General features: G+C 65.9%; 99 protein-coding genes (1 of these 99 only partly in view). 40 read left to right on the plus strand and 59 right to left on the minus strand.

Translation table 11 applies throughout. The features are described 5' to 3' along the window. The 10 genes from FBY20_RS00005 to flhD form a co-directional block, all read right to left on the minus strand. Window positions 1-169, minus strand: a 169-nt coding sequence (locus FBY20_RS00005; RefSeq protein WP_142049166.1) for a response regulator, incomplete at its 3' end; no start/stop codon positions are given. A 22-nt stretch (window positions 170-191) separates the two neighbouring features. Further along, on the minus strand, window positions 192-1,046 hold the full coding sequence (locus FBY20_RS00010) for a CheR family methyltransferase (RefSeq protein WP_056316578.1): 855 nt from the start codon (window positions 1,044-1,046) through the stop codon (window positions 192-194). An 8-nt stretch (window positions 1,047-1,054) separates the two neighbouring features. Next, window positions 1,055-2,758 carry a methyl-accepting chemotaxis protein gene (locus FBY20_RS00015; RefSeq protein ID WP_142049169.1) on the minus strand — a complete coding sequence of 568 codons (1,704 nt, stop codon included), beginning with the start codon at window positions 2,756-2,758 and terminating at the stop codon, window positions 1,055-1,057. Window positions 2,759-2,851: 93 nt separating this feature from the next. Beyond that, window positions 2,852-3,352, minus strand: a complete 501-nt coding sequence (gene cheW / locus FBY20_RS00020; protein ID WP_056316575.1) for a chemotaxis protein CheW — start codon at window positions 3,350-3,352, stop codon at window positions 2,852-2,854. Window positions 3,353-3,368: 16 nt separating this feature from the next. Beyond that, window positions 3,369-5,528 (minus strand): chemotaxis protein CheA, encoded by a 2,160-nt coding sequence (gene cheA, locus FBY20_RS00025; protein ID WP_056316571.1) that lies wholly within the window; start codon window positions 5,526-5,528, stop codon window positions 3,369-3,371. Window positions 5,529-5,556: 28 nt separating this feature from the next. Then, a complete protein-coding gene (locus FBY20_RS00030) occupies window positions 5,557-5,937 on the minus strand; it encodes a response regulator (RefSeq protein ID WP_056316568.1) in 381 nt (126 codons plus the stop codon). Continuing rightward, complete coding sequence (gene motB, locus FBY20_RS00035; RefSeq protein WP_056316565.1) at window positions 5,934-6,929, minus strand: flagellar motor protein MotB; 996 nt, start codon at window positions 6,927-6,929, stop codon at window positions 5,934-5,936. The genes FBY20_RS00030 and motB overlap by 4 nt, the downstream gene beginning before the upstream one ends. A gap of 11 nt (window positions 6,930-6,940) precedes the next feature. Beyond that, window positions 6,941-7,810, minus strand: coding sequence for a flagellar motor stator protein MotA (gene motA, locus FBY20_RS00040; RefSeq protein ID WP_056316562.1), 870 nt, complete (start codon window positions 7,808-7,810; stop codon window positions 6,941-6,943). A gap of 116 nt (window positions 7,811-7,926) precedes the next feature. Continuing rightward, window positions 7,927-8,505 carry a flagellar transcriptional regulator FlhC gene (flhC, locus tag FBY20_RS00045; RefSeq protein WP_056316560.1) on the minus strand — a complete coding sequence of 193 codons (579 nt, stop codon included), beginning with the start codon at window positions 8,503-8,505 and terminating at the stop codon, window positions 7,927-7,929. Window positions 8,506-8,538: 33 nt separating this feature from the next. Beyond that, entirely contained in the window at window positions 8,539-8,862 is a 324-nt protein-coding gene (gene flhD / locus FBY20_RS00050; RefSeq protein ID WP_006219025.1) for a flagellar transcriptional regulator FlhD, read from the minus strand. 426 nt (window positions 8,863-9,288) lie between these two features. Here flhD and FBY20_RS00055 point away from each other — a divergent pair, with 426 nt between their 5' ends. The 16 genes from FBY20_RS00055 (at window position 9,289) to FBY20_RS00130 (ending at window position 27,604) form a co-directional block, all read left to right on the plus strand. Then, window positions 9,289-10,044 (plus strand): RNA polymerase sigma factor FliA, encoded by a 756-nt coding sequence (locus FBY20_RS00055; protein WP_056316558.1) that lies wholly within the window; start codon window positions 9,289-9,291, stop codon window positions 10,042-10,044. A 181-nt stretch (window positions 10,045-10,225) separates the two neighbouring features. Beyond that, complete coding sequence (locus FBY20_RS00060) at window positions 10,226-11,827, plus strand: methyltransferase regulatory domain-containing protein (RefSeq protein ID WP_142049173.1); 1,602 nt, start codon at window positions 10,226-10,228, stop codon at window positions 11,825-11,827. 227 nt (window positions 11,828-12,054) lie between these two features. Continuing rightward, window positions 12,055-13,737: a flagellin gene (locus tag FBY20_RS00065; RefSeq protein ID WP_056316553.1), complete on the plus strand. Its 1,683-nt coding sequence runs from the start codon at window positions 12,055-12,057 to the stop codon at window positions 13,735-13,737. 350 nt (window positions 13,738-14,087) lie between these two features. Then, window positions 14,088-17,396, plus strand: coding sequence for a bifunctional class I SAM-dependent methyltransferase/glycosyltransferase (locus FBY20_RS00070; protein WP_235512623.1), 3,309 nt, complete (start codon window positions 14,088-14,090; stop codon window positions 17,394-17,396). Next, window positions 17,393-18,166, plus strand: coding sequence for a glucose-1-phosphate cytidylyltransferase (rfbF, locus tag FBY20_RS00075; RefSeq protein ID WP_056316548.1), 774 nt, complete (start codon window positions 17,393-17,395; stop codon window positions 18,164-18,166). The genes FBY20_RS00070 and rfbF overlap by 4 nt, the downstream gene beginning before the upstream one ends. Continuing rightward, the gene (gene rfbG / locus FBY20_RS00080) at window positions 18,157-19,242 is read left to right on the plus strand and encodes a CDP-glucose 4,6-dehydratase (RefSeq protein WP_174245457.1); all 1,086 of its coding nucleotides are present in this window, start codon (window positions 18,157-18,159) and stop codon (window positions 19,240-19,242) included. Before rfbF ends, rfbG begins: the two co-directional genes overlap by 10 nt. Then, complete coding sequence (locus FBY20_RS00085; RefSeq protein ID WP_056316543.1) at window positions 19,239-19,790, plus strand: dTDP-4-dehydrorhamnose 3,5-epimerase family protein; 552 nt, start codon at window positions 19,239-19,241, stop codon at window positions 19,788-19,790. Before rfbG ends, FBY20_RS00085 begins: the two co-directional genes overlap by 4 nt. Next, window positions 19,787-21,010, plus strand: coding sequence for a class I SAM-dependent methyltransferase (locus FBY20_RS00090; protein ID WP_056316541.1), 1,224 nt, complete (start codon window positions 19,787-19,789; stop codon window positions 21,008-21,010). Before FBY20_RS00085 ends, FBY20_RS00090 begins: the two co-directional genes overlap by 4 nt. Beyond that, window positions 21,007-22,140, plus strand: coding sequence for a DegT/DnrJ/EryC1/StrS aminotransferase family protein (locus FBY20_RS00095; protein WP_056316538.1), 1,134 nt, complete (start codon window positions 21,007-21,009; stop codon window positions 22,138-22,140). Before FBY20_RS00090 ends, FBY20_RS00095 begins: the two co-directional genes overlap by 4 nt. Before the next feature lie 31 nt (window positions 22,141-22,171). Then, window positions 22,172-22,891, plus strand: coding sequence for a WbqC family protein (locus FBY20_RS00100; RefSeq protein ID WP_200952152.1), 720 nt, complete (start codon window positions 22,172-22,174; stop codon window positions 22,889-22,891). Further along, window positions 22,888-23,610 carry a bifunctional 2-polyprenyl-6-hydroxyphenol methylase/3-demethylubiquinol 3-O-methyltransferase UbiG gene (locus tag FBY20_RS00105; RefSeq protein WP_056316533.1) on the plus strand — a complete coding sequence of 241 codons (723 nt, stop codon included), beginning with the start codon at window positions 22,888-22,890 and terminating at the stop codon, window positions 23,608-23,610. Before FBY20_RS00100 ends, FBY20_RS00105 begins: the two co-directional genes overlap by 4 nt. Beyond that, a complete protein-coding gene (locus FBY20_RS00110; RefSeq protein WP_056316531.1) occupies window positions 23,607-24,641 on the plus strand; it encodes an ATP-grasp domain-containing protein in 1,035 nt (344 codons plus the stop codon). Before FBY20_RS00105 ends, FBY20_RS00110 begins: the two co-directional genes overlap by 4 nt. Further along, window positions 24,622-25,308: a metallophosphoesterase gene (locus FBY20_RS00115; protein ID WP_056316528.1), complete on the plus strand. Its 687-nt coding sequence runs from the start codon at window positions 24,622-24,624 to the stop codon at window positions 25,306-25,308. The genes FBY20_RS00110 and FBY20_RS00115 overlap by 20 nt, the downstream gene beginning before the upstream one ends. Window positions 25,309-25,327: 19 nt before the next feature. Then, a complete protein-coding gene (locus FBY20_RS00120; RefSeq protein WP_056316526.1) occupies window positions 25,328-26,110 on the plus strand; it encodes a cephalosporin hydroxylase family protein in 783 nt (260 codons plus the stop codon). Between the two features lie 411 nt (window positions 26,111-26,521). Beyond that, complete coding sequence (locus tag FBY20_RS00125) at window positions 26,522-27,247, plus strand: hypothetical protein (RefSeq protein ID WP_369818490.1); 726 nt, start codon at window positions 26,522-26,524, stop codon at window positions 27,245-27,247. A gap of 162 nt (window positions 27,248-27,409) precedes the next feature. Beyond that, window positions 27,410-27,604: a putative motility protein gene (locus FBY20_RS00130; protein WP_056316520.1), complete on the plus strand. Its 195-nt coding sequence runs from the start codon at window positions 27,410-27,412 to the stop codon at window positions 27,602-27,604. Between the two features lie 163 nt (window positions 27,605-27,767). On the opposite strand, the gene FBY20_RS00135 is transcribed toward FBY20_RS00130, so the two are convergent. Next, a complete protein-coding gene (locus tag FBY20_RS00135) occupies window positions 27,768-28,271 on the minus strand; it encodes a MarR family winged helix-turn-helix transcriptional regulator (RefSeq protein WP_056316517.1) in 504 nt (167 codons plus the stop codon). A 109-nt stretch (window positions 28,272-28,380) separates the two neighbouring features. On the opposite strand from FBY20_RS00135, the gene FBY20_RS00140 reads away from it, so the two are divergent. Beyond that, the gene (locus tag FBY20_RS00140) at window positions 28,381-29,571 is read left to right on the plus strand and encodes an MFS transporter (protein WP_174245373.1); all 1,191 of its coding nucleotides are present in this window, start codon (window positions 28,381-28,383) and stop codon (window positions 29,569-29,571) included. A gap of 96 nt (window positions 29,572-29,667) precedes the next feature. On the opposite strand, the gene lpdA (FBY20_RS00145) is transcribed toward FBY20_RS00140, so the two are convergent. From lpdA (FBY20_RS00145) to aceE, 3 genes are read right to left on the minus strand one after another with little or no spacing between them, the layout of a single operon-like run. Beyond that, on the minus strand, window positions 29,668-31,473 hold the full coding sequence (lpdA, locus tag FBY20_RS00145) for a dihydrolipoyl dehydrogenase (RefSeq protein ID WP_142049177.1): 1,806 nt from the start codon (window positions 31,471-31,473) through the stop codon (window positions 29,668-29,670). A gap of 12 nt (window positions 31,474-31,485) precedes the next feature. Continuing rightward, window positions 31,486-33,156: a dihydrolipoyllysine-residue acetyltransferase gene (gene aceF / locus FBY20_RS00150; protein WP_142049180.1), complete on the minus strand. Its 1,671-nt coding sequence runs from the start codon at window positions 33,154-33,156 to the stop codon at window positions 31,486-31,488. Between the two features lie 12 nt (window positions 33,157-33,168). Next, window positions 33,169-35,877 carry a pyruvate dehydrogenase (acetyl-transferring), homodimeric type gene (gene aceE, locus FBY20_RS00155; RefSeq protein ID WP_056316508.1) on the minus strand — a complete coding sequence of 903 codons (2,709 nt, stop codon included), beginning with the start codon at window positions 35,875-35,877 and terminating at the stop codon, window positions 33,169-33,171. Window positions 35,878-36,229: 352 nt separating this feature from the next. On the opposite strand from aceE, the gene FBY20_RS00160 reads away from it, so the two are divergent. From FBY20_RS00160 to FBY20_RS00185, 6 genes are all read left to right on the plus strand, one after another. After that, window positions 36,230-37,984, plus strand: coding sequence for a PAS domain S-box protein (locus FBY20_RS00160; protein ID WP_056316505.1), 1,755 nt, complete (start codon window positions 36,230-36,232; stop codon window positions 37,982-37,984). Then, window positions 37,981-38,607 carry a response regulator transcription factor gene (locus FBY20_RS00165; protein ID WP_006219003.1) on the plus strand — a complete coding sequence of 209 codons (627 nt, stop codon included), beginning with the start codon at window positions 37,981-37,983 and terminating at the stop codon, window positions 38,605-38,607. The genes FBY20_RS00160 and FBY20_RS00165 overlap by 4 nt, the downstream gene beginning before the upstream one ends. After that, a complete protein-coding gene (gene folD, locus FBY20_RS00170; RefSeq protein WP_056316504.1) occupies window positions 38,604-39,455 on the plus strand; it encodes a bifunctional methylenetetrahydrofolate dehydrogenase/methenyltetrahydrofolate cyclohydrolase FolD in 852 nt (283 codons plus the stop codon). Before FBY20_RS00165 ends, folD begins: the two co-directional genes overlap by 4 nt. 207 nt (window positions 39,456-39,662) lie before the next feature. Continuing rightward, window positions 39,663-41,729: a M3 family metallopeptidase gene (locus FBY20_RS00175; protein ID WP_142049183.1), complete on the plus strand. Its 2,067-nt coding sequence runs from the start codon at window positions 39,663-39,665 to the stop codon at window positions 41,727-41,729. Between the two features lie 157 nt (window positions 41,730-41,886). Continuing rightward, window positions 41,887-42,501, plus strand: a complete 615-nt coding sequence (locus tag FBY20_RS00180) for an SCO family protein (RefSeq protein WP_142049186.1) — start codon at window positions 41,887-41,889, stop codon at window positions 42,499-42,501. A gap of 113 nt (window positions 42,502-42,614) precedes the next feature. Continuing rightward, entirely contained in the window at window positions 42,615-42,866 is a 252-nt protein-coding gene (locus FBY20_RS00185) for a GlsB/YeaQ/YmgE family stress response membrane protein (protein WP_056316497.1), read from the plus strand. Window positions 42,867-42,953: 87 nt separating this feature from the next. Here the strand turns inward: FBY20_RS00185 and adeC are convergent, their stop codons facing one another. The 3 genes from adeC to FBY20_RS00200 are packed head-to-tail and all read right to left on the minus strand — an operon-like array spanning window position 42,954 to window position 48,829. Then, window positions 42,954-44,432, minus strand: coding sequence for an AdeC/AdeK/OprM family multidrug efflux complex outer membrane factor (adeC, locus tag FBY20_RS00190; protein WP_142049189.1), 1,479 nt, complete (start codon window positions 44,430-44,432; stop codon window positions 42,954-42,956). Then, window positions 44,432-47,611, minus strand: a complete 3,180-nt coding sequence (locus tag FBY20_RS00195; protein WP_062840887.1) for an efflux RND transporter permease subunit — start codon at window positions 47,609-47,611, stop codon at window positions 44,432-44,434. Before FBY20_RS00195 ends, adeC begins: the two co-directional genes overlap by 1 nt. Window positions 47,612-47,626: 15 nt before the next feature. Beyond that, a complete protein-coding gene (locus FBY20_RS00200) occupies window positions 47,627-48,829 on the minus strand; it encodes an efflux RND transporter periplasmic adaptor subunit (protein ID WP_370458324.1) in 1,203 nt (400 codons plus the stop codon). A 332-nt stretch (window positions 48,830-49,161) separates the two neighbouring features. Here FBY20_RS00200 and FBY20_RS00205 point away from each other — a divergent pair, with 332 nt between their 5' ends. Further along, a complete protein-coding gene (locus tag FBY20_RS00205) occupies window positions 49,162-50,073 on the plus strand; it encodes a LysR family transcriptional regulator (RefSeq protein WP_056316487.1) in 912 nt (303 codons plus the stop codon). Between the two features lie 75 nt (window positions 50,074-50,148). Here the strand turns inward: FBY20_RS00205 and FBY20_RS00210 are convergent, their stop codons facing one another. Then, the gene (locus FBY20_RS00210) at window positions 50,149-50,880 is read right to left on the minus strand and encodes a pseudouridine synthase (protein WP_142049192.1); all 732 of its coding nucleotides are present in this window, start codon (window positions 50,878-50,880) and stop codon (window positions 50,149-50,151) included. 115 nt (window positions 50,881-50,995) lie between these two features. On the opposite strand from FBY20_RS00210, the gene FBY20_RS00215 reads away from it, so the two are divergent. Further along, a complete protein-coding gene (locus tag FBY20_RS00215; RefSeq protein WP_142049193.1) occupies window positions 50,996-51,616 on the plus strand; it encodes a chorismate lyase in 621 nt (206 codons plus the stop codon). A 113-nt stretch (window positions 51,617-51,729) separates the two neighbouring features. Here the strand turns inward: FBY20_RS00215 and FBY20_RS00220 are convergent, their stop codons facing one another. The 18 genes from FBY20_RS00220 to FBY20_RS00305 form a co-directional block, all read right to left on the minus strand. Continuing rightward, the gene (locus FBY20_RS00220) at window positions 51,730-52,593 is read right to left on the minus strand and encodes an oxaloacetate decarboxylase (protein ID WP_142049196.1); all 864 of its coding nucleotides are present in this window, start codon (window positions 52,591-52,593) and stop codon (window positions 51,730-51,732) included. 9 nt (window positions 52,594-52,602) lie between these two features. Then, window positions 52,603-54,006 carry an FAD-dependent oxidoreductase gene (locus FBY20_RS00225; protein ID WP_142049199.1) on the minus strand — a complete coding sequence of 468 codons (1,404 nt, stop codon included), beginning with the start codon at window positions 54,004-54,006 and terminating at the stop codon, window positions 52,603-52,605. Then, window positions 54,003-54,611, minus strand: coding sequence for a cysteine hydrolase family protein (locus tag FBY20_RS00230; protein WP_142049202.1), 609 nt, complete (start codon window positions 54,609-54,611; stop codon window positions 54,003-54,005). Before FBY20_RS00230 ends, FBY20_RS00225 begins: the two co-directional genes overlap by 4 nt. Before the next feature lie 9 nt (window positions 54,612-54,620). Continuing rightward, window positions 54,621-56,669: a hydantoinase/oxoprolinase family protein gene (locus FBY20_RS00235; RefSeq protein ID WP_142049205.1), complete on the minus strand. Its 2,049-nt coding sequence runs from the start codon at window positions 56,667-56,669 to the stop codon at window positions 54,621-54,623. Continuing rightward, window positions 56,666-58,336, minus strand: a complete 1,671-nt coding sequence (locus FBY20_RS00240) for a hydantoinase B/oxoprolinase family protein (RefSeq protein WP_142049207.1) — start codon at window positions 58,334-58,336, stop codon at window positions 56,666-56,668. Before FBY20_RS00240 ends, FBY20_RS00235 begins: the two co-directional genes overlap by 4 nt. A gap of 10 nt (window positions 58,337-58,346) precedes the next feature. Next, on the minus strand, window positions 58,347-58,847 hold the full coding sequence (locus tag FBY20_RS00245) for a 3-isopropylmalate dehydratase (RefSeq protein ID WP_056316470.1): 501 nt from the start codon (window positions 58,845-58,847) through the stop codon (window positions 58,347-58,349). After that, window positions 58,844-60,112 (minus strand): 3-isopropylmalate dehydratase large subunit, encoded by a 1,269-nt coding sequence (locus FBY20_RS00250; protein WP_142049210.1) that lies wholly within the window; start codon window positions 60,110-60,112, stop codon window positions 58,844-58,846. Before FBY20_RS00250 ends, FBY20_RS00245 begins: the two co-directional genes overlap by 4 nt. A 2-nt stretch (window positions 60,113-60,114) precedes the next feature. Then, window positions 60,115-60,825, minus strand: coding sequence for an ABC transporter ATP-binding protein (locus tag FBY20_RS00255; RefSeq protein WP_142049213.1), 711 nt, complete (start codon window positions 60,823-60,825; stop codon window positions 60,115-60,117). After that, window positions 60,822-61,577, minus strand: coding sequence for an ABC transporter ATP-binding protein (locus FBY20_RS00260; RefSeq protein ID WP_062840874.1), 756 nt, complete (start codon window positions 61,575-61,577; stop codon window positions 60,822-60,824). Before FBY20_RS00260 ends, FBY20_RS00255 begins: the two co-directional genes overlap by 4 nt. Next, window positions 61,570-62,541 carry a branched-chain amino acid ABC transporter permease gene (locus FBY20_RS00265; RefSeq protein WP_056316460.1) on the minus strand — a complete coding sequence of 324 codons (972 nt, stop codon included), beginning with the start codon at window positions 62,539-62,541 and terminating at the stop codon, window positions 61,570-61,572. Before FBY20_RS00265 ends, FBY20_RS00260 begins: the two co-directional genes overlap by 8 nt. A gap of 2 nt (window positions 62,542-62,543) precedes the next feature. After that, entirely contained in the window at window positions 62,544-63,416 is an 873-nt protein-coding gene (locus FBY20_RS00270) for a branched-chain amino acid ABC transporter permease (RefSeq protein WP_056316458.1), read from the minus strand. Between the two features lie 8 nt (window positions 63,417-63,424). Then, entirely contained in the window at window positions 63,425-64,630 is a 1,206-nt protein-coding gene (locus FBY20_RS00275) for an ABC transporter substrate-binding protein (RefSeq protein WP_062840872.1), read from the minus strand. A gap of 19 nt (window positions 64,631-64,649) precedes the next feature. Continuing rightward, window positions 64,650-65,447 carry a GntR family transcriptional regulator gene (locus FBY20_RS00280; RefSeq protein ID WP_056316452.1) on the minus strand — a complete coding sequence of 266 codons (798 nt, stop codon included), beginning with the start codon at window positions 65,445-65,447 and terminating at the stop codon, window positions 64,650-64,652. 62 nt (window positions 65,448-65,509) lie between these two features. Continuing rightward, window positions 65,510-67,198: a sensor domain-containing diguanylate cyclase gene (locus FBY20_RS00285; RefSeq protein WP_142049216.1), complete on the minus strand. Its 1,689-nt coding sequence runs from the start codon at window positions 67,196-67,198 to the stop codon at window positions 65,510-65,512. 171 nt (window positions 67,199-67,369) lie between these two features. Beyond that, window positions 67,370-68,875, minus strand: a complete 1,506-nt coding sequence (locus tag FBY20_RS00290) for an MFS transporter (RefSeq protein ID WP_255452189.1) — start codon at window positions 68,873-68,875, stop codon at window positions 67,370-67,372. 17 nt (window positions 68,876-68,892) lie between these two features. Beyond that, window positions 68,893-69,585, minus strand: coding sequence for an SDR family oxidoreductase (locus FBY20_RS00295; RefSeq protein WP_056318659.1), 693 nt, complete (start codon window positions 69,583-69,585; stop codon window positions 68,893-68,895). Window positions 69,586-69,704: 119 nt separating this feature from the next. Then, entirely contained in the window at window positions 69,705-70,298 is a 594-nt protein-coding gene (locus FBY20_RS00300) for a TetR/AcrR family transcriptional regulator (protein ID WP_142049219.1), read from the minus strand. A 75-nt stretch (window positions 70,299-70,373) separates the two neighbouring features. Further along, on the minus strand, window positions 70,374-70,910 hold the full coding sequence (locus FBY20_RS00305) for a YaeQ family protein (RefSeq protein ID WP_056318656.1): 537 nt from the start codon (window positions 70,908-70,910) through the stop codon (window positions 70,374-70,376). 273 nt (window positions 70,911-71,183) lie between these two features. Here FBY20_RS00305 and FBY20_RS00310 point away from each other — a divergent pair, with 273 nt between their 5' ends. Continuing rightward, entirely contained in the window at window positions 71,184-71,990 is an 807-nt protein-coding gene (locus FBY20_RS00310) for a LysE family translocator (RefSeq protein WP_142049222.1), read from the plus strand. A 605-nt stretch (window positions 71,991-72,595) separates the two neighbouring features. Here the strand turns inward: FBY20_RS00310 and FBY20_RS00315 are convergent. From FBY20_RS00315 to ggt, 5 genes are all read right to left on the minus strand, one after another. Continuing rightward, the gene (locus FBY20_RS00315; protein ID WP_142055735.1) at window positions 72,596-74,464 is read right to left on the minus strand and encodes a dipeptide ABC transporter ATP-binding protein; all 1,869 of its coding nucleotides are present in this window, start codon (window positions 74,462-74,464) and stop codon (window positions 72,596-72,598) included. Between the two features lie 14 nt (window positions 74,465-74,478). Beyond that, entirely contained in the window at window positions 74,479-75,357 is an 879-nt protein-coding gene (locus tag FBY20_RS00320) for an ABC transporter permease (protein WP_056316437.1), read from the minus strand. Continuing rightward, window positions 75,354-76,298 (minus strand): ABC transporter permease, encoded by a 945-nt coding sequence (locus FBY20_RS00325; RefSeq protein WP_056316436.1) that lies wholly within the window; start codon window positions 76,296-76,298, stop codon window positions 75,354-75,356. Before FBY20_RS00325 ends, FBY20_RS00320 begins: the two co-directional genes overlap by 4 nt. 129 nt (window positions 76,299-76,427) lie before the next feature. Then, window positions 76,428-77,939 carry an ABC transporter substrate-binding protein gene (locus FBY20_RS00330; protein ID WP_142049225.1) on the minus strand — a complete coding sequence of 504 codons (1,512 nt, stop codon included), beginning with the start codon at window positions 77,937-77,939 and terminating at the stop codon, window positions 76,428-76,430. Window positions 77,940-77,985: 46 nt separating this feature from the next. Further along, window positions 77,986-79,614, minus strand: a complete 1,629-nt coding sequence (gene ggt / locus FBY20_RS00335) for a gamma-glutamyltransferase (RefSeq protein WP_056316430.1) — start codon at window positions 79,612-79,614, stop codon at window positions 77,986-77,988. Window positions 79,615-79,706: 92 nt separating this feature from the next. On the opposite strand from ggt, the gene FBY20_RS00340 reads away from it, so the two are divergent. Next, on the plus strand, window positions 79,707-80,609 hold the full coding sequence (locus tag FBY20_RS00340) for a LysR family transcriptional regulator (protein ID WP_062840868.1): 903 nt from the start codon (window positions 79,707-79,709) through the stop codon (window positions 80,607-80,609). Between the two features lie 3 nt (window positions 80,610-80,612). Here FBY20_RS00340 and FBY20_RS00345 read toward each other — a convergent pair whose 3' ends face one another. From FBY20_RS00345 to FBY20_RS00355, 3 genes are read right to left on the minus strand one after another with little or no spacing between them, the layout of a single operon-like run. Continuing rightward, window positions 80,613-82,784, minus strand: coding sequence for a phosphocholine-specific phospholipase C (locus tag FBY20_RS00345; protein ID WP_142049228.1), 2,172 nt, complete (start codon window positions 82,782-82,784; stop codon window positions 80,613-80,615). A 35-nt stretch (window positions 82,785-82,819) separates the two neighbouring features. Continuing rightward, entirely contained in the window at window positions 82,820-83,017 is a 198-nt protein-coding gene (locus FBY20_RS00350; protein ID WP_174245375.1) for a hypothetical protein, read from the minus strand. Between the two features lie 21 nt (window positions 83,018-83,038). Then, the gene (locus tag FBY20_RS00355) at window positions 83,039-85,057 is read right to left on the minus strand and encodes an alkaline phosphatase family protein (RefSeq protein ID WP_255452190.1); all 2,019 of its coding nucleotides are present in this window, start codon (window positions 85,055-85,057) and stop codon (window positions 83,039-83,041) included. 694 nt (window positions 85,058-85,751) lie between these two features. On the opposite strand from FBY20_RS00355, the gene FBY20_RS00360 reads away from it, so the two are divergent. From FBY20_RS00360 to gspN, 9 genes are all read left to right on the plus strand, one after another. Next, window positions 85,752-86,195 (plus strand): general secretion pathway protein GspC, encoded by a 444-nt coding sequence (locus FBY20_RS00360; protein ID WP_142049230.1) that lies wholly within the window; start codon window positions 85,752-85,754, stop codon window positions 86,193-86,195. A gap of 89 nt (window positions 86,196-86,284) precedes the next feature. Next, a complete protein-coding gene (gene gspG / locus FBY20_RS00365) occupies window positions 86,285-86,713 on the plus strand; it encodes a type II secretion system major pseudopilin GspG (protein ID WP_056316420.1) in 429 nt (142 codons plus the stop codon). Then, window positions 86,685-87,173, plus strand: coding sequence for a type II secretion system minor pseudopilin GspH (gene gspH / locus FBY20_RS00370; protein ID WP_142049233.1), 489 nt, complete (start codon window positions 86,685-86,687; stop codon window positions 87,171-87,173). Before gspG ends, gspH begins: the two co-directional genes overlap by 29 nt. Next, on the plus strand, window positions 87,160-87,594 hold the full coding sequence (gene gspI / locus FBY20_RS00375; RefSeq protein ID WP_174245376.1) for a type II secretion system minor pseudopilin GspI: 435 nt from the start codon (window positions 87,160-87,162) through the stop codon (window positions 87,592-87,594). Before gspH ends, gspI begins: the two co-directional genes overlap by 14 nt. After that, a complete protein-coding gene (locus tag FBY20_RS00380; protein WP_142049236.1) occupies window positions 87,591-88,202 on the plus strand; it encodes a prepilin-type N-terminal cleavage/methylation domain-containing protein in 612 nt (203 codons plus the stop codon). The genes gspI and FBY20_RS00380 overlap by 4 nt, the downstream gene beginning before the upstream one ends. Then, entirely contained in the window at window positions 88,199-89,185 is a 987-nt protein-coding gene (gene gspK, locus FBY20_RS00385; protein WP_254595387.1) for a type II secretion system minor pseudopilin GspK, read from the plus strand. Before FBY20_RS00380 ends, gspK begins: the two co-directional genes overlap by 4 nt. Beyond that, window positions 89,182-90,174, plus strand: a complete 993-nt coding sequence (gene gspL, locus FBY20_RS00390) for a type II secretion system protein GspL (RefSeq protein ID WP_142049238.1) — start codon at window positions 89,182-89,184, stop codon at window positions 90,172-90,174. The genes gspK and gspL overlap by 4 nt, the downstream gene beginning before the upstream one ends. After that, window positions 90,171-90,755: a type II secretion system protein GspM gene (gene gspM, locus FBY20_RS00395; protein WP_056316406.1), complete on the plus strand. Its 585-nt coding sequence runs from the start codon at window positions 90,171-90,173 to the stop codon at window positions 90,753-90,755. The genes gspL and gspM overlap by 4 nt, the downstream gene beginning before the upstream one ends. After that, window positions 90,755-91,519: a type II secretion system protein N gene (gspN, locus tag FBY20_RS00400; protein WP_142049241.1), complete on the plus strand. Its 765-nt coding sequence runs from the start codon at window positions 90,755-90,757 to the stop codon at window positions 91,517-91,519. Before gspM ends, gspN begins: the two co-directional genes overlap by 1 nt. Window positions 91,520-91,573: 54 nt before the next feature. Here gspN and gspE read toward each other — a convergent pair whose 3' ends face one another. After that, window positions 91,574-93,001 (minus strand): type II secretion system ATPase GspE, encoded by a 1,428-nt coding sequence (gene gspE / locus FBY20_RS00405; RefSeq protein WP_142049243.1) that lies wholly within the window; start codon window positions 92,999-93,001, stop codon window positions 91,574-91,576. Next, a complete protein-coding gene (gene gspD / locus FBY20_RS00410) occupies window positions 92,998-95,379 on the minus strand; it encodes a type II secretion system secretin GspD (protein ID WP_056318644.1) in 2,382 nt (793 codons plus the stop codon). Before gspD ends, gspE begins: the two co-directional genes overlap by 4 nt. Before the next feature lie 176 nt (window positions 95,380-95,555). Here gspD and gspF point away from each other — a divergent pair, with 176 nt between their 5' ends. Further along, the gene (gene gspF, locus FBY20_RS00415; protein ID WP_142049246.1) at window positions 95,556-96,761 is read left to right on the plus strand and encodes a type II secretion system inner membrane protein GspF; all 1,206 of its coding nucleotides are present in this window, start codon (window positions 95,556-95,558) and stop codon (window positions 96,759-96,761) included. A gap of 40 nt (window positions 96,762-96,801) precedes the next feature. Here the strand turns inward: gspF and FBY20_RS00420 are convergent, their stop codons facing one another. The 3 genes from FBY20_RS00420 to FBY20_RS00430 form a co-directional block, all read right to left on the minus strand. Then, complete coding sequence (locus FBY20_RS00420) at window positions 96,802-97,140, minus strand: P-II family nitrogen regulator (protein WP_006386376.1); 339 nt, start codon at window positions 97,138-97,140, stop codon at window positions 96,802-96,804. Between the two features lie 168 nt (window positions 97,141-97,308). Continuing rightward, complete coding sequence (locus FBY20_RS00425; RefSeq protein WP_142049249.1) at window positions 97,309-99,375, minus strand: NAD(+) synthase; 2,067 nt, start codon at window positions 99,373-99,375, stop codon at window positions 97,309-97,311. Between the two features lie 101 nt (window positions 99,376-99,476). Further along, on the minus strand, window positions 99,477-100,850 hold the full coding sequence (locus FBY20_RS00430; protein WP_142049252.1) for a mechanosensitive ion channel family protein: 1,374 nt from the start codon (window positions 100,848-100,850) through the stop codon (window positions 99,477-99,479). Between the two features lie 159 nt (window positions 100,851-101,009). Between FBY20_RS00430 and argH the strand changes: the two genes are divergently transcribed. Continuing rightward, a complete protein-coding gene (gene argH / locus FBY20_RS00435; protein ID WP_142049255.1) occupies window positions 101,010-102,431 on the plus strand; it encodes an argininosuccinate lyase in 1,422 nt (473 codons plus the stop codon). A gap of 118 nt (window positions 102,432-102,549) precedes the next feature. On the opposite strand, the gene FBY20_RS00440 is transcribed toward argH, so the two are convergent. Beyond that, window positions 102,550-102,969 carry a type II toxin-antitoxin system HicB family antitoxin gene (locus FBY20_RS00440; RefSeq protein ID WP_142049258.1) on the minus strand — a complete coding sequence of 140 codons (420 nt, stop codon included), beginning with the start codon at window positions 102,967-102,969 and terminating at the stop codon, window positions 102,550-102,552. A gap of 7 nt (window positions 102,970-102,976) precedes the next feature. After that, complete coding sequence (locus tag FBY20_RS00445) at window positions 102,977-103,138, minus strand: type II toxin-antitoxin system HicA family toxin (RefSeq protein ID WP_255452191.1); 162 nt, start codon at window positions 103,136-103,138, stop codon at window positions 102,977-102,979. 271 nt (window positions 103,139-103,409) lie between these two features. On the opposite strand from FBY20_RS00445, the gene FBY20_RS00450 reads away from it, so the two are divergent. Beyond that, window positions 103,410-105,428 (plus strand): PEP/pyruvate-binding domain-containing protein, encoded by a 2,019-nt coding sequence (locus tag FBY20_RS00450; protein ID WP_142049260.1) that lies wholly within the window; start codon window positions 103,410-103,412, stop codon window positions 105,426-105,428. An 18-nt stretch (window positions 105,429-105,446) separates the two neighbouring features. On the opposite strand, the gene FBY20_RS00455 is transcribed toward FBY20_RS00450, so the two are convergent. Together FBY20_RS00455 and FBY20_RS00460 are read right to left on the minus strand one after the other, a co-directional pair. Further along, window positions 105,447-106,424: a tripartite tricarboxylate transporter substrate binding protein gene (locus FBY20_RS00455; protein WP_142049263.1), complete on the minus strand. Its 978-nt coding sequence runs from the start codon at window positions 106,422-106,424 to the stop codon at window positions 105,447-105,449. Window position 106,425: 1 nt separating this feature from the next. After that, on the minus strand, window positions 106,426-107,697 hold the full coding sequence (locus tag FBY20_RS00460; RefSeq protein ID WP_142049265.1) for an amidase: 1,272 nt from the start codon (window positions 107,695-107,697) through the stop codon (window positions 106,426-106,428). An 89-nt stretch (window positions 107,698-107,786) separates the two neighbouring features. On the opposite strand from FBY20_RS00460, the gene FBY20_RS00465 reads away from it, so the two are divergent. After that, window positions 107,787-108,698, plus strand: coding sequence for a LysR substrate-binding domain-containing protein (locus tag FBY20_RS00465; protein WP_142049268.1), 912 nt, complete (start codon window positions 107,787-107,789; stop codon window positions 108,696-108,698). A 27-nt stretch (window positions 108,699-108,725) separates the two neighbouring features. On the opposite strand, the gene lpdA (FBY20_RS00470) is transcribed toward FBY20_RS00465, so the two are convergent. The 6 genes from lpdA (FBY20_RS00470) to cadR form a co-directional block, all read right to left on the minus strand. Further along, a complete protein-coding gene (gene lpdA / locus FBY20_RS00470) occupies window positions 108,726-110,129 on the minus strand; it encodes a dihydrolipoyl dehydrogenase (RefSeq protein WP_142049271.1) in 1,404 nt (467 codons plus the stop codon). A 2-nt stretch (window positions 110,130-110,131) separates the two neighbouring features. After that, on the minus strand, window positions 110,132-111,523 hold the full coding sequence (locus FBY20_RS00475) for a dihydrolipoamide acetyltransferase family protein (protein ID WP_142049274.1): 1,392 nt from the start codon (window positions 111,521-111,523) through the stop codon (window positions 110,132-110,134). A 1-nt stretch (window position 111,524) separates the two neighbouring features. Beyond that, complete coding sequence (locus FBY20_RS00480) at window positions 111,525-112,568, minus strand: alpha-ketoacid dehydrogenase subunit beta (protein WP_056316376.1); 1,044 nt, start codon at window positions 112,566-112,568, stop codon at window positions 111,525-111,527. Window positions 112,569-112,570: 2 nt separating this feature from the next. Then, window positions 112,571-113,803: a 3-methyl-2-oxobutanoate dehydrogenase (2-methylpropanoyl-transferring) subunit alpha gene (locus FBY20_RS00485; protein WP_056316373.1), complete on the minus strand. Its 1,233-nt coding sequence runs from the start codon at window positions 113,801-113,803 to the stop codon at window positions 112,571-112,573. Window positions 113,804-114,002: 199 nt separating this feature from the next. Then, window positions 114,003-114,596: a nitroreductase gene (locus FBY20_RS00490; RefSeq protein WP_056316369.1), complete on the minus strand. Its 594-nt coding sequence runs from the start codon at window positions 114,594-114,596 to the stop codon at window positions 114,003-114,005. Window positions 114,597-114,701: 105 nt separating this feature from the next. Continuing rightward, a protein-coding gene (gene cadR / locus FBY20_RS00495; RefSeq protein WP_056316368.1) for a Cd(II)/Pb(II)-responsive transcriptional regulator crosses the window boundary here: on the minus strand, window positions 114,702-114,768 show its final stretch. It continues 368 nt past the right edge of the window; the window shows 67 of its 435 coding nt (coding positions 369-435); the start codon falls outside the window, past its right edge; it ends in the stop codon at window positions 114,702-114,704.

Consider the following 114,768-nt stretch of genomic DNA (forward strand, 5'->3'; position numbering starts at 1 on the left):
CGTCCAGCGTCAGCACGTCAGGGTTGTGGCGCTTGATGAGCTCGCGGGCGACCAGCGGATCGGGCGCGGTCGCAACCACTTCCATATCCGGCTGGCTGTTGATGATCTCGGTCATCAGGCCACGCACCAGCGCGGAGTCATCCACACACAAAACGCTAATTTTCTTCATCTTGTTTGCTGCCCTGGCCCGGTCAGGCCTTATTTGCGCATTCGTAGACCGTCTGCCCGCGCAGACGGAAATCGCGGCTGATGTACGTGAAGTTCTCGGAATGGCCGGCAAACAGCAGGCCGCCCGGCTTCATGAGCGGCACAAACCGCTCCAGGATCTTGGCCTGCGTCGGCTTGTCGAAATAGATCATGATGTTGCGGCAGAAGATCACGTCGAACTTCTCGGTGATCCCCCACGAGGGCGACAACAGGTTCAGCGTCTCGTAGCGCACCATCTCGGCGATCTCGGGGCGCACCCGCACGTGCCCTTCGTTCGCGCCGCGGCCCTTCAGGAAAAACCGGCGCAGGCGCTCGGTCTCCATCTTCGCGACGCGCTCGTTCGGATAGACACCAGTGCGCGCGCGCTGCAGCACGTTGGTGTCGATGTCGGTAGCCAGCACGGTGGAACCCGCGCCCCGCGGCCCCAGGGCCTCGGTAAGCGTGATGGCGATCGAGTAAGGTTCTTCGCCCGTCGAGGCCGCGCAGCACCAGACCGAAACCGGCCCGCCGCGCTTCTTCGCGAAGTCGGCAAGGATGGGAAAGTGATGCGATTCGCGGAAAAACGCGGTCAGGTTCGTCGTGAGCGCGTTGATGAAATCTTCCCACTCCGCCGAGTCAGGCTCGTTCTCCAGGCTATCCAGATAGCTGGCGAAATCCTGCCCGCCCAGCGCACGCAGGCGGCGCGCGAGGCGGCTGTAGACCATCTCGCGCTTGTGCGTGCCCAGCGAAATGCCGGCCCGCGCGTGGATCATCTTGCGGACGCGGGAAAAGTCCGCGTCCCGAAAATCAAACTGGCGGTCCACCGGAATGGACGGCGCCGTATTCGCCGAAGTTGCCACGCGTATCCTCAGCGTCCCAGTGCAGGCGCATCGGGCGCATGCAGACGGGCGTCGTCATAGGTGGCGTGCACCGAAGACAGCCGATGCGCCGGCACTTCGATGACCTCGCCCGTGTTGATCTTGAATACGGCCACTGCTTCGGCCAGGCGTTGGGCCTGCTCCTGCAGCGAGCCGGCGGCGGCCGCGGCCTCTTCCACCAGCGCCGCGTTCTGCTGCGTCACTTCATCCATCTGCGACACCGCGCGGTTCACCTGGTCGATGCCGCTGGACTGCTCTTCGGACGCCGCAGAAATCTCGCCCATGATGTCCGTCACGCGTTTCACCGACGCCACGATTTCCTGCATCGTGGAACCGGCGCGTTCGACCTGCTGAGAACCGGCGCCCACCTTGGTCACGGAGTCCTCGATCAGGCCCTTGATTTCCTTGGCCGCCTGCGCGCTGCGCTGGGCCAGCGAGCGCACTTCGCCCGCCACCACCGCAAAGCCTTTGCCCTGCTCACCCGCGCGGGCCGCTTCCACCGCCGCGTTCAGCGCCAGGATGTTGGTCTGGAACGCGATGCCGTCAATCACCGACACAATTTCGGATATCTTGCGCGAGCTGGCAGAGATGCCTTCCATGGTGTGCACCACTTCCGACACCGCCGCGCCGCCGCGCTCGGCCACGTCCGACGCGCTGGCCGCAAGCTGGTTGGCCTGACGGGCGTTGTCCGCGTTCTGCTTGACGGTCGAGGCCAGTTCTTCCATCGAGGCAGCGGTCTCTTCCAGCGAGGCAGCCTGCTGCTCCGTCCGGCTGGACAGATCCGTGTTGCCTGCGGCGATCTCGTGCGAGCCCACGTTGATTTCGTCCACGCCACGGCGCACCGAAGCCACCGTGCGCGTCAGGCTTTCCTGCATGCGCTTGAGCGCCGCAAACAGCTGGCCGATTTCATTCGTGTTGCTGACCTCGACGCGGGCGGTCAGGTCGCCGCTGGCGATGCGGTCGAAATGATGGCCGGCTTCCTTGAGCGGCTGCAGCACGCGGCGGCGAAGGAAGACATAGGTGGCAAAGACCAGCAGCGCGGCGATGATGCCGCCGGCGCTCACCGCCATCAGCACGAACTGGTAGCGCACCTGCGCGACTTCAAAGGCGTCCATCATCTTGCTGGCGCGCCAGAAATCGAAGCCTTCAACCGCGCGTGCAAAGCGGCCTTCCAGCGCGTCCTGCACTTTCTGGATCTGCGTCTGGTAGGCCGGCATGTCGGCCTTTTCCAGCGCGCCGATCAGCGGCGTGATGCCTTGCTGCAAGAGGGCCGTGTAAGAATCGTCGATTTCCTTGAGCGCCTCGGCCGCCTCGGCGGGACGCGGCAGGGTCTTGTAGAAATCGAACTCGGCCTGGCCCTTGTTCTGCGACGCCTTGGCCCGCTCCAGGAGGCCTGCGGCCTCGCTGGACAGCCCCTGCGCCAACAAGGTCGGCTGGCCGATGCTGCGCACGATGTCCGCATAGTTGGAGGACGCGGCACGGCCCAGGCCGTTCAGGGTGTCCTTGTAGCTGGACACGACGCGGCTGACGGCGTCGTCCAATTCCTGCGATTGCTTGATTTCGGCCAGCGTCCCGTTGCTGATGCGCAAAGACAGCACGCCCAGCGCGGCACCGATCACCAACATGAATGAGAAGAACGCCAGCACCCACAACAGGCTGCTGCGTATCGTCATGTTCGCGAAAAACTTGCGCATCACAAGAACCATCCCTTGACTGCAATCGTTAAAGGAAAGCGCCACATCGCGATCAATATGGCGCCTTTACCCCGCATTCCGGCCGAACTCCGATCAGGAGGCGACCTTCTCCACCAGCGCCATTTCGTCGCTGGTCATCAGCTTTTCAATGTCCACCAGGATCAGCATCCGCTCGTCCACGGTGCCCAGACCGGTCAGGTACTCGGTCGACAGCGTGGCGCCGAACTCGGGCGCCGGACGAACCTGGCCGGCGTTCAGCATCAGCACGTCCGACACGCCGTCCACCACGATGCCCACGACACGGCGGTCAAGGTTCAGGATGATGACGACGGTTTGCTCGTTGTATTCGACGCGGCCCAGGTTGAACTTGATGCGCAGGTCGACGATCGGCACGATGATGCCGCGCAGGTTCGTCACGCCCTTGATGAAGGGCGGGACATTCGCGATACGGGTGACCGTGTCGGCGTCGTAGCCGCGGATCTCCTGCACCTTCAGGATGTCGATGCCGTATTCTTCGTCGCCCAGCGTGAAGACCAGGAATTCGCTGCCGACATCTTCATTGCGCGCGGCTTGCGCTTGCGGTTTGGCTGCCATGATTTTTAGAGCTCCATCAATTCAGAACGGCTTCGGGCTGCGACCAGCGTTCCCGGTTGGCGCGCGCGAGCGCAAATACGTCGACAATCAGGGCCACGCTGCCATCGCCAAGAATGGTGGCGGCGGAAATGCCCGGGACCTTGCGGTAATTCGATTCCAGATTCTTCACCACGACCTGGTGCTGCCCGATCAGGTGATCGACCAGCAGCGCAAAGCGGCGGTCCTCGGCCTGCATGATGACGGCGATCGCCTGGGTGGGATCGGTCTGGGCTTCGCCCACCGAGAACACCCGGTGCATCTCGACCAGCGGCAGGTATTCGCCACGCACATGCATGACGCGTTCGTTGCCGGCGACCGAGTAGATCTGGTCATTGGTGGGCTGCAGCGATTCGGTAACGTGGTTCAGCGGCAGGATGAAGGTCTCTTCACCCACGCGCACCGACATGCCGTCCAGAATGGCCAGCGTCAGCGGCAGCACGATACGCGTCGTGGTGCCGTGGCCCGGCTCGCACGACAGCTGCACGTGGCCGCCCATGTCCTGGATGTTCCGGCGCACCACATCCATGCCCACGCCGCGGCCGGAGATGTCCGTGACCTTCTCGGCGGTGGAGAAGCCGGGCGCGAAAATCAGCTGCCAGATTTCGTCGTCGGGCGAATTCTCGTTGACGGCCAGGCCCTGCGCCATGGCCTTCTTCAGGATCTTCTCGCGGTTCAGGCCGCCACCGTCGTCGCTGACTTCGATGACGATGTTGCCGCCGTTGTGTTGCGCGGACAGCACCAGTTGGCCAACCGGGTCCTTGCCCGCGGCGATCCGCTTTTCAGGCGTTTCGATGCCGTGGTCCAGGCTGTTGCGCACCAGGTGGGTCAGCGGGTCGATAATGCGTTCGATCAGGCTCTTGTCCAGCTCGGTCGCGCGGCCGTAGGTCTGCAGTTCGATCTGCTTGCCCATCTTGCCGGCAATGTCGCGCACCAGGCGCGGGAAGCGGCTGAACACGTAATCCATCGGCATCATGCGGATAGACATGACGGCTTCCTGCAGATCGCGCGCGTTGCGCTCGAGCTGCTCCATGCCGTTCAGCAGGCGATCGTGCAGCACCGGATCCAGCGTGGAGGCGGTCTGCGCCAGCATGGCCTGCGTGATGACCAGTTCGCCCACCAGGTTGATCACCTGGTCGACCTTCTCAACGCCGACGCGGATCGAAGTCGATTCCTTGTCGGCGTGCGCGGCAGCGGACGCAGCGGGACGCGCGGCGCGGGCAGCCGGGGCGCCGGCTTCAGCGGCGGCGGGTTCTGCGGCGTGCGCTTCCGGCGCTTCGGCCACGACCGGCGCTGCGGCGGGGGCCGGCTGCGCTACGGGCGCGGCGGGCGCCGCTTCGGCGGCCGCCGGTGCGGCATCGCCGCCTGCCGGCGCGGCTTCACGAGCGATGCTCAGTTGGTCGCCGTCGACGATGAAGCAGCACACGGCCTCGATGTCTTCCGGCGTGCAGGTGCTGTCCACCCACACCGTCAGCACGCCGTTGGCGCGTTCGCTTGCCTTGACGTTGCCCAGGTTGCCCATCTCTTCGAGCAGGGACGCGGCGTCCTTGTCCGACACCTTGGTGATGCGCACGCGCAGCGGCAGGCCATCCTGCGAACCGGACGCCGCGGCCGGAGCCGCCGGCTCGGCGGGCGCGGCTGGCGCGGGCTGGGGCGCCTGCTGCACCGGGGCGGGCGCCGGAGCCGGCGCGGCGGCCGGCGCAGCGGGCGCGGGTGCAGCAGCGGCTGCGGCAGGATCCTTATGCTCCAGCGCAAGCTGCCTCAATACGGCGCAAATACGCTCAAACACGGCGTCATCGGGCTCTTCGGAGGCCCGATAGGCGTCCAGTTGGCTTTTGAGCACGTCTTTCGTTTCCAAGAAAATATCAATCATGTCCGTGCGCAGCGCCATTTCGCCACGCCGGATCGCGTCCAGAAGGTTCTCAAGCAGATGGGTCGTGCCCGCCAGCTGGTTGAAACAGCCGAACGTCGCCGCACCACCCTTGATCGAATGCGCCGCGCGAAAAATGGCGTTGAGCTGCTCGATGTCGGGCGAGCCCACATCGAGCTCGAGCAACAGCTGCTCCATCTGCGCAAGCAGTTCGTCCGCCTCGTCGAAAAAGGTCTCGTAAAACTGACTGAGGTCCAAACCAGAACTCATGACCCGTACGCCTTTCTAAATGAACCTGCTACGCGCCGGCCTGCTCGTCGAGCAGCTCGGTCGCCAATTCCACCAGCACATCGGGATCCACCGGCTTGGAAAGCCAGCCGCAAACGCCCAGATCCCGGGCTGCCATCTTGCTGTCCACGTCGTCCTCGGTGGTCAGCACCAGCACCGGCACATCCATGTACCGGTCCTCTTCGCGCAACCCCTGGATCAACTCCAGACCGCCCTTCACAGGCATGTTCCAGTCGCTGACGACCAGGTCCACCGGGTTGGCCATCGCCACCTCGAGCGCTTCCTGGCCATTGCAGGCCGTCAACACCTTCCAGCCTGCGCCGGTCAGCGTCGCCTGAACGATCATCCGCATGGTCGTGGAATCGTCCGCCACGAGTATCGTTGCCGTCATTGCTGTCGAACCCCTTCAGCGGGCGGGGTGTTCACCGCCTCGCCCTGCTTGGTTGCCGTTGCGGCCTTGCTGGCGGCTTGCACCGCCTGCACGGCCGTCCCCACCTCGCGCGCATCCTTGGCGCTCAAATCCGCGGCTGCGGCGTTCTCGCTCTCGATGCGCTTCTGGGTGCTTTGGTTGAGCACCACCAGGCTGATGCGTCTATTAACGGCTGCATACGGATCATCTTTAACCAGACTCATGCTGGAAGACAGACCCTGGATGCGCATGACCTTGCTTTCGTTCATGCCGCCCGCCACCAGTTCCTGGCGCGAGGCGTTCGCCCGGTCGGCCGAAAGCTCCCAGTTGCTGTAGGCTCGCTCGCCGCGCGCATACTGCGACGCGTCGGTATGACCCGAGATGCTGACCTTGTTGGGCAGTTCATTGAGCACCGGCCCCAGCTCGCGCAGGATGTCCCGCATGTACGGCTGCACTTCGGCGCGGCCGGTGGCGAACATCGGGCGGTTCTGGTTGTCGATGATCTGGATGCGCAGGCCTTCGGTCGTCAGGTCGATGAGCAGCTGCGGCCGGAAGGATTTCAGGACGGGGCTGGTCTCGATGACGTTCTCGAGGCGCTTCTTGAGGTTTTCCAGGCGATGCTGCTCGCGGCGCTCGGCGTCGCCCATGGGCTGGGATTCGACCCGGTTGCCCTGGCCGCGGCGGACGTCGCCTTCGCTGCGCAACGGATCCTGCCCGCCGCCCGGCACGGCACTGGTTTCGGCCGAGCTGCTGGGCCCGCCCGTGATGGCGACGCGCAGCGGCATGCGGAAGTATTCCGCAATCCCCTTGAGTTCTTCCTTCGGCACGATGCTGACCAGCCACATCACCAGGAAGAACGCCATCATCGCCGTAATGAAGTCGGCGTACGCGATCTTCCAGCTGCCCCCGTGGTGCCCGCCGCCCTTGACCTTCTTGCGGCGGATCACCACACGGTGATTATTTACCGTGCTCATGGCCCGCTCCGTCAGGCCTTGCCGGTCGACTTGGTCTGGCGCACGTGCTCTTCCAGCTCACCGAAGGTGGGCCGGACCGCCGAGAACAGCACCTTGCGGCCGAATTCCACCGCAAGCTGAGGCGGATAGCCGTTCATGCTGGCCAGCAGCGTCGTCTTGATGCACTCAAGCACCTTCATGGCCTCGTCCGTGCGGCGCTCCACGCGGGAGGCCAGCGGACCGACGAAACCATAAGCCAGCAAAATACCCAGGAACGTGCCGACCATGGCCTTGGAGATCAGGTCGCCCAGGATGGCGGGCGGCTGGTCCACGGCCGCCAGCGCCTTGATCACGCCCAGCACTGCGGCCACGATACCGAACGCGGGCAAGCCGTCGGCCATCTGCTGCAGCGCATGAGCCGGCACTTCGCGCTCGTGGCGGTAGGTTTCGATTTCCTCGTCCATGAGCGTCTCGATTTCAAACGAGCTCATGTTGCCGCTGATCATGATGCGCAGGTAGTCCGTGATGAACTCCATGAGCTTCTCGTCTTTGGCGATGCGGGGATATTCGCTGAAGATCGGGCTGGAGCCCGGATCCTCGATGTGCGATTCGATGGCCATCAGGCCTTCGCGGCGCGCCTTGTTCAGCAATACATACAGGAGCGCCATCAGCTCCATGTAGACGTCCTTGCCGTAGCGCGAGCTCTTGAGCGCGTCGGGGAGCGCCTTCTTGACCAGCATCAGCGACTTCTTGCTGTTGCCCGCCAGGAAAGCCCCGAACGCCGCGCCGAAGATCAGCGTCAGCTCGAAGGGCTGGTAGAGCGCGCCCATGTGCCCGCCCAGCGCTATGAAGCTGCCGACGACCGACACGATCACCACAAGAAAACCGATAACAATCAACACAACGGGCCCCTGCCAACGAAGTCTATAACTTGCGTCAATGATCCCCTGTCCCCCCTGCCCCAAAAAGGCGGGTTAGGGGGTGTTTTCCAGGGCTTTTGATGTATTTGGACGCCCGATCAGGTCGGAGCGGCGGTCGCAATGGGGGCTGCACGGGTGCCGGCACGTGCCTTGGCCGCCGCGCGCGTCTTGCCCGCGCGGGGTGGCGGACGGCAGATGGCACACACAAAATCCGATTGGGGATCATGGGCATGGGCAATGAAATGGCCGCCACACTGCCGGCACGCAGAAAGCTGCAGCATGCCGCTGTCGAAGAATCGCACCAGCATCCACGCCCGGGTAAAGCTCAGGACGGGCTCAGCATCCGCGGCTTCCTGCCCCGCGTTTTCGAGATACAGACGATACGCGTCGATGGTGGCGCGTATGCCTTTGCTGGTGGTGCGCGTATTCAGAAACGAATACACGTTATAGAAGAGAGAGGAATGGATATTCGGCAGCCAGGTCATGAACCAGTCGACCGAAAAAGGCAGCATGCCCTTGGGTGGCGAGCAGCCGCGGATCTCGCGATACAGGCGGGCGAGGCGATCGTGGCTGAGGCTGGTTTCAGCCTCAAGCACCTGGAGGCGCGCGCCCAGCGTAATCATGGAGCTGGCAAGCAGGATGTCGTCCGCTTCCTGGGAAACGCTCTTGGAGGCCATGACAGGTGTGTCCGAGTGGGGATTCGCGGGCCGTCAGGCCAGTTCTTCGACAGGCTGCTTGGCGAGCAGGATGGTGGCGTGGGCTTGTTGCAGCGCACCACCCAATACATCATGGGTCAGCGCCGACAGCAGGCTGTAATCATCGAAACGGAAGCGGCACAGCAGCGAGCTGGAGCTGGCCAGCTTCACCAGTTGCGCCGGCGAAAGGCGCATGAGAATGTCAGCGACTTCATTGCTGAACCCCAGGCGGAACATCGATGCGGCATAGTCATCACGCAACATCCGCTGAGCCAGTAACAAATATGACAGATTCACTTCGCGAATATCTGCCAGCAAAGAATTTTCTACTTGTTGCACGCCGTACTCCCTATCCCTATCCCACCCGAGGGGCTTGATTACTCATAGCGCAGGCAACGTGTGTTACCTGTCCGCTCGCTGCATCCTGTTTTAATGCGAAATGTATCATTTGTTCGCAATTTAAGTAAAATTTACCACAGGTCATGTCATTTTCTATGACTTATATGACAAATCTTTGTTGATGTTGCGCAACGTGCCTTTCTAGACACACCTTGACATACAAGTTCGTGACAAATTTTGGTCAATTTGCCAAATAAGCATTCAAAACGTTGCGTACTTCCTGAAATGAACGGCCGCCCATTGCCGACAATGCCATCTTGACGATTCCCTAGATTCGCCCGCATTACCGTAGCCGCGCTTGTCGACAATGTCGCAAATTGACAACATCGACCGCGCTTCACGATCGACTCCGCCAGAATTCCCGCAATGCCCCACGCAGATGACAGCCTGGTCGAATATGCGCCGCTAGTTCGGAAGCTGGCCCTGCAATTGCTCGCCCGTTTACCCGCCAGCGTCGAACTCGACGACCTGATACAGGCCGGCATGATCGGCCTGCTCGACGCCGTCCGCCGTTACCAGGAAACCGCGGACGCTCAGTTCGAGACCTACGCCACGACGCGCATTCGCGGCGCGATGCTCGATGAGCTTCGCGGCCAGGACTGGCTGCCGCGCAGCGTGCGCACGAAAGCCCGCAAGATCGAACAGGCGATCCAGTTTTTGGAACAGCGTTTGATGCGCGCGCCGACTGAAGCCGAGATCGCCAAGCAGCTAGAACTGCCGCTGGACGAATACCAGACGCTGCTGCACGACGCGCAAGGCGTCCAGATCGTTCACTATGAAGACTTCACCACCGAGCCCGATTCGGCATCGGGTCAGGCGGACTGGTCCGCCACGTTGAATCACGGCGCGCCCAGCGGCAATCCGCTGGACTCGCTATTGGCCGGCGACTTCCGGCAGGCCTTGGTTCACGCCATCGACGCCCTGCCCGACCGCGAAAAGCTGTTGCTGTCGCTGTGTTACGAGCAAGGGCTGAACCTGAAGGAAATCGGCGCGATCATGAATGTGACCGAGGCGCGGGTGTGCCAATTGAGGTCGCAGGCGACGGCGCGGATACGCGCAAGGTTGAAAGATCAGGCCTGGCAGGAATTGCCGCAGGAAGGGCAGATCGCGCAGATCATCTGATTTTCCCCCGCGGCGGAATCGGGGCGATTTTCAGCCGGCACGGATTCAGGGGGAAAATCGGACCTTGTTCGTGCCTTCCGGGTCGCAACGGGGCTGCTAGCCTTTCGGTCTAGCCCACAAACTTGTGCGCCGCGAACCGCGAGAGCCTCGCAGTGCACCACGACCCTCCCGGAATTTCGCCATGAGCGCACCCGACCGCTTGACGCAGGCCATTTCTGACGCCTACGACGAAACCCCCTATCTTTCTTTGCCGTTTTCCTACACGGCGCCCGGCAGCCTGCGCGCCGTGGCGCATCTGTATGGCATTTCCGCACCTGAATTGAATCGCGCGCGCGTGCTGGAACTCGGCTGCGCGGCGGGGGGCAATCTGCTGCCGTTCGCGATAGCGTATCCCGATGCCCGCGCGGTCGGCGTCGACCTGTCGCCCCAGCAGATCGAAGCGGGCCAGCGCGCGGCAGAGGCCGCCGGCGCACGCAATCTCGATCTGCACGCCATGAGCCTGACGGACATCACGCCCGAGTTCGGCACGTTCGACTACATCATCTGCCACGGCGTCTTCAGCTGGGTGCCGCCGGAAGTGCGCGACGCGATTCTGCGCATCTGCAGGGAGAACCTCGCGCCCGAGGGCATCGCCTATATCAGTTACAACACCTACCCGGGCTGGAAGGCGTCGGATGTCCTTCGCGACGCCATGATGCTCAACAGTTTCGGGGCGCAAACGCCGCAAGAAAAGGTGGCGCGCGCCAAGGACATGCTGAACCTGATTGAAAACGGCCTTTGGGAAAATAATCCCTTGCAGTCGGCGCTGCGGCATTCCGCCCAGCAGTTGCGGGGGCAAAGCGACCACTACCTGCTTCACGAATACCTGGAAGCCGTCAACACGCCCTGCTATTTCCTGGAGTTTGCCGCCGCAGCCCAGCAGGCCGGCTTGGCCTACCTGACGGATGCCGAACCGCAATTGTCCTTTCCCTCGACGTATGGCTCTCGGGTTGCGCTGGGCCTGAATGGGCTGGCAGTGAACGCCGGCCGCGAGATGCGCGAACAGTATCTGGACTTCGCCATCGGCCGCTCGTTCCGCAAGAGCCTGCTGATTCACGCCGAGCGGGCCGGCGCAATCCTTGAGCAGCCGGAGGGCAGCGCTTTCACAGGCATGCACCTGGCGGCCGACCTGCGCCTGCAGGCCGGCACCGCGGCGCCTGCGCAGCAACGGCAGTACCTCACGGCGCGGGGCGCGACACTGACGTCGCACGACCCGATTGCGCATACGCTGATGGACCTGCTGGGCCAGTCCTGGCCGCAGTCGGTGTCGTTCGAAGCCATCCGCGAGGCCGCGAGCAAGCATGCACCCGCCGCCACGCAGGACGAGATGACAGCAGCGTTGCTGGCCCATGTCATCGCGCTGGTGCAATCGAATGCGCTGCACTACCGCCTTGAGCCTGCGCAATACCAGGCCCCGCAATCCAAGCCGGCGCTCATCGCGGGCGCCCTTGATCTGCTGCCCGAAGCCACCCGCCAGAACACACAGGTCAGCCTGCACAATCTTTGGCACCAGGGCGTGACGCCGCCGGCCGATCCGCTGAGCCGGCACATCATGACCCTGATGGACGGATCCCGAAGCGCGACCGAGCTGCGCAGCGCCGTGCGTGATGCTTTGACGACCGGAAAGCATCCGCATCCGAATGGCCAATCGTATAAGGGCGCCCGCAATCTGGAGCCCGTCGCCCAGGAATTCTTGAATTCCCTGCTGGCTGAACTGCGCCGCAGCGGCCTGTTGCTGAACTGAGTGCCGTGCCCCCTGCCGGCTCGCCCAGAGGGCGCCGGCAGGAAAACCAGGCGTCCATCGGCCAAATTTACGATTGCCAAAAAAAAAACCTAAAGATTGATTTTGGACTGCCGTAATCCTGGCAACGGAGAAATTCGAAGACACAAGTCAGAGAATTCTTCCCGTTACAAAGATGGGCGGCCCCGCTGCCCGGTTTGAAGAAGCCTTTCTCTCTTGGGAGCCTAAACATGGCTGCAGTCATCAATACCAACTACTTGTCGCTCGTTGCTCAGAACAACCTGAACAAGTCGCAATCTTCCCTGGGTACCGCCATCGAACGCCTGTCGTCGGGCCTGCGCATCAACAGCGCCAAGGACGACGCCGCCGGTATGGCGATTGCCAACCGCTTCACCGCGAACGTCAAGGGCCTGACCCAAGCCGCTCGTAACGCCAACGACGGCATCTCGCTGGCTCAGACGACCGAAGGCGCCGCCTCGGAAGTCAACACCCACCTGCAACGCGTTCGCGAACTGTCGGTGCAAGCTTCGAACGGCAGCTACTCGCAAGAACAGCTGAACTCGATGCAAGACGAAATCAACCAACGTCTGTCGGACATCGACCGCATCTCGCAACAAACCGACTTCAACGGCGTGAAGGTTCTGTCGGATTCGGCCAAGCCCCTGACGCTGCAAGTCGGCGCCAACGACGGTGAAACCATCACCCTGAACCTGACCGAAATCAGCGTCAAGACCCTGGGTCTGGACGGCTTCAACGTCAACGGCTCGGGCGTGACCCAGAACCGTTCGGCTACCGTGTCCGACCTGCAAGCCGCTGGTGGCACGACCGTTGCCGCCAACGAATGGCAAGTCACCACGACGCACGCCGCCGTGAAGGCAGACCAGGTTTTCGGCAAGCTGGAAAACGGCAACACCGTGAGCGATGCCACCTCGGGCATCACCTACACGTACGACGCCGCCAACAAGAACTTCACGTTCACCGACACCTCGGCCTCCGACGCTGCCGCCGTGACCTCGCTGGCTGACTCGCTGAAGCCCGCCACCGGCACGCTGAAGGGCACCTACGCCAACACCGGCAGCGCCACGGCTTCGTTTGAAGTCGACGCCACCGGCAAGATCACCATCGGCGGCCAACAAGCCTACCTCGACACCGACAACAACCTGACGACCAACAGCGCCGGCGGTACCGCCGCCACGCTGGACGGTGTGTTCACCGCGGCCGCCAACGGCTCGGGCGGTGCTGGCACCTCGTCGGTTTCCCTGGGTGGCAAGGTTTACGCCAACACCGGCACCGCCGACGAACTGACCTTCACGAACACGATCAGCAGCGACGCGCTGCTGGCCTCCGTGAACGCCAACGCCGCCGTTGGCGACGTCACCATCAAGATCGGTAGCGGCATCACCAGCGCCTCGCTGGCATTCACCGCCGGCGAATCGACCAACACGTACGTCGACGACAAGGGCACGTTCACGACGACCAAGACCTACACGACCAACTACTCGGTCGATCCCAACACGGGCACGGTCACGGTCAAGAGCGGCACGGGCACCGGCGACTACGCTCCCAAGATTGGTCAAGAAGCCAAGGTCAACAGCGCCGGCAACCTGACGACGGAAGACACCAGCAAGGGTACGAAGACCTCGGACCCGATGAAGACGCTGGACGCCGCCTTCACGAAGCTGGACAAGCTGACCGGCGAACTGGGTGCTGTGCAGAACCGTCTGGAATCGACGATCGCCAACCTGAACAACGTGGTCAACAACCTCTCCAACGCTCGTTCGCGTATTCAAGACGCCGACTACGCCACGGAAGTGTCGAACATGTCCAAGGCTCAGATCCTGCAACAGGCTGGCACCTCGGTTCTGGCGCAAGCCAACCAAGTGCCGCAAACCGTTCTGTCGCTGCTGCGTTAATTCAGCACAGACGGCTGGGGAAGCTCCGGCTTTCCCCGTCCAGGAAAACAGGATCGTCCTTCGCAACGATCCTGGATGCCTCAAAAACCCGCTTCGGCGGGTTTTTTTCGTTTGGGCCGCAGCAAGCAGGCTTTGCCCCAAACTGGTGGCGATTTCCGACGCTGATTCTAAGAATGGACAGCCCGGGCGATTCGTAAAATTCTTGCCACAGAATCGTCCCGTTTCGCCCCTACCCCGCTTGCCACATGTCCTATTTGGTCTCTTCCCACTGTCTATCCGTCGCAGAGCCTGGGCCATTGACCCCTTGCCTGTCCCCCACGAGATTGCGCGGAACCGCGCACTTGTATGGCGTGGAAACGGCACCGCTCGATCGGGCCCGGGTTCTGGCGTTAGGTTGCGGCTCGGGCGACGGTCTGTTGCCATTCGCCATGGCCTATCCCGATGCACAGGCGGTGGGCGTCGACCCCTCTGAAGCGCTCATCGCGCAGGGCGCAGCGGTCGCACAAGGCATGGGGTTGACCAACCTGACCCTGTGCGTAGGCAACCCGGGCGACCTGGGCACTCAACTGGGGCTGTTTGACTACATCATTGTCAGCGGGCTGTATGGGTACCTGCCGCCGGACAGCGCGCAAGAGCTGCTGACCGTCTGCGCCAACCTGCTGTCTCCGAAAGGGCTGCTGTATCTGGACAGCCCCGTGTATCCGGGCGCGAAAAGCCTGGACGTTGTCCGCGACGCGATCATGCTTCACGGGCATGCGGCACAGACGGAGGCGGAACTGAAGCAAAGCGCGCTGGCCGCGTTGGCGCTGTTCAAGGACGGCATGTCAGCCTCCAACCCGCAACGCTCCCAGCTTGCGGCTGCCGCGGCGCATTTTGAAAGCACCCTGGTCGCCGGTCCAGCCACTGCCGGCCCACAACGGAACCCCCTGGCCAACACCGGGTGTTACTTCGTCGAACTTGCCGGGCGCGCCTCAACAGCCGGACTGGCTTACGTCGGCGACGCCAGGCCCCTGAGCGAGATTCCGCTCAATTTCGGTCAAGGCGTATCCCTCAATCACAGTCTGCTGACCATGGGGCAGCCGGCCACCGTTCGCCAGCAATATCTGGACTTCGCAACGGGCCGGGCTTTCCGGCAATGCCTCTGGGTTGTGCAAGATCGGGCTGGCGACATCCTGGCTCAGCCCGATCTGACCCGCCTGCAGCACCTACGTTTCGCGTCCGGCCTGACGCGGCTGGCTGGCAACAGGCCCGAGCCCGGCGTCACTTATGTCAACGGGCTGGACCGCGGCCTGACCACCGCCGATGCCGACTTGATCGCCGTGGTGGATGTACTGTCCCACGCGTGGCCCGCTTCGCTGCCCTACACGACGTTGCTGGCGGTATTGCTGCACAAGAACCAGTGGGATGACGCCACGGGACGCAAGGCGCTGGAAAAATGCCTGCGGCAGTTGCTTGAAGAGGATCTGCTGCACTATTGCCTGGAAACAAGTCCCTACGAGCGGACCGACGACGCCCCGCTGCGACTATTGCCTTGTCTCGACCTGGAAAAGCAGGCCGAGCCCGCCGTCCCTTGGCCGACGTTCAATCTGTGGCATGAACGGGTCCGCCTGGCCATCTCCGACACTCAGGCGGCCATCCTGCGCGCCATGGCTGCCGGCCTTGCGCCACAGCAGGCCAAGCTGAATGAAACGCCGGTGGAATTAGGCGAAGTCGCGTCGACGCTTGCGCTGATAAAGCGTTGCGGATTGGCCGAGGGGTCGTCCCGGGCATGGTTCAACCTGCTCCATGCGGTACTGGTCGACACCAATCGCAAGGCGCCCGTGTTCGGGCTGTATGTCGTTGCCCAGGCGCTTCGAAATCTGCAGGCCGGGCTACTCACCCAAAGTGGGCACCAGCCCAATCCCGGCCCGGCCATCATCCCCCAGGCCAGGCAATTGCACGAACTCATGACGCGGCAGGCTTACCTGGAGGCCGAGGTCATAGCTCGGCGCCTGACCAAGACCGCGCCGAAATTCTGGGATGCGTGGGAGGCCTTGGCCATAACGCTTCTTAGCACGGGGCGCGTGCCCGAGGCGGTACTGCCCGCCATGCGCATGATCGAGCTTGCGCCCGCAGACGCCCAGAGCTACATCGTTCTGGCTGTCGCCATGGCGCGCCTGGGACGCACGGCCGAATCCATCGCCGCCGGACGTCGCGCCGTCGAGCTGGCGCCCGCCAGCGCGGAAGCACATGCCGCGCTGGCAAGTGGATTGGCGACCGAACGGCGCTACAAGGAAGCAGAAGAGAGCAACCGGACCGCCCTTTCACTGGATCCCATGCATCGCAAGGCATGGATCAATCTGGCAAAGACGCTGATCGACGCCGGCGACGCCAGCGCCGCCGAAAGGGTGCTCCAGGAAACGCTGGTCCGGTTCCCTCAAGACATAACCGCCCGCAACAACCGTATGTTCACGTTGAACTACTGCGTCGACAAGACGGCGGAGGAGATTTTCGATGCCTACCGGGCCTATGATCGCGACGTGGGCGTGCCGCTTCGGAAAACCTGGCGTGAACACAAGAACCCGAAGATGGCGGGCCGGCGGCTGAAGATAGGCTACGTCTCCCCCGACTTCCGCAAGCATTCCGGCAACAACTTCCTTGAGCCCGTTCTCATTCACCACGACCGGCAGGCATTTGAACTAACGGCCTACGCGGAACTGGATACTGAAGACGAGGTCACCACGCGCCTGCGCACCTATTTCGACCACTGGGTTCCCACCCTGAAGCTCACGGATTCGGAGCTTGCAGAAAAAATTCGTGCGGACGGAATCGACGTCCTGATCGATCTGGCCGGCCATACGCAAGGCAACAAACTTAGCGTTTTCGCACGCAAGCCCGCGCCGGTGTCGCTGTCCTGGATGGGTTATGGCTACACCACGGGCCTTTCAGCCATTGACTACATCGTCATGGACGATGTGATGGCCCCGGTTGGCTGCGAACATCTCTTCTCCGAAAAGATATGGCGCTTGAAGCCAGGCTGCCCGTACCGGCCCGGAGACTCGATGGGCGCGGTCAACGAACTTCCCGCCCTGTCGGGCGAAGGCGTCACCTTTGGCACATTGTCCCGGGCGATCCGGATCAACCACCGCACCATTCGGACGTGGGCCGCGATCCTGCGACGGTTGCCTTCCGCCCGCCTGGTCATCAACAGCGGCAGCTACCGCGACGCGGCCATGGCCGATGCGCTTGCGGCGCGATTCGAAGCGCAAGGCGTTAGCCGCAACAGGCTCCTGATCGGCTTCAACAGCCCCCCCTGGGATGTGCTCAGGGGCATCGACATTGGCCTGGACTGCTTTCCCCACAATTCGGGCGTCACGCTGGTGGAGTTCATCCAGATGGGCGTGCCATTCGTCTCGCTGGCGGACCGCCCCAGCGTCGGTCGCGTGGGCAGCTCGATTCTCAGCACTATCGGGCATCCGGAATGGATCTGCGAAACCGAAGACGAGTATGTCGAGAAGGCGGTGTCGTTGGCAACGGATCTGCCGGCGCTGGCCGACATCCGCAGAAACCTGCGGCAGGACATGCAGAACAGCGCGCTCATGGACGAAGTCGGCTTCACCCGGCGGTTTGAGGCCGATCTCAGGAAAATGTTTACTCAATGGTGTGAGACCAAAGCATGAAAGCCATCATCCTCGCCGGCGGATTGGGGACGCGGATTTCGGAAGAATCCCAAGCCCGCCCCAAGCCAATGATCGAAATCGGCGGACGCCCTATCCTGTGGCACATCATGAAAACCTATTCCGCCTATGGCGTGAATGACTTCGTGATCTGCTGCGGCTACAAGGGCTACATGATCAAGGAGTACTTCGCTAATTACTTCCTGCATATGTCCGACGTCACCTTCGACATGGCGGACAATCGCATGGAAGTGCACCAGCGCAAGGCCGAGCCCTGGCGTGTCACGCTCGTCGACACAGGCGAAACGACCATGACCGGTGGCCGCCTGAAGCGCGTCGCCGACTATGTCAAGGAAGAAGAGGCGTTTTGCTTTACGTATGGCGACGGAGTTTCCGACATCGACATCGGCAAACTGATCGCCTTTCACCGCAGCCACGGCAAAGCCGCGACGGTGACGGCGGTTCAGCCTCCCGGACGCTATGGCGCCTTGCGCCGCGAGGGCGACTTGGTCACCGGCTTCACCGAAAAGCCGCGTGGCGATGGCGGACTGATCAATGGCGGCTTTTTCGTCCTGTCGCCTAGCGTGCTGTCGCTGATCGAAAACGACGATAGCCCCTGGGAGGGTGTTCCCTTGGAGACGCTCAGCCGTCAGGGCCAGTTGCAGGCGTACGAGCATTTGGGCTTTTGGCAGCCGATGGATACGCTGCGAGACAAGAACCAGCTTGAACAGCTATGGGCCCAAGGAAATCCTCCGTGGAAGAAATGGGCCTGAACCCTTTCGGCGGCGCTTACAAAGGCGCGCGTGTGTTTCTCACGGGGCATACCGGCTTCAAGGGGAGCTGGCTGGCGGCGTGGCTCGACCAGCTTCACGCACAGGTGACCGGCTTGTCGCTCGCGCCCTCCGGGCCGTTAAACCATTGGAATCTTCTGCGGACCCGGACCACGGACTTGCGCGGAGACGTCCGGGATGCCGAGACCGTCGTCAGCGCCATGGCGCAGGCGCAGCCCGAGATCGTTTTTCATCTGGCCGCGCAGACGCTCGTGCGTGAGTCCTATGGCGATCCCCTGAATAGCTGGTCTACGAACGTCATGGGCACGGCGAACGTGCTGGAGGCATGCCGTCGCACGCCCAGCGTGCGGGCCGTGGTGATCGTCACCACCGACAAGGTCTATGCCAACCGCGAATGGCATTGGGGATACCGCGAGAACGATACGCTGGGAGGCCATGACCCCTACAGCGCTTCCAAGGCCGCCTGCGAAATCCTCGTGGACAGTTATCGCAGATCATTCTGGAACGCCAGCACGCCCGTGCTGATTGCCAGCGTTCGCGCGGGCAACGTCATCGGTGGCGGAGACTGGGCTCAGGACCGCCTGGTTCCCGACCTGGTCAGGGCCGTGTACGACGGCCGCGCGCTCGACGTCCGGTCCCCGTCCGCCACTCGGCCTTGGCAACATGTGTTGGATTGCCTGTCCGGCTACCTGATGCTGGGCCAGCGGCTCCTGGCCGGCGATCCCGCGTTTTCGGCAAGCTGGAATTTTGGCCCGGCAGCTGAAGACAACCGCAGCGTCGCCGAGTTGCTCGGCCGGCTCGCTCAGCACTGGCCCGATCTGGCGTGGAAAGCGCAACCGTCGTCCGGTCCTCACGAGGCAGGTCTGCTTTTGCTGGACTGCGCGAAGGCGCGCCAATCCTTGGGATGGAGGCCGGCATTGCCGCTTGACGAAGCCCTTGAGATGACAGCCGATTGGTACCGCCGACACCATGAAACAGGCTCGGCAAGCACGTCCGAGCAATTGCGGCAGTATGTCGAGCAAGCGGCACGTGCCGGTTGCCATTGGGTGCAGGCGTGAACATCATTCCGACTCCCCTCGGCGGCGTATTCGTCGTCGAAACCCGCACGCTTTCGGATTCGCGCGGAGCATTCACACGCCTTTTCTGCGCGCAAAGCCTGGCAGATCTCATGGGCTCGCGGCAGATCGTCCAGATCAATCATTCCCGGACAAGCCGCGCCGGCGCGGTGAGAGGCATGCACTTCCAGCGCCCGCCCCATGCCGAGATGAAGCTTGTACGTTGCATCCGGGGCCGGGTGTGGGATGTCGTGGTGGATCTGCGCGCGGACTCTCCCACATTCATGCAATCGCACGCCCAGGAACTGGACATGGCCTCCGCTCGCATGCTGGTCATTCCCGAAGGTTGCGCCCATGGATTCCAGGCGCTTGAGCCGGACAGCGAGCTGATCTATCTGCATACCGCGTTCTACACCCCTTCAGCCGAAGGCGGCCTGCGGCATGACGATCCCGCGCTGGCCATCCGATGGCCGCTTGAGCCGATCGATCTGTCGGAAAGAGACAGGTCGCACCCGCAGCTCCCAGACGATTTTGCAGGAATTCAAGTATGAAGTGCCGCCATTGCGCCACCCCTTTGCAGCAGACGTTTGTGGATCTGGGCGCGGCGCCGCCTTCCAACGCCTACCTGACCGAGCAGGATCTGGCCAAGCCGGAGACATACTATCCGCTAAAGGTTCGCGTTTGCCATGCCTGCTGGCTCGTGCAAACGGAAGACTACACGCAGGCAGAGGCGCTGTTCACCAAGGACTACGCCTATTTTTCGTCGACGTCCGCAAGTTGGCTTGCCCACGCGGCCAGCTACAGCGGCATGGCAATCCAGCGGTTTGGCCTGAACGCGCAAAGCCTCGTTATCGAGTTGGCCTCCAATGACGGCTACCTACTGAAGAATTTCGTGGCCGCCGGTATCCCCTGCCTTGGCATCGAGCCCACGGCCAGTACCGCCGACGCAGCCGAGACCGTGGGTGTGCCGGTCCTGCGCGAGTTCTTCGGACACGAATTGGGTAAACGGCTGCACACTGAAGGACGACAGGCCGATCTGATCGCGGGAAACAATGTCTACGCGCATGTTCCCGACATCAACGACTTCACGCGAGGCATGAAGGCCGCACTGAAACCCGGCGGAACCATCACTCTCGAATTTCCGCACCTGCTGCGTCTGCTTGATCACACGCAGTTCGACACAATCTACCACGAGCACTACTCGTATTTGTCGCTCTATACCGTAAGCCGCATATTCTTGGCCTGCGGGTTGCGCATCACGGACGTGGAGGAACTGCCGACCCACGGAGGCAGCCTGCGCGTCTACGGATGCCATGCTGAGGACCGACGCGCGGACAGCGAGGCGGTCGCCCGAATCTTGCAGGCAGAAGCGCACGGAGGATTGCAGGATCCGCAGGCTTATCTGGACTTCCAATCCCGCGTCGAACAGATCAAGAACCGCTTCATTGAATTCCTGATCGCCCAGAAGCGGGAGGGAAAGTCCGTCGCTGCCTACGGCGCTGCCGCCAAGGGCAACACGCTGCTGAACTATGCCGGCATCAAGCCGGATCTGCTGTCCTTCGTGTGCGATGCCGCGACCTACAAACAGGGAAAGTATCTGCCCGGCAGCCGTATTCCCGTTCTGACGCCCGCGGCGCTAAGACAGGCGCGACCCGACTACGTGGTGGTGTTCCCGTGGAACATCGTCGATGAAATCGTCAGCCAGAACGCGTACATCCGAGACTGGGGTGGAAAGTTCGTGACCGCGGTGCCCACCCTGGAAATACGATGAACGCTCGCATCCATTACACCAAGCCGTCAATCACGGACCTGGAGGTCGAATACGCGGCTGACGCGGCCCGCCATGGGTGGGGCGAGCGTTGTTACGAGTACCTCGGCCGCTTCGAACAAGGTTTCAAGTCGCATATCGGCACGCAGTACGCCATTGCCACGTCCAGCTGCACAGGCGCCCTGCACATCGGCATGGCCGCGCTGGGCATCGGAGCGGGCGATGAAGTCATCATGGCCGATACCAATTGGATCGCCAGCGCCGCACCGATCGTCCACCTTGGCGCCAAACCCGTCTTCGTCGATATCCTGCCCGATTCATGGTGCATCGATCCCGAGCAGGTCGCGGCGGCGATCACCCCGCGCACCAAAGCCATCCTGGCGGTACACCTGTACGGCAATCTTTGCGACATGGACCGATTGCTTGCCATTGGCGAGCGGCATGGCATTCCTGTGATCGAGGACGCGGCCGAGGCCATCGGCTCATCCTACCGCGGCAGGCGCGCGGGCAGCATGGGCGTGTTCGGCACCTTTTCGTTCCACGGAACGAAAACGCTGACGACCGGGGAAGGCGGCATGTTCGTCACCAGCGACCCAGCGCTCTATGAGACGGCGGTCACCTTGTCGAACCATGGCCGGCACGCCAAGCAATCCAAGCAATTCTGGCCGGATCTGCTGGGATTCAAGTACAAGATGTCAAACATCCAGGCGGCAATCGGGTGCGCGCAACTGGAACGCATCGAAGCGCTGATTGCCGGGAAACGGCGGGTGTTCGACGCATACCGGGCAGCGCTGGGCGACCTGCCGGGCGTGACCATGAACCCGGAGCCCGCCCACGTGCGCAACGGATACTGGATGCCGACTGCGGTGTTTGGACGCGAGCTTGGCATCACCCGCGAACACCTTCAAGACGCTTTAAATCCGAACGGCATCGACGCACGGGTATTTTTCCACCCGCTCTCGAGCCTGCCCATGTTCGACCCCTGCCCGCGCAACGTGAACGCTTATGACATCCCGCAGCGCGCGATCAATCTGCCCAGCTACCACGACATGACCTCAGACGACATCGATCGCGTCGCGGCGACCATACGGCGAATGCATTCGGAGGCCCGCGATGGAAGCTGGCCCGCGTAAGTCGCAGACCTGCCTCGTAGTTTCCCAACCCATGTATTTCCCATGGATCGGGATGCTCGAGCAGGTCCGATGTAGCGACATCTTTGTCTATTACGACGATGTGCAATTCTCCCGCGGCGGATTCTGCAACCGTGTACAGATAAAGACGAAGGACGGAACGCGCTGGTTGACGATTCCACTGCCGGGGCAGAAACTCGGCCAGAACATCAATGAAGTGCTGCTCGACAAAAGCGCCAATTGGCAACGCAGCCACCTCGAGCAGTTGCGGCAGGCATATGCCGCGGCTCCCTTCAAGAACGACATGCTCGATGTCGTCGACAGTGTATTTGCGCTTCCAAGCAGGACGCTAGCGGATCTGACGCAGGCCTCGATGGATGCCTTGATCCGGTACTTTCCTGGCCTCGGGGAGAATAAGCGCATCTTGCGGTCTTCGGCGCTGGACATCCCGGGCGCGAGCACGCAGCGGTTGATCGATCTCTGCAAAAACCTCGGCGTCGACAAATACGTGACAGGGCACGGCGCGCGCAATTACCTCGATCACGAAGCGTTCGAGGCAATAGGCGTCTCGGTCTCTTACATGGACTATGGACTGACGCCATATCCCCAGCTTCACGGTGAGTTCACGCCCTATGTCAGCGCGTTGGATTTGATCGCAAACCGTGGGCCCGCGGGCGCGGCGGAGATTGGTACGCAGACCTGCCCATGGCGCGAATTTCTGGACCGGGCCAAACGCATACCCGGCAAAACATGAAAAACGACTTGAACGCAGTATCTTCCGAGTACCGGCCAAATGGCGCCACGGAAATCGAGAACAATCTGATTCTCAACTGGTACCCCCACCGGATCATTGATCGGTTCGGCCGCGCCCGCTCGCTGTTGGAGTTGGGACTTGGCCACGGATACACCTCCCGCATCTTCGCAACCGCGTCGGACAATCACATCATTGTCGACGGCGCGAGCATGGTGATCGAGCAGTTCCAACAGAACACGCCCGATTTCAAAGGCCAGATCGTCGAAGCGTACTTCGAGGATTTTGTCCCTGACCGCCGATTCGACATTATTGTCATGGGCTTCATTCTGGAACATGTGGAAGACCCTGACCTGATCCTGCGGCGTTATCGGGAATACCTTGAACCCGGCGGGCGAGTCTACGTGGCCGTGCCCAACGCAAAATCGATGAACCGCCGGCTGGGACTGGAACTGGGACTTATCGATGACATCTACAGCTTGAATGCTAACGATGTCGCACTGGGTCATCAAAGACAATACTGCAGGGAAACCCTCGGGGCGGCAGTGCGCCAGGCGGGTTACCGCATCACGCACGAAGAGGGAATCTACCTCAAGCCGTTGCCGTTGAACGTGCTGAAGACGCTGCCGGATTTTGATGCCAACCTTCAAGCCATGCTGAAGGTGGGCGTCGACTTTCCGGATTTGTGCGTCGCGCTGCTGATGGAACTGGAAGTTCAATGAACACGAACGACATCGGCTCCCCGCGGCAGCCGGATCGCCCCATGCGCAGTTTGACGGTGGCAGTCACCGGCGTGGGCGCGATCATCGGGCAAGGCATCGTAAAGAGCCTTCGGCAAAGCCGATATGCGCCGCGGATTATCGGCATCGATCGCAGCGCGAACTCTCCGGGGCCACGCCTTTGCGACGCCTTTGAACAAAAGCCGGATGCCCCCGAGGACAGCCAGGCCTATCTCGATTACTGGGCTCGCATCGTCCTTACGCATGGTATCGATCTGATCCTGCCGGGGCTCGAACTGGACATGACATTCCTGGACGCGCATCGCCAGTTTTTTTCAACCCTTAACGCCAAATTGGCACTCAACAATGCCGAGCTGATTCACGCAACGGCCGACAAATGGGATTTTGGCCAGGAACTGATCGCGATAGGATACCCGGCAATTCCCTCGGCACGCCCCAGTTCCTGGGCGCAGGCAATCGAAGAACTGGGTCCGGCACCGCTGCTGCTCAAACCCCGCCGGGGCAATGGATCGCGCGGGATCGTCCTGCTCGAGGACGAGGCCGACTTTGATTATTGGCGCAAGAAAGCCATCGCGCCGTGGATGCTGCAACGCGTGGTGGGAAGCGCCGACGAAGAATATACGGTCGGCGTCTTCGGTCTGGGCGATGGACGCCAGCTGCAGCCATTGATTTTTCGGCGGCGCCTGTCCAGCGCGGGCAACACGCTTGTGGCCGAAGTCGTGCGCGAACACGCTGTCATCGGCGCCGCAACGGAAAGGCTGTGCCAGCATTTTCAGCCGCTGGGCCCCACGAACTTCCAGTTTCGAGTCGAAGCTGGCACGGCGTACTTACTGGAAATCAACCCGCGCTTTTCCAGCAGCAACTCACTGCGCTCGGCCTTTGGCTTTAACGAGGCCGAGATGGCGATACAGCTGTATCTGCTTGGAATGGAGCCAACCGCGCCGCGCATCACCGCGGGCAAGGCATGGCGGTACACCGAGGACTTCGTCACGCATGCTGGCCATACTCTCTGACATCCATGGCAATCTTCCCGCCCTGCAGGCGGTGGTTGCCGATGCGACGGCGCGCGGTTGCACGCAATTCATCTCGCTGGGCGATGTCGCGGGCTATTACGCGCAACCCGGCGAATGCATCGACTTGCTGCGCGACTTGGGCGCCCCCAACGTGCTGGGCAACCACGACAGCTACATCACCCTTGATCAGAACTGCCCGCGCTCCCGCGTGGTCACCCAGATCATCAACTACCAGAAAGCCATACTCCGCGCAGACCAGGTCGACTGGCTGAAAGGCTCGCACGACTTCATCCGCGCAGACGACTGCTTATTCGTACACGGTGGCCCGGAAGACCCCCGCGACCAGTATCTGTACACGATATCGCGCGACAAGATTCCGCCCGATGTGCGCCTGCTGTTTTCCGGGCATACCCATGTGCAGGTGCTCGCCGACTTCGGTGAACAACGTTACTGCAATCCGGGGTCCACGGGCCAGCCACGGGACGGCGACAATCGCGCAGCCTATGCGACGCTCGATGCCGACCAAGTCATGCTGCACCGGGTGTCCTACGACATCGACCGAACCGCTGCCGCCATGAAAGCCGCGGGCTTCGAGCCGTTCTGCTATGAAAACCTCTACCAAGGCGCGCAGATCGGTGGAAGAGTCGACAGCGTCAAAATCATCTAGACCACACAGAATCAAGATCATGGACGCGATTACACAATTCAAGAATGAAGTGCAGGGCAATATCCAGCGCCTCGGTGAAGACAAGGCATTGGCCGCCGACACGCTTGCCTGGATGATCAAGGCAGGCACGTCTGGCGCATACACCTACAACTTCCAGTGGCTGGGACGCCCCATCATCCAGTACCCGCAAGACATCCACGCCATGCAGGAAATCATATGGGCCACTCGGCCGGATGTGATCGTCGAAACCGGCATCGCCCACGGAGGCTCGTTGATCCTGAGCGCGTCGATGCTTGCGATGCTGGATTACTGCGACGCCCAGATAAACCAGACCCCCCTGTTGCCCGGGAAATCCAACCGCCGGGTCATTGGCGTAGATATCGATATCCGTGCGCACAACAGGCAAGCGATCGAAGCGCATCCCATGAGCCATCTGATCGGGATGGTCCAAGGGTCCAGCATTGCCTCCGACGTCGTCCAGCAGGTCCATGACCTCGTGGGAGATGCCAAGCGCGTATTGGTGTGCCTTGACTCCAATCACACGCACGACCATGTCTTGGCGGAACTTGAAGCCTACGCCCCGTTGACGACCCCCGGGAGCTACTGCGTCGTATTCGATACGGTCGTTGAAGACATGCCCCCGGAACTTTGCGCGCACCGTGCGTGGGGCAAGGGCAATAGTCCGAAGACTGCCGTGCAGGCATGGCTGCCCCTCAATCAGCAGTTTGAACAGGATTTCGCCCTGCAACATAAGCTGCAGATCACCGTGGCGCAGGATGGTTTCCTGAAGCGAGTCCGCTAGCGCGACGCATAGGGAGGGAAATGCCCCCCGTCCCACGTGCGGACCGCAGCGCAGAACGCCGCGCGACACGGTTACGAGCGTGTTCCCTCCTGCACGGCACGGGCGCATTGGGCCCGCAGCGCGTCCGGCTGCGGGCCTGCCGCTTCACTTGCCTTCCGTCCTGGCGCACCTTGGCGCCCCCAAGGTGACTCGCACACGGCTGTGATGGGGGCATGCGCCAACTGCCTGGCTAATCCCGCCAATGGCGCCAATTTCCCTCCCTATTCTGCTGTTCCCCCCGGTCGACTTACTTCATAATTGCCTCCGCACGTTTGTATCTATATTTTTCACAAGATGACCGCCACGCCTCCCGATCCACTCGCTACGCAGCACGACGGCACGCCGGATCCAGATGACCAGGGGCCGGCGGACTTGCAAACCTTGCGTCTGCGTGAAGAAAACCGCGCCTTGCGGGAGTTGCTGGCTGCGCAGGTGCAGGCTTCCCTGCCCCGCAACGAGCCCGGGTGGTTCAAGCGTTTGTGCTGGTGGCTGATATCAGCGCCGGGTGCGGCACTTGTGGGGTGGCGTGGTCTGTTTGGGCGCGACGACGCGGAACCCATCACGCGCCGACGCCTCGGATGCGCAACGGTGACCGTGCTTTATACCCTGGCCATCTACGGCGCCCTGGTATTGCTCGTTGTGTCGTGGAATTCCCCGAACACGGCGACATCGGGCGCGACATCCGCCAGTCCGGTGCGCGTGCCGCTGACGCCGCAGCCGCCCTTGTCGCCCGGATTGGATGCTGCCGGCAACGGTGCCGCACCAGTACCCGGCGATGCGCAAACGGAACGTCCTGCCGACGCGGCGCCCTCCACGGGCGCGCCATCAGCGCCGGCGCCTTCTGCCAAACAGGAACGCGTCACAGCCCCTGCTTCCTCGGCCGCCCCCGCTTTGGCGGGGCCGCAGCCCACACTGCGCATCACCGAGATTCCCGCGCCGGATCCGATGGCGTGGGTCGCCGCACTCGATGGAGAGCTCGCGCAGTGTGCAGAACGCGGTTTCTTTGAACGTCCCGAATGCGCATGGGCGGCCCGCAAGCAGTACTGCGAACCCAATCAAGGCTGGGGCAAAGTGAAGGAGTGTCCGGCGCAGCCGTAGTGCGTCGGGGCGAGCCTGTCACATGCCCGCCACGTACGCGCGCCACAATGCAACACGGCCCGCGATCATTGCGAAATGTTTTGCATCATTCGAACGGCGTGCCCCATAATGCGAGTTGCTTCGGCCGTTGACCCGGCCTCACATCACCAGGACACCTAGACCATGGATGCTTCCGTCAACAACACCGTCAATTCCGCCCTGGCCCTGCGCGACGCGAATCTCATGATGGAAGTGCAGGCATCGGTCACGAAAAAAGCGATCAACGCGCAAGCCGACTCGGTCGCCACGCTGCTGCAGTCGCTGCCGGTGCTGGCCATCGACGGCACGCTGGGTTCGCGCATCAACACCCACGCCTGAATCCCTGCCGCGCGGCAATCGGCCGCAACGCACTGAACGCAGATCAGCCGCCCACGGGCGGCTTTTTCGTGGCCGGACAGGACGGGCCGGGGTTTCAGACATCTGCGCCAAAGCTCGTTTTCGATAGCCGTGGACGCTGCGTCGCTTACCCCAAGGTGACCGTTCAATCCCCCGGCTTGCGCCCCAACCCCACAAGCAGCTTCGCCAGCAACCCATCCAGCTGTGCCTGCTCCTTCTGGGTCAACGACGCCAGTGCCTGCTGCTCATTCGCCACGTGCATCGGCAGCAGCTTGTCGATGAGCGCCAGGCCGGCCGGGGTAAGCCGCACGAGCGTGCTGCGCCGGTCGTTGGGCGATGGTACGCGTTCGATGAGGCCCTTGCGTTCCAGGCGGTCCAGGCGGCTGGTCATGGCGCCTGACGACAGCATCAGGCCTTCATGCAGGTCGGTGGGCGTCATGGCGTAGGGGCTGCCAGACCGCCGCAGCGTGGCGATGACGTCGAATTCGCCTTGATGCAGTTCGAATTGCGCGGCCAGGGGCAGGAACCAGTTGCGCTCCAGCAGATGCGTGGCTTGCAGCAGACGCCCCACCAGCGCCATCACGTTGGCGTCGATGTCGGGCCGCTCGCGCTGCCATTCTTCCTGCGCGCGCCTTGCACGGTCATTCATGGTTGTCTCGGCGTAAAGCTATTTGCGTTGGCAGCAATGATATCCCGTTGCCGGACGCACGATGTCGTCTATATACTTCGACATCAAATAACTTGATGTCGAGATATCCATGACGCGCGTAAGGTTACGCCCCTTGTTTGCCATCGTCGCCATCGTGGCCGTGGCGCTGAACCTGCGGCCGGCCCTGGCCGCCATCGGGCCGTTGCTGGACATGATCCAGGCGGCCACCGGCGCAACCAATACGCAGGCCAGCCTGTTGACCACCTTGCCCGTATTCGTGATGGGCGTCTGCGCGCTGGCGGGTGCACGCATTTCGGGGTGGTTGAATGAGCGGATCGGGATCGCGCTGGGCGTGGCGCTGGTGGCCGTTGCTTGCGCGGCGCGCTTCGTCGGGACGCAGACCTACGGGCTGCTGCTGACGGCGGTGCTGGCGGGGGTCGGCATTGCGCTGGTGCAGACTTTGCTGCCTGCCTTCATCAAGCGCAATTTCGCGCATGACATGGGTCGCGTGTTTGGCTTGTACACCACCGGCATCATGGCGGGCGCGGCCGTGGCGGCGGCCAGCGCTGCGGGGCTTGCAGGCAGGTTCGGGTGGCCCGCCGCATTGGCCTTCTGGAGCGTACCCGCCCTGCTCGCACTGCCGCTGTGGCTCAAGGCCGCGCAAGGTCGAGCCGACGCGTCATCGCCCCTTCACCGCACAGCTCGCGTGGCGCCGCGCAGCTTCTGGCGCAATCTGCGGGCGTGGGAGCTGATGCTGTTCTTTGGCATCGGCACCGGGGCCTACACGCTGGTGCTGGCGTGGCTGCCGCCGTTCTATACCAGTCTCGGCTGGGAGCCTTCCGCCGCGGGCTTTCTGCTGGGCGGCCTGACGCTGGCCGAAGTGATGGCGGGTCTGGCCGTGTCGGCATGGATCGGCAGGTTTGCGGATCGCCGCAAGCCGCTGGCCGCCGTATTAACCATGCTGATCTGCGGACTGATATGCCTGATCCTGGCCCCCCTCAAGCTGGCGCTGCTGGCGTGCCTGCTCCTGGGCATCGGCATCGGCGCGCTCTTTCCGTTGTCGCTGATCGTGGCGATGGACCACCTGGACGATCCCGCGCAAGCGGGAATGCTGGCGGCTTTCGTGCAAGGCGGAGGCTACTTGATTGCAAGCTTCATGCCGTTGCTGGCGGGCGTCCTGCGCGATCGGTTTGCGAGTTTGACCGAGGCATGGATCGTGATGCTGGCCGGCGCGGTCGTGCTGCTGGCGCTGGCAATGCGGTTTTCGCCCGCCTCGTATCGGCGGATCGGCGCCGGATAAACAACGCACGCATCCACAACGCACACACGAAAAAAAGCGCCGCCCCCTCAAAAAGGGGCGGCGCTTTCTGTTGCGATCGCGGCAAGCCGCGGCGCGTTACTTCTTTTTCATCGGCGGCAGGTCGGTGCAGACGCCTTCGGCGACTTCCGCGGCCATGCCCACCGATTCGCCCAGGGTCGGGTGCGGGTGGATGGTCTTGGCGATGTCGACGACGTCGGCGCCCATTTCCACGGCCAGGGCCAGTTCGCTGATCAGGTCGCCCGCGTGGGTGCCCACGATGCTGCCGCCCAGGATGCGATGCGTCTCGGCGTCGAAGATGAGCTTGGTGAAGCCCTCGTCGCGGCCGTTGGCGATGGCGCGGCCGGAGGCAGCCCACGGGAACACACCCTTCTCGATCTTGATGCCCTGCTTCTTGGCTTCGTCTTCGGTCAGGCCAACCCACGCCACTTCCGGATCGGTGTAGGCCACCGACGGGATGACGCGCGCGTCGAAGAAGGACTTCTGGCCGGCGGCCGCTTCGGCGGCGACGTGGCCTTCATGCACGGCCTTGTGGGCGAGCATGGGTTGGCCGACGATGTCGCCGATGGCGAAGATGTGCGGCACGTTGGTGCGCATCTGGCGATCGACCTCGATGAAACCGCGGTCGGTCACGGCGATGCCCGCCTTGTCGGCGCCGATCTTCTTGCCGTTGGGGCTGCGGCCCACGGCCTGGAGCACCAAGTCGTAGCGCTGCGGCTCCTTGGGCGCGCCCTCGCCTTCGAAGGTGACGTAGATGCCGTCCTTCTTGGCCTCGGCGCCCACCGTCTTGGTCTTCAACATGATGTTGTCGAAGCGGTAGGCGTTCTTCTTCTGCCACACCTTGACCAGGTCGCGGTCGGCGCCCTGCATCAGGCCGTCCAGCATTTCCACGACATCCAGGCGCGCGCCCAGCGTGGAGTACACCGTGCCCATTTCCAGGCCGATGATGCCGCCGCCGATGATGAGCATCTTCTTGGGCACTTCACGCAGCAGCAAGGCGCCGGTGGAGTCCACGATGCGTTCGTCCTGCGGCAGGAACGGCAGCTTCACCGACTGGCTGCCGGCAGCGATGATGGCCTGCTTGAAGCGCAGCGTCTGGGTCTTGCCGTCGGCGCCCTTGACCGTCAGGTGGTTGGCGTCGGCGAACTCGCCCACGCCCGTCACCACGGTGACCTTGCGGGCCTTGGCCATGCCGGCCAGGCCGCCGGTCAGCTTGGCGACCACGCTGTCCTTGTAGCCGCGCAGCTTGTCCAGGTCGATCTTGGGCTCGCCGAAGCTGATGCCGTGGGCAGCCAGTTCGCGCGCTTCGTCGATGATGGCAGCGTTGTGCAGCAGCGCCTTGGACGGAATGCAGCCCACGTTCAGGCAGACGCCGCCCAGCGTGCTGTAGCGTTCGACCAGGACCACGGACAGACCCAGGTCGGCAGCGCGGAAGGCGGCGGAATAGCCGCCAGGGCCCGCGCCCAGCACCAGCATGTCGTATTCGCCGTCAGCCGAGCCGCTGTAGGTGGCGGCGGCGGGCGCTGCAGCCTTGGCGGCGGGCGCGTCGGCCTTGGGGGCTTCCGGCTTGGAAGCGTCCTTAGCGGCCGGCTTGGATTCGGCCTTGGGAGCCTCTTCCTTGGCGGCGCCGGCGTCAGCACCCGAGGCCGCTTCCACTTCCAGCACGACCGCGCCTTCGGCGACCTTGTCGCCGACCTTCACGGCGATGGACTTGACCACGCCGCCTTGCGACGCCGGGATTTCCATCGAGGCCTTGTCGGATTCGACCGTGATCAGGCTCTGTTCCGCCTTGATCGTGTCGCCCACGGCCACCAGCACCTCGATGACTTCCACTTCCTTGAAGTCGCCGATGTCCGGCACTTTGATTTGAACGGTATTGCTCATAGGGCTCCCCGTTTACAGCGCGATGCGGCGGAAGTCGGCCAGCAACGCACCCAGATAGGCGTTGAAGCGCGCGGCCGAGGCGCCGTCGATGACGCGGTGGTCGTAGGACAGCGACAGCGGCACCATCAGGCGCGGCACGAACTGCTTGCCGTCCCAGACGGGCTTGTGCGAGGAACGCGACACGCCCAGGATCGCCACTTCCGGCGCGTTGATGATGGGCGTGAACGAGGTGCCGCCGATGCCGCCCAGCGACGAGATCGAGAAGCAGCCGCCCTGCATTTCGGCGGGCGAGATCTTGCCGTCACGCGCCTTCTTGGACAGGTCGGTCATTTCCTGGGCGATCTGCAGGATGCCCTTTTTGTCGGCATCGCGGATCACCGGCACCACCAGCCCGTTGGGCGTGTCGGCCGCAAAACCGATGTGGTAGTACTGCTTGAGCACCAGGTTGTCGCCGTCCAGCGAAGCGTTGAACTCGGGGAATTTCTTCAGGGCCGCGACCACGGCCTTGATCAGGAAAGCCAGCATCGTGACCTTGATGCCCGACTTCTCGTTTTCCTTGTTCAGCGTAACGCGCAGCGCTTCCAGGTCGGTGATGTCCGCTTCGTCGTTGTTGGTGACGTGCGGGATCATGACCCAGTTGCGGTGCAGGTTTGCGCCCGAGATCTTCTTGATGCGCGACAGCGGCTTGGCTTCGATCGGGCCGAACTTGGTGAAGTCGACCTTCGGCCACGGCAAGAGGCCCAGCGCGGCGCCATCGGCGGAACCGCCGGCAGCGGCGGCCGCCGGGGCAGCCGACAGGGCCTGCTTGACGAAGCCGCGCACGTCGTCCGCGGTGATGCGTTCCTTGGGACCGGAGCCCTTGACCTTGGAGAGGTTCACGCCCAGTTCGCGCGCAAACTTACGCACGGACGGCGAGGCATGGGGCAACTGGCCGGGCTTGAGGTTGGCGTCTTCCAGGGCGGCGGCGGGCGCCGGGCGCGCGGCCGGCGCCGACGAGGCGGCGGCCTCGGCCTTCGCTTCCGCCTTGGCGGCCGGGGCGGCGGCTTCGGACTTGGCGGCCGGGGCGGCAGCGGCTTCCGCGCCGCCTTCCACCACCACCACGACCGAGCCCTTGGCGACCTTGTCGCCCACCTTGACCTTCACTTCCTTGACCACGCCGCCTTGCGAGGCCGGGATCTCCATCGAGGCCTTGTCGGACTCGACGGTGATCAGGCTTTGCTCGGCCTTGATGGTGTCGCCGACCGCGACCATGACTTCGATGACTTCAACTTCCTTGAAGTCGCCGATGTCCGGCACTTCGATCTCGACCGGGCCGCTGGCGGCAGCCGGGGCCGAGGCTTCGGCCTTGGACGCGGCAGCGGCGGCCTGCTTGGGTTCTTCCTTGGCAGCCGGCTTGGACTCGGCCTTGGGGGCCGCTTCCTTGGCGGCGCCAGCGTCCGCCTCGGCCGCTTCCACTTCCAGCACGACCGCGCCTTCGGCGACCTTGTCGCCGACCTTCACGGAAATGGACTTCACCACGCCGCCCTGCGACGCGGGGATCTCCATCGAGGCCTTGTCGGATTCGACCGTGATCAGGCTTTGTTCCGCCTTGATCGTGTCGCCCACGGCAACCAGCACTTCAATGACTTCCACTTCCTTGAAGTCGCCGATGTCGGGAACCTTGATTTGCACGATGTTGCTCATGTCTCTTTACCCTCAGGCGTATTGCGGGTTGGCTTTGTTCGGATTGATGCCGTACTTCTTGATGGCTTCGGCCACCTTGGCGACCGGCACCTTGCCTTCGTCGGCCAGCGCGCGCAGGGCGGCCACGACGACAAAGTGGCGATCCACCTCGAAGTGCTCGCGCAGCTTGGCGCGGAAATCCGAGCGGCCGAAACCATCGGTGCCCAGCACCTTGTATTCGCGGCCCTTGGGCACGAACGGACGGATCTGGTCCGCAAAGAGCTTCATGTAGTCGGTCGACGCGATGATCGGGCCTTCCGTCTTGGCCAGCTGTTCCGTGACGTAAGCGACCTGCGGCTTCTTCTCGTCGGGGTGCAGCATGTTGTGGCGTTCGGCGTCCAGACCGTTGCGGCGCAGCTCGGTGAAGCTGGTAACGCTCCAGAGGTCCGAGGCGACGTCCCAATCGGCGGCCAGGAGTTCCTGCGCGGCCATGACTTCGCGCAGGATCGTGCCCGAACCCATGAGCTGCACGCGGTTCTTGCCCTTGCCGTGGGACTTGAGCTTGTACATGCCCTTGATGATGCCTTCCTCGTCGCCCTTGGTCAGACCGGGCTGCGGGTAGTTTTCGTTCATCACCGTCAGGTAGTAGTAGACGTTTTCCTGGTCTTCCACCATGCGCTTCAAGCCATGCTGGATGATCACGGCCAGCTCGTGGCCGAACGTCGGGTCGTACGAGACGCAGTTCGGGATGGTCGAGGCCAGGATGTGGCTGTGGCCGTCTTCGTGCTGCAGGCCTTCGCCGTTCAGCGTCGTGCGGCCGGCGGTGCCGCCCAGGAGGAAGCCGCGCGCCTGCATGTCGCCGGCGGCCCAGGCCAGGTCGCCGATGCGCTGGAACCCGAACATCGAGTAGTAGATGAAGAACGGGATCATGATGCGGTTGTTCGAGGAGTACGACGTGGCCGCCGCAATCCACGAGCTCATCGCGCCCGCTTCGTTGATGCCTTCCTGCAGGAGCTGGCCGTCGGCCGACTCCTTGTAGTACATGACCTGGTCCTTGTCGACCGGGGTGTACTTCTGGCCTTCCGGCGCGTAGATGCCGATCTGACGGAACAGGCCTTCCATGCCGAAGGTGCGCGATTCGTCGGCCAGGATCGGCACGACGCGCGGGCCCAGTTCCTTGTCGCGCAGCACCTGGTTCAGGATGCGCACGAAGGCCTGGGTGGTCGAGATTTCACGGCCTTCCGCGGTGGGCTCCAGCACGGCCTTGAACGCGTCCAGCGCGGGGGCCTTGAGCTGTTCGTCGGCCTTGGCGCGGCGGCGCGGCAGGTAGCCGCCCAGCGCGGCACGGCGCTCGTGCAGGTACTTCATTTCGGGCGAGTCTTCGGCCGGCTTGAAGTACGGCAGATCGGCCAGTTTGTCGTCCGGGATGGGGATGCCGAAGCGGTCGCGGAATTCGCGGATGGAGTCGAGTTCCAGCTTCTTTTGCTGGTGGGTCGGGTTCTTGGCCTGGCCGACGTGGCCCATGCCGTAGCCCTTGATGGTCTTGGCCAGGATGACGGTGGGCTGGCCGGTGTGGTCGCTGGCCGACTTGAAGGCCGCATACACCTTGTGGGGATCGTGGCCGCCACGGTTCAGGCGCCAGATGTCCTCGTCGCTCATGCGCGACACGGCTTCCAGCAGCTTGGGGTGCTTGCCAAAGAAGTGTTCGCGCACGAACTTGCCGTCGTTGGCCTTGTACGCCTGGTACTCGCCGTCGACGGTTTCTTCCATGATCTGGCGCAGGATGCCTTCCTTGTCGTGCGCAAGCAGCGGATCCCAATAGCCGCCCCAGATCAGCTTGATGACGTTCCAGCCCGAACCGCGGAAGTCGCCTTCCAGTTCCTGGATGATCTTGCCGTTGCCGCGCACCGGGCCGTCCAGGCGCTGCAGGTTGCAGTTGATGACGAAGATCAGGTTGTCCAGCTTTTCGCGGGCCGCCAGGGCGATGGCGCCCAGCGATTCGGGTTCGTCCATTTCGCCGTCGCCGCAGAACACCCAGACCTTGCGGTTGCTGGTGTCGGCAATGCCGCGGGCGTGCAGGTACTTCAGGAAACGGGCCTGGTAGATGGCCATCAGCGGGCCCAGGCCCATCGACACCGTCGGGAACTGCCAGAAGTCCGGCATCAGCTTCGGATGCGGGTACGAGGACAGGCCCTTGCCGTCCACTTCCTGGCGGAAATGGTTCAGCTGGTCTTCGGTCAGGCGGCCTTCAAGGTAGGCGCGGCCATACATGCCGGGCGAGGTGTGGCCCTGGAAGTAGACCAGGTCGCCGCCGTGGCCTTCGTCTTCAGCGTGCCAGAAGTGGTTCTGGCCGCAGCCGATCATGGTGGCCAGCGAGGCGAACGACGCGATGTGGCCGCCCAGGTCGCCGCCATCGGGCGGGTTATGCTTGTTGGCCTTGACCACCATGGCCATGGCGTTCCAGCGCACGTACGAACGGATGCGCGATTCCAGCTCCAGGTTGCCCGGGTGCGCCGGCTCCAGGCCGGGGGGAATCGTGTTGACGTAAGCGGTATTGGGGGAGAACGGAATGTGAGCGCCGGAGCGACGGGCTTCGTCGATCAGGCGTTCCAGCAGGTAATGGGCGCGCTGCGGTCCTTCGCGATCAAGGACGGCTGCCAGGGCTTCGAGCCACTCCTGGGTTTCAAGGGTGTCTTCGTCGTTGGCGGCCTGCACGGCGCCAGCCTGGGCGTTAGAGGACATCGTGTGTCTCCTGTTGGGGTTCGTTCGTGACCACAAACCGCTTATTGATCTGCTCGCGGACATTGCATGGTAGCCGGGATCATCCGGGCTACCATGTGATGAATGGGGTCGGGGCGTTCTAAGGACCTGCCAGGGGCGGTTTCCCTGTCAGGCGGCATTCTAAGAAAGAAGATTAACCGGTCGCAAGGAAAATTTCATGTTGCGGTACGGCATTTCATAATACGGAAAATTGAACAGAACCTGAATTGCTGAACACCCTCGTTTTTATGGGCTAGGACGAATGGTGGACTTGATTCCCGGCAATTCCGTTCCAACACGCACTAAAATGCGCGGTCTACCGGCCCCGAATTCCATGTCCAGCGCGCCCAAGTCCAACATACCTACGCCTTTCCACGATCACGCCCGCACCCGGCGGCGCGGGGTGTACTGGGTCACGCCCGCCATGGTGCTGATCCTCTATATCTGTGTGATGGGGGTGTTCTTCTGGTTGCAGCGCATCCATGACGACAGCGTCATGTTTGTCACCATTGACCAGGAACTACGCCAGCAACGCCTGATCTGGGTCGTGCTGGCCCTGTCCTGCGTCATCGTCATCAGCCTGCTCATGCTGTGGCGCTATACGCGCTTCCGGTCCACCGCCGAAGCCGCCCTCATTGCCGAGACCGGGTTCCGGCGCGCCATGGAAAACTCCATGTCCACGGGCATGCGCGTGCTCGACATGGAGGGCCGCATCGCCTATGTGAACCCGGCCTTCTGCCGGATGATCGGCTGGAACGAGGCCGACCTGATCGGCCGCAGCCCGCCCTTCCCCTATTGGGTGCCGGGCCGCCACGAACAGCACCAGCACACGCTGGACGTGCTGATGTCGGGCAAGACGCCCAGCAGCGGCCTGGAAGTCGAGGCCCAGCGGCGCGACGGATCGCGCTTCACGGCGCGCATGTACGTGTCGCCCTTGCTGGACCCCAACGGCAACCAGATCGGCTGGATGACGTCCATGACGGACATCACCGAGCCCAAGCGCATCCGCGAGGCCTTGACCGCCGCCCACGAACGTTTCATGACCGTGCTGGAAGGCCTGGACGACGCCATCTCGGTCACTGCCGACACGCATGACGGGCTGGAGCTGCTGTTCGCCAACCGCACGTATCGCCGCGTGTTCGGCGCGCAGACGGGCGGTCACGACGAGCTGCTGGCCGGCCGCCGCGGCCGCTTCACCGACGAATCGGTCGAAGTCTTCGCGCCGTCCGTGCAGCGCTGGTTCGAAGTGCACCACCGCATGCTGGCCTGGACCGACGGGCGCCGCGTGCGCATGCAGGTGGCGCGCGACATCACCGAGCGCCGCGGGCACGAGGAAGCGTCGCGCGTGCAGCAGGAAAAGATCCAGCTCACCAGCCGCCTGACCACCATGGGCGAAATGGCTTCGTCGCTGGCGCACGAACTGAACCAGCCGCTGACGGCCATTGCCAACTACAGCATGGGTGCGGTGGCTTTGGTCAAGGCCGGCCACACCAGCCCCAACATGCTGCTGCCCGCGCTGGAAAAAGCCGCTTCGCAGGCCGAGCGCGCGGGCAAGATCATCAGCCGCATCCGCGAATTCGTGAAGCGCAGCGAGCCGCGCCGCCAGCGCGTGGCGATCGGCCGCATTGTCGACAACGCCATCGGTTTTGCCGAGATCGACGCCCGCAAGCGCCGCATCCGCATCGACAGCTTCGTGCCGTCCAACGCGCCCGACGTCCTGGCCGACCCCATCCTTATTGAACAGGTGCTGCTGAACCTGCTCAAGAACGGGCTGGAAGCCATGGAAAAGAGCGAGTCCGACGAGCTTAAGGTTGCCGTAATTCTTCACGACCAGCATATCGAGGTGGCCGTGGTGGACCGCGGCCACGGCTTGGCCGAACCCGAGCGCCTGTTCGAACCGTTCTTCAGCACCAAGTCCCAGGGCCTGGGCATGGGGCTGAATATCTGCCGTACCATTATCGAATCGCATCACGGCCGCCTATGGGCTGACCCCAACCCGGCCGGCGGTACTATCTTCCGCTTCACCCTGCCCTGCGCTGCGACCCAGACGCAGGCCCAGAACGATCAGTCCGAGGAGTTGCACGCATGAACACGCCCCACCTGTCGAGCACGGTATTCATTGTCGACGACGACGAAGCGGTCCGCGATTCGCTGCGTTGGCTGCTTGAAGCCAATGGATACCGCGTTCGCGCCTACGCCAGCGGCGAATCGTTCCTGGAAGACTACGACGCCAGCCAGATCGGCGTGCTGATCGCCGACGTGCGGATGCCCGGCATGAGCGGACTGGAACTTCAGGAACAGCTCATCGCGCGCAATGCCCCGCTGCCCATCGTGTTCATCACCGGCCACGGCGACGTGCCCATGGCGGTGTCCACCATGAAGAAAGGCGCCGTCGACTTCCTGGAAAAACCGTTCAACGAATCCGACCTGCGCGAGATCGTGGCGCGCATGCTGGAGCAGGCCACGCAGCGCGTGAGCAAGCACCAGGCTCAGAAGGACCACGAAGCCATGCTGGCGCGCCTGACCGCGCGCGAGCAACAGGTGCTGGAGCGCATCGTTGCGGGCCGCTTGAACAAGCAGATCGCCGACGACCTGGGCATCAGCATCAAGACCGTCGAGGCGCACCGCGCCAACATCATGGAAAAACTTGAAGTGACCACCGTTGCAGATTTGATGAAAGTGGCTCTGGCCAAACCCGAGGCACACGCATGACCGCAAGGATTATTGACGGCGCCGCGCTCTCGCAGCGCATTCGCGAAGAAGTCGCCGAGCGTGTCTCGGCCCTGGCCGCCAAGGGCACCCGCCCCGGCCTGGCCGTTGTGCTTGTCGGCGCGGACCCCGCGTCCCAGGTGTATGTGCGCAACAAGGTCGCGGCCTGCGAAAAGGCCGGACTGCATTCCGTGAAAGAGCAATACCCGGCCGAGATGACCGAGGCCGAACTGCTGGCCCGCATCCAGGTCCTGAACCAGGATCCCAGCATCCACGGCATCCTGGTGCAGCTGCCCCTGCCCAAGCACATGGACGCCCACAAGGTCATCGAGGCCATCGCGGCCGAAAAGGACGTGGACGGCTTTCATATCAGCAACGCGGGCCTGCTCATGACCGGCCAGCCGCTGTTCCGTCCCTGCACGCCGTATGGCGTGATGAAGATGCTGGAATCGGAAGGCGTGAACCTGCGCGGTGCCGAGGCCGTCATCGTGGGCGCCAGCAACATCGTGGGCAAGCCGATGGCCATGCTGCTGCTGCAGGCCGGCGCCACCATCACGATCTGCAACTCCAAGACGCGCGACCTGGCGGCCCAGACCCGCCGCGCCGACGTGCTGGTCGTGGCCACCGGCAAGCCGGGCATGATCGACGGCTCGATGATCAAGCCGGGCGCCGTCGTCATCGACGTGGGCATCAACCGCGGCGCCGACGGCAAGCTGTGCGGCGACGTGGATTTCGCGTCCGCCAAGGAAGTGGCCGGCGCCATCACGCCGGTCCCCGGCGGCGTCGGCCCCATGACCATCGCCATGCTGCTGGTCAACACGGTCGAAGCGGCGGAACGCGCTGCAGGCTGACTGCGTAGACCTCGGTGTCTGACACCCGTGTGAGAGGCGCTTCAGCTTGAGCTGGCGTCTCAGGGGTGTCGGACACCTGCCGCAACTTGGGGGCAGACACCCTCCCCGTCCGCCGGCGGGCCTTGCGTTCGGGACGATCGCCCTCACCTGATCCTTATCGCCGGCGCGCCGCGCGCGTCGTCCGCCACTCAATAAGCCGGTAACACCATGACTCAGAACCCCTTGCTCGCTCCCGTGTCCGAACTGGTCGACTACGCGGCCGTCAAACCCGCGCATATCGTGCCTGCCGTCGAAGAGCTGCTGGGCATCGCCCGCAAGGCCGTCGACCAGGCTGCCGACCCCGCGCTCGCGCCCACCTGGGAGGCCGTGGTCGAGCCCTTGGACACCGCGTCCGAGCGACTGTGGCGCGCCTGGTCGGTGGCCGGCCATCTGAATGCGGTCGTCAATACGCCGGAGCTGCGCGAAGCCTATAACGCCGCGCTGCCGCTGGTCACCGAGTTTTCGACCTGGGTGGGCCTGCACGAAGGCCTGTACAAGCAATATCAGCGGCTGGCCGCCGCGCCCGACTTCGCGTCCTGGACGCCGGTGCGCCGCCGCATCGTGGAAATGGCCCTGCGCGATTTCCGCCTGAGCGGGGTCGAACTGCAAGGCGCGGACCGTGAACGCTATGCCCAGATCTCCGATCGCGAGGCGCAGGCCTCGCAGAAGTTCTCGGAAAACGTGCTCGATTCCATCGACGCGTGGTCGCTGATCGTGGAAGACGAAGGCCGCCTGGCCGGCGTTCCGGCGGACGTGATCGCCGCCGCGCGCGCCGCCGCCCAGGAAGACGGCAAGGCCGGCTGGAAGCTCACGCTGAAGATGCCCTGCTACCTGCCCGTCATGCAGTACGCCAAGGACCGCTCGTTGCGCGAGGCGCTGTACCGCGGCTACGGCACGGTGGCGTCCGAGCAGGGCGACGCCAAGTTCGACAACTCGCCGCTGATCGAAGAACTGCTGGCGCTGCGCGCCGAAGAATCGGGCCTGCTGGGCCTGGGCACGTTTGCCGCGCTGCGCTTGCAGACGCGCATGGCCCGCGACGCCAAGGAAGTGACCGGGTTCCTGCGCGACCTGGCCGCGCGCGCCAAGCCTTTCGCGCAGCGTGACCTGGCCGAACTCACGGCTTACGCCACCGGCGAACTGGGCCTGGACAGCCTGCAGCCGTGGGACGTCGCCTACGCCTCGGAACGCCTGCGCGAATCGCGCTATGCGTATTCGGAAGACGAGGTCAAACAGTACTTCACCGAGCCGCGCGTGCTGGCCGGCCTGTTCGACGTGATCCAGACCCTCTTCGGCGTGCGCCTGACCGAGACACCCGTGTCGTCGTGGCACGGCGACGTGCGCGGCGTGCGCGTCGAAAGCCCCGAAGGCGCGCTGATCGGCCATCTGTACCTGGACCTGTACGCTCGCGCCGGCAAGCAGAATGGCGCCTGGGTCGACAGCGAGCGCACGCGCCGCGTCGTGGCCGGCACGGTGCAAACGCCCATTGCCTACCTGACGTGCAATTTCTCGCGCCCCAACGGCGATCGTCCCGCCGTGCTGACGCACGACGACGTCATCACCCTGTTCCATGAAACCGGCCATGCGCTGCACGCGCTGTTGTCCGAAGTCGACGAGCCCGGCGCCGCGGCATTCGCCAGCGTCGAATGGGACGCCATCGAGCTGCCTTCGCAGTTCATGGAGAACTTCTGCTGGGAATGGGCCGTGGTGCAGAAGCTGTCGGCGCATGTGGACACCGGCGAGCCCCTGCCGCGCGCGCTCTACGACCGCCTGGTCGCCGCCCGCAACTACCAGAGCGGCATGCAGACGGTGCGCCAGATCGAATTTGCGCTCTTCGACATGCTGATGCACGACCGCAGCAAGGGCGCGTCGATTTCCGAGGTGCTGGCGTTGCTGCAGGAAGTGCGCCAGGAAGTGGCGGTGCTGTTCCCGCCGCAATGGCATCGCCTGCCGCACGCCTTCTCGCACCTGTTCGCGGGCGGTTACGGCGCGGGCTATTACAGCTACAAGTGGGCCGAAGTGCTGTCGGCGGACGCGTACGAGGCCTTCGAGGAAGCGGCTGCCAAACAGGCGGGCAATGCGCTGGGCACGCTGGATCCGGAAACCGGCGCGCGCTTTCGCCGCGAAGTGCTGGCCGTGGGCGGCTCGCGTCCGGCGGCCGATTCATTTGCCGCGTTCCGCGGCCGCGCGCCGCGTATCGATGCGCTGCTGCGCCATAGCGGAATGACAGCGGGCTGATCGAGCGGTTGTTCGCTCCCTGGAAATGGCCCGCGTTCAAGCGGGCCATTTTTTTGATTTCAGCCTGCGCCGGCACAAGGCATTGCGACCGCGCAAACTCTCCGCGGATCCAGCAGGTAGAATCCGAAAGGTTTACCCCCTTCCGGCTACTGGACCCATGCGACACTCGATTACCGGCCGCTTCTTTGGCGGACTGCTGATGGCTTTGTGTGTGTTTCTTGCCGCCTGCGGCGACAGGAACGTGGACTGGACGCTTTACAACGTCAAGGGGCACCTGCCGGACCTGAAGTTCTCGCTACCGGGAGCGGGCGGCAAGACGGTCAGCAGCGACGACCTGAAGGGCAAGACGGTGCTGCTCTTTTTTGGGTACGCCAGCTGCCCGGACATCTGCCCCACCACCATGGCGCAGTTGACCGCGGTGTTGCAGAACCTGGGCGACAAGGCCAAGGACGTGCGGATTCTCTTTGTCAGCGTGGACCCGCACCGCGACACGCCAGACATCCTGCAGGCCTACGTCAACGCCTTCAACAACAACGCCATCGGCGTGACGGGCGACGAAAAGCAGATCGCGGACCTGGCCCGCCGCTACCGCGTGGCCTACCAGATCGAAAAGCCCCGTCCTGGCGACGACGCCGACATGTACGAAGTGACGCACAGCCGCGGCGTGTACATTTTCGACGAGGACGGAAAGGCGCGCCTGCTGGCATCTGACACCGACAGCATCGAGGCGCTGACCAAGGATGTGCGCCAGCTCATCGACTTGACCTCCTGACCCGACGGGCGGGGTCCGCACACCAGTTGTTACAACGGTGGCGCGCGGGGCGCGGGTATCCGTGGGTATCATCAGTCCACATTGCCCCCTTTTCCCTAGTAAGGAGTACGCGCATGAGCATCATCATCATGATCATCGTCGGGTTCATCGTGGGCCTGATCGCCCGCGCCATCATGCCCGGGGACCAGAACATGGGGATCATCATGACCACCATTCTGGGCATCATCGGCGCCGTCGTGGCCGGCTTCCTGGGCCAATCGCTGGGCTGGTACGCCCCCGGCGAACCCGCGGGATGGATCGGATCCGTCGTCGGCGCGATCATCGTGCTGTTCGTGGTGGGCCTGATCGCCAGAAAGCGCACCTGACGTCCGCGCGTCCGACAGGCAAAAAAAACGGGCCGATCGCAAGATCGGCCCGTTTTGCATGGCAAACCGCAAACGCGCGCCAGGCAATCAGCCCGCCGGCGCGGCAGGCGCGGCAGGCGCGGCCACCGTGCGCTCCGTCCAGCCGCCGCCCAGCACCTTGTACAGCGTGACCAGATTGGTCAGCCGCGCCAGACGCGTGTCGACCAGCGCCTGCTGCGAGGTGTACAGCGAGCGCTGCGAATCCAGCACGCTCAGGTAATCGTCGATCCCCTGCCGGAAACGTTGCTCGGACGCGTCATACGCGCGCTGGTTGGCGTCCACCAGCAACCGTTGCGCCTGGATCTGCTCGTCCAGCGTGCCGCGGCCGGCCAACGCATCGGCCACTTCGCGAAATCCCGTCTGGATGGATTTCTCGTACTGCGCCACCTGGATGTTCTTCTGCACCTTCGCCAGATCCAGCCCCGCCAGCAGCGAGCCGCCCGCGAAGATCGGCACCGTGATCTGGGGCGCGAAGCTCCAGGCCCCGGAGCCGCCGTCGAACAGGCCGCCCAGGCTGGCGCTGGCGGTGCCGGCCGAGCCAGTGAGGCTGATGGTGGGGAAGAACGCGGCGCGCGCCGCGCCAATATTGGCGTTGGCGCCCTTCAACTGATGCTCGGCGGCACGGATGTCCGGGCGCCGGGCCAGCAGATCGGACGGCAGGCCGGCGGGCAGCGTGGTCGGCAGCATGCTGTCGTCCAGCTTGACCGCGTTGTCCAACGCCGCCGCCATCTCGGGCGACAACGGCTGGCCCACCAGCAGCACCAGCGCATTGCGGTCCTGCGCGGCCTGGCGCGTGTATTGCGACAGGTTGCGCTCGGCCGTGCGCAGCGACACTTCGGCCTGGCTCAGGTCCAGCGCCGTGGACAGGCCCTGGTCGTAGCTCTGCTTGGTCAGGTTGTAGGAGTCTTGCTGGCTCTTGAGCGTGTCGCGCGTCAGGCTGAGCAGCTCCTGGTCCGCGCGCAGCGTAAGGTAAGCGTTCGCAACTTCGGCGATCAGCGTGAGCTGCGTGGCGGTGCGGGTTTCGTCCAGCGCCAGATACGACTCCAGCGCCTTGTCGCTCAGGCTGCGGATGCGGCCAAAGAGGTCCAGCTCCCAGGCGGACATGGCGGCGCCCACCTGGTAGCTGTGGCTGGTGGTGGCACGGCCGCTGGGCGACAGGTCGGCCGGCGTGCGCTGGGCCGAGCCCTGGCCCGCCACGCCGATGCTGGGCGCCAGGTCGGCGCGCTGGATGCGGTACTGCGCGCGCGCCGCCTCGACGTTCAGCGCGGCCACGCGCAGGTCGCGGTTGTTGGTCAGCGACTGTTCGATCAGCTGTTGCAACAGCGGATCGCCGAAGAAGTCGCGCCAGCCGATGTCGGCCACGGCCATGCCGGCCGGTGCGGCCGTCTGGGCGGCGTTGTAGGCCGGCCCCGTGGGGTAAGCCGCGTCGACGGGCGCATCGGGACGCTCGTAGGTGGGGGCCAGCGAGCAGCCCGCCAGGGCCGCCGCCAGGGATACAGACAGCAAGGTTCTCATCGGGAATGTCATTACGGTTGACCCTCCGCCGGCACGTCCTGCGGCCCCTTGGCGCTGGTGTCGTGCTTGTCGACGTTTTCGCTCATGCGCTTGACCTTGAACACGCGCAGCATGATGACGAAGAAAGCCGGTACGAAGAAGATGGCCAGGAACGTGCCGGTCAGCATGCCGCCGATCACGCCCGTGCCGATGGCGTTCTGGCTGCCCGAGCCCGCGCCGCTGGAAATCGCCAGCGGGGTCACGCCCAGGATGAACGCCAGGGATGTCATCAGGATGGGACGCAGACGCTGGCGGGCGGCGTGGATGGCCGATTCCGTCAGGCTGGCGCCCGATTCATAGTGCTCTTTGGCGAACTCCACGATCAGGATGGCGTTTTTGGCCGCCAGCCCGATGGTCGTCAGCAGACCCACCTGGAAGTACACGTCGTTGGACAGGCCGCGCATCAGCGTGGCCAGCAGCGCGCCGATGATCCCCAGCGGCACCACCAGCATGACCGCGGACGGAATGGTCCAGCTTTCATAGAGCGCCGCCAAACACAGGAACACCACGATGAGCGAGATCGCGTACAGCGCGGGCGCCTGGGCGCCGGACAGGCGTTCTTCGAACGACAGGCCGGTCCATTCGAACCCGACACCCACCGGCAGCTTGGCCGCCAGGCGCTCCATTTCTTCCATGGCTGCGCCCGAGCTGTAGCCCGGCGCCGCCTGGCCCTGGATGTTGTACGACGGCACGCCGTTGTAGCGGTTCAGCTTCTGCGGGCCGAAGCTCCAGGTGGCGCTGGAGAACGCCGAGAACGGCACCATGTCGCCATCCTTGTTGCGCACGTACCACTTGTTCAGGTCTTCCGGCAGCATGCGCGAGGACGCCTCGCCCTGCGCGAACACCTTCTTCACGCGGCCGCGGTCGATGAAGTCGTTGACGTACGACGAGCCCCACGCGGTGGCCAGCGTGCTGTTGATGTCCGACACGGCCACGCCCAGGGCGCGGGCCTTTTCGCGGTCGATATCCAGCTGGTACTGCGGCGCGTCCTCGATGCCGTTGGGACGCACGCCCACAAGCACCGGGCTCTGAGCGGCCTCGCCCAGCAGCTGGTTGCGCGCGGCGAGCAGCTTCTCGTGGCCCACGCCGGCGCGGTCCATGAGCTGGAAGTCAAAGCCGGTGACGTTGCCCAGTTCCATCACGGACGGCGGCGGCACGACGAACAATTTCGCACGGCGTTCCGTCTGGGCGAAATGCGCGTTGGCGCGCCCGGCCACGGCGGCGGCCTTCAGGCTGGCATCGCCGCGCTCTTCCCAGTCGCGCAGCTTGATGAACAGGATGGACGCATTCTGGCCGCGGCCGCCGAAGTTAAAGCCGTTGACCGCGAACACCGAGGTGACGGCGTCCTTTTCTTCGGTCAGCAGGTACTTGGTGGCGTCGTCGATGACGGCCTTGGTGGCCTCGGCGGTGGCGCCGGCGGGCGTCTGGATCTGGGCGAACAGGATGCCCTGGTCCTCGGCCGGCAGGAACGCGGTGGGGATGCGGGTGAACAGCCAGCCCATCGCGATGACCAGCGCCAGATACACGACCATCAGGCGCTTGGTGCGGTTCAGGCCGCGCGCGACGGTGTTGGCGTAGCCGTTGCTGCTGCGTTCGAACGTGCGGTTGAACCACCCGAAAAAGCCCCTCTTGGCGCCATGATGGCCCTTGGGAATGGGCTTGAGCAGCGTCGCGCACAGGGCCGGGGTGAAGACGATGGCCACGATCACGGACAGCACCATCGAGGACACGATCGTGATCGAGAACTGACGGTAGATGACGCCCGTGGAGCCGCCGAAGAACGCCATCGGGATGAACACGGCGGCCAGCACCATCGCGATGCCGATCAGCGCGCCGGTGATCTGGCTCATGGACTTGCGCGTGGCCTGTTTGGGCGTGAGGCCTTCTTCGGCCATCACCCGCTCGACGTTTTCCACGACCACGATGGCGTCGTCGACCAGCAGGCCAATGGCCAGCACCATGCCGAACATGGTCAAGGTGTTGATGGAATAGCCGAAGGCAGCCAACACGCCGAAGGTGCCCAGCAGCACCACCGGCACGGCAAGCGTGGGAATGATGGTGGCGCGGAAGTTCTGCAGAAAGAGATACATCACCAGGAACACCAGGATGATGGCCTCGACCAGCGTCTTGAACACTTCATGGATCGACAGGCTGACGAACGGCGTCGTGTCGTACGGATAGACGACGTCCATGCCCGGCGGGAAATACGGCTTGAGGTTGTTGATGGTGTCGCGCACCGCCTGCGCCGTGTCCAGCGCGTTGGCGCCCGGCGCCAGCTTGATGGCCAGGCCCGAAGCCGGATTGCCGTTGTAGAAGCTGTCGATGGCGTAGGTCTGGCCGCCCAGTTCGATGCGCGAGACATCGCGCAGGCGCACCTGCGAACCGTCGGAATTGACCTTGAGCAGGATCTGGCCGAAGTCCTCGGGCGTCTGCAGGCGCGACGGGCCGATGATGGTGGCGTTCAGCTGCTGGCCGCGCACGGACGGCAGGCCGCCCAGCTGGCCGGACGACACCTGGACGTTCTGTTCCTTGATCGCGGTGGTGATGTCGACCGTGGTCAGCCCGTAGTTGACGAGCTTGGCCGGGTCCAGCCATATCCGCATCGCATACTGCGAGCCGAAGAGCTGGAAGTCGCCCACGCCCTGCGTGCGGCTGATGGGGTCCTGCACGTACGAGGCGACGTAGTCGGCCAGGTCGTCCTTGGTCATCGAGCCGTCGGTGGACACGAAGCCCGCCACGATCAGGAAGTTCTTGGTGGCCTTGGTGACGCGGATGCCCTGCTGCTGCACTTCCTGCGGCAGGAGCGGCTGCGCCAGCGCAAGCTTGTTCTGGACCTGCACCTGCGCGGTGTCGGGGTTGGTGCCTTGCTTGAAGGTCAGCGTGATGGACATGCTGCCGTCGGAGTTGCTTTCCGAGGAGATGTACTGCAGGCCGTCAAGACCGTTCATCTGCTGCTCGATCACCTGCACGACGGTGTCCTGCACGGTCTGCGCGGACGCGCCCGGGTAGGTCACCGCGATGCCGATGGCGGGCGGCGCGATGTTGGGATACTGGGCAACCGGCAGCTGCAGGATGGACAGCGCGCCGGCCATCATCAGCACGATCGCGATCACCCAGGCAAATACCGGCCTGTCGATAAAAAACTTTGCCATGCGTGGCTCCCTGATTTACTGCTTGGCCGGCGCGGCGCCGGCAGCTTGCGGCTGCTGCGGCTGCGGCGCCTTGGCGCTGGCCTCGGTGGCGACCACTTCAACGCCGGGGCGCACCATCTGCAGGCCTTCCACGATCACGCGATCGCCGGCGGCCAGGCCGTCCGTGACGAGCCACTTGTCGCCGATGGCGCGATCGGTCTTCAGGTCACGCAATTCGACCTGGTTCTTGGCGTTGACGACGAGCGCGGTCGGCTGGCCACGCTGGTTGCGCGTCACGCCGCGCTGCGGCACCAGCAGGCCGTCGGCCGCGACGCCGTCAGCCAGGCGCGCGCGCACGAACATGCCGGGCAACAGGCGCCGGTCCGGGTTGGGGAACACGGCGCGCAGCGTGATCGAGCCGGTGCCCGGATCCACGGTCACTTCCGAAAACTGGAGCTTGCCGGTCTCTTTGTATTGCGAGCCGTCTTCCAGCGTCAGCGTGACCAGCGCGGCCTGCTCGCCATTCGCCTTTTGCAGCTGGCCGCTGGCCAGGGCGTCCTGCAGGCGCAGCAATTGCACGCTGGACTGCGTGAGGTCGACGTAGATGGGGTCGATTTGCTGCACCGCGGCGAGCGCGCTGGTCTGGTTGGCCGTCACGAGCGCACCTTCGGTGACTGCGGAGCGGCCGATGATGCCGTCGATGGGCGACAGCACCTTGGTGTAGACGAGGTTGATGCGGGCCGTGTCCAGCGCCGCCTTGGCCGACAGCACGTCGGCGGCGGCCTGATCGCGCGAGGCGACGGCGTTGTCGTAGGTCTGCTGGCTGACCGCGCGGGTGGCGACCAGCGGCTTGTAGCGTTCGGCCAGCAGCGCGGCCGTCTTCTGCTGCGCCTGGGCGCGGGCCAGCGCCGCCTTCTGGCTGTCGACGTTGGCCTGGTAGAGGGCGGGATCGATCTGGTAGAGCTGTTCGCCCGCCTTGACCTCGCCGCCCTCGGTGAAGAGGCGCTTCTGGACGATGCCGTTGACCTGCGGGCGGACTTCGGCCACGCGGAACGGGGACGTGCGGCCAGGCAGTTCGGTGGTAAGGGAAACGGGCTGCGTCGCCAGGGTGACGACCGTGACCTGCGGCTTGCCCGCCTGGGGCGCCTCTTGCTTCTTGCCGCAAGCGGCCAGGGTGAGAGCCGATGCCGTCAGCGCGAAAACCGCCGCGCCGCGCCACATAGCGCTTTTCTTATTCATAGATTGCATTCCCGATTTCAATAAAGGTAGCCCCACGCCGCGCAAGCGCCGCGTGCTTGTTGGCCCTGAAGGGGCCGGTTTGCCTGGGGCGATTCTGCGAAGAACATCAGCCCGTCAGACCGTCTTGGCGCGGTCCGCGGCGTTCGACCTGGGTGGATTCGCGTGGAACACGCAAGGCTGGACGTTTATCGCATTGCTGCATTGCAGAACTCGCATTCTGAGTTATCCCGCTTTAGAAACAAAGGGGCATGAAGAGAAAACATCATTCCATTTATGGGACAATTGTCCGATCCGCACTGTGACAAAATTCGGTCATGAAACGCCTACAGGGAATGGAACTCTTCGTCGAGGTCGCCAAGACAAACAGTTTTAGCCGCGCTGCGGCAACGCTGGGCGTGCCAAAGTCGACCTTGTCTCGCCAGGTGGCCGAACTGGAGCGGTCCGTGGGATTGCGGCTGCTGAGCCGCACCACGCGCAAGGTGGAACTGACCGACGCCGGGCGGCTGTATTTCGAACGCTGCCAGCGCATCGTGGCCGAGGCGCAGATCGCCCATGAAGAACTGCAAAAGCTGGTGGACACGCCGGCCGGGCCGCTGCGGGTGAACATGCCCGCGGACTTCGGCACGGACTTCCTGGCTGAATCGTTCATGGAGTTTTCCCGGCGCTATCCCGATGTGACGTTTTTCCTGGACCTCGCGAACCCGGACCACGCATCGCGCGTGTTCCAGACCTGCGACGTGTCGATCGAAATCGGCGACCTGCCCGACTCGACCCAGATTGCAAGATTGCTGGGCATGCTGCCTGCCTACCTGTATGCCTCGCGCGAATACCTGGAGAAGCACGGCGAACCGAAGCATCCCAGCGACTTGACCCGGCACGAGTGCATTGAGTTCCGCGCGGAAGGCGCCGGCCGCGTGACGCGCTGGCCGCTTACCAATGGCGAACAGCACATCGAGTTCACGCCGGGCAACCGGTTTTCCGTCAACGGCGTCGCCATGGCCCGCCGCCTGGCCATGCTGGGCGCGGGCATTGCGGTGCTGGTGGGAGGTCAGTTGGCGGAACAGCAGTCCGGCCAGTTGCAGCGCGTGCTGCCCGACTGGCAGCTTGGCCCGTTTCCAGTCCACGCCGTCACCGAGACGCGCCTGCTGCCCGCCAAGACCCGGATCTTCATCGAGTTCCTGATGGAGCGGCTGGGCAGCCACTGGCAAGCGAAGGATACGCCTGCTTTCATGAGACGCGGCTAAGGCCGAAACAGACTGAAAAATCCTTGGTACGCCGACAGCAGATGTCGGGACGGGTGACTAATCAGGGAGCGAGTGTCAGAAGGACTCGTCGTCGCGCAAGTAGCGCCATTGGCCCAGCGGCAGGTCGCCCAGCGCGACGCGGCCGATGCGCACGCGTTTCAGGCCGATCACTTTCAATCCCACCATTTCGCACATGCGGCGGATCTGGCGTTTCTTGCCTTCGCGCAGCACGAACCGCAACTGGTCGTGGTTCTGCCAGCGCACCTGGGCGCGCTTGAGGGGCTTGCCGTCCAGCGACAGGCCGTGGTTCAGCAAGGCCAACCCGTTGTCGGAGAGCTCGCCCTGCACGCGCACCAGGTATTCCTTGTCGATGGTGGAGTCTTCGCCAATCAGCTGCTTGGCGACGCGGCCGTCCTGCGTCAGGACAAGCAGCCCTTGCGAATCGATGTCCAGGCGGCCAGCGACGGCCAGCCCGTCCAGGTGGGCGCGTTCGAAGCGCTGCGGGGCGCGGTCGCCGGCAAAGCGCGAGCGTGAATCGATCAGCGCCACGGCGGGCGTGTAGCCTTTTTCGGCCTGGCCGGACACATAGCCCACGGGCTTGTTGATCAGGATGGTGACGCGGGAGGTCTGGCGCGCGTGCGCGGCGCGTTCCAGCGTGATGACCTGGTCAGGATAGGCGCGCGCGCCCAATTCGGACACGACGACGCCGTCGACGCGGACCCAGCCGCGCTGGATATAGCTGTCCGCCTCGCGGCGGGAACAGAGTCCGCGCTCGGACATGAGCTTGGAGATACGTACTTTTTCCATGGGCGGTATTGTATGCGGGCCGGCTGCTCTGCCCTTGCCCCTGCCCTGCGGCATTGCGACGCAGACGGCCTTGTCGCGGGGCTTGGCATCGCGGGGCTTGGCATAATACGCAGCCATGACGAAACCCGCAGCCCATCGCCCCCCTCTCGCCGCCGGCTGGCTGGCGCAAGCCCCGGCCCTTCTGTCCCCCGCCCAACGCCACTGGCTGTTCCGGCCTGGCGCGCTGACCGCTGGCCTGCGCCAGGTCGGGCAAGTGCGTCTGCGGGTGCTGGCCGAGTACGCCGACGGCGCGCCGGCCGACGAGGCGCGCGCGATGCAGATCGCGCCAGGCGCGCCCGTGTGGATCCGCGAAGTACTGATGTCGGTGAATGGCGTGGACAGCGTGCCGGCGCGCAGCCTGACGCCGCTGACGGCCTCGCACGGGGCCTGGCAAGGCATGCGGCGCCTGTTGACCCGGCCGCTGGCCGACATGCTGTATCACGACAGCACGGTCATCCGGTCGCCGTTCGCGTGCCGCCGTCTGGCGTCGCCCGTGCCGTTCCATGCCACCGCCTCGAACGTGCTGCCGCCCGAAGCCCGCGCGCTGCAGGCCGGCCGGATCTGGGCGCGCCGCTCGGTGTTCTGGCGCCAGGGCCAGCCGCTGCTGGTGGCCGAGTGCTTTCTGCCGGACTTCTGGAAATTGATCGCCGGCCAGCCCGTGCCGCCGCTCGTGCCGCACCAGCGCACGCCGCGCTGAGGCGGCTGAGTGCGGGCCGCAGCGAAAACGTTCAGCCCGCGCGGCGCCCCCGCTGCTGTCACAACCGCGCACACCGCCCCGATTCAGGAACCCTGCCCCCGCTGTAAGCGGGTTCAGCCTTCGTACCGCCGCCCTTGCTCCAGCAGTTCCGGCGTGCCGATCACGTCATTGAGCCCGTCAAAATCCAGCATCCTGTCCTTCCACGGCCCCGTGGTGCCGTGCTGGCGCAGGCTGCCGTAGTAACCCTGCAGCGTATGCGCGACGGCGCGCGCGGTGCCGCCCGGGAAGATCACGATGCGAAACCCGACGGCGGCGAGCGCGCCGGCGTCCTGCACCGGCGTCTTGCCGCCCTCCACCATGTTGGCCAGGAGCGGCACGCGCGCCGCAAAGCGGTCGCAGGCCGCGCGCATCTGCTCCGGCGTGCGCAGCGCTTCGATGAAGAGCGCGTCCGCACCGGCTTGCAGATAGGATTCTGCGCGGTCCAGCGCCGCCTCCAGGCCCTCGGACGCCAGCGCGTCGGTGCGCGCCAGGATCAGCGTCGACGCATTGACGCGTGCGTCCACGGCGGCGCGCAGCTTGCCGCACATCTCGGCAGCGGGAATCACGCTCTTGCCGTCCAGGTGGCCGCAGCGCTTGGGAAAGGTCTGGTCTTCGAGCTGGATCATGGCCGCGCCCGCGCGCTCGAAGCCGCGCACGGTGCGCTGGGTGTTCAGCGCGTTGCCGAATCCCGTGTCGGCATCCACGATCACGGCCGCCGACACGCGCTCGGCGATGCGCGCCAGCGTGTCCTCGACCTCGGTGTACGTGGTCAGGCCGATGTCCGAACGGCCTAGCCGCGAGTAAGCGATCGACGCCCCCGACAGGTACAGCGCGGAAAAGCCCGCCTGCTCGGCGATCAGCGCCGACAAGGCGTCGTAGACGCCGGGAGCCAGCACGGTGCCGGCCGCCAATTGCGCTTTCAGATTCTGTGTTTGCATCTTGGGTTCCTAATCCAGGCGGCGCCCGAGCAGCGCCGCCGCCGTGGCCGCGGCGATATGGCCGCCCGCAACCGCGCTGAGCAAGCCGTTGCCGGACAGATAGCCCGACACGTCGTTGCCCGAAACGCCCCGGGCGGCGCCGCCCGCGGCCAAGAGGTTGGGCAGCGCCTGGCCGGCGTTGTCCAGGACGCGGCATTGCGCGTCGATGTCCAGTCCGCCTTGTGTGTGAAAGAGTGCGCCGGTCACCTTGACCGCGTGATACGGCGCCTGCAGGGTCCGTTCAAAGCGACGTCCCAGCGGATCCGGCGCGCCGGGGCGGACCGCATCCAGCGTCTGGCCCAGCACGAGCGGATCGCAGCCGATCAGCACGGCCAGCTCGGGCACGCCGGCGCACGTCTTGAGCGCCTGGCCTTGCTCGGCCTGCACGAAGTCGGGAAACCCGCGCGCCAACGCAAGCGTGCGGTCGTCGAAGACGTTCCAGGCGACCGAGTCCGGCTGCGCCAGCACGTGGACCGCGGCCTCGGAATAGCCGTGCGTTTCGTCGTGAAAGCGCCGGCCCTCGCGGTTGATCTGCACGCCGCCGTCCATCATCACCGCCCAGGAAATCAGCGCGCCTTGTGGCGTGGCCCAGGAGCCGTGGCCCTGGTAGCCGCCCAGGTCCGCCAGACGCGCGCCCAGCTGCGTGCCCCACTGGATGGCGCTGCCGTCGTTGCCCGCATGGCCGCCGTAGACGGCCTCGCGCATGGCGGGCAGGTACTCGCCCACCATCGCGGCGTTGCCGCCAAAGCCGTTGCAGGCCAGGATCAGGACATCGCAGCCGATCACGTCGACCGAGCCGTCCGGGCGTTCGCAGCCCACCGCCGACACGCGGCCTTGGCCTTCGTCGTCCGTCCAGATTTCGCGGGCCAGCGCGCGCGTCAGCAGGTAGGCGCCAGCCCCGGTGGCGGCGCGTTCCAGGGCGGCGACCAGCGCCGCGCCGGTGCGCTCGGGCAGCGTGTGCATGCGCCGCGCCGTGTGTCCCGGATACAGGAAGCCGTCCAGCACCTCGAAGCGCAGCCCGTGCGCGGCCAATGCGTCCATGGCGGCGGCGGCCGCGCCGGTGTAGGCAGCCACCAGGGCTGGCGAGGCCGTGCCGTTGGCCTTGGCCTGGATGTCGGCGGCAAAGCGCTGCGCGTCGTCCTCGATGCCTGCGGCGCGCTGCACGGCAGAGCCTGCCGCGGGAATGAAACCGGAAGACAGCGCCGTGGATCCGGTGGGCACGGCATCGCGTTCGATCAGCACCGTCTCGATGCCGGCGCTGGCCAGGCGCAGCGCGGCGGTCAGGCCGCAGGCGCCCGCGCCGATGATGGCCACCGGCACGTGCATCGCGTCCGCGCCGGGCGCTTCGCCCCTTCTGACGACGGGTGCGCTCACGATGCCAGCCTGTCCAGCAGGTCCTGGCACGACACCACCTCGGCCACCGTGCGCAGGTCCGCCAGCGCGGCCTCGTGCATGGCGGGTGTCGGCGCGGCGCAGCCATCGGCCAGCACCGTCACGTGATAGTCGCGCATGTGGGCATCGCGCACCGTGCTGGCGACCCCGCCATTGGTGACGATGCCCGCCACCACCACGCTGGAGATGCCCGCGCGCCGCAGCACCCAGTCGAGCTGCGTGTTGAAGAAGGCGGAGTACGCGACCTTCCAGACCGATACGTCGACCAGCCCGTTCAGCTCGGCCACGTTGGCCTGCCCGGGTGAGCCGGCCACGAAATCGCCACGGCGCAGGAACGGGCGCAGTTGCTTGAGATGCGGCGAGATCATGGGTTCGCCATGCGCATCGGGCCACAGCGTGAACTGGCTGGCGGCCACGAAACCGCCCCGCCGCTTGAGCGCGCGGGCCACGGGCGCGACCCGCGCGGGCAAGGCCCTGGCCTGCGGGCTGACCGCGCCGCCGCGGTCGTAGGCGCCGCCCGGCGCCAGGAAGTCGTTCTGCAGGTCGATGATGACCAGCGCGGTCGTGCGGGGATCGAAGGCGTGCATGGCGGGCTCCTACGATGCAGTCCGGGCGATCAGCAGATTGCCCAGGGAATCGACGCGGCCCGCAAAGCCGGGCTCGATCCAGATGGTGGTGTCGGGCTGTTCCAGGATGGCGGGGCCCGCCACCTCGGCGCCGACCGGCAGGTCCAGGCGCGCATAGCGCACCGCATCGTGCCATTGCCCGGCATGAAAGACTGCCTGCGTGCCCAGCGCCGCGGGCATGGCTGTGCTGGTGGGCGCCAAGAGGGCCAGATCGAACTTGGGACGCTGGCCGATCCGCGCGTAGCGCAGGTTCAGAATGCGGACCGCAATGCCGGTGAGGCTGCGGCCAAAGGCGGCCTGGTAGGCGCGGTCGAATGCGGCGGCAATGCCCTCGCGGCTAAGGTCCGCGCGGCCCACTTCGACGCGCACGGTGTGGCTCTGGCCCACGTACAGCATGTCCAGCTCGATGCTTTCGCGGATGCCCTCGAACGACACGCCCGCCGAATCCAGGCGCTGCTGGCAGGCGTCTGCCAGCTCGTCGATGCGGGCCAGCAGGTCGGCCGCGTCCAGCGCATCCAGCGCCACGTTCAGGGTCTGCACGCCGTCATGGCGCATGTCGGCCATGACGCAGCCCAGCGCCGACGTCACGCCCGGATAGCGCGGCACAATGCCGTGGGCGGCGTCCACCTCGTTCATCATGGCGCACACGTGCAGCGCGCCGCCGCCGCCGAACGGCATGTAGGCAAACTTGCGCGGATCGTGGCCGCGCTCGATGGACACGACGCGGATCGCGCCCGCCATCTTGGCGTTGGCAACCATCAGTATGGCTTCCGCCGCGGCGTGCACGTCCAGTCCCAGCGGACGCGCCACGTGTTCTTCGATGGCGGCGCGCGACAGGTCGACGTCCATCTTGGCCAGAAGACCGCCGCCCAGCGGGCGGTCCGCGGCAATGCGGCCCAGCAGCACGTTGGCGTCCGTGACGGTGGGCCGGGTGTTGCCGCGGCCATAGCAGGCCGGGCCGGGGATGCTGCCCGCGGATTCAGGGCCGACCTGCAGCAGCCCGCCGGCGTCGACGCTGGCGATCGAGCCGCCGCCCGCGCCAATGGTTTCGATCTGGATCATCGGCGCGCGCACGACCATGCCGAAGTCGATGGCGGTCTGCGCCGACAGCGAGGCCTCGCCCTCGGCCACCAGCGACACGTCGAACGAGGTGCCGCCCATGTCGCCCGTGACCACATTGGGAAAGCCCGCGGCGCGGGCAATGGCCGCGCACGCGATGACGCCGGCCGCCGGCCCCGACAAGGCGGTGCGCACGGGCACGTCGCACGCAGTCTGGCGCGACATCACGCCGCCATTGCTCTGCACCACCAGCAGTTCGCCCTGGAAGCCGTGCTGCTGCAGATCGGATTCCAGGCGCGTCAGGTAGCTGCCCACCACGGGCTGCAGCGCGGCGTTCAGCACCGCCGTCGAGCACCGCTCGAACTCGCGGATCTCGGGCAGCACCTCGGTGGCGGCGGTGACGTTGCCGTTGGGCCAGATGGACCGCACGCGGGCGGCGGCCTGGGCTTCGTTGACGGGATTGGCGTAGGCGTTCACGAAGAACACGCAGACCGCCTCGCAGCCTTGCGCCAGCAGCGTGCGCGCTGCGGCCTCGACCTGGTCCAGGTCCACGGGCGTGTGCAGCGCGCCATCGGCCAGCACGCGCTCGCGCACTTCCAGGCGCAGATCGCGCGGCACGACGGGTTCATAGTTGCCGCGCAGGCCCCAGGTCTGCGGCCGGTCGCGGCGGCGCATTTCCAGCACGTCGCGAAAGCCCTCGGTCGTGATGATGCCGGTGCGCGCGACCTTGCGCTCCAGCAGTGCGTTGGTGCCCACGGTGGTGCCGTGCACGATCGTCGCGATGTCGCCCGCGCCGTCAGCCACGCGGGCGATGCCGTTCATGAAACCGCGCGCTTCCTCGCCGCGGGTCGACGGCACCTTGACCACGCGGGCGCTGCCGCCCGCCTCGTCCAGCACGAACAGATCCGTGAACGTGCCGCCCACGTCCACGCCCACCACCAAACCTTGCGCCGCGCTCATGCCGACTGCTCCTTCTGAATGTCGCTCACATAGCCCATCTTGCGGTCGTGCTCGCGCGCCGCGGGGTCACGCCGCGCGGGATCGCCATAGCCGCCTCCGCCCGGGGTTTCCAGGCGCACGCGGTCGCCGCGTTGCAGCCGGATGCCCAGCATCTTCGAGCTCATGGGCGGGGACAGCCACTGGCCGTCCTGCTGATAGCGAAAGACGTTGAGCGCGGCCTGGCCGCCGCCCGCGATGCCCTTGGGCGCGCTGCGGCCGCGCTCGCCGAAGATGAAGGCCTCGGCGCTGTCTTCCAGCAATTCGATTTCATAGATCGCGCCCAGGCCACCGCGATGCGCGCCATCGCCCGCCGAATCCGGACGCAGCGCCCATTGCGTGAAGCGCACCGGATACGCCGCTTCCAGGATTTCCAGCGGCGGAATGGTGGCGGTGGAGATCGGCGCATTGCCGTGGCTCAGGCCGTCGCCGTCCGAATGCCCGCCGTGGCCGCCGCCAAAGAAGCTGAACATCACCCAGCGCTGGCCCTTGCGGGCGGCGTCGCTGCGGTAGCCGGCGATCGACAGCGCGTTGATCGTGCCGTAGGCCTGCGCCATCGCGCGGTCCGGCGCGGCCTGGGCCATCGCGCAGAAGATCACGTCGATCATGCGCAGGATGGTTTCGGTGTAGCCCCCGACCGGACGCGGACGGTCGGCCGAGATCACCAGGCCGTCCGGCAGCGTCACGTCCACCGCGTCCAGCACGCCCGCGTTGGCGGGGACATCCGGGAACAGGTGCTTGAGCGCCACGTAGCAGGCCGCGATGGCGGTGGCGCGCGAGATGTTGACCGGACCCGCGCAGGCCGGCGACGTGCCGGTGAAGTCCAGTCCCAGGCGGTCACCGGCGATGGTGAGCTTGAGCGCGATGCGCAGCGGCGCGTCGCGCACGCCGTCGTTGTCCAGCATGTCTTCAAAGGCGTATTCGCCATCCGGCAGGCGGGCGATGTGATCGCGCATCAGGCGGCGCGCCCGTTCGCGCAGGGTGTCCAGGGACTCCAGCACCGTGGCATCGCCGTATTCGTCCAGCAGACCGTCCAGCCGGCGCGCGCCCAGTTCCAGCGCCGCGAGCTGGCCGTTCAGATCGCCCCACAGGCTGTCGGGCAGGCGCGTGTTGGCCTTCAGGATGGCCAGCACGTCCTGGTCCAGCACGCCCGCGCGCACGATGCGCACGGGCGGGATCTGCACCGCTTCCTGCCAGCATTCGGTGGCGGCCGGGTTGTAGTTGCCGGGCACCGCGCCGCCCACGTCATGCCAATGGGCTGCCGACGCCAGGAAGCAGAACAGCTTGCCGCCGCGGAACACCGGCTTGACCAGCTTGAAGTCGTTGGCGTGCGTGCCGCCTTCGTACGGATCGTTGAACAGCCACACGTCGCCATCCACCATGCCGCCACGGCCGGCCGCGGCCTTGGCCGCCGCCTTCACCGCGAACGCCATCGCGCCCACGAAGACGGGCAGGCCCGACTTGCCCTGGATCAGCGTGGCGCCGGTGGCGGCGTCGTACATGCCGTGGCAGGCGTCATGGGCCTCGGCGATGATGGGATTGAACGCGCTGCGGTACAGCGTCGCGTCCATTTCGTCGGCGATCTGTTCCAGGCGGCCCTTCAGGACCGCCAGGGTAACGGGGTCAAGCATGATGTTGTTCCTAAGAGGTTTGACGCTGTTTCAGCAGATTCAGCAGTCCGCCGGCCTGCACCATGTCAAGCAGGAAGCCGGGCACGGGCTCGCAATGCAATTCGGCGGGGTTGCCGCCGGGACGGCCGATGCGGCCGGCGGCCGGGTCGAACGTGACGCCTTCGCCTTCGGCAAGGGTGTCGGCCTGGCTGCAAGTCAGAAGCAGCAGCCCCACGTTGAACGCGTTGCGGAAATACAGGCCGTTGAAGGACGGCGCGATCACGGCGGCCACGCCCAGGCGCACGAGCGCCGCGGCCGCCTGCTCGCGCGACGAGCCGATGCCGAAGTTGGGGCCGGCCACCAGCACGTCGCCGGGCTGGACCTGGCCGGCAAAATCGGGCCGGACCCGCTGCAGGCAGTGGCGCGCGATCTCGTCGATGCCGAATTTCATGTAGGCGCCCGGCGCCAGCGCATCGGTGTCGATGTCCGCGCCCACGCGCCAGACGCGGTGCGTCGTGGTGTCTGCGTTCATGCCAGGAACTCCCGGGGATCGGCCACGCGGCCCGCCACGGCCGAGGCCGCGACGGTGTAGGGCGACGCCAGGTAGACCTGCGCGGTCTCCGAGCCCATGCGCCCCTTGAAATTGCGCGCGGTGGTGGAAATGACGCTGGCGCCGTCCGGAATGGACCCGCCATAGCCCGCACAGGCGCCGCAGGACGTGGCCAGCACCTGGGCCCCGGCGTCGCGCAGCACCTGCATGACGCCTTCGCGGTCGGCCTGCTCCTGATCCACCCGGCTGGCCGGCGCCACCATCAATTGCATGCCGTCCGCCAGCCGGCGGCCGCGCAGCACGCTGGCCGCGGCGCGCAGGTCGTCCAGCTTGGCGCCGGTGCAGGCGCCGATGTAGGCCACCTGCACCGGCACGTCGTTGTATTGATCCACGCCGCGCGCGTTGGCCGGGCTGTGCGGCGCGGCGACCTGCGGGGCCAGCGCCGCGGCATCGAACTCGTGCCATTCGGCGTCGGCCTGGGGGTCGCTCTGCCAGCGCGCAAGGCCCAGGTCCGCCGTCACGCCCGCCTCGCGCAGATAGGCCGCGGTGGTCTCGTCCGGGGCGATCAGGCCCACCTGCGAGCCCAGCTCGGCGCTCATGTTCGACAGCGTCATGCGCTCTTGCATGGACAGCGCGCGCACGGCCTCGCCGCAGAATTCCACCGCCTGGTAGCGACCGCCGTTCATGCCGTAGCGGCCGATCATGTGCAGCATCATGTCCTTGGCGGTGACGCCGGCCGCCAGCTGGCCGCGCCAATGCATCATCAGCGTCTTGGGCACCTTGACCCAGATTTGGCCGGTGACCGCCACGCCCAGCATTTCGGTGCTGCCGATACCGAACATATACGCGCCGAACGCGCCGCCGGTCGGCGAATGCGAATCGCCGCCCACGCAGAACATGCCGGGGCGGATGTGGCCGTGCTGCGGCACCACCACGTGACAGATGCCGACCGAGTCATACACGTTAGGCAGTTGCTGCTCTGCGGCCCAATCGCGCGCGATGCGCACGATGCGGCGCGATTCGTCGTCCGATTCCGGCACGTAGTGGTCGATGACCAGCACGATGCGGGACGGGTCCCACAACGTGGCGCCCAGCTCTTGCAGCATGGGCTGCAGGCGCCGGGGACCGCTGGAATCGTGGAACATCGCCAGGTCGACCGCACAGGTCACGATTTCGCCCTCGGCCACCGTCTCACGCCCGCAGGCGGCGGCGATCAGCTTCTGGGCCAGGGTTTGAGGCTGGGCCATGATTACATCCCCAGATAGGCGCGGCGCACGTCGTCGCTGGCCAAAAGGTCGGGACAGCTGCCGCTGTAGCGCACGGCGCCGTTTTCCAGCACATAGGCCCGCTGCCCGGTTTCGAGAGACTGGCCCACGTTCTGCTCGACCAGCAAAATCGCCAGTCCGGCGCCATGCAACCGCTTGATGAGGCCGAACAGTTCCTCGACCATCAACGGCGACAGGCCAAGCGAGGGTTCGTCCAGGATCAAGAGGCGCGGCTCGGCCATGAGGCCGCGGCCGATGGCCAGCATCTGCTGTTCCCCGCCCGACATCGTGCCCGCCAGCTGATCCAGGCGTTCGCGCAGCCGCGGAAAAATGTCCAGCACCTTGTCCAGGTTCTGCGCGCGGCGCTCGCGCGCCCGGGTGAACGAGCCCAGTTCCAGGTTCTCGCGCACGCTCAGGTTCGGGAACACGCGGCGGCCCTCGGGCACCTGGATCAGGCCCGCCTGCACCACCTGACGGTAGTGGCGGCCGGTCAGGTCCTGGCCTTCGAAGCGCACCGTGCCGCCCCACGGCCGGCACAGGCCGCACACCGTGTTGTTCAGGGTGGATTTGCCCGCGCCGTTGCTGCCCAGGAGCACCACGATCTCGCCCGCGCCCACGTCCAGGTCGACGCCGCGCAGCACTTCCATGCGCCCGTAGCCCGCCCGCAAGCCTTTGACCTCCAGCAGCGCGCTCATGCCGGCGCCCCCTGCGCGGCAAGCCGCGCGGCCGCGCCGTGGCCCAGATAGGCCTCCACGACCTTCGGATCGCGCGTGACCTCGCCGGGCGTGCCCGAAGCGATCAGGCGTCCCTGCGCCAGCACCCACACATGCTCGGCCAGGCTCATCACCGCCCGCATCACGTGTTCGATCATCAGCACAGTGACGCCATCGTCCACCAGCTTTTTCACCACCGGAATCATCTCGTCGATCTCACTGGGATTCAGGCCCGCCAACACCTCGTCCAGCAGCAGCAGGCGCGGCCGCGTGGCCAGCGCGCGCGCCAGCTCCAGGCGCTTGCGTCCGGCCACCGTCAGATCCGCGGCGGGCTTATCCAGCGAGGCCTGCAGGTTGACGCGCGCGGCCACGGCCTCGGCCGCGGCAAGCGCCTCGTCGCGGTCCGCCAGCCGCAGATGCGCGCCCACGGCGATGTTCTGCCGCACGGTCTGCGCGCCGAATGGCTGCACGATCTGGAACGTGCGGGTCAGGCCAAGCCGCGCGGATTCGTGCGGCGCCTGGCCGGTGATGTCCTGGCCGGCGAAGTGCACCGAGCCCGACCCGGGCTTCAGAAAACCCGACAGCAGGCCGAACAGCGTCGTCTTGCCCGCGCCGTTGGGGCCGACCAGCGCGGTCAGAGAGCCTTCCCGCACGTCCAGGCTCACGTCCTGCACGGCCTTCAGGCCGCCAAACGTGATGGACAGATTGCGCGCTTGAAGCAGGATGTCAGACACGGGCGCGCTCCTTCATTCCAAACAGGCGGCCAAGCGACTGCCCGCCGCCGGTGATGCCGCGCGGCATGAACATCACGATCAGGATCAGCACCACGCCGTAGATCACCATGCTGATGCCCGGCAGCTCGCCGAAGAGGTTGCGGGTCAGGTCGGCCAGCGCATGCAGCGTTACCGCGCCCAGCAGCGGCCCCCACAAGGTGCCCATGCCGCCGACGATGGCGCCCACCAGGGCCTCCACCGACACGGCCGAGCCAAAAGCGATGCCCGGGTCGATGTACTGGAAGACCTGCACGTAAAATGCGCCGGCCACGCTCATGAAGGCGGCCGACAGCGCAATGCCGCCCAGCTTGACGCGCAGCGGATTCACGCCGATGGCGCGCGCCGCGTCCTCGTTGTCGCGCACGGCCTGCAGATAGGCGCCGAAGCGCGAATGGCGCAGCCACGCAGTCACCAGCAGGGCCAGCAGCACGAACGCAAGCAGCAGGTAGATGTAGCCGCGGCGCGAGCCGAACTGCATGTTGGCCACGCCTTCCTGCAGCGGCACCATCAGCCCGACGCCGCCGCCGGTAAACGAGGCCGACAGCGCCAGGATGCGAAAGACTTCAGCAAATGCCAGCGTCACCAGCGCAAAGTACGAGCCCTTGAGCCCGTAGCGGAACGTCAGCCCGCCCACCGCCACGCCGACCAGCGCGCCCAGCGCAATCGCCATGGGCAGCACCAGCCAGGGGTTCAGGCCCAGGTTCAACTGGCCCAGCGCCTGCGCGTACGCGCCCACGCCAAAAAAGAGCGCGTGCCCGAACGACAGCTGGCCGCCGTACCCGCCCAGGATGTTCCAGGCCTGCGACAGCAGCGCCGCGTAGAGCGACATCATCACGAACGTCAGCAGCACGCCCGACTGGGCCAGCGCGGCCACGGCCACGAGCACCACCCCGAATAGCGCGATAGCGAAAAGATCCCGTTTCATGCTCAGCCCCTCGCCCCGAACAGCCCCTGCGGGCGAAACAGCAGCACCGCGATGAAGATCGCGAAGATGCCCATCTGTCCCAGCGAGTCGCCCAGGAACAGGCCGCCGATGGACTCCACCACGCCAATGAGCAGTCCGCCCACCAGCGCCCCCACGAAACTGCCCATGCCGCCCAGCACCACGATGGTGAAGGCGACCAGCACGAAGCCGCTGCCCACCTGCGGATTGACGTAGTAGGCCGGCAGCAGAAAGCACGCCGCCGCGCCCAGGCAGGCCATGCCGATGCCGAACGACACCGCGTAGACCTTTTCCACGTCGATGCCCATCAGCTTGGCGCCCTGCTTTTCGCGGGCGACGGCGCGGATGGCGCGGCCCAGGTCGGTGCTGCGGATGATCCAGAACAGCACCGCCGCCACCGCCAGCGCGCCGCAGAAGGCGATGACCTTGGGCAGCGCGATCATGGCCGGGCCGATCTCGACCGTGGACAGCGTGTATGCGGTGTCGATGCTGCGCGTGTCGGACTTGAACCAGACCAGCGCCAGATTCTCCAGCACGATCGCCAGGCCCAGCGTCACGAGCAGGATGTTCTCGTCCTTGCCGTGGCTGGCGCGGTTGATGACGACGCGCTGCAAGGCGTAGCCCAGCACGAACATGCCGGGCACCACCAGCGGCAAGGCGGCATAGGGGTCGATGCCCAGCCGGTCCTTGAGCAGGTACACGGCGTACAGCGCCACCATGAGCGCCGCGCCGTGGGCAAAGTTGATGATGTGCAGCACCCCGTAGATCAGGGTCAGGCCCAGGGCGATGAGCGCGTACACCGCGCCCGTCGTCAGGCCGTTCAGCACCGAGGAAAAGAGGATGGCGGGATCGAGCATGGGTCTTGTCAGGCCTTCAGCGGGAACACGGCATCGGCCTGGCGGTATTCGGCCGGAAAGATCACCTTGATGTCGCCGCCGATCACCTGCGTAAGCAGCGGCTGCGCCCCGGTGTTCTGGCCATTGACGAACTTGGTCGGGCCATAGGGCATCAGGTTGTCCTGGAAGGTGCTGGACGCCAGCGCCTCGATGATCGCGGCGCGGTCGGCGGACTTGGCGCGCTCCAGCGCATCGGCCAGCAGCAGCATGGCGGTGTAGGTCATGAAGACCTCGTAGCTGAAGTACGCGCCCTTCTCTTCCACGCGGGCCTTCAGCGGCGCAACGCGCGCATCCTTCGGGTTGAACCAGTGGTTGCAGTCGATGATGCCGTTGGCGATGTCCGGAAATTCCTTCAGGAACTTGTAGCTGGAGGCCGCGCCGCCCAGCACCGAGTAGATAGCCTTGGGCTGCACCTTCTGCTGCTTCATGGCGCGCAGCAGCAAGGCGTATTCGTTGTAGTAGTTGGCCGGGATCACGATGTCGGGATTCACCGACCGCATGCGCAGCACGATGTTGTTGAAGTCGCGCGTCGGGTTCGGGTGCTTGACGACTTCCTTGACCTCGAAGCCGTGCTCCGGCAGCGCCTTGGACAGGAGCGCGGCGGTGCCCGTGCCGAACAGCGAGTCCTCGTGCACGATCATCACGGTCTTGGCCGGCTTGCCGGCGGCGTCGTTCAGCGCGGCCAGGTCCAGGATGGCGCGTTCGCTACAGGCGCGGTAGCCCGGACCGAAACGGAAGGTGTTCTTCAGGCCACGCTCGACGATCTGGTCGGCCACGCCCACGTCCACGACGTGCGGCAGGTTGTACTTGGCGGCCGTCTGCGTCGTGGCCAGGCAGATCGCCGAGGCATACGCGCCCACGATCGCCGACACCCCCGCCTCGTTCATCTTCTCGACTTCGGCCGAGCCCGCCTCGGGACGCGATTGCGCATCGCCCAGCACCGCCTGCAGCGGCGCGCCGCCCAGCGACTTGATGCCGCCCGCCTTGTTGATGTCCTCGATGGCCAGCAGCGCGCCCAGGCGGCATTGCTGGCCGGAATACGCCAGCGCGCCCGTCACCGGGTGCAGCACGCCTACCTTGATGGGCGCGGCGCCCTGCGACCGGGCCACCCACGGGGCGGACACGAGGGCCGCCGCGGCGGCGGATTGATAGAGGAAAGTGCGGCGCGAATTCATGGGCGGATCTCCGAGGGGTTCAATGAAATTGGGCCGACAGCTCTTCGCTGACCCAGACCTTGGCGTCGATGCTGCCGACGCGCGATAGCTGCAACTGATATTGGTAGCGGTCGGGCCGGTACAGGCCCTGCAGCAATTGCACCGGCCGGTCGCCCACGTCGCGCACCAGACGCGTGACGGCCAGCAACGCCGAACCGACCGCAACGTCCAGCAGCCGCGCGACCTGCGCATCGGCCAGGCGCGCGGAAATCGTCTGCGTGGCACCGCCGAACTCCACCCCCGCGGCTTCCAGCAGCATCAGGAGAGGTTCGCGTTCCAGGTCTTCGCGCGTGAAATCGGCCACGGACTGCGGCACGTAGGTGGTGATGTGCGAGAGCGGCCCGGCATCGGTGCTGCGCACGCGCAGGCTTTTGTGCACGGGGGTGCCGGGCGGGATATGCAAGGCGTCGGCCACGGACGGCGGCGCATAGACGAGCGTGCTGTCCAGCACCTGCACCGACGTGCGCAAGCCCATGTTGACGATGTTTTCCAGCAGGCCGGTCAGGTGCGCCTTCTGCTGCGAATCGGGCGCCGGCGCACTGTGCGCGGCGGCTGCGCCGCGCAGGGGCCAGGTGCCCAGGCCGGGGCGCCGCGACACCAGGCCGTCGGCGACCAGCATTTCCATCGCCTTGCGAATGGTGATGCGCGCGACGTCGAACTGGTCCGCCAGCGCATGCTCGCCGGGCACGCCGTCCTGGTCGAACCGCCCCTCCTGCAGTTGTTCGCGCAGGACGAGATAGATCTGGTGGTATTTCGGAAGTGGCAATGAGGTTCCCATGACGGGAACTCTAGGGGTGTCCTAATGTACGGTCAATGGAACAAAGGGTCCCGGCGGTTGTTCTATCGGGAAAACACCGACTCGATCCGATTCCGTCCCCGCTGCTTGGCGTAATACAGCGCGCGATCGCTGCGGCTAAGCGCCAGCCCCGCATCGTCGTCGTTGTTGTGCAGCGCGGAAATCCCGATGCTGACCGTCAGCGGGATGGGGCACCCGCCCGTGGAATACGGCGTGTCGGCGATCCGACGCTGCACGTTGCGGGCAAAGACGTGCGCGCGTTCGAAGTCGGTGTCTGGAAGGACGACCGCGAACTCTTCGCCCCCGATTCGGCCCACCAGATCGATTTCGCGCAATTGGGCGCGCAGCATGTTCGCGAAATGCTGCAACACACCATCGCCGATGGCGTGGCCCCAGGTGTCGTTGATGTGCTTGAAGTGGTCCAGGTCGCACATCAGCACGGCCGCCCCCTGACCGCCCTGCCCCTTTATCCGCGTCAGCTCCGCGGCGATGCGCGACATGAAGTGGCGGCGGTTGGGCAAGGTGGTCAGCGCGTCGGTCGCGGCCAGTTCGCGCAATTCAAGTTCCGCCCGCTTGCGGTCGGTGATGTCGGTGACAAAGCCGTGCCAAACCACGCCATTGTCGGCGTCGCGGCGCGGGCTGGCATCGCCCTGCCGCCAGCGCACGCCCTGAAGCGGCAGGCAGACGCGGAATTCTAGATGCCAAGGCATCTGCGCCGCGGCCGCTGCCTGCAGCGACGCGCGGTAGGCAGGCAGGTCGTCGGGATGGATGCGCTGCTCGATGGCGGTGGTGCTCGCGCGCACGTCGTCGGCGGTCAGTTCGAACATGTCCCAGATGCCCGCGCTGACATACGAGAACCACGACCCGCCCTCCGGCACCGGCCGGCATTGGAACACCAGCCCGGGCACGGCGTCGGTCAGGTTCACGACCAGATCCGCGGTGCGCTTGAGCCTTTCGGACATGGCGCGCAGGGTGCTGATGTCGGTGGTCGTGCCCATCATGCGCAGCGCGCGGCCCGTTTCGTCGCGGCTGACCACCTTGCCGCGGCTGCAGATCCACTTGTAGCTGCCGTCCTTGCAGCGGATGCGGTGCTCGACTTCGTAGCTGTCGGTCTTGCCATCGAAGTGCGCCTGCATGGCGGCCCGGACATAGTCCAGGTCGTCCGGGTGCAGGCGGGTGTAGGCGTCTTCGATGCGCGTCGTCAGCTCGGCTTCGCTGTAACCGAGCAAGGCCTTCCAGCCCGGCGAATAGGTGATCTCGCCGGTCACCACGTTGCGGTCCCACACGCCGGTGCCGCTGCCGGCAATGGCCAGCGACAGTTTGCGGGCTTCGTCGCGCCAGGTGTCTTCGTCGGCACGCTCGCAGGCCAGCGCGTGGCGCTTTTCGATGGCCGTGGCCGCCAGGCCCGCCAGATCCTGCAAGGTTTGCTGATCGTCGGGGGATAGCTGGCGCGTCTGGCTGTGCAGCAGGCGCAGCGTGCCGAGCAGGCGGCCATCGGCGGCGCGGACCGGATGGTCGAGGGACCAGGGACATGGCGCGGGCCCCGGCGCGGCGCCAGCCACCGCCCGCCACGCGCCATCGGCGTCGGTGCATGCAATGATGACCGTGTCCACGCCTATCGTGCGCCGGGCCAGCCGCGCCAACCTGTCCAGCGGACCGTCCGGTTCGCGCGGCGCGCCGGCCGCGTCAGGGCCAGGCGGTGGGATGGGGGACGCATCTCCGGAAGCGGGCATTTCGAAACCTGATCAATACGGAATTCACCGGTACAGCCGGCCAGCGCGTGGTGGCTGACATTCTGTCACGTTCCGCACCAAAAATGCATCATTTCGGCGGGTTGATCAGGCAGATTGCGTCCCCGTTTTCCGTACTGCGGCGGCGGTTCCCCCGCCCTTGCGCCCTCCCGCTCAGGCCGCTTTCGGCCGGGTGTCCACCGGCAGGCAGAGCAAGGCGGTCAGCAGGGCCAGACCCACATGCGTCAGATAGATGGGCGAGAAATCCGCGTGGCTGGCGGCGCCATGCCCCAGCAGCACCACGGTGACCGCCACACCCAGCACGCCGCCGATCTGGCGCGTCGCCTGGTTGACCGCGCTGCCCACCGCGTAGTGCTGGGCCGGCAGCCGGTTCACCGCCGCGCCCGACAGCGACGGCAGCACCATGCCCACCCCGATGCCGCTCAGCAGCAGTCCGGGCAACCATTCGCGCAAATAGGCCGGTTCCGCGCCCGGCACCAACAGGAACCACAACCCGCTGGCCGCATACACCAGCGCGCCGCCCACGAGGAAGGGCCGATGCCCCATCCGCGCCGCCAGCCGGCCGGTGATGATCGCCGTCGGCATCACCAGCAGCGGACCGGGCGTGACCGCCAGCCCCGCGCGCGGCAGGCTGTAGTGCCAGACGCCCGTCATGTAGAAGAAAAACGCGAAGAACATCATGGCAAAGGCAATGCCAAAGCTGAGCGTCGCCAGATTCACGTAGCGATACGTCCGGTGCTTGAAGAGCGCCAGATCGACCAGCGGGTGCGGCGTCACGCGCGCCCAGACCACGAACGCGATCAGCGCCATCACGCCCACGGCGGCCGCAACCGCCAGTTCGCCGCGCTGCCACGTTGGCGACTCCGACTGCACGATGGCCAGGGCCACCGCGCCCACGCCCACCATCAGCAATGCCATGCCTACCCCATCCACGCGCCGCCGCGCGTCGGGCTTGACCGATTCCTTGAGCAGGCCCGCGCCGAACCACAACGACACCGCGCCCAACGGCAGGTTGATGTAAAACGCCCACGGCCAGCCGGCCACGTCGACCACAAAAGCGCCCAGGCTCGGCCCGACGGCCGCCGCCAGTCCGCCCACCGCGCCCCACAGGCTCACCGCCACGGACCGCTGCGACGCCGGAAAGGCCGCCAGCACGATCGACAGCGATGCGGGCGTCAAAAGCGCCGCGCCGACCGCCTGCAACAGGCGCGCGGCGATGAGCCACTGTTCCGTGGCGGCCAGCCCACAGGCCGCCGACGCCGCCAGAAACAGCAGCACCCCGCCCATGAACATGCGCTTGCGGCCATGCGTGTCGGCCAGTCCGCCCGAGGGGATCAGCATGGCGGCAAAGACCACCGTATAGGCGTTCAGGACCCAGGACATGTCCGCGGCCGAGGCCGTCGGGAATCCTTCGCGCAGCGCGCCGAAGGCGGCATACAGCATCGTGCTGTCCAGCGACACCAGGAAGACCGCGATGCTGGCGATCCAGAAGACGGGCCAGGGCGAGGCTTGTGGCGCGGCGGGCTGCGACGGGGCGACGCCGGTTGCGGTCAGGCTGACCGCCGCAGCCTTGTCGCCGGCGGTATCCGCCGCGACGTAGGCCGGGTCGTTGGCGCCAAGGCCGGCCGCGGACTCGGCGGAAGTTGTGGGGATACGCATGGCAGTCCGGTCCCCGCTTACAGATAGACGGCCGGGCTGGCGGTCAGGCCCTGCTTGACCTGGCGCGTCAGCTCGTCGGCCAGCACTTCGCGCTCGCCCGCCTCCAGCGCGTCCAGCGCCTGGGCCACGATGGCCTGCGGCGACGACTTGGGCGCATCGATGTCTTTCGTCAGATCGGTGTCCACGAAGCCCATGTGCAGGCCCAGCACCTGCGTGTTCTGGGCCTGCAGCTCTTGGCGCAGCCCGTTCGTCAGCGCCCACGCGGCGGATTTGCTCATCGCGTACACGCCCAGCATCGGCCGGTTGAGCCAGCTGGCGATCGACAGGACATTCAGGATCGCCCCGCCGCCGTTGGCGGCCAGCACCGGCGCGAAGGCCTGCGACACCAGTAGCGGCCCGAAGAGATTGACGTCCAGATGGCGGCGCGCCGACTCCACGCTGCCCGGCGCGAGAAAACCGCCGAAGTCCGCAATGCCCGCATTGTTGATGACCAGCGTCACGTCGCCCGCCAGTTCCGCGGCGGCGGCCACATCTTCAGCGCGCGTCACGTCCAGCTTGACCGGCACCACGCCCTCCAGCGTGATGGCCGACGGATCGCGCGCGGCGGCGTAGACCTTGCGGGCGCCCCGGGCCAGCGCCTCGCGGGCAAAAGTCAGACCGAGGCCGCGATTGGCGCCCGTGATGAAAACAACGGCGTTTTTCAGTTCCATGATGCGCATTCCTGAGGATAAATTGATGTGGATGTAGGGACTTCGGCAAATCAAAATATGATTACCATCATATTTAAGGGCAGCAAAACGGCCGCGCAGTGCGGCCGGAGAAAATCGAATCAGTGAGACGTTGCGGCAGCCTCGTGGTCGTACTGGTCCAGCACCGCTTTGCGGGCGGAGGCCAGCACCGCGCGTCCGCGCGGGTTGTCGCCCAACGCCCGCGCCAGTTGCAACGCGCCGACCAGGGTGCTGAGCACGGCCGCGGCCGCGTGTTCGCCCGCCTGGGCGGGCAGCACCTGCTGCACGGCTTCCATCAGCCGCTGCACCCGGCTGGCCGCCACCTCGCGCACGTCGTCCGACTGGCGGGGAATCTCAGAGGCCAGCGCCGCCACGGGACAGCCCCGCTCGCAACCGGCCAGGTGCGCGTCGCTGAGATAGGCTTCGACCCAGGCGCGCAACGGGCTGGCGCCTTCGGCGCGGCGGCGCGCCATGTTCTGGGACAGTCGCGCCGCGCCGTCCTGGCCGGCACGCTCCATCGCCGCCGCCAGCAGCGCGTCGCGCGAAGGGAAATGCGCGTAGAAGCCGCCGTGCGTCAGACCGGCTTCCTTCATGACGTCCGCGACGCCTACCCCGGAATACCCGGCGCGGCGGATCGCGCGCGCCGCCGCATCGACAATGCGTTCGTGGGATTGTTCCTTGCGGGAGGCAGACATGACCGGGACGTCCGAAATATGATGATCGTCATATTAAGCCCGCCCCGTTCCAAAGCGCAAGCCCCGACCCCTATTTCAGCGCCACACCTCGGGTTCGAGGGTGACTTCGCCCTTGGCCGCCGAAAAATACACCACGCCGTCCGAGATATTGGCGTTCAGCTGCATCGTGCGTTCGGCCAATTGGCCCAGCGCCCGGCTCTGCTCGGCCGGCAGGTTGATCACCTTCAGGTTGCGCGTGCGTTCCAGCTTGTTGCGCACGCCGTCCCACCAGATCTTGCTGGCCGAACCGCCATAGCAGTACACGATCACCTCGTCGGCCCGGCCACAGGCGCGCAGGATGCGGCGCTCTTCAGGCTGGCCCACTTCGATCCACAGCTTGACCTCGCCCGTCAGGTCCTTCACCCACAGGTCCGGCTCATCGGTATCGCTCAGCCCCTTCGTGAACGACAGCTCCTCCTGCGCATGCAACGCAAACGCCGCCAGCCGCACCATCATCCGCTCGTCCGTTTCCGAGGGATGACGCGCCACGGTAAGCCCGTGACTGCCGTAATAATGGCGATCGGTATCGGCGACGTTCAGGTCGGCCTTGTAGATGGTGGCGCGCAGGGCCATGGCGTAGGTCCGTTCAAAAGCGAATTGCGGGAAGGCCGCCATGATAACCGCCCGCTGCGGGGCGCCACGCGCCTCGGCAATCGTCAATCGCCCATGCCGGCAGGCATTGCAGCCGCCGGAAGCCGCAGGCCACGCGCCACAGGCCACGGCTCAGGGGTCAAGGCTCAGGGGTCAAGACTCAAGGATCAAGCCCAACGGCTAGACCCGGCGTTACACTTGCCGGGCCTGCACCGCGCCAACCCTGCCGGCAGCGCCACTCAACATTCCCGCGCCATGACAGCCACAGCCGCCCTCCTCGCCTTCACCCTGGCCGCCGCCATCCTGACCATCACCCCCGGCCTGGACAACGCCCCGGTGCTGCGCACCGCCGCCGTCGAAGGCAGCCGCCGCGCCCTCATGGCCGGCCTGGGCATCAGCGCAGGCTGCCTGCTATGGGGCGCGATAGCGGCCTTCGGACTCGGCTCGCTGCTGGCCGTGTCCACGCTCGCCTACGACACCCTGCGCATCTGCGCCGCCATCTACCTGTTCTATCTGGGCATCAAGCTGCTGTGGAGCACCCGCGCCGTGCGCAAGAACTCGGGCCAGGCCGCTATGGAGATCGGTGGTACGGGCACGGTGGCTGGCACTGGCACTGGCACTGGCACTGGCACTGGCACTGGCACTGGCATTAGCACTAGCACTAGCACTAGCACTAGCACTAGCACTGGCGCTGGCGCTGGCACCGGCAACTGTACCGCGCCCTCCGCCTCCAGAATCACCACCGCCACGCGCCCCGGCAGCACCGCCACCGCCTGGTTCGTCCGCGGCTGCCTCACCAACGCCCTGAACCCCAAGGTCGGCGTCTTCTACATCACCTTCCTGCCCCAGTTCATCCCCGCCGGCGCCGACGTCCTGCGCTTCAGCCTGTTGCTAGCCACGGTCCACGCGATCGTCGGCATGCTCTGGTTCGTCCTGCTGGTCGCCGCCACCCGCCCCCTGGCCCGCTGGCTTTCCCGACCCGCAGTCACCCGCGGCCTGGACCGTGTGACCGGCGCGGTGTTTATCGCGTTTGGGTTGAGGTTGGCGCTGGAAAAGCGCTGATGAATGGCGGGTTGTTTGAACACCCGCGCTTGGATGGGTGTCAGACACCTGGCGGCGATCATGCGCATCTCGTAAGGTTGTCAAACACCCGACGGCGGTCGTCAGACACCCGACGGCGATCAAATACCGCGTCACCAGCGCGCAGCGTCATCACTACGACGCAAGACACCCAAACGCCAAAGAAGGCCGCCCGCGCGGCCGATTTTGGCGGCCCCGCAAGATCTTCCGCCCCACCCCACCCGCGGCAAAAACGCAAGAACCCAACTCGCCCCGCCACCCCGCGCCAGCAACTGACAGAGCGGCTGGTGACGGGCCGGGTGCGAGCGCGGGGCGTCGATGCGCCCAAGGGAATCCGAAGGCAGGCGCCGAAGGTCGCCAACGAGGATGACGCAGGGGGGGGCCGCCTAGGCAAGTCCGGAGCGAAGGCTCCGGACCGCAATCGTGGCCCCGCGCTTGCACCCGGCCCGGCGCCGGCCGCGGCTAAAGAACCCCGCCCGACACCAGCACCACCAGCAAATACAGCAAATACAGCAAATACAGCAAATACAGCAAACACAGCAAACACCATCAAAGCCAGTCAACCAAGCAAACCAGCCCACACCGCCTCAATAAACCCCAATAGCATGCCGCGCCACAAAATGCCCCTCACCCACGGCAACCAACGGCTCCACCAGCGGCTCATCCCCCACCCGACGCATCGGGCTGGGAATCTCATCCACCAGCAGCGACCGCTCGCGATGCCGCCGCTGCGGATCCGCGATCGGCACCGCCGCCATCAGCTTCTTCGTATAAGGATGCTGCGGATTTTCAAAGATCGCCCGCCGAGGCCCGATCTCCACGATCTGCCCCAGATACATCACGGCCACCCGGTGGCTCACCCGCTCCACCACCGCCATATCGTGCGAAATGAACAGGAACGACACACCCAGCTCACGCTGCAGATCCAGCAGCAGATTCACGATCTGCGCCTGAATCGACACGTCCAGCGCCGACACCGACTCATCCGCGATCACCACCTTGGGATTGAGCGCCAGCGCCCGCGCGATGCAAATCCGCTGACGCTGTCCGCCCGAGAACTCATGCGGATAGCGGTCGATCATTTCCGGCAGCAACCCGCACTTGTCCATCAGCCACCGCACCCGATCCTGTGCCGCTTTGCCGCGCGCCACCTTGTGGATCAAGAGCGGCTCCATGATCGAATAGCCCACCGTCATGCGCGGATCCAGCGATGCGAACGGGTCCTGGAAAATGAACTGGATATGCTGGCGCAGCGTCTGCATGGCGCTGCCGCGCAGTGCACCGATATTCTTGCCGTCGAATTCGATCGACCCGCTCTTGCTCTTGACCAGTTGCAGCAATGAACGGCCAGTTGTCGTCTTTCCGCACCCCGACTCGCCCACCAGCGACAGCGTCTCGCCCGGATACAGGTCAAAGCTGACCTTCTCGACCGCATGCACGCGCATTTGCACCCGGCCCAGAATGCCACCGGTAATGTCAAAGCTGGTCGTCAGATCCCGCACCTTCAGCACCGGCCCGTTCTCGCGCCGCACCGTCGATGGCGCGGCCACCGGCGTATCCACCAGCTTGGCCGGATCCGGCACGCGCGCGGCCTCGTCCACCTTCAAGAGCGGAAACGGCGCCGGCTCGTCCGTGCCCTGCATCGCGCCCAGGCGCGGCACCGCCGACAGCAGCGCCCGCGTGTAGGCATGCTGCGGACGCGCAAAGATCTCGTCCGAACCGCCCTCTTCGACCTTGTCGCCCCGGTACATCACCAGCACGCGGTCGGCCACTTCCGCCACCACCCCCATGTCGTGCGTGATGAAGATCACGCCCATGTCCATCTCTTCCTGGAGCTGGCGGATCAGTTGCAGGATCTGCGCCTGGATCGTGACATCCAGCGCCGTCGTCGGCTCGTCGGCGATCAAGAGTTGCGGCTTGCACGACAGCGCCATTGCGATCATCACGCGCTGGCGCATGCCGCCCGACAGCTGGTGCGGATAGCGGTCCAGAATGGCGCGCGCCTCGGGAATGCGCACGCGCTCCAGCATGCGCAGCGTCTCGGCGCGGGCGGCCGCGGCGTCAAGCCCCTGATGCAGCTGCAGGGCCTCGGCGATCTGGTTGCCGGCCGTGAAGCTGGGGTTCAGTGAGGTCATCGGCTCCTGGAAGATCATGGCGACATCCGCGCCGCGCACGCGTTGCAGCGTGGAATCGGGCGCATTGACCAGATCCAGCACGTCGCCGCTGCGCCGGCGCAGCAGCATCCCGCCGTTGGCGATATGTCCGCCGCCGTACTCGACCAGCCGCATCAGCGCCAGCGAGGTCACGGACTTGCCGGACCCCGACTCGCCCACGATGGCCAGCGTCTCGCCGCGGTTCACGTGAAAGGAAACATTGCGCACCGCTTCCACGGTGCGTTCGGGCGTTTTGAACCGCACCGTCAGGTCATTGACCTGCACGACGCGGTTGGAATCCATGGTTGCCATATCGATTACTTTTCCTGACGCGGATCGAGCGCGTCGCGCAGCCCGTCACCCAGCAGATTGAAGCCCAGCACCACCAGGAAAATGGCCGATCCGGGGAAGATCGACATCCAGGGCGCCTGGGTCATGAAGTTCTTGGCCGTGTTCAGCATCGAGCCCCACGACGGCGTCGGCGGCTGCAGGCCCAGGCCCAGGAAGGACAGGCTGGCCTCGGCGATGATGGCCGTGGCGATGGTGATCGTGGCCTGCACGATCAGCGGCGGCATGACGTTGGGAAACACGTGCCGGCCAATGATGCGCAGGTCGGAAGCGCCCAGCGCGCGGGCGCTCTGCACGTAGTCTTCATTTTTGACCGCCAGCACCTGCCCTCGGGTCAGCCGGATGAACTTGGGCGCCGCCGATACACCGATGGCGATCATTGCGTTCGTCAGGCTGGGCCCCAGGAAGGCGGCCAGCGCAATCGCCAGGATCAGGAAGGGAATGGCCAAGAGCGCCTCGGTGGCGCGCGAGATGACGCTGTCCGTCCAGCCGCCGAAGTAGCCCGCGGCCAGGCCAAAGGGCACGCCCACGACCAGCGCGATCAGCACCGACACCAGGCCCGCCATCAGCGAGGCGCGCGCGCCGTAGACCATGCGGCTGTAGATGTCCCGGCCCAGCTCGTCCGTGCCCAGCCAATGCGCCGCCGACGGCGCCTTGCGGATGGTGGTGAAGCTGGTTTGCAGGGGATCCTGGCTGACGATGAACGGGGCCAGGATGGCCACCAGCACGAAGAACAGCACGATGCCCAGGCCGAGCATCGCGATGCGGTTGCGTTTGAACTTGGCCCACGCGCGATTGCGGCTGCGGGGCGGCGTGACGGCTGCGGCCGTTGCAGGAATTGCGCTCATGAGTGCCTCAGGCGGGGATTGACCAGGATGTACAGGATGTCGGCCAGCAGGTTCATCAGGATGAAGCCCACCGCCACGCAGAGCACCACGCCCTGCACCACCGCGTAGTCGCGGGTGAACACCGCGTCGACCACCAGCTTGCCGAAGCCCGGGATTGTGAAGACCTGTTCGGTCAGCACGGCGCCGGCCAGCAGTTCACCAAACAACAGCGTGACCAGCGTGACGATCGGCATGAGCGCGTTGCGCAGCGCGTGGCGCAGCACCACGCTGCGCGGCGACACGCCCTTGGCGCGGGCGGTGCGCACGTAATCCGCGGACAGCGCCTCCAGCATGGAAGACCGGGTGTGCCGCATCAGGTACGCGGCAATCGCGGTGGACAGCACCAGCGACGGCATCAGCATGGTCTTGATGGACAGCCAGAAGTCCTCGGACGGCGACACGTAGCCCGAGGCCGGCAACAGCTTCCACTGCACCGACACCACCATGATGAGGATGATGCCCAGCCAGAAATTGGGAATGGACATGCCGGATAGCGCCGCGATGTTGGCGCCCATCTCGACGGGTTTGCCCTTGCGTACCGCGGCGATGATGCCCATGGGAATGCCCACCAAAAGCGCAAAGAACATCGCCATGGCGGCCAGTTGCAGAGTAACGGGCAGCTTCTGCGCGATCAGCGTCGTGACGGGCACGTCGGTGCGCAGGGACTTGCCCAGGTCGCCTTGCAGCACCTGCCCGGCCCAGGCCGCGTACTGCATCGGCAACGGGTCGTTCAGGCGGTATTTGTCGCGCAGGTAGTCCAGCACGGCCGGGTCGCGCTCTTCGCCGGCCAGGGTCAGCACCGGATCGCCGGGCAGGATTTTCTGCAGCATGAACACGATCATTGACACCAATATCAGTGTCGGGATCGCGACGATCACGCGGCGCAAGATGAGTTTAAGCATGAGGAAAACCGTAAGACAGGAACGACGGACGGCGCCGGCCGGACAAGGGACGATGCGCGTCCGCCGCAAACGACAACCGGACGCGCAAGGCGCGTCCGGCGGGTGCGGCGGTCGATTGCCGCCCCAACATTACTTCTGCGCGAACGTCACGCCCTTGAGCCGGATCATACCGTCCGGGTAGGGAGTGAAACCCTGGACCTTCTTGCTCATGACGAAGGGCCACGGCTGGTAGTAGTTGTACACGCCGGGCAGTTCGTCCTGGATGATGGTCTGCGCCTGGTCGTAGATGGCCTTGCGCTTGGCCTCGTCCGGCACCGTGCGCGCCTGGTTGAGCAGCTTGTCGACTTCAGGGTTGCAGTAGTGGCCGTCGTTCAGCGCGCCCTTGCAGGTGACGAAGGCGTGGATGTTGCCGTCGGGATCGACCCGGCCGGACCAGCCCAGCATCACGATCTGGAAGTTGCCGCCCGAGGCTTCCTTTTGCAGCGCCGCGTATTCGGTCGGGCGCAGCGACAGGTCAAAGCCCGCCTCGGCGGCCATCGCCTGGACGATTTCGGCGATGGACGAGGTGGTGGTGTTGTTGCCAAACACCAGCTCGGCCTTCACGCGGTCAAAGCCCGCCTGCTTGAGCAGGCTCTTGGACTTGGCCACGTCGCGCTGGGTGACGGGGAACTTGTCGCTGTGATAGGGGCTGGCGGGCGGGAACGGCTGCTGGGCCGGTTCAAAGATGCCGCCGCCGGCCACTTCATTGATGGCGTTGCGGTCGATGGCGTACTGGAACGCCTGGCGCACCAGCTTGTTCTTGAACGGGTTGTCTTCGGCCCGCTTGCCGTTGCCCACGTTGAACATGAACTGCTGGAAGCCCAGGCCCGCGACCGGTGCGAACGTCAGGTTGGCGTCCTTCTTGACCTGCGGGGCGTCGGACGGATTCAGGCGTTCCAGCATGTCCAGGTCGCCGGCGCGCAGGTTGGACAGGCGCACGGTGGTGTCCGGGATGGGCAGGAACGTCAGGCGCTTGAACGCGTAGTCCTTGGCGCCGTAGTACTGGTCGAATTTTTCGAGAACGATGCGGTCGTTCTGGATGCGTTCGACGAACTTGTACGGACCCGAGCAGATGGGCTTGCGGCCCACGGCGGCGACGTCGTCCGAGAAGGTCTTGGGCGACAGCATCATGCCGGCGCGGTCGGACAGCTGCGCGAGCAGCGTGGCGTCCGGTTCCTTCAGGGTGAGCACCAGCGTGGTGGCGTCCGGCGCGTCGACCTTGGCGACCGAACGGAGCTCGCCCTTGCGCAGGCTGTCCGGCAGGCTCATGGCGCGTTCCAGGTTGGCCTTGGCCGCCGCCGCGTCGAACTTGGTGCCGTCGTGGAACGACGCGTCGTCGCGCAGCTTGAAGGTCAGCACCTTGTTGTCGTCGCTGAACGACCACGAGGTGGCCAGTTGCGGCACGAAGTGCAGTTTGGGATCGATGTCCACCAGCTTGTCGCACAGCGACGTGAACACGATGCGGCCCACGTAGGTACGGGCGCGGTGCGGATCCAGGACATCGGGATCTTCCTGCAGGCCGATGCGGATGTTCTGGGCGCTGGCGGCGCCGGCGGCCAGCGCCAGCAGGCTGGCGCCGAAGGTCATGGTCAAGCGTTTCATTGTGTTTATTCCCCTTGTTGCTGCATTTGCCGGTTTAGGAAGCGCTTTAGAAGCCCACCGCCTGGCCGTCGCGACGGCTGTCGCTGGCGGCGACGTAACCGAGTTCGTTGTCGTTTTCGGACATGCGCCAGATGAATTGGCCGGCGCCGAAATCCATGTACGGATCGTCAACGGATTTCAAAGCATGCCCCAGGTCCTTCAGTCCCGCAATCGTAGAAGCCTTCATATTGGTCTCGATGTCGAGCGTGAAGTCCCGGTTGACCTTCCAGCGCGGGGCGCAGCATGCGGCCTGCGGGTTCTGGTGGTAGTCGATCATGCGGACCACGGTCTGCATGTGCCCCTGGGGCTGCATGTCGCCGCCCATGACGCCAAAGCTCATGACCGGCTTGCCGCCGCGCGTGAGGAAACCCGGGATGATCGTGTGGAACGGGCGCTTGCCGCCTTCGACCACGTTGGCCGACTTGGGATCCATGGAGAAGCCCACGCCGCGGTTCTGCATGCTGATGCCCGTGCCAGGCACGACCACGCCCGACCCGAAGCCCATGTAGTTGGACTGGATGAACGAGATCATCATGCCGTTTTCGTCGGCGGCGGTCAGGTAGATGGTGCCGCCCGCGTGCGGACGGCCGGCCTCGAAGTGGGTGGCCTGGTCCAGGCGGATCAGCTTGGCGCGGCTGTCCAGGTAGGCGTCCGACAGCATCTGCTCGGGCGTGACCTGCATGGCGCGGGGGTCGGCGACGTACTTGTACAGGTCGGCGAAGGCCAGCTTCATGGCTTCGATCTGGATGTGCTGCGACTGCACCGAATCCACGGGAATGTCGGCCATGTCGAAGCGTTCGACAATGCCCAGCGCGATCAGCGCGGCGATGCCCTGCCCGTTCGGCGGAATTTCGTGCAGCTCGTAGCCACGATAGGACTTGGAGATGGGCTTGACCCATTCCGGACGGTAGCCGCGCAGGTCTTCCAGCGTCATCGCGCCGCCGCATTCCTTGCTGAAGGCGGCGATGCGCTCGGCCAGTTCGCCTTCGTAGAAGTCGCGGCCCTTGGATTCGGCGATGCGGCGCAGCGTGTTGGCGGCGTCGGGGAAGCGGAAGTGCTCGCCGACCTTGGGCGCGCGGCCTTCGGGCAGGAAGGCCTGGGCGTAGCCGGGCTGCGACTTCAGTTCCTCGGCGGCGGCGGCCCACTTGTGCGCCACGACGGGCGGCACGGCGTAGCCGCGTTCGGCGATCTCGATGGCGGGTTCGAACAGTTGTTCGAACGGCAGCTTGCCCAGCTTTTCATGCAACGCGGCCCAGCCGGCCACCACGCCGGGAACCGTGACCGCGTCCCAGCCGCGCTTGGGCTGGATGGCCAGGCCATTGGCGTCGGTGCCGTACTTGCGCTTGAAGTATTCGGTGTTCCAGGCGGCGGGCGCGACGCCCGACGAGTTCAGGCCGTGCAGCTCTTTGCCGTCCCAGACGATGGCAAAGCAGTCGCCACCCAGGCCGCAGGAAACCGGTTCGACCAGGACGATCGTGGCCGCGGCCGCAATGGCGGCGTCCACGGCGTTGCCGCCCTTGAGCAGCATGCGCAGCCCCGCCTGGGCAGCCAGCGGGTGCGACGTGGAAACCACGTTGCGGGCAAACAGCGGAATGCGGACGGAAGGATACGGGTTGGCCCAGTCGAAGGTTTTCATGTGGCGGGTCTCATAAGGTTAAGCGGGCGAAGTTACTCTCGTGCTTTAATTAAATCAATTTGATTTTTTGTTCCGTCATAAAAGAATTTTTTATGAGTACGATCCGTTTCATGCGCACGTTTCTGGCCGTCGCGCACCACGGTTCCTTCTCGGAAGCGGCCGAGCAGGTGGCCCTGACGCAAGCGGCCGTCAGCTTTCAGATGCGCTCGCTGGAAGCCGAGCTGGGGCGAGAGCTTTTCGACCGCAGCGGGCGCCTGGCCATACTGAACGCGGCCGGACGCGAATTGCTTCCTGAAATCAAGCACTTGCTTGATTTATACGACAGACTGCGGCGGCCGAACACCGCGCCCGGCGAATTGGCCGGGTCCGTGTCGGTGGGCAGCATCGTGTCCTGCATGGGGACGCTATCGAAGGTCATCTCGGGATTGAAAAAGGCCCACCCCAAGCTGGACGTGCGCATCCTGTCGGGCAAGGCCAGCGAGCTGGCGGGCAAGGTCGAGGACGGCGAGCTGGATGCGGCATTCCTGGTGGAAGCCGGGCGCAAGATGGCCAGCACGCGCTGGACCGCACTCTATGAAGAACAGATGGTGGTGATCGCCCCGCGATCGGCGGCCGGCAAGGACGCCCGCGAGGTGCTGGCGGGCAATCCTTTCCTGCGCTTTGACCGCACCCAGCGCACCGGGCTGCAGATCGACCGGCTGCTGCGCCGGATGGCGGTGCCGGTCAATGACTTCCTGGAACTGAACGCGATCGAGACGCTGGTGGAACTGGTGCGCCAGGAAGTCGGCGTGACGCTGCTGCCGCTGATCAACGGCGCGAACTGGCAGCACAGTCCGGAGTTGCGGATCTTTCACCTGCCCGACGACCTGGGGCCGCTGTCGCGCTCCATCGGGATGCTTGAACGCCGCGAACACGCCCGCCAGGGCATCACGGCGGCGATCTGCGAGGCGTGCGCGCAGGCTTTCCGCGCACGCGAACCGCAGACCGCCGCGTGACGTTTACATCGCCATGGCCGGATCGGTCACGGACGCCTTGCCGGTTTCGACGCGGCCGGCAAAGCGGCGCAGCCACGACGGATCCTCGGCCAGCCGCACCGTGAAGTCGTACCACGCGTGGCTGCCCGCCAGCGCCCAATGCTGCTCGACCTGCGCGCCGGCTGCGACCGTGAAGGTCCAGCGCTCGTGGTTGGCGTAATACGCATTGGGCGTGACTTCAAAGGTGCACTGGGTCTTGCCGGCGTTGATGAAGCTGACGTAAACGTCGCCATTGGCGATGTCGTAGCAGACGCGGATCTCGGCATCCTGCTGCGCCGAGCGGTCATGCGCCACGTCGCCGGCGAAATGGCGGTGCCAGCCGTTGGGGCCCAGGACCCACAGGTCGTACTTGCCGCCGTCGGCCGCCGTGTCCCAGCTGCCTTCGAGCTGCTTGCCCGGTTCCACGGTGTAGCGGCGCGGCAGGCGGTCCAGATGCAGGCGGTCGTACACATGGAACACCGCGGCCTGCTTGCCGGTGTTTGAAAACACCAGCCACATGTTGCCGGTGCCCGGCTGGCTGCGGCCGCTCGCGTGCAGCTCGTACGGCAAGGCGCGGGAATAACGCACGCCGGGCTCCTGCACGCCCTTGGCCTGCGTGGACGGGTCGGGCAGCGGCACGGCGGTCAGCGCTTCCTGCGCGGCGCGTTCCTGGTCCGATCCGCTGCGGGTCAGGATGTTCAGGTCGGGCAGTTTTTCGTCGTTGGGCGTGGCGAAGTTGAAGGCCGAGGTCAGGTCGCCCAGCACGGCGCGGCGCCACGGGCTGATGTTCTCTTCCTTCACGCCGAAGCGGGCTTCCAGGAATTGCAGCACGGAGGTGTGGTCGAAGGCCTGGGAATTGACCCAGCCGCCGCGGCTCCAGGGCGACACGACGTACATCGGCACGCGGGGGCCGGGGCCGTAGACGCGGTTGTCGGCGGCGTCCTGGGCGGACGCGTGCGTGTGGCGCTCCAGGTCGGTGTTGACCGTGGAGGCGCCGGCCATCGAGCCATCGGTATTCAGCGAGGGCGCGGCGGGCGGCGGCACGTGGTCGAAGTAGCCGTCGTTCTCGTCGAAGTTGATGAGCAGGACGGTCTTGCTCCAGACGTCCGGATTGGCGGTCAGCGCGTCCAGCGTTTCCTGGATGTACCAGGCGCCCTGCACGGGGCTGGAGGGGCCGGGGTGCTCGGAGTAGGTTGCCGGCGCCACGATCCATGACACCTGCGGCAGCGTGCCGTTCATCGCGTCGTCGCGCAGCGCCTGCAGGAAGCCGCCGTCCGGCATCGTGTTGGCGGTGCCCTTGTAGAGCGGATTGGCCGCGTCCATGCTGGGCGTCCAGGCCGGGTAAGGCGCGCCGTTGCTGCCGTTGCCCGCCAGTTCGTTGGCGCGGCGGTACTGCTGGAAGCCGGCCAGCGGGTTGTCGCCGAAGTTCTCCGGCAGGTTCTGGTAGACCTTCCACGTCACGCCGTTTTCCTGCAGGCGCTCCGGATACGTCTTCCAGGTCCAGCCGATGTTCGAGGCGCCCAGGCTGTCCCATTGGTTGCGGGTCGAGGGGCCGTTGCCCTGCGCCAGCGGATCGTTGGTGCCGGTCCAGTGAAAGAGGCGGTTGGTGTTGGTGCCGCCGTGGGTGGAACAGTGGTAGGCGTCGCACAGGGTGAAGGCGTCGGCCAGCGCGAACTGGAACTCGACTTCCTTCTGGCGGTAGTAGCCCATCGACTGGTTCTGCTTGTAGCGGGGCCATTGATACATGCGGCCGCCGTCCCAGGCCATCTGCGCATCCACGTAGTCGTGCGGCGTGCCGGCCACGCGCTGGGCGTTGCCCTGCGTGCTGTCCAGGTGGTACGGCATGACGACGCGCGTGCCGTTGGTCTGTTCCCAGACCGAGCGGTCCTGCGGCAGCGGGATGGTGATGCGGTCGCCAAAACCGCGTACGCCCTTGAACGTGCCGAAGTACATGTCGAACGAGCGGTTCTCCTGCATCAGGATGACCACGTGCTCGACGTCGTTGATGGTGCCGGTGCGGTTATTGGCGGGAATGGCGAGCGCGCGGCGGATCGCGGGCGGGAACATCGACAGCGCGGTCAGGCCCGCCGTGGAGGCAGCGGCGTTGCGCAGGAACCGGCGCTTGCCGGCGTGGATCGTGTCTTTATCGGACTTCACGGAGGATTTTCCTATGTGTCTGGAATAGGCGCGGCTCAGGGCGCGCAACGCAGTTCGGGCTTGGCCGGCGGCGGCGTGGTGGGCGTTTCGGGCTGGGTGGGCGTACCGGGATTGCCGGGCGTGGCGGCGTCGTCGTCGCCGCCATCGTCGCCACCGCAGGCGGCCAGGGTGGCGGTCAGCATCAGCACCGCGCCGGCGCGCAGGAAACCGCGCAAAATCATGGACTTGCTCATGGGGTATTTATCCTTGGGACATCAGGGAAACAGTTCGTGGACAGACTTGCCGGACAGGGCGAGGGACTTCACTTCTTCCTCGGTCAACGCCCGCGACCAGAACGCCAGGTCATCGAAAATCATCGTGTACGGGCCCTTGGTGCCGGCGCAGCAGATGCCGTAGGTGCCGAGGCCGTCTTCGTTCAGGCCGATGTGCGGACCGAAGATGCCGGCGACCTGGGCCAGGTTGACGCCGGGCGTGGCGGTGGAGGTCACGCTGCGCACAAAGCCCAGTTCGCTGTCGTAGCGGTAGGCGGTCATGGTGCGGGCCGTCTTGTCGATGGTCATGGCGATGTAGACGGGCTTGTTGGGCGTGAACTTCACGCCGTTGATGTCCGCGCGCTTGCCGCCGCCGGCGATGTTGAAGCGCAGTTCGGGCCCTGCCCATTGGGCGATGGTGATGCCAGGGTTGCCGCCGGAGTTGTAGTCCTTGTTGCCGATGATCGAGCGGTCATTGGCGGTGCCGTCGGACTGGAACCAGAAGCCGATGGTGAACGCCTGCACGCTGTCCAGAAGGCCCGCCGGATAGTCCAGCTTGAATGCGCCCAGGGCCGCCGAACCGCGCTCGTTCCGGAAGCTCTTGCCGTACACGCCGGGGTCGGCATAGGCGGGCGCCTGGGTGCCGTCGAACGGCGTGATCGCGCCGCCGCCGGCGGCCTTGTCGGCCACGTCGCCCTCGAAGGGGAAGAACATGGTCAGGCCGGTGCGCAGCGAGGCCAAGAGGGGCACGGGCTTGACGTAGACGACCGTGGCGCGCGCGGCGCTGACCGCGTGGCCGGTGGAGACGCTGTAGGCCACTTCATGCACGCCCTCGGCAGTGAAGGTGAAGCCGGTGTCGACGTATTCGGTGGCGGTGCCGGGCAGGCGCGCGACTTCGTTGCCGTCGCGGCTGACGACGATGTCGCCGGCGGGTTCTCCAACGCGGACCCAGGTGACGGTGACGCTCTTGTTGTCCATGGAGGTGCGGGTGGCAACGCGGCGCAGCGCCAGCGGCTCGCTGAGCGCGGTGCCGGCCATGTCGTAGGCGGCGGCCTCGGGCAAGGCGTCCAGGTGCGACAGGACGGTGGGCGCCACGTCGGCAGCGCTGGGCAGCGCGTACCAGTTGGTGTCCCATACGCCGTCGAACGAGGCGTCGTCGGCGCTGCCGCCGAGCAGCGCGGGCTGATTGGCGGCGAGCAGGATGGTCTTGTTGGAAGAGAACGGCAGGCCGTCGCTGCCGCCGGTCTTGTCCAGGCCGTGGCTTGTGGCGACGACCATGAGCCAGTTTTCGTTGGGATGCGCGGCGCGGCGGTCGGCCAGTTGCTTGGCCAGGACGCCAAGGGCGGCGTCGGTCTGGCGGATGACCGCGTCGTAGGTGGTGCCGAAGCCGTTTTCGGCGGCGGCGCGTTCGGGCGCGCCGAATTGCGCGACGACGAGGTCGTAGCCTTCGGCGATGCGGTCGCGGGCTTGGGAGGCGACGCAGTCGTCCTGGCCTGCGCAGTCGGTTAGCGTCTCGACGTAGCCGGCGTCGCGGTCGATGTTTATTAGGCTGGCCAGCAGCGTTGAGTTGAAGGCGCCGGCGGTGCGCGCTTCAGGCTGCGCGGTCTTGATGCGTTGGAAAAGGCTGGGGGCTTTCATGCCCTGGCTCTGTGCATTGGAGCGCACGCCATGGACGTCGGCCCATTGCCCGGTGAGCAAGGTGGCCCAGCCGGGCGCGGTGAGCGTGGGCTGTTGGGTCACGGTGCCGGTCACGCCGCCGGTCCAGGCGCGGGTGACGGTCAGCTGGCTCAAGTTGGGCAGCGTGTTGTCCGCCACGCCGCGCCGCAGCGCGTCATACGTCAGGCCGTCCACGCCGACAAACAGCACCTTGCTGGCGCTCGCCTCGCCCGGCGTTGTCACGGGGGGCTGGGTCGGCGGGGCCACGGGGGCTTCGTCGTCATCGTCATCGCCGCCTCCACAGCCGGCCAACACGCTGGTCGCCAGCAACATGGCGCACCATCTTCTCCAGTTCAATGTCTGCATTGCTTCTCTTCTCTTTTTCATGAAGGGGGTCTTACGCTGGCCGACATGGTGGCGACCGAACGTGAAAGACCCGTGAAGCAAAGGCGAGAAACCTTGATTGCTGAATCAGGATTCTTTTGCGGATGAGGCAATGCGCGTCGGACTTCTGGGCAGGTGGATTGCGTGCGAGGCAAGGGAGCGGGTGGGTTTTTGGCGGCTGGGAATGTGGTGATGGCGGGTGTTTTGACACTCGGAAAGTCGACACGACATGCCGGCGACCTTCTCCCCGGGCTGTCTGACGGCTTGTTCGCTTTTGCGTTTTGGCTTGCCTGAGGTTGGGTTCTTGAGACGTCCGGCACGGCGACGGCCCGGACTCGAGCAGTTGGAGTTTTCCGGGCGGCGGGACGGTCAGCGTGCTTGGCGTTCTGTTGGAGACGTGCCCGGGGTTGAAGCGGCTTGCGGTGCCCGTCCCCGTTCGGCCGCGCGGGCGGCCTCCGGGGACTTACGCGGTGTCTTGCGTCTTGGCGATGACGCTTCGCGTGTGGCGGGGTTTGGGTCGGAATTCTTTGGGGGGAGATGATCGTATCGGGTGTCTGACACCCAATGAGACATTGCGGCAGACCGGCATTCACTTCCATGGGTGTCAGACACCCAACATTGCTGTCATGAATCGCCGCTATAGTCGGCCGCGTTGCTTCATCTGCCGTTCAATCCCATGCCTTTGTCCCTGCGCCTGCCCCTGCCCTCCGCGCCCGCCTTGCTGCGTGTCCTTGCCGTGCTGGTTTTTGCCGCGGGGCTTGGCGTGTGGGCGTCTATCCTGTTTGCGCCACAGCCCGGGCCCCTGCCCCCGGCGGTCTCGGCCGCTGCGCCGCGTGCGGCCGACAATACGCCGGTCGCGTTGTGGTTCGGCAAGGACGAAGCCATGCGCACGCAGATAACGGTGCTGGGGGTGATCGCGGCTGGGCCCGATGGTGCGGCCGTGCTGAGCGTGGACGGCGGACCGCCGCTGGCTTGGCGCGCGGGGGCTGAGGTGGCGCCGGGCATCGTGCTTCGCGACATCGCGGCGGACGCCGTGACGGTCGAGCAGTCGGGCCGCGCGAGCCGCCTGGCCGCGCCGGCTGCGCAGGACGCGCCGGGCGGAATCACGCGCTTGAAGTGAATGCCGGCGGGTGACCTGCCGGCGTGCGCATTACTGTCATATTTCATGTCCACAATCCCGGGCTTCTACTGAAAGACCGGAGTTGCAAAGTGCGTCAGTTACCGCGCGGGCTTGCCCGCCAGCAGGGCTTCACCCTCATCGAGATCATGGTGGTGATTGTGATCATGGGGATTCTGGCCGCGCTGGTGGTGCCACGCGTGCTCGACCGCCCGGACCAGGCGCGTCAGGCGGCCGCCCGGCAGGACATTGCGGGCATCATGCAGGCGCTCAAGCTGTACCGGCTGGACAATGGCCGCTATCCGACCACGGCGCAGGGCCTGCGCGCGCTGGCGCAGAAGCCGGAGGGCGTTGCCAACTGGCGTGGCTACCTGGACAAGCTGCCCAACGATCCGTGGGGACACCCCTACCAATATCTGAGCCCCGGCGTCAAAGGCGACGTGGATGTCTTCTCGTTCGGCGCCGACAACAAGCCCGGCGGAGAAAGCGGCGATGCCGACATCGGTTCCTGGGAACTCTGAACGCGGTTTCACGCTGGTCGAAGTCTTGGTGGTGCTGGTGATCGTGGCCATCGCGGCCAGCATGGTGAGCCTGTCGGTCGGGCGTGGCGACAATCGTCTTCGCGCTGACGCCGAGCGGCTGGCGGACGCGTTCACCGTGGCGCAGAGCGAGGCCCGCAGCGACGGGCGCCCGATCCGCTGGCTGGCAAACGGCCAGGGGTGGTCGTTCGAGCGCAACGGCCGCGCGGCCGGCCCTACCGCGCAAGACGACATCCCGGTGCCCCCCGACGGTCTCGACACCGACGAGGTGCTGCGTCCGCAGGCCTGGTCGGCCAGCCCGGTGCAATGGCGGCTGGATCCGGACCGGCCGCTGATCTTCAATACGGAATGGGTCGCCGCGCCCATGACGTTGACGTTGAGCGCGGCAGACGTACGCGTGACACTGCAACGCGATGCCGCGGGACGCTATGAGATCCGCTGACGAATTCGCCCAGGCCTCCCTTGATGGCGCGGCATTGCCGCGTCCGCGCAACCGCGAACGCGGTTTCACGCTGATCGAAGTGCTGGTCGCGCTGGCGATCATCGCCGTGGCGATGGGCGCGGCGTTACGCGCCACGGGCGTCATGGCCGCGAACAACCGCGCGCTGCAGGACAAGACCCTGGCGTTGTTGGCGGCGCAGAACGCGCTTGCGCAGTTGCGTCTGGAACAGACGCTGCCGCGCGCCGGCTCGCAGACGGTGCCGTGTCCGCAAGGCGGCCTGGCGCTGCAGTGCGAACTGGTCTTTACCAATTCGATGAACCGCAGCTTTCGGCAGGTGTCGGTGAAGGTCCGCGACGCTGCGTCTTCGCGCGATGGCGCGATCCTGCTGCAGCTAGACGGACTGCTGTCCAGCCTGCGATGATCGTGCGCCGCCCACCGCAATCCCAGGCCGGCTTCACGCTGATCGAGGTGCTGGTCGCCCTGGCGCTGATGGCGCTTGTCAGCCTGATGGCCTGGCGCGGCCTGGCCAGCGTGTCGGGCGCGCGCGATCTTATCGCCGCGCAGGCCGAGGACACGGACGCCATCGTACGCACGCTGGGCCAGATGGCGCGCGATGTGGAGCTGTCGTACGCGGGCCCTGCGTTCGATTCACCGGGTCTGGACGCGGTGTCGTTCACGACGGGCCTGCGGCTGTTGCCGCGCGCCGCCGGCGGGCAGACGCTGGAAGTCCTGCGTCCCGATCCCGATGGCAACGGCCTGTGGCAGCGTGTTCAATGGCAGGTCCGCAACGACGGACTGTGGCGCACGAGTGGCCCATCCGGGCCGCGCAGTCCGCTGGCGGCGGCCGTTGACGGCGTGCTGCTTTTGCCGGGCGTGCGCAATCTTGCACTGCGCGCATGGGTGCCGGGCGTGGGCTGGGTGGACGCGAACGCGGCGTTCGCGGCGGCGCCCAGCGGGCTGGAGATTGTTTTTGATCGTGGCGCGCCGGGCGATCTGCGGCGCTACTCGCGCATCCTGGAGCTGCCATGAGCCGCAGGGCTGTTCACGCACAGGCCTCGTGCAGCGGTCATGGGAGCGGCGGCGGGAACCGCCAACGCGGCGCGGCGGTCGTCAGCGCGCTCATCGTGGTTGCGATCGTGGCCGCGCTGACCACCAGCCTGTTCCAGCGGCAGACCGCCAGCACGCGGCGCGTGGAGAATGAACTGGCGCGCGTGCAGGCGCGCGCGATGCTTGCTGGCGGCATCGACTGGGCGCGGCTGGTGGTGCGCGACCATGGCCGCCGCGAGCCCACCACCCGCGGCGACCAGATTTGGGCGACCCCAGTGCTGGACACCCGTATCGAGCGCCCCGGCGACGACCGCGTGGCGGTGTTCTCGGGCGGGGTCCAGGACGAACAGGGCAAGTACAACCTTTACAACCTGGCGCGCAATGGCGTGGCGCAGCCCGAGCAGGAAGAGATTCTGCGGCGCCTGCTCGGCACGCTGGAACTGCCCGACACGCTGGCCGCGCGCATCGTCGACATCGTTGCCGCCGCACAGCCGCCCGCGCTGGCGGCGGACGCGCCCAACACCGCGGCGCAGCCCGGCCCGCTGGCGCGCGCGCCGTTGCCGCGCGGCGTGGACGAAGTCGCGGCGCTGCTGGACCTTGAACCGCCCATGCGAAACGCGTTGCGGCGCACGATGACGCTGCTGCCGTCGGCCACCCAGGTCAACGTCAACACCGCGCCCGCGGAGGTGATCGCCGCGCTGGTGCCGGGGCTGTCGCTTGCGCAGGCCCGCGCCTTGGCGGGCGAGCGCGACCGCGGCAACTGGTTCAACAACACCGGCGACTTCGCCAACCGGCTGGCGGGCACGGGCGTGAAGACGCCTGCGCCCGCCGTCTCCACCAACAGCAGCTGGTTCCTGGCCAGCGGCACCGTGGTCTACGAACGGGCGCGCGTCTCCATGCAGGCGCTGATGCGCAGCGCCCCGCCGGCCGCTCCCGAAACCCTCTGGACGAGAGAAACACCTTGAAGAACACCCTGCGCATCGCCCTGCCCGCGCTGGAGGAATTTGGCGCGGATTCGCCGCTGCCCTACGCCTGGTTCGACCGGCGCGGCCGCTGCGTGCGGCAAGGCGAGCTGGCGCTGCGCGCCCTTGGGCACGCCTGGCCCCAGGCCGCGTGCGAAGCGGTTCTGCACCCGGCCGACGTCATTTCGGCCACGGTGCAGATTCCCGCCGTGGCGCGCGCGCATTTCGGGGCGGCCGTGCGCGGCGCGCTGGAACCGCTGGTCCTGAGCGACCTGGATGGCCTTGCCATCGGTCACGGCGCACGCGCCGCCGACGGGTCCGTTGCGCTGGCCTGGTCCCCGCGCGAACCGGTGCGCCGCGCGTGGAGCCTGCTGAGCGAACAAGGCCTGCGCGTGCGCGCGCTGATCGCCCCGCAAGCGCTGGCGCCGGCCACCGATGCGCCGTTGCGCGACCCTGCCGATCCGCGCTGGCACGCGCCCTCGCCCGCCTGGTCGCTGGCCATGCCGCATCTTGCGCCGGTCAGCGTGTCACGCTGGCGGCCGGTGTGGCGCTGGGGCGCGCTGGCGGCCGTGGTGTGGATCGCTGGCTTGAACCTGTATGCCGCGCAACTGCGCGGCGAAGCGGACACCTTGCGGCGTGCCATGCACGATCAGGTGCTGGCGGCATTTCCGAACGTGCCCGTCGTGCTGGACCCCGCGCGCCAGGCGCAGCAGGGGCTGGACGCGTTGCAGGCCAACCGCGGCGCCGCCAGCGCCGGCGACTTCCTGCCGCTGGCCCGCGCCGCCGCGCAGGCGCTGCCCTTTGCCGCCGACAAGGTCGCTCACCTGACATATGCCGACCAGGCGCTCACGCTGCAACTGGCGGACGCCGGCCCGCAAGCGCAACGCGTCGCTGAAACGCCGGCGCTGATCCAGCAAGCCGCCGCCCTGGGGCTGAAGCTGGAACGCGGCGACACCGACAACACCTGGCGCATCGTGCGCAGCCAACCATGACACCGCTACATCGACTTCAAGCCGCGTGGCAGGCCGCCCGCAAACCCGTGGACCCGGCGCTGGCGCGCGCCCGAGCGCGCTACCAGGCGTTAGCCCCGCGCGAACGCCGCCTCGTCGCCGGCGCGGCGTTGCTTCTGGGTGCGGCGATTGGCTTTGTGACGCTGATCGAGCCCGCCCTGAACACTGTGCGCAAACTGCACGCCGAGCTGCCAGGCCTGCGCACGCAGGCCGCCACCGTCGCCGACCTGACGGCGCAAGCCTCCGCCCTGCGACAGCGCAACGCGGTGCCCGCGGGGGCCATGCCCAGCACGCAGGAACTGTCTGCCAGTCTGGAACGCGCCGGCCTGCCCGCCGGGCAATGGACGCTGGCCGATGCCGACGCGGGCGGCGTCACGCTGTCGTTGGAGCAGGCGCCGTCATCGGCGCTGATGCGCTGGCTGGACGGCGCGGGGCGCGATTGGGGACTGGCCATCTCGCAGGTGGACCTGACGCGCGCCGCAAACGCCAACGGACGGCCGCTGCCGGGCCTGGTCAACGGCAAGGTCGTGCTGCTGCCGCCGCAGGCGGCCGGGAGCCGCTGATGCCGCTGAAACTTCCTTCACGCCGCGTGGCGGGCCTGTGGCTGGCTGGCGTGTTGTGCGCCGCCGCTGCGGGTGCCGCCGTACTGCCTGCGCGATGGGTGCTGGCGCTTTTGCCCGCCGACGCGCCGGTCACGTTGGCCGACGCCAGCGGCACGCTGTGGCACGGCAGCGCGTGGATCGCCCTTGGCTCCGAAGGCGCGCGCCGCGTGCTGCCGCAACCGGTGCAATGGCAATGGCGCTGGGACACGATGGCGCTCGACATCTCGCATCCCTGGCTGCAAGGCGCGTTGCGCGCGCGTCCGGGGTGGAACGGTCTGGCGCTGCCCGCATCGTCCCTGCGCGTGCCCGCAACGGTTCTGCCTGCGCTCGGCGCGCCTTGGAATACGTTGTCGCCGCAAGGCATGCTGGAGATCAACTGGCAGCCCTTGCGCCTGGGCGCCCCGCTTCCCCCCGGCCCAGCCGTGGACGTGCGCTGGCGCAACGCCGCGACTGCGCTCTCGCCCATCTCGCCAGTGGGGGCTTATTTGCTGCGCGTGCAGGGCGGTAAAACCGGCGCGACGCTGGTCCTCAGCACGGAAAGCGGCCTGCTCGACGTCAAGGGCCAGGGCGGTAGTGGCCCCCGAGGCATCAGCTTCCAGGGCGAAGCCACGTTCGCCCGATCGGCGAATGATGCCGACCGCGCCGCGTTGGACGGCCTGCTGTCGACCCTGGGCCGCCGCTCGGGCGACACGGTGACGTTCAGCGTGGGGAGATCCGGGCGATAGGGGCGGCGTCGGAGCGCGGGAAGGTGTCAGACACCCAGCGCAAACGGCCGCGGGCTACGCGTCGCGCGTGACGCGCAGGATTTCCTCTGGCGACGTCTGCCCCGCGTCCACCCACCGCTGGCCGTCTTCGCGCATGCTGCGCATGCCGGCGGCCGCCACTGCGCGGCGCAGTTCGCGTTCGTCGCGGCCTTCGTGGATCAGGCGGCGGGCCTCGTCGTCCACCGTGAAGAGCTCGTGGATGCCAGAGCGGCCGCTGTAGCCGGTGTGGTTGCAGGCCTCGCAGCCCACGGGGTGAAAGACCTGCACGCCGTCCAGCATCGAGGGCGACTTGCACGCCGGGCATAGCTTGCGCACCAGCCGCTGCGCCAGCACGCCCAGCAGCGACGACGCCAGCAGAAAGGGTTCGACACCCATGTCGGTCAGGCGAGTGACGGCGGACACGGCATCGTTGGTGTGCAACGTGGCCAGCACCAGGTGGCCGGTCAGCGAGGCCTGCACCGCGATCTGCGCGGTTTCCAGGTCGCGGATTTCGCCGATCATGATGACGTCCGGGTCCTGGCGCAGGATGGCGCGCAGGGCGAGCGCAAAGCTCATGTCGATCTTGGCGTTGACCTGCGTCTGGCTGATGCCGGCCAGGTCGTATTCGATGGGATCCTCCACCGTCAGGATGTTGCTGGTGGAGGCGTCCAGACGGCTCAGCGCCGCGTACAGCGTCGTGGTCTTGCCGCTGCCGGTCGGGCCGGTCACCAGGACGATGCCGTGCGGCTGGCGGATCAGACGGTCCAGCTGCGACAGAACGCCCGGGCTCATGCCGAGCTTTTCCAGTTGCAGCCGGCCGGCCTCCTTGTCCAGCAAGCGCAGCACGGCGCGCTCGCCATGCCCGGTCGGCAACGTGGACACGCGCACGTCGATGGGACGCCCGCCCACGCGCAGCGCGATGCGACCATCCTGCGGCAGGCGCTTTTCGGCGATGTCCAGGTGCGCCATGATCTTGATGCGCGAAATCAGCGCGGCATGCAGCGCCTTGCGCGGCGACACCACGTCGCGCAGCGTGCCGTCCACGCGGTAGCGCACCACGGAGTGCGTTTCGAAGGGTTCGATATGGATATCGCTGGCGCCGTCGCGCGCAGCCTGCGCGAACAGCGCGTTGATCATGCGGATCACGGGCGCATCGTCCTGCGCTTCCAGCAGGTCCGCCACCTCGGGCATGTCCTGCATCAGGCGGTCCAGGTCGATCTCGTTTTCCGCCACGCCCATGACCGACGCGGCGTCTTCCGAGTGGCTGTAGGCCGCGGTCAGCAGCGTCTCCAGCGCCTCGTCGTCGATTTGCGTCAGGCCGATATCGCCGTGGCAGCGCCGGATCTCGCGCACGGCCCATTCCGGCGTGCGCGGACTGACCGTCAACTGCGCCTGCCCCCCGCGCAGCGACAGCACCGCGCGCTGCGCGCGGGCCCAGGCGTACGGTAAGGGGTGCGCGCTCATAGCAGCTTCTCGGGGTCCACCGCCACCGTCATCATGACCGGCCGCGGCGCGCGGATGGGTTGCTGGGCGGGCGCGGGCGGCGTGCCGGGATACTGGCGCACCGCAAAGGTCTCGACCGTGGCCGGCGGCGGACGGCGCAGCGTGGCCGCCTGCTGCTCGGGCCGCAAATCGTAGGCGTTGTTCGACACCGACGGCGCCGAGCCCGGCAGCGGCAGCATCGGCGCCTGCATGTCCGGCAGCGCCCAGTGGTCGCGCGGCTGCACCGCGCCCTGCGCGCGCCGCATGTAGTCGTAGCGGTCCATCGTGACGCTGGCGCTGCGGTTGGCGTCGCGCACCACGTACGGGCGCAGGAACACCATCAGGTTGGTCTTGGTGCGCTTGCGCGTGTCGTAGCGGAACAGCGACCCGATCACCGGCAGCGAACTCAATCCCGGCACCGCGTTGGACGTGAGCGTCACGTTGTCTTCCAGCAGGCCGCCCAGCACGATGATCTGGCCATCGTCGATCAGCACGCTGGTGTCGATCGCGCGCTTGTTGGTGACGATGCCGGTGGTGGCGTTCGAGCGGCTTTCGTCGATGCTGCTGACTTCCTGGTAGATGTCCAGCTTGACCGAGCCGCCTTCGGAAATCTGCGGCCGGATGTTCAGTTTCAGGCCCACGTCCTCGCGTTCGATGGTCTGGAACGGATTGGAGCTGCCATTGCTGCCCGAGGTCACGTACTGGCCCGTCACGAACGGCACCGTCTTGCCGACCAGGATGCTGGCCGACTGGTTGTCCAGCGTCAGCAGGTTGGGTGTGGACAGGATGTTGGCCTCGCCCGTGTTCTGCATGGCGCGCGCCAGCACGCCCAGGTTGATGACCTCGTTGCCCAGCACGTCGACCGTGCCCTTGACCACGCCCAGGCTCAAGCCGCTGCCCAGCGCGTCGATCGAGGTCGGTCCGTTGCCGGTGATGCCGCTGCCGCCCAGGTTCGTGCCGCCGATGAAGCTGGTGCCGTTGCCGTTGATGTTGCCCGCGCCGGTCATCCACTGGATGCCGAATTCGGCGGCCTTCTCTTCACTGACTTCCACGATCAGGCTTTCCACCAGCACCTGCGCGCGGCGCTGGTCAAGCTGGTCGATCACTTCACGCAGGCTGCGGTACAACGGCTCGGGCGCGGAGATGATGAGCGAGTTGGTTGCGGGGTCTGCCTGGATGGTGGCGCCGCCCGCGGAATACGACACCGCCTGCGTCGAATTGTCTTCGCGCGCGATGCGCTCCTGTTCGCCCGACAGGCCACTGCGCGACGAGCCCGACTGGCTGGACATGCCCATGCCTGCCTGCGTCCCCGCGCTGCTGGCCGTGTTCTGCGCGCGCGCGCCGCCCTGCGCGCCGCCGGTGCTGCTGCTGGCGCCCGGGGCCGCGCCCGGCGCCGAATTTGCCTGGCCCGTCAGCAGCCCGCCCAGCACCTCGGCGATGCGCGTGGCCTGCGCGTTGCGCATGTACACCACATGCAGATTGCCCGCGCGGTTCTGCTGCGCGTCCAGCTTCTGGATCAATTCGCGCGCCAGGCGCGTGCGCGCCGGGCTGCCCGAACGCACCAGCACGCTGTTGCTGCGCGGATCCGCCACGACCGCGATGCGCTGCGTGGGGTCGCTGCTTTGCGTGTCGAGCAGCTGCGAGGCCAGGATGGCGATGTCCGTCGCGATGGCCGATTGCACCGGCACCACGTCCGTGTCCATCGAACTGGGCACGTCGATGCGCGCGATGACCGCGGCGATGCGCTCCAGGTTGTCCGCGTAATCCGTCACGACCAGCGTGTTGTTGCCGGGGTACGCGTTGATCGGGTTGTTTGGCGGCACCATCGGGCGCAGCACCGGCACCAGGTTCGCGGCGTTCTCGTACTTCAGCGGGAACACCCGCGTCAGCATTTCACCGCTGTTGCCCCCGCCTTTGGCAAAGGCCGACACGGGCACGGGCGCCCTGCCCGCCGCGGCCGGCGCGCCAGCCACGGGCCTGGCGCCTGCCGGTCCCGCTCCGCCCACAACGGCGCTGCCTTGCAGCTTGGCATCGGCCTCGGGCACGACGCGCGTCACGCCGTCCACGTCGACGATGGCAAACCCTTGCAGCCGCAATGCGCCGGTCAGCATGGACAGCGCCTGCGCGCTATCGACGGGGCGATCCGAAACCAGGGTGAGCTTGCCCTTGACGCGAGGGTCCACCAGGAAGTTGCGCTGCGTGAACAGGGACAGCGCGCGCAACACGGCGGGGATGTCCGTGTCGACGAAGTTCAGGCTGACGCGGTTGTCCGCCTGTTGTGCGTGAGCCGTGCCGGCGGCGGGTCCGAGTTGACTTGCGGCAAGCAGGAATGCAAGGCTGAATTGCGCGATGTGACGCATGACGAGATAGGTGCCCGAGACGTGAAATCGTTTGGAAAAACGGGAAAGCGCGTCGGAGTATACGGGGTGTGACTGCAACATCCCGGTCATATTTCATAGGCAAGGTGACGGGCTGGAAACCCTTTAAATTCGGGGCTCTTGGCGATTTCGGCAGGTGCTTCCGCTTTATTACAGCCATGCCTTCCTATCGCTATGAAGCCACCGACGCGCTCGGAAAAATCGTGCGCGGCACGATCGATGCCGACTCCGAACGCGGCGCCCGGAACCAGTTGCGCGGCCGCGGTTTGTTGCCCTTGTCGACCGCGCTGGCGGCGCGCGCCGAAGGCATGGGCGCGGCGCTGCGCGCGCGTCTGTCGGACGCCGATCTGGCGTGGCTGACGCGCCAGCTCGCCAGCCTCCTGGCCGCACGCCTGCCATTGGATGCGGCGCTTAGCGCCACGCTGGAGCAGGCCGAGAAAAAACATATTGCCGCCACGCTGGGCGGCGTGCGCGACGACGTGCGCGCCGGCCATCGCCTGTCGGCGGCGCTGGCCTCGCGGCCGCGCGACTTTCCCGAAATCTATCGCGCGCTGATCGGCGCGGGCGAGGAATCGGGCGACCTGGCGCAGGTGATGGAAAAGCTGGCCGACTACATCGAGGAACGCAACACCTTGCGCAGCAAGGTCATGACGGCCTTCATCTACCCGGCGGTGGTGGCCAGCGTGTCGGTGGTCATCGTGATCTTCCTGCTGGGCTATGTGGTGCCGCAGGTGGTGTCCGCCTTCAGCCAGGCCAAGCAGGAATTGCCGATGCTCACGCGCGTGATGCTGGGGCTGTCGGACTACGTGCGCGAATGGGGCGCGGTCACGGGCATTGCGGTGGTGGCGGCCATCGCCTTGTGGCGCTACACGCTGCGCGCGCCGGCCGCGCGGCGGGCCTGGCACGCGCGCGTGCTGCGGCTGCCGCTGGCCGGCCGCTTCGTGCTGGGCGTGAACGCCGCGCGCTTTGCGTCCACCCTCGCGATCCTGAGCGGCAGCGGCGTGGCCCTGCTGACCGCGCTGGAAGCCGCGCGGCGCACGCTCAGCAACGACGTGCTGCGGCTGGCGGTCGACGAGGCCGCGGCACGCGTGCGCGAGGGCGCGGCGCTGTCATCGTCGCTGGGCGCGCAGAAGGTCTTTCCGTCGCTGCTGGTGCACCTGATCGCCAGCGGCGAGAAGACCGGGCGGTTGCCCGAACTGCTGGACCGGGGCGCGCAGAACCTGTCGCGCGACCTGGAGCGGCGCGCGATGGCGATGACGGCCCTGCTGGAGCCGGCGCTGATACTGCTGATGGGGGGATTCGTCCTCTTGATCGTGCTGGCGGTGATGATGCCGATTCTGGAGATGAACCAGTTGATCAGATAGGAACGCGGGCCGCGAGTGCGGCCCGGTCAAAGACAAAGGCTCAGAGCGCCTCTTCGTCGCTCTCGCCGGTGCGGATGCGGATGGCCTGTTCCACCGGCGTCACGAAGATCTTGCCGTCGCCGATCTTGCCGGTGCGGGCGGCCTTGACGACGGCTTCGATGGCGGCTTCGACCTGGTCGTCGGGCAGCACGACTTCGACGCGGATCTTGGGCAGGAAGTCCACCACGTATTCGGCGCCGCGATAGAGTTCGGTGTGGCCTTTCTGGCGGCCGAAACCCTTGACTTCGGTGACCGTCAGGCCGCTGACGCCGACTTCCGCCAGCGCCTCGCGGACTTCGTCGAGCTTGAAGGGTTTGATGATGGCGGTGACTTGTTTCACGTTGGTCGTCCTGGGTTTTTGATGTGGTGCGTCGCCCTGCCGCGCGGCCCGCTGTCTTGTGACACAGGCGGGCGCCGGGCGCAATGGACAGAGAATAACACCGCGCGGTCGCCAAGCGGCGCCCGCGAATTTTCTGCCGCCGCCCCAATGTGGTGCGCGTCGCCGCCCTCAGCTTTTGGGCGCTTCGTCGGGAATCTGGTCGGCCTCGCGCATCCAGACCACGGACTCGGAGTCGCTGGGCGCGCGCCAGTCGCCGCGCGGCGACAGCGAGCCGCCGGAACCCACCTTGGGCGCGTTCGGGATGCAGGTGCGCTTGAACTGGCTGGTCCGGAAGAACTTGTCCAGGAAGATCTTCAGGTTGCGCTTGATGGCGGCCAGATCGTATTCGTTGCGCACGACGTGGCCGGCCTCGGGCCACGCGCCCGCCTCGCGGTCGCGCCAGGCCGTCCACGACAGGAAGGCCACCTTGGTCGGCGCAAAGCCGTAGCGCAGCGTGTAGTACAGGTTGAAGTCCTGCAGCTCGTAAGGGCCGATCGAGGCCTCGCTCTTTTGCTCGGGCTTGTCGTCCGCGCCGCCCGGCACCAGCTCGGGGCTGACGTCGGTGCCCAGCACGTCCAGCAGCACCTGTGCGCCCTCGTCGCCCAGCCGGCCCGATTCGGCCACCCAGCGCACCAGGTGCGTGATCAGCGTCTTGGGCACGCTGGCGTTGACGCTGTAATGCGACATGTGGTCGCCCACGCCGTACGTGCACCAGCCCAGTGCAAGCTCGCTCAGGTCGCCCGTGCCGATGACGATGGCATTGCTGAAATTGGCCAGCCGGAACAGGTGGTTGGTGCGTTCGCCCGCCTGGACGTTCTCGAAGGTGATGTCATAGACCGGCTCGCCGTTGGCGTAGGGATGGCCCAGGTCCTTGAGCATCTGCAGGCAGCTGGGGCGGATGTCGATTTCGGAGGCCGTGCAGCCCACCACTGCCATCAGGCGGCGCGCCTGCTGCAGCGTGCGGGTGCTGGTGGCAAAACCCGGCATCGTGACCGCCAGGATGTTCGAGCGCGGCAGGTCCAGGGCGTCCATGGCCTTGGCGCACACCAGCAGCGCATGCGTGGAGTCCAGCCCGCCCGAAATGCCGATGACCACCTTCTTCATGCCGCTGGCCGACAAGCGCTGCGCCAGCGCCTGCACCTGGATGTTGTAGACCTCCTTGCAGCGCGCGTCGCGGCGTTGCGGGTCGGCCGGCACATACGGAAAGCGCGCCACGCGCCGTTCCAGCGCCAGTTCGGTGTCCTCCAGCGGCGGATTCACCGGCACCGCCACGCGGCGGAACCGGCGGACTTCGTCCGCGTGGCGGCGCACGGACTGGCCGAAGGTGCTCTGGCGCATGCGTTCGCGCGACAGGCGCTCCAGGTCCACGTCCGAAAACAGCAGATGGGAATGATTCAGGAAGCGCTCGGATTCGGCCAGCAGCTCGCCGTTTTCGTAGATGAGCGCCTGGCCGTCCCAGGCCAGGTCCGTCGACGACTCGCCCCGGCCGGCCGAGGTGTACATATAGGCCGACAGGCAGCGCGCCGACTGCTGCGACACGAGCTGGTGACGGTAGGCGGACTTGCCGACGACGATATTGGAGGCCGACAGGTTGACCAGCACCGTGGCGCCGGCCAGTGCGGCATAGGACGACGGGGGAATGGGCACCCAGACGTCTTCGCAGATTTCAACGTGGAACTGGAACAGCGGCAGCTTTTCCATCTGGAACAGCAGCTCGGACCCGAACGGCACCGTCTGGCCCAACAGGTCGATCTGCGTGTCGATGGCGCAGTCGGCCGCGCTGAACTGGCGGGCTTCGTAGAACTCGCCGTAATTGGGCAGATAGGTCTTGGGCACGACGCCAAGCACCCGACCGCCGGCCGCCACCACCGCGCAGTTGAACAACTGATGCGCCACCCGCAGCGGCGCCCCCACGACGATTGCGATATCCAGGTCGGCGGTCGCCTCGACCACCTTGGCCAGCGCCGCCTCGCAGGCGTCCAGCAGGGCCTTCTGGTGAAAGAGATCGTCGCAGGTGTAGGCAGACAAGCCCAGTTCCGGGAAAGCCGCCAGCACCGCGCCGCCTTGGGCAGCCTGCTGCGCCAGCGCGATGGTCTGCGCGGCATTGAACGCGGGATCGGCGACCCGGCACTCGGGCACGCCGACCGCGACCCGGGCGAAGCCGTGGGAATACAGGTTGAAGAACGGATTCGACATCGGGGATTTCGCCTGGGAGGTTCGCCTGGAGATTGCGACGTGGAGGGGTGCGCCGGGGGGCTGGAGGCCCGGGAATCAACGGCCGGATTATCTCACGGGCCCTATTCCGCCTGGCGCGGCATCTTGCCGTCGGTCAGGCCGCGCTCGAACGGCAGCGCCGGACTGCCGTCCATGGATCCTTGCCGGTCGCGCTCGGCCGACAGCGCCGCCTGGATGGCGCTGTCGCGCAGGTATCCGCCCATGGCGCCGATGTCGGCGCCGGACGGCTGCTGGTACAGGCGCAGACCCAGCTCGGGCAGGATCGCCAGCAGATGGTCGAACACGTCGCCCTGGATGCGTTCGTATTCCACCCACGCGGTCACGGCGGTAAAGCAATAGACCTCGACCGGAATGCCCTCGGAGGTGGGCTCCATCATGCGCACCATCATCGCCATGTCCTGGCGGATTTCCGGATTCTGCTTCAGGTAGGCCAGCGCGTAGGCGCGCAGCGTGCCGATGTTGGTCAGACGGCGCCGGTTGGCCGGCACGCTGGCCAGTTCGCCCAGCGTCTGGTTGGCCTGGACGATGTCCTGGGTCTTGCTTTGCAGATAGTCGTGCAGCAGCCGGAACTTCATCAGCCGCTGCGCCTCGTCGTCGGTCAGAAAGCGCACGCTGGCCGCGTCGATGCGGATGGTGCGCTTGATGCGCCGGCCGCCTGATTCGAACATGTGCCGGTAGTTGCGGTAGCTTTCCGAGAACAGCTTGTAGGTCGGCACCGTGGTGACGGTGTTGTCCCAGTTCTGCACCTTCACGGTGTGCAGCGCAATGTCCTTGACGAAGCCGTCCGCATTGCATTGCGGCATCTCGATCCAGTCGCCGATGCGCAGCATGTCGTTGCTGGTGAGCTGCGTGCTGGCGACCAGCGACAGGAGCGTGTCCTTGAACACCAGCAGCAGCACCGCCGACAGCGCGCCCAGGCCGGAGATCATCCAGAGCGGCGAGCGGTCGATCAGGATGGAAAGCACCAGGACGGTGCATACCGCCATCAGGATCAGCTTGCCGATCTGGATGTAGCCCTTGATGGACCGGGTCTGCGCGCGGGTCGTTGCCGAATAGGTGTCCTGCCAGGCGCTCAGCACGCCCGAAAACGCGATGAACACGCAGATCCAGGCGCCCGCGTGCGCCAGCCGGCCCACGATGGTGACCACCCGCTCGGCATGGGGCACCAGGTCGATGCCCATGGAAACCACCGCAAACGGCACCGCGTACCAGAGGTTCTGGTACGCGCGGCGGCGCTGCAGCGCCTTGTCCCAATCGCCGTGGCCGCTGACCACGAGCAGCCGGTGCGCCAGCAGCAGGACCACCCGCGCGACCACCCACTGCACGAACAGCGCGGTCAGGACGAGCGCGCCGATGCCGATCAGCGTCTGCGCCCAGATCTCCCGGGGCATATGGGTATCAATTTGGGTGACTAGCTCTTCCCATTCCAGGGGCATGGATCCGTACTCGCTTTACAGGGTCTTGAAACCACGGTCTTGAACCGGGGTCTTGAACTGACCGGGATTATCCGACAACTCGCGCCCTTAGCGGGTTCCGGCCCCGCATAATGGCCGCCGTCGCCCGGCGTGGCGCAAGGCCCTATAATCCTGCCCATCATGGCAAACACTCCCTCCTCCGATCAAAACCAGTTCGCCAACAAGGCGCAGGCCTGGTCCGCCCGGTTCTCCGAGCCGGTTTCCGAACTCGTCAAACGCTACACGGCGTCCGTGGATTTCGACAAGCGCCTGGCGCGCCACGACATCAAGGGCTCGCTCGCGCACGCCGACATGCTGGCCGCCCAGGGCATCATCGGCGCCCAGGATCTGGCCGACATCCAGCGCGGCATGACCCAGATCCTGTCCGAGATCGACGCTGGCTCGTTCCAGTGGCTGCTCGACCTGGAAGACGTCCACCTGAACATCGAAAAGCGCCTCGTGGAACTGGTGGGCGATGCGGGCAAGCGCCTGCATACCGGCCGTTCGCGCAACGACCAGGTCGCCACCGACATCCGCCTGTGGCTGCGTGACGAAATCGACACCCTGCAGGATCTGCTGCGCCAGCTGCGCCACGCCCTGGCCACGGTCGCCCTGGAAAACGCCGGCACCATCATGCCCGGCTTCACGCACCTGCAAGTCGCCCAGCCCGTCACCTTCGGCCACCACCTGCTCGCCTACGCCGAAATGTTCGGCCGCGACGCCGAACGCCTGGCCGACTGCCGCCGCCGCGTCAACCGCCTGCCGTTGGGCGCCGCCGCCCTGGCCGGCACGTCGTTCCCCATCGACCGCGAACGCGTCGCCAAGACGCTGGGCTTCGAGGGCGTGTGCCGCAACTCGCTGGACGCCGTCTCCGACCGCGACTTCGCCATCGAATTCTGCGCCGCCGGCGCGCTCATCATGACGCACGTCTCGCGCCTGTCCGAAGAGCTGGTGCTCTGGATGAGCCCGCGCGTGGGCTTCATCGACCTGGCCGACCGCTTCTGCACCGGCAGCTCGATCATGCCGCAAAAGAAGAACCCCGACGTGCCCGAGCTGGCCCGCGGCAAGACCGGCCGCGTCAACGGCAACCTGGTCGCCCTGCTGACCCTGATGAAGGGCCAGCCCCTGGCCTACAACAAGGACAACCAGGAAGACAAGGAAGGCCTGTTCGACACCGCCGACACGCTGCGCGACACGCTCACGATCTTCGCGGACATGGCCGGCGGCATCAAGGTCAAGGCCGACAACATGCGCGCCGCGGCCCTGCAGGGCTTTGCCACCGCCACCGATCTGGCCGACTACCTGGTCAAGCGCGGCGTGCCCTTCCGCGACGCCCACGAAGTCGTGGCTCACGCCGTGCGCGACTGCGAACAGCGCGGCTGCGACCTCGCCGACCTGTCCACCGCCGAACTCACGGCCTACCACCCCAGCATCACCGAGGACGTGCACCAGGTCCTGACGCTGGAAGGCTCGGTCGCCGCGCGCAAGCACGTGGGCGGCACCGCCCCCGAACGCGTCGCTGAAGAAGCCCAGCGCGTGCTGGCGGAAACGGCGCAAGGCTGATTTCGGCTTGCCCTAGATGCGTTGGATGCAAGGCCCCCTTTTGGGGGCCTTGTTGCATTCAGGCCGACATTGTCGGAACAGCGTCCAAACGAACGCAGGCTCAAGCCCGGCGTATCAGCTAAACCATCGACACGTCGAGCCTTCGGCCCAGTTTTCCAAGCGCAGCCTCAACCTGTTCGATCCGTGACCCGTGGCGCAGGTTCAGCAGACGATCCACCTGGGGCGTATGCACGCCAAGCCTACGAGCCATCTCGGCCTTGCGCACACCTTGGCGAATCATTTCATTGGACAGATAAACCTTGCTGGTGACGACAGCGGGCAGCGTGACGGCGTAGGGCGAGGAGACGTCATCCGACGGCAATGGAATCAGGCGGCGTTCGTCAAAATAGATTTCCAGCGTCGCCTCAAGCGCTTCCAGCGCGTTCACCTGCGCGTCTCGCTCATCCTCGCCGACGCTGGCTGCTTCCGGAAAATCGGGAAAGAGCACGAGAAAGGTGCCGTTCGAATCAGGAGTCAACGTGTAGGGATAGGTCAGCATGACAGCCTCACTTCAAACCCAATTGTTTTTTGATTTGGTTTTCAAGGTTCTTGCCCATTTCCTTGGCACCGTGAAACGGAAAGATCGTGCTTACGCCGTTCAGTGTCACTCGGTAATGACTACTGCCCGCACGATGCGGCACAAAGATGGCGCCTTGTTTTTCAAGCACCTTTTGAATTCGCTGTACTTCATGATTCCGAATGCAGCGATGCGGATTAGATTACAACAAAAATGTTTTGTTCAAAAACATTAATGTTGTATTCATGTCACTGACTCCTCCCTCCCTGAGGATATTTCGCCTTGTCCTCTCGCACCTCTTGGTCAGTGGGAAATCAGACCAACGTACGTCGGCTGGGCAAATCCCCGTCGGCCGCCCGCCGATAGCGCGTCCCCAATAACGTTGGATATGATTGCGGCTTCGCCTTGACCGCCCGCGAGCCATGCCAACCTTGAGTGCGCCCCTGAAGCGCATCCCGCAGTTCCGCATATCCCAAATCGTCCTAGCCACGGTATGTCTGCTGGGAATTGCAGCCGGAGGGGCGACGCAAGCCCAAACCGCCCGCAAACCCTCCCCCTACGAAAACGGCCGCCCCCTGCGCCCCGACGAGGTCGAGGCGCGTAAGGCCGAGGACGCGCGGTGGGGAGGCCCGCGGTTCCTGGCGCAGATCAAGACCCGGGCCGAATTCGATCAACTGGCGCGGGTCTATAACGCCGGCACGCCGTTGGAAATCCCCCATGTGCTGTTCATCATCGACCGCCAGCGCGCCGACCGCATCTATTACGTGAACACGCCGCGGTACGCGCTGCACGAGACCTTTGCGCGCGAGCGGCGGCTGCTGTCCGGCGACCGGGCCGCGCTGGTGGCGCAGTACAAGGATCCCAATCGTCGTCTGCTGTTCGGCACGCTGAGCTGGCAGAACAGCCTGTCCGGCTATACCTATGAGTTCTGGGAAGGCGATCTGCTGACGCCCGAACTGCTGACCCTGACGGCGCAGCGGCTCGCGGCCACGTTCCCTCACCCGCTGAAATTCAAGAGCAACTCCACGCTGCAGGAAACGACCGCACGGCGGGCCGGGCTGGACTTCGTCACGCAGGAGGCGCTGCTGCGCGAGCAGACCTTCTTGCCGCTGAACACCGGGCGCGCGCAGGGACGGCTGCGCATCGTGAAGGCCGTGGATGAAACGGCTGACCTCTCGCCCACCGACATCGTGGTGCTGGACGAGGTGCCCGTGGCGATGACGCCAGTGGCGGGCCTGGTCACGCAGCGCCCGTCCACGCTGTTGTCCCACGTGAACCTGCTGGCCAAGGGCTGGCGTATTCCCAATGCCTATGTGCGCGACGCCGTGGCGGCCTTGCGCGAGCATGATGGCCAATGGGTCGAACTGACCGTTGAAAGCAACGGCTACCGGGTGCAGCGCATCGCGCAGCCGGCCACGTCGCCAGCCACGGCGGCAACCCCAACCGCCTCGCCCTCGCTACCCAAACCCGACCTGTCCGTGCGCGCCCTCAAGCCGCTGTCCGGCATGACCACGCGCGACAGCCGCCACTGCGGGGTCAAGGCGGCGAACCTGGGCGCGCTGACGGCCGTGTTGCCGCCCGCGGCCAGCGTGCCGGATGGCTTCTGCATTCCGTTTGCCCAATACGCGGCGTTCATGGACCAGCTGGGGGTGCCCGCGCGCGTGGCGGCGCTGGCGCAGCGGGCCGACTTTGCCAGCGACGCCAACGTGCGGCGCGCCGAACTGGCCAAGCTGCGCCAGGACATCGTCGACGCAACGCCCGACCCCGCCCTGTCGGCCGCCTGGCGCGCCCGCTGGGAGAAGCAGTTGGGTGGCCACGGCGTCTTCGTGCGCAGCTCGTCCAATTCCGAAGACCTGCCGGGTTTCAGCGGCGCGGGCCTGTACACCACCGTGCCGAACGTCACGCAGGCCGATGCGCTGGCCCGGGCCGTGCAGACGGTATGGGCCTCGGTCTACAACTTCGAGGCTTACGAGGCGCGCCGCACGGCAGGCTTCGGGCAGGACGCCGTCGTCATGGCGGTACTGGTGCAGCGGGCCGCGGCGTCGGACAGCTCGGGCGTCATGATCACGCGCGATCCCTTCGACGCCTCGCGCCGCCACGTCACCTACCTGTCCGCCAAGCGCGGACTGGGCATCAAGGTGGTGGAAGGCAAGCGGCAGGCCGAACAGGTCATGTACTCAAGCTGGTCCAAGGCGGTTCAGGTGCTGAGCCGTTCCGCCGAGGACACGCAGCTCGTGGCCGATGCGGGCGGCGGCGTGCGCGAAGTGCCGATCGAGGGTGCACGCCAGGTGCTGAATGATGCCCTGGTCGCCCGGCTGGCCGCCGTGGGACGGCAGGTGAAAAAGCGCTTGGGAAATGGAGACCAGGACATCGAATGGGCCGTGCGGGCAGACAAGATCCTGATCCTGCAGGCGCGGCCTTACATCGATGGGAGCCGGTAGGCTGCCGCGAAGCCGGGATCAGTCCGGCGCGGCGCCCGACGCCTGCACGATCTGCTTCCATTGCATGAATTCTGCCTGCTGGCGCGCGGCCAGTTCAGCGGGGCCGTCCTGCATCATCGTGACGCCCAACTGATCGAACTTCTTTTTCAGCGCGGGATCGGCCAGGACCTTCTGGATCGCCTGATGCATCTTCGCGATGGAGGCCTCGGGCATGTCCTTTCCACCATAGAATGCGACCCACAGGTCGCCAGTAAAGCCGGGAATGAACTCCGAGATGGCCGGAACATCGGGCAATAGCGCATTCCTTTCGGCGCTGCTGACACCCAGCGCGCGCAGCTTGCCGGCCTTGATGCTCTCCAACGCGGATGGCAGGCTGGCGAACAGCATCGGCACCTGGTTGCCCATGACGTCCGCCATCGCCGGCGACACGCCGCGGTACGGGACGTGCTGCATGCGCAAGCCGCCCAGCTCACTAAGCATGACGCCCAATAGGTGATTCAACGTGCCCGCGCCTGCCGAGGCGTACGGGTACACGTCCGGATTGGACTTGACCAGCGCCATGAACGCATTCATGTCCTTTGCCGGGAACGCCGGATTCACGCATAGGACATTGGGTACTTCCCCAACCGCCGCAATCGGCGCGAAATCCTTGATGGGATCGAACTTTGCATCCTTGTAGACCCAGGGCACGATCAGCTGGTTGCTGTTCGCGGTGAACAGCAAGGTGTAGCCGTCCTGAGGCTCGCGCAAAAACGCCTGGGTGCCGACCACCCCGCCCGCGCCGGGCTTGTTGATCACGATCACGGGCTGGCCCAGCTCCGGGCCCAGTTTCTCCGCCATGATGCGAGCCACGATGTCCACGGTACCGCCTGCTGCCGTGGGCACAACAATATTGACTGGCCGGTCGGGATACTCACCCGCGGCCCGCGCGCCACCCGAGATTGCGGTGGCCGCGCACAGCGCCAGCAGAGCGCACTTCAGTAATTTGAACCTCATGTCATTCCCCTTGCTGAGTCAGCAGATGATGTAGTTTCCGGCCCAGGGCGAGCAACCTTCGGTCGTCTCCCCAATTACCAACCAGTTGCATGCCGATGGGCAGGCCTGCCTGGTTGAACGCAGTCGGCAGGTGCAGGCAAGGCCAGCCCAATACCGACCAGATCTTGTTGTAGACGCCGTCGCCCGTATGGCTAAGCCCCTTCGGCGCGGGCCCCGGCGTGCTAGGCGTCAGGATCAGATCCGCGCCGCCATAGCGCGCGCGCCAGCCATGCCGCAGCGACGCTTGCACCGCGAGCATCTCTCGGTACTCTCCCGCGCTGACGGCCAGACCGTGCGCCACGGCCTGCCGCAGGGCCGGGCTCACAACATCCCCATTTCGCGCTACCACCGGCATCAGGCTGCGCGCAAATTCGTAGTGCATGATCACGTCATGCGCGCGCAGCAGCAGCGCCGTTTCCGCGCTGGCGTCCACAGGCTGGCAGCGCACGCCATGCGCGCGCCATACCTCGCACGCCCGCGCGATCTCCCGCTGGCTTTCAAGACACAGCGCCGCATTGGGGTTGTCCAGCTGCACCGCGACCGTCAACGGTCGGTCAACTGCGCCAAGGTCGTCGTGCGCGATCAGCACCTGCGCGATCGCCTGCGCATCTTCGACGGTGTTCGAATACCAACCGATGGTGTCCAGCGATTCACATGTCAGCTTCATGCCATCGCGGAACACCTGGCCAAAGCTGGGTTTGAAACCCACCACGCCGCAGAATGCCGCCGGCCGGATCATGGAACCGCCTGTTTGCGTTCCCAGCGCAGCGGGCACCATGCCTGCGGCCACCGCCGCCGCAGAGCCGCTGGACGAACCGCCCGGCGTATGGCCTGGCGCGTGCGGATTACGCGTGGCGCCAGGTGTCCTGAAGGCGAACTCCGCCGTCACGGTCTTGCCCACGGGCAGCGCGCCAGCGGCGCGCAACATACCCACGCAGCATGCGTCGAACCGGGCGGCGCCGCCGGCCAGCGCAGACACGCCAAAGCGGGTGGGCATGTCCGCAACGTCCATCACATCTTTGACCCCGATCGGCACGCCGGCCAACGGGCCGCCAATATGTTCCATCGCTTCCAGCGCCGCGGGATCCGCAACATGGCTCCATGCCCGAATGACGCTGTCCCGCTCGCAGATCGCCGCCAAGCTGGTGCGCACGGCCGCCAGCGGCGCCGCCACGCCCTCGCGCACTCGGCGAGAGATTTCCTGGACGGACAAGGGAAAGGGCGCGACAGGCATGACGGTTTCCGGCAAACGGCTGAACAACTGGGATGCCGAATGTTAGGAAACCAATTAATCTACGTCCAATTTGTAATTTGGCGTCGATTATGTCGAAATCGGAATTAATCTTTCTAGATGGACGGCTGTTGGTGCTTTTTTGCACACTGGCCGAAGAACTGCATTTCGCCCGGGCGGCGGCACGACTGTTCATGACACAGCCGCCGCTCACGCAGCAAATCAAGCGGCTCGAAACGCTGGTCGGCGTGCCTTTATTCGAGCGCACGACACGTTCGGTCAAATTGACGCCCGCCGGCGAGATCATGTACGAACGGGCGCGGCGGATCTCCGCGGACACCCAGCTGATGCTGCGTGAGGTTCGCCGCACGGCGCGCGGCGAAACCGGCTCGCTCGTCATCGGCATCACGCCAAGCGCCGCCAGTTCGCCCCTGGTGTCGGCGCTCAGCCAATACCGCGACGCGCACCCGGAAGTACGGATCGATCTTCGCGAAATGAACTCGGTGGACATGGACCCTGCCCTGCGCTCGCGCGTCGTGGAGGTTGCCCTGATGCGCCCGCATCCGCTGGACGCCGATATCCAGACCGTGGTCGTCCACGAAGAGTCCCTGCGCGTGGCATTGCGCCACGATCACCCGCTGGCGCCCCAGCGCGACGTGTCGCTACAGGAACTTCTGGCGTTCCCCCTGGTGGGATACCGGCAAGATATCTCTCCGTATTTCCACAGCATGATTCAGCGGCTTTTCGCGCGTGCGCAGTTAAAGCCATTGATTGCGCAGGAAAGTGTGATCCCCACCTTGTTGACGCTGGTGGAGGCCGGCGTCGGACCGGCGATCGTGCCCCAATCCTTGAGCCGGATGCGTCCGGACTCGCTGCGGTTCTTGCCCCTACGCGACGTCGCGGGCGAAAAAGCGCAGATCGTGCTTGCCGCGCTACGGGACCAGGGGAACCCGGCCCTGGAAGGATTTACGGCGGCGCTGGCGCAAGCGGGCGTGCGCCGCTAAGCGCCAGCCCGCCTTACCCTCGCGCCGTCAGATATGCAAAGCATGCCCCAGCGCCTTGAGCGCCGCCTCCTGGACCGCCTCGCCCAGCGTGGGATGCGCGTGGATGGTGCCCGCCACGTCTTCCAGCGTGGCGCCCATTTCCAACGACTGGCCAAAAGCCGTCGATAGCTCCGACACCGCACGGCCTACCGCCTGCCACCCCACGATCAGGTGGTTGTCGCGCCGGGCCACCACGCGCACGAATCCGTCGGTGGATTCCAGCGTCATGGCGCGGCCGTTGGCGGCGAAGGGGAAGGAGGCCGTCACGCAATCCAGGCCGGCGGCTTCGGCCTCGTGCGGCGACAGGCCCGCCACCACGACCTCGGGGTCTGTGAAGCACACGGCAGGGATGGAGGCCGGCTGGAAGTGGCGGCGCTTGCCCGCCACCAGTTCGGCCACCATTTCGCCCTGCGCCATGGCGCGGTGCGCCAGCATCGGTTCACCGGCGATGTCGCCAATGGCCCAAACGTCGCGCATGGACGTGCGGCATTGGTCGTCGATGCGCAGCGCGTTGCCCTTGCGGTCCAGCTGCAGGCTTTCCAGCCCCCAGCCCTGCGTGCGCGGACGGCGTCCCACCGAGATCAGCACGCGGTCGGCCGGCAGCAGGGTTTCGGCGCCGCTGGCGTCCTGCACCCGCACCGCGTCGCCCTTGCCGTCCAACCCCAGCACCTTGCGGCCCAGGTGCAACGCCACGCCCATCTTGCCCAGCGCGGCCGCGACGGGTTTGGTGAGTTCGGCGTCGTAGGTCGGCAGGATGCGGTCCTGCGCTTCCACCACCGCGACTTCGGCGCCCAGCTTGCGGTACACGGTGCCCAGTTCCAGGCCGATGTAGCCGCCGCCCACCACCACGAGCTGCTTCGGGATGCTGGCGGGCGACAGCGCCTCGGTGGACGACACCACCATGCCGCCGAAAGGCATGGACGGCAGCGCAGTGGGTTCGGAGCCAGCGGCCAGCAGCAGGTGCTCGCACTGGATGCGAACGCGCCCCGCGTCGGGCGTTTCGACTTCGGCCGTCTTGCCGTCCAGAAGCGTCGCCCAGCCGCGCACGACTTCCACGCCGTTCTTCTTGAGCAGCGCGCCCACGCCCCCCGTCAGCTTGCCGACGATGCCGTCTTTCCAGGCGACCGTCTTGGCGATGTCGATGCGCGGCGTGTCCACGGCGATTCCGAGCGCCGATTCGCCGGCGTAGTGGCGCGCCTTGTCGAACTCCTCGGCCGCGTGGATCAGGGCCTTGGAGGGGATGCAGCCGATGTTCAGGCAGGTGCCGCCCAGCTGCGCGCCCTCGACCAGGATGGTCGGCACGCCCAGTTGTCCGGCGCGGATGGCGGCCACGTAGCCGCCGGGGCCGCCGCCGATCACCAGCAATGTCGTTGTCTTTGTGATCTGGCTCATGCTCACTCCACGAAAAGCAGCGCGGGTTGTTCCAGCAGCGCGCGCACGGCCTGGATGAAGCGCGCCGCGTCCATGCCGTCCACCACGCGGTGGTCGAAGGACGACGACAGGTTCATCAGCTTGCGCGCCACCACGGCGCCGTTGCGGAAGGCGGGGCGTTCGACGATGCGGTTCACGCCCACGATGCCGACCTCGGGATGATTGATGACCGGCGTGGTGACGATGCCGCCCAAGGGACCAAGGCTGGTGATGGTGATGGTCGAACCGGACAGCTCGTCGCGGCCGGCCGCCCCGCTGCGCACCGCCTGCGCCAGCCGATTGATCTCCGCGGCCATGGACCACAGGTCGCGCGCCTCGGCGTGGCGCATCACCGGCACCATCAGGCCGCCGTCGCTTTGCGTGGCAATCCCGATGTGCACCGCGCCATAGCGCGTGACCACCCCCGCCTCGTCGTCGTAGCGCGCATTGATCTGCGGGAAATCGCGCAGCGCCACCACCATCGCGCGGGCCAGGAGCGGCAGCAGCGTCAGCTTGCCGCGCGACTCGCCCCATTTGGCGTTCAACTGCACGCGCAGGTCTTCGAGCTCGGTCACGTCGATTTCCTCGACGTAGCTGAAATGCGGGATGCGGCGCTTGGACTCGGCCATCTTCTGCGCGATCTTCCTGCGCAGGCCGATGACGGGTACGGCGTCTTCGTCGTTGCGTTCCACATAGGCCGACCCGGCGCGTGCGCTGCTGGCCGACCCCTGCCCTTGCAGCCACGCGTCCAGGTCTTCGTGCAGGATGCGCCCGGCCGGGCCGCTGCCCTGCACGTAGCGCAGCTCCACGCCCAGGTCCCACGCGCGCTTGCGCACGGCGGGCGAGGCCAGCGGTTTTTCACCGGGCTGGCGGATTGCCGCGGGCGCGCCGCCGGATTGGCGGGCGGCTGGCGACTTGGCCGACGCGGACGCGGGGCCAGCGGCAGATGCGGATGTTGATGACTTGGCCGGCGGGGAAGTTGCGGGCGCCGATGCGCCGGGCGTCGATGCCGCCACGCCACTTTCCACCAGACTCGGACCACCAGCGCGCTGCGCCCCATCGGCAGCAATCCCGCCAGCCGCAGGCACGGCCGCCTTCGCCGCTGCAGCAGCGCCCGCCTTCACATTCCCTTCGCCTTCGACTTCCAGGCGGATCAGCTCCCCGCCCACGGCCATCACCTGGCCAACATCGCCGCCCAGCGAGATCACCTTGCCGACCACCGGCGACGGGATCTCGACCGTGGCCTTGTCCGTCATCACGTCCGCCAGCGGCTGGTCCTCGGCGACCGTGTCGCCCACCTTGACGTGCCAGCCCACCAGCTCGACCTCTGCGATGCCTTCGCCGATGTCGGGCATCTTGATGATATGAATCCCCATGTCATGCCTCCATCGCGCGTTTGAACGCTTCGCCGACCCGGCGCGGGCCGGGGAAGTACGCCCATTCCTGCGCGTGCGGATAGGGAGTGTCCCAACCGGTCACGCGCTCGACGGGCGCCTCCAGGTGATGGAAGCAGTGTTCCTGCACCAGCGCAATCAGTTCCGCGCCGAAGCCGCAGGTGCGCGTGGCCTCGTGCACGACCACGCAGCGCCCCGTCTTCCTGACGGAGTTGACGATGGCGTCCAGGTCCAGCGGCCACAGGCTGCGCAGGTCGATGATCTCGGCGTCGATGCCGGTTTCCTCGGCCGCGGTCAGCGACACATGCACCGTGGTGCCGTAGGTCAGCACCGTCAGCTCCGAGCCCGGGCGCACGATGGCGGCCGATTCCAGCGGCACGGTGTAGTAGCCCGTGGGCACGACGCTGCCGGGGCGGCCGGTCCACGGCGTGACCGGCCGGTCGTGGTGGCCGTCGAACGGGCCGTTGTAGAGCCGCTTGGGTTCCAGGAAAATCACCGGATCGTCGTTTTCGATGGCGGCGATCAACAGCCCCTTCGCGTCGTACGGGTTGGACGGCATCACCGTGCGCAGCCCGCAGACCTGCGTGAACATCGCCTCGGGGCTCTGGCTGTGCGTCTGCCCGCCGTAAATGCCGCCGCCGCAAGGCATGCGGATGGTCATGGGCGCAATGAATTCGCCCACCGACCGGTAGCGCAGGCGCGCGGCCTCGGACACGATCTGGTCCGAAGCCGGATAGAAGTAATCGGCGAACTGAATTTCGCACACGGGCCGCAGGCCGTAGGCGCCCATGCCCACCGCCACGCCGACGATCCCGCCTTCGGAAATGGGGGTGTCGAACACGCGCGAGCTGCCGTACTTGGCCTGCAGGCCTTCGGTGCAGCGGAACACGCCGCCGAAGTAACCCACGTCCTGCCCGAACACCACGACGTTGTTGTCGCGCTCAAGCATGACATCCATGGCCGAGCGCAAAGCCTGGATCATGGTCATCGGCGCCGAGGCCGGACCAGCGTTGTTATCGATTGCCATGGTCACACTCCGAGCTGCTGGCGCTGCCGGCGCAGATGCTCCGGCATGTCCTTGTACACGTCTTCAAAAATGCTGGCGGCGCTGGGGACGTGGCCGTCCACCAGGGTGCCGTAGCTCTCGGCTTCCTTTTGGGCCGCCAGGATCTCGGCGTCGAGTTCGGCGCGGACCGCGTCGTGCTCGGCGTCGGACCAGATGCCCAACAGGATGAGATGTTTCTTGAAGCGCTCGATCGGGTCGCCCAGGGGAAAGTGGCTCCAGTCGTCGCCGGGCCGGTACTTGGAAGGGTCGTCCGACGTGGAGTGAGGCCCCGCGCGGTAGGTCACCCATTCGATCAGCGTCGGGCCCAGGTTGCGGCGGGCGCGCTCGGCCGCCCAGCGCGAGGCGGAATAGACCGCCAGGAAATCGTTGCCGTCCACCCGCAGCGACGCAATGCCGCAGCCCACGCCACGACCCGCGAAGGTCGCGCCCTCGCCGCCGGCGATGGCCTGGAAGGTGGAAATGGCCCACTGGTTGTTGACCACGTTCAGGATGACGGGCGCGCGGTAGACGTGCGCGAAGGTCAACGCGGTGTGGAAGTCGGCTTCGGCGGTGGCGCCGTCGCCGATCCAGGCCGAGGCAATGCGGGTGTCGCCCTTGATGGCCGACGCCATGGCCCAGCCCACCGCCTGGATGAACTGCGTGGCCAGGTTGCCCGAAATCGTGAAAAAGCCGTTTTCGCGGTCGGAATACATGACCGGCAGCTGGCGGCCCTTGAGCGGATCACGCTCGTTGGACATGAGCTGGCACATCATCGTGACCAGCGACACGTCGCGCGAGAGCAGGATGCTTTGCTGGCGATAAGTGGGAAAGCACATGTCCCCCTTTTCCAGCGCCATCGCGTGGGCGGTGCCGATGGCCTCCTCGCCCAGGCTCTGCATGTAGAACGAGATCTTCTTCTTGCGCTGCGCGGTCAGCATGCGCCCGTCGAAGATGCGGGTCTTGAGCATCGCCCGCATGCCGGCGCGCAGCATGTCGTGGCTGATCTCCGGCGCCCACGGCCCGACGGCATGGCCGTCATTGTCGATGACCCGGACCAGGCTGTAGGCCAGTGGACCGGTGTCGACCGCGGCAACATCAATGGGGGGTTTGGGCACCTCGCCGGGCGGCGACAGATGCAGATAGGAGAAGTCTGTCTTGCAACCCGGTCGCCCTGTCGGCTCGGGGACGTGCAACTTCAGCGGCCCATATTGGCTCATGTATTGTCTCCACGCTTGATCGTGTCATGCGTTTTCTTCCTACCAAGGCATTGCCAGAGGCGTGTGACCTCGGACGCTGCCGTCGCCGGCCTGCGCCCGGGGATACATGGGCAAGGCCGTTGACGAGATTAGCACAGGGGACAGGGCCGATGAGCGGGCCGCGCGGCCTTTTGGGGCCGCATTGGACTGAGGGTTTTCCTCAGGCGGCGCCGGTCCATTCCGTGACGAATTCACGGTAGTCGGGACGCTTGGCGGGGGGCACCGCGCACGCGGGCGTGCCCACGGCCAGAAAGCCCAGGAAGCGGTAATCCAGCGAGTCCAGACCCAGCGCGTTCTGCACGTCTTCGACGTAGGTGCCCAGGCCGGTGCTCCAGAAGGCGGCGTAGCCCAGCATGTGGACCGCGTTCAGGATGTTCATGACCGAGCAGCCCGTGGCCAGAAGCTGTTCCTGCTCGGGGATCTTGGTGTTGTCGTGGGCGATCTTCTGGGCCACGGCGATGAACAGCGGCACGCCGGCCATCCATTCGCGGACGGACTTTTCCTTTTCAGGCGTCATGCGCGGATCGCCGCTGCGCTTGACCGCGTCCAGCGCCATGTCCGCCAACTTGCCGATGGCTTCGCCCTGGATCACGACGAAGCGCCACGGGCGCAGCGCGCCATGATCGGGCGCCGCCATGGCGGCCTGCAGGATCTGTTCGAGTTCGTCGGGTTTGGGCGCCGGGGCCCGCAGGAACTTGAAGGAGCGGCGCGAAGTCAGGGCGTGGAGCGGGGTGGCGGTCTGGGTGACGGTCATTGATCGATGCGCAAATGGGAAAAAAACAGATTCTCATAGTACGCGATGACGGCCGCCCCATCGCCGATCCCCTGGCCTGCAGCAAGGACATCCCGCCCCGCGCGGTCACCCCAGGTGGGTATGGCGCTCCTGCCGCTCTTCGACCTGCATTTCGGTCAAACCGTGCAGGATG

It is taken from the genome of Achromobacter sp. SLBN-14 (genome assembly GCF_006715415.1).
Taxonomy (GTDB): domain Bacteria; phylum Pseudomonadota; class Gammaproteobacteria; order Burkholderiales; family Burkholderiaceae_B; genus Achromobacter; species Achromobacter mucicolens.

What these genes read in the sequence shown, in the direction of transcription:
- FBY20_RS00015 (WP_142049169.1), bottom strand. Translation starts at nt 2,758, where the DNA reads ATGCGCAAGTTTTTCGCGAACATGACGATACGCAGCAGCCTGTTGTGG.
- cheW (WP_056316575.1), bottom strand. Translation starts at nt 3,352, where the DNA reads ATGGCAGCCAAACCGCAAGCGCAAGCCGCGCGCAATGAAGATGTCGGC.
- cheA (WP_056316571.1), bottom strand. Translation starts at nt 5,528, where the DNA reads ATGAGTTCTGGTTTGGACCTCAGTCAGTTTTACGAGACCTTTTTCGAC.
- FBY20_RS00030 (WP_056316568.1), bottom strand. Translation starts at nt 5,937, where the DNA reads ATGACGGCAACGATACTCGTGGCGGACGATTCCACGACCATGCGGATG.
- motB (WP_056316565.1), bottom strand. Translation starts at nt 6,929, where the DNA reads ATGAGCACGGTAAATAATCACCGTGTGGTGATCCGCCGCAAGAAGGTC.
- flhC (WP_056316560.1), bottom strand. Translation starts at nt 8,505, where the DNA reads ATGGCCTCCAAGAGCGTTTCCCAGGAAGCGGACGACATCCTGCTTGCC.
- FBY20_RS00055 (WP_056316558.1), top strand. Translation starts at nt 9,289, where the DNA reads ATGCCCCACGCAGATGACAGCCTGGTCGAATATGCGCCGCTAGTTCGG.
- FBY20_RS00060 (WP_142049173.1), top strand. Translation starts at nt 10,226, where the DNA reads ATGAGCGCACCCGACCGCTTGACGCAGGCCATTTCTGACGCCTACGAC.
- FBY20_RS00065 (WP_056316553.1), top strand. Translation starts at nt 12,055, where the DNA reads ATGGCTGCAGTCATCAATACCAACTACTTGTCGCTCGTTGCTCAGAAC.
- rfbF (WP_056316548.1), top strand. Translation starts at nt 17,393, where the DNA reads ATGAAAGCCATCATCCTCGCCGGCGGATTGGGGACGCGGATTTCGGAA.
- rfbG (WP_174245457.1), top strand. Translation starts at nt 18,157, where the DNA reads ATGGGCCTGAACCCTTTCGGCGGCGCTTACAAAGGCGCGCGTGTGTTT.
- FBY20_RS00090 (WP_056316541.1), top strand. Translation starts at nt 19,787, where the DNA reads ATGAAGTGCCGCCATTGCGCCACCCCTTTGCAGCAGACGTTTGTGGAT.
- FBY20_RS00095 (WP_056316538.1), top strand. Translation starts at nt 21,007, where the DNA reads ATGAACGCTCGCATCCATTACACCAAGCCGTCAATCACGGACCTGGAG.
- FBY20_RS00100 (WP_200952152.1), top strand. Translation starts at nt 22,172, where the DNA reads ATGTATTTCCCATGGATCGGGATGCTCGAGCAGGTCCGATGTAGCGAC.
- FBY20_RS00105 (WP_056316533.1), top strand. Translation starts at nt 22,888, where the DNA reads ATGAAAAACGACTTGAACGCAGTATCTTCCGAGTACCGGCCAAATGGC.
- FBY20_RS00110 (WP_056316531.1), top strand. Translation starts at nt 23,607, where the DNA reads ATGAACACGAACGACATCGGCTCCCCGCGGCAGCCGGATCGCCCCATG.
- FBY20_RS00115 (WP_056316528.1), top strand. Translation starts at nt 24,622, where the DNA reads ATGCTGGCCATACTCTCTGACATCCATGGCAATCTTCCCGCCCTGCAG.
- FBY20_RS00120 (WP_056316526.1), top strand. Translation starts at nt 25,328, where the DNA reads ATGGACGCGATTACACAATTCAAGAATGAAGTGCAGGGCAATATCCAG.
- FBY20_RS00130 (WP_056316520.1), top strand. Translation starts at nt 27,410, where the DNA reads ATGGATGCTTCCGTCAACAACACCGTCAATTCCGCCCTGGCCCTGCGC.
- FBY20_RS00135 (WP_056316517.1), bottom strand. Translation starts at nt 28,271, where the DNA reads ATGAATGACCGTGCAAGGCGCGCGCAGGAAGAATGGCAGCGCGAGCGG.
- FBY20_RS00140 (WP_174245373.1), top strand. Translation starts at nt 28,381, where the DNA reads ATGACGCGCGTAAGGTTACGCCCCTTGTTTGCCATCGTCGCCATCGTG.
- lpdA (WP_142049177.1), bottom strand. Translation starts at nt 31,473, where the DNA reads ATGAGCAATACCGTTCAAATCAAAGTGCCGGACATCGGCGACTTCAAG.
- aceF (WP_142049180.1), bottom strand. Translation starts at nt 33,156, where the DNA reads ATGAGCAACATCGTGCAAATCAAGGTTCCCGACATCGGCGACTTCAAG.
- aceE (WP_056316508.1), bottom strand. Translation starts at nt 35,877, where the DNA reads ATGTCCTCTAACGCCCAGGCTGGCGCCGTGCAGGCCGCCAACGACGAA.
- FBY20_RS00160 (WP_056316505.1), top strand. Translation starts at nt 36,230, where the DNA reads ATGTCCAGCGCGCCCAAGTCCAACATACCTACGCCTTTCCACGATCAC.
- FBY20_RS00165 (WP_006219003.1), top strand. Translation starts at nt 37,981, where the DNA reads ATGAACACGCCCCACCTGTCGAGCACGGTATTCATTGTCGACGACGAC.
- folD (WP_056316504.1), top strand. Translation starts at nt 38,604, where the DNA reads ATGACCGCAAGGATTATTGACGGCGCCGCGCTCTCGCAGCGCATTCGC.
- FBY20_RS00175 (WP_142049183.1), top strand. Translation starts at nt 39,663, where the DNA reads ATGACTCAGAACCCCTTGCTCGCTCCCGTGTCCGAACTGGTCGACTAC.
- FBY20_RS00180 (WP_142049186.1), top strand. Translation starts at nt 41,887, where the DNA reads ATGCGACACTCGATTACCGGCCGCTTCTTTGGCGGACTGCTGATGGCT.
- FBY20_RS00185 (WP_056316497.1), top strand. Translation starts at nt 42,615, where the DNA reads ATGAGCATCATCATCATGATCATCGTCGGGTTCATCGTGGGCCTGATC.
- adeC (WP_142049189.1), bottom strand. Translation starts at nt 44,432, where the DNA reads ATGACATTCCCGATGAGAACCTTGCTGTCTGTATCCCTGGCGGCGGCC.
- FBY20_RS00195 (WP_062840887.1), bottom strand. Translation starts at nt 47,611, where the DNA reads ATGGCAAAGTTTTTTATCGACAGGCCGGTATTTGCCTGGGTGATCGCG.
- FBY20_RS00200 (WP_370458324.1), bottom strand. Translation starts at nt 48,829, where the DNA reads ATGAATAAGAAAAGCGCTATGTGGCGCGGCGCGGCGGTTTTCGCGCTG.
- FBY20_RS00205 (WP_056316487.1), top strand. Translation starts at nt 49,162, where the DNA reads ATGGAACTCTTCGTCGAGGTCGCCAAGACAAACAGTTTTAGCCGCGCT.
- FBY20_RS00210 (WP_142049192.1), bottom strand. Translation starts at nt 50,880, where the DNA reads ATGGAAAAAGTACGTATCTCCAAGCTCATGTCCGAGCGCGGACTCTGT.
- FBY20_RS00215 (WP_142049193.1), top strand. Translation starts at nt 50,996, where the DNA reads ATGACGAAACCCGCAGCCCATCGCCCCCCTCTCGCCGCCGGCTGGCTG.
- FBY20_RS00220 (WP_142049196.1), bottom strand. Translation starts at nt 52,593, where the DNA reads ATGCAAACACAGAATCTGAAAGCGCAATTGGCGGCCGGCACCGTGCTG.
- FBY20_RS00230 (WP_142049202.1), bottom strand. Translation starts at nt 54,611, where the DNA reads ATGCACGCCTTCGATCCCCGCACGACCGCGCTGGTCATCATCGACCTG.
- FBY20_RS00235 (WP_142049205.1), bottom strand. Translation starts at nt 56,669, where the DNA reads ATGAGCGCGGCGCAAGGTTTGGTGGTGGGCGTGGACGTGGGCGGCACG.
- FBY20_RS00240 (WP_142049207.1), bottom strand. Translation starts at nt 58,336, where the DNA reads ATGCTTGACCCCGTTACCCTGGCGGTCCTGAAGGGCCGCCTGGAACAG.
- FBY20_RS00245 (WP_056316470.1), bottom strand. Translation starts at nt 58,847, where the DNA reads ATGAACGCAGACACCACGACGCACCGCGTCTGGCGCGTGGGCGCGGAC.
- FBY20_RS00250 (WP_142049210.1), bottom strand. Translation starts at nt 60,112, where the DNA reads ATGGCCCAGCCTCAAACCCTGGCCCAGAAGCTGATCGCCGCCGCCTGC.
- FBY20_RS00255 (WP_142049213.1), bottom strand. Translation starts at nt 60,825, where the DNA reads ATGAGCGCGCTGCTGGAGGTCAAAGGCTTGCGGGCGGGCTACGGGCGC.
- FBY20_RS00265 (WP_056316460.1), bottom strand. Translation starts at nt 62,541, where the DNA reads ATGAAACGGGATCTTTTCGCTATCGCGCTATTCGGGGTGGTGCTCGTG.
- FBY20_RS00270 (WP_056316458.1), bottom strand. Translation starts at nt 63,416, where the DNA reads ATGCTCGATCCCGCCATCCTCTTTTCCTCGGTGCTGAACGGCCTGACG.
- FBY20_RS00275 (WP_062840872.1), bottom strand. Translation starts at nt 64,630, where the DNA reads ATGAATTCGCGCCGCACTTTCCTCTATCAATCCGCCGCCGCGGCGGCC.
- FBY20_RS00280 (WP_056316452.1), bottom strand. Translation starts at nt 65,447, where the DNA reads ATGGGAACCTCATTGCCACTTCCGAAATACCACCAGATCTATCTCGTC.
- FBY20_RS00285 (WP_142049216.1), bottom strand. Translation starts at nt 67,198, where the DNA reads ATGCCCGCTTCCGGAGATGCGTCCCCCATCCCACCGCCTGGCCCTGAC.
- FBY20_RS00290 (WP_255452189.1), bottom strand. Translation starts at nt 68,875, where the DNA reads ATGCGTATCCCCACAACTTCCGCCGAGTCCGCGGCCGGCCTTGGCGCC.
- FBY20_RS00295 (WP_056318659.1), bottom strand. Translation starts at nt 69,585, where the DNA reads ATGGAACTGAAAAACGCCGTTGTTTTCATCACGGGCGCCAATCGCGGC.
- FBY20_RS00300 (WP_142049219.1), bottom strand. Translation starts at nt 70,298, where the DNA reads ATGTCTGCCTCCCGCAAGGAACAATCCCACGAACGCATTGTCGATGCG.
- FBY20_RS00305 (WP_056318656.1), bottom strand. Translation starts at nt 70,910, where the DNA reads ATGGCCCTGCGCGCCACCATCTACAAGGCCGACCTGAACGTCGCCGAT.
- FBY20_RS00310 (WP_142049222.1), top strand. Translation starts at nt 71,184, where the DNA reads ATGACAGCCACAGCCGCCCTCCTCGCCTTCACCCTGGCCGCCGCCATC.
- FBY20_RS00315 (WP_142055735.1), bottom strand. Translation starts at nt 74,464, where the DNA reads ATGGATTCCAACCGCGTCGTGCAGGTCAATGACCTGACGGTGCGGTTC.
- FBY20_RS00320 (WP_056316437.1), bottom strand. Translation starts at nt 75,357, where the DNA reads ATGAGCGCAATTCCTGCAACGGCCGCAGCCGTCACGCCGCCCCGCAGC.
- FBY20_RS00325 (WP_056316436.1), bottom strand. Translation starts at nt 76,298, where the DNA reads ATGCTTAAACTCATCTTGCGCCGCGTGATCGTCGCGATCCCGACACTG.
- FBY20_RS00330 (WP_142049225.1), bottom strand. Translation starts at nt 77,939, where the DNA reads ATGAAACGCTTGACCATGACCTTCGGCGCCAGCCTGCTGGCGCTGGCC.
- ggt (WP_056316430.1), bottom strand. Translation starts at nt 79,614, where the DNA reads ATGAAAACCTTCGACTGGGCCAACCCGTATCCTTCCGTCCGCATTCCG.
- FBY20_RS00340 (WP_062840868.1), top strand. Translation starts at nt 79,707, where the DNA reads ATGAGTACGATCCGTTTCATGCGCACGTTTCTGGCCGTCGCGCACCAC.
- FBY20_RS00350 (WP_174245375.1), bottom strand. Translation starts at nt 83,017, where the DNA reads ATGAGCAAGTCCATGATTTTGCGCGGTTTCCTGCGCGCCGGCGCGGTG.
- FBY20_RS00355 (WP_255452190.1), bottom strand. Translation starts at nt 85,057, where the DNA reads ATGCAGACATTGAACTGGAGAAGATGGTGCGCCATGTTGCTGGCGACC.
- FBY20_RS00360 (WP_142049230.1), top strand. Translation starts at nt 85,752, where the DNA reads ATGCCTTTGTCCCTGCGCCTGCCCCTGCCCTCCGCGCCCGCCTTGCTG.
- gspH (WP_142049233.1), top strand. Translation starts at nt 86,685, where the DNA reads ATGCCGACATCGGTTCCTGGGAACTCTGAACGCGGTTTCACGCTGGTC.
- gspI (WP_174245376.1), top strand. Translation starts at nt 87,160, where the DNA reads ATGAGATCCGCTGACGAATTCGCCCAGGCCTCCCTTGATGGCGCGGCA.
- FBY20_RS00380 (WP_142049236.1), top strand. Translation starts at nt 87,591, where the DNA reads ATGATCGTGCGCCGCCCACCGCAATCCCAGGCCGGCTTCACGCTGATC.
- gspK (WP_254595387.1), top strand. Translation starts at nt 88,199, where the DNA reads ATGAGCCGCAGGGCTGTTCACGCACAGGCCTCGTGCAGCGGTCATGGG.
- gspM (WP_056316406.1), top strand. Translation starts at nt 90,171, where the DNA reads ATGACACCGCTACATCGACTTCAAGCCGCGTGGCAGGCCGCCCGCAAA.
- gspN (WP_142049241.1), top strand. Translation starts at nt 90,755, where the DNA reads ATGCCGCTGAAACTTCCTTCACGCCGCGTGGCGGGCCTGTGGCTGGCT.
- gspE (WP_142049243.1), bottom strand. Translation starts at nt 93,001, where the DNA reads ATGAGCGCGCACCCCTTACCGTACGCCTGGGCCCGCGCGCAGCGCGCG.
- gspD (WP_056318644.1), bottom strand. Translation starts at nt 95,379, where the DNA reads ATGCGTCACATCGCGCAATTCAGCCTTGCATTCCTGCTTGCCGCAAGT.
- gspF (WP_142049246.1), top strand. Translation starts at nt 95,556, where the DNA reads ATGCCTTCCTATCGCTATGAAGCCACCGACGCGCTCGGAAAAATCGTG.
- FBY20_RS00425 (WP_142049249.1), bottom strand. Translation starts at nt 99,375, where the DNA reads ATGTCGAATCCGTTCTTCAACCTGTATTCCCACGGCTTCGCCCGGGTC.
- FBY20_RS00430 (WP_142049252.1), bottom strand. Translation starts at nt 100,850, where the DNA reads ATGCCCCTGGAATGGGAAGAGCTAGTCACCCAAATTGATACCCATATG.
- argH (WP_142049255.1), top strand. Translation starts at nt 101,010, where the DNA reads ATGGCAAACACTCCCTCCTCCGATCAAAACCAGTTCGCCAACAAGGCG.
- FBY20_RS00440 (WP_142049258.1), bottom strand. Translation starts at nt 102,969, where the DNA reads ATGCTGACCTATCCCTACACGTTGACTCCTGATTCGAACGGCACCTTT.
- FBY20_RS00450 (WP_142049260.1), top strand. Translation starts at nt 103,410, where the DNA reads ATGCCAACCTTGAGTGCGCCCCTGAAGCGCATCCCGCAGTTCCGCATA.
- FBY20_RS00455 (WP_142049263.1), bottom strand. Translation starts at nt 106,424, where the DNA reads ATGAGGTTCAAATTACTGAAGTGCGCTCTGCTGGCGCTGTGCGCGGCC.
- FBY20_RS00460 (WP_142049265.1), bottom strand. Translation starts at nt 107,697, where the DNA reads ATGCCTGTCGCGCCCTTTCCCTTGTCCGTCCAGGAAATCTCTCGCCGA.
- FBY20_RS00465 (WP_142049268.1), top strand. Translation starts at nt 107,787, where the DNA reads ATGTCGAAATCGGAATTAATCTTTCTAGATGGACGGCTGTTGGTGCTT.
- lpdA (WP_142049271.1), bottom strand. Translation starts at nt 110,129, where the DNA reads ATGAGCCAGATCACAAAGACAACGACATTGCTGGTGATCGGCGGCGGC.
- FBY20_RS00475 (WP_142049274.1), bottom strand. Translation starts at nt 111,523, where the DNA reads ATGGGGATTCATATCATCAAGATGCCCGACATCGGCGAAGGCATCGCA.
- FBY20_RS00480 (WP_056316376.1), bottom strand. Translation starts at nt 112,568, where the DNA reads ATGGCAATCGATAACAACGCTGGTCCGGCCTCGGCGCCGATGACCATG.
- FBY20_RS00485 (WP_056316373.1), bottom strand. Translation starts at nt 113,803, where the DNA reads ATGAGCCAATATGGGCCGCTGAAGTTGCACGTCCCCGAGCCGACAGGG.
- FBY20_RS00490 (WP_056316369.1), bottom strand. Translation starts at nt 114,596, where the DNA reads ATGACCGTCACCCAGACCGCCACCCCGCTCCACGCCCTGACTTCGCGC.